This is a genomic window from Streptomyces sp. NPDC001219, assembly GCF_053597915.1.
The window spans coordinates 1-105,130 of sequence record NZ_JBSFJF010000027.1 but is presented as its reverse complement, the minus strand read 5'-3'; the positions used below and the strand labels follow the sequence as shown (position 1 = coordinate 105,130).

Here is a 105,130-nt window from a genome sequence, read left to right as displayed (position 1 = left end):
GTATCGGGGCGACCCTCCGCCTTGCGATCGCACGCACCAGACGCCGCGGGGCCGCCCTTCGGGCGAACGACGGGAGTTTGACGACAGGTCCTAGGCGCGCTCCGCCCCGGCCTCGTCCGACGGCTCCGCCAGGGCCGCGTCCAGCCGCGCCCGCGCACCGTCCAGCCAGCGGCGGCAGACCTTCGCCAGCGCCTCGCCGCGCTCCCACAGGGCGAGCGACTCCTCCAGCGTCGTGCCGCCGGCCTCCAGGCTGCGGACGACCTCGATCAGCTCGTCCCGCGCCTGCTCGTAGCCGAGCGTGGAGTCCACCGGGGCCACCTGGGCCGCGCCGGCCGCCGCACCCTGCTCCGCGTCCGCCGCGTCGTCCGTCTTCGCCTTCGCCATGTCTCCCACCCTAAGAGTCCGTCCCTGCACTATTCCGCGGCCGTGGCGGCACCCGGGGCGCCGTCCACCCGCACCCTGAACTCGCCCTCGGCCACCCGGGCCCGCAAGCCGTCGTCCGCCGCGACCTCCCCGGGGGAGCGCACCGCCGTCCCGTCCGGCTTCTGCAGGACCGCGTAGCCGCGCTCCAGCGTCGCCTTGGGGGAGAGCGCTACCACCCGCGCCAGGGTGTGCGCCAGCTCCGAGTCGGCGCGGTCCAGCAGATGGCCCAGGGTCCGCCGGCCGCGCTCCAGCAGCGCCGTGACCTGCTCCTCGCGCTCCTCGACCATCCGCTGCGGCCGCTGTATGGAGGGCCGGTGGAGCGCCGCGGCCAGCCCCCGCTCCTCGCGCTGCACGAAGCCGTCGACGGCGCGTCGCGCCCGCTCCCGCAGCTGCTCGACCCGGGCCAGCTCCTCGCCGACGTCCGGCACCACCTTCTTCGCCGCGTCCGTCGGCGTCGAGGCGCGTAGATCGGCGACCAGGTCCAGCAGCGGGGAGTCCGGCTCATGGCCGATCGCCGAGACGACGGGCGTCACGGCCGCGCTCACGGCCCGGATGAGCTGCTCGTCGGAGAACGGCAGCAGGTCCTCCACGCTGCCGCCGCCCCGGGCCACGATGATCACGTCCACCTCGGGCAGCGCGTCCAGCTCCTGGACCGCCGCGACCACCTGGGGGACCGCGTGCACCCCCTGCACGGGGACGTTGCGCACCGCGAAGCGGACGGCGGGCCAGCGGTGCCGGGCGTTCTCCAGGACGTCCCGCTCCGCGGCGCTCGCCCGGCCGCAGACCAGGCCGATCAGCTGCGGCAGGAACGGCAGCGGCTTCTTGCGGTCCGCCGCGAACAGGCCCTCCGCCGCCAGCGACTTCTTCAACTGCTCCAGGCGGGCGAGGAGTTCACCGACCCCGACCGGCTTGATCTCGGCGGCCCGCAGCGACAGCTGGCCGCGCGGCGCGTACCACTCCGGTTTGGCGTGCACCACCACCCGCGCGCCCTCGCTCACCACATCGGCGACCTTGTCGAAGACCTGGCGGTAGCACGTCACGCTCACCGAGATGTCGTACGACGGGTCACGCAGCGTCAGAAAGACCACCCCCGCGCCGGGCCGCCGCGAGAGCTGGGTGATCTGCCCCTCGACCCACACCGCGCCGAGCCGCTCGATCCAGCCGCCGATGAGCCGGGACACCTCGCCGACCGGGATCGGCGTTTCCGGGGACGTAGAAACAGCCATACGAGCGAGAGTAGCGGCGGGCACTGACAGCAGCGGCGGCCGCGCGGCCCGTGGCCGGCCGGGAGGCTCCCCGCGCGGGCGGGCTCAGCCCCCCGCCCGCGCCCGCCCGCCGTGCTGCACCGCCAGCACCACCAGCCCCGCCACCAGCCAGACCCCGCCCACGAGCTGCGCGGTGCCGGACGCCTCGACGAGCACCGCGGCCACCACCACCAGCCCCAGCAGCGGCACCACCGCGTGCCGCAGCACACCCTGCCGCCCGCCCCCGGCCCCCCGGCCCCGCCCGGGCAGCGGGCGCCCCCGTCCGCGGAACCGGAACCAGCCGATCACCGAGGCGTGCAGCAGCCCGAACGCCGTCAGCGCCCCCACGTTCACGATCGACGACAGCTGCTCCAGCCCGTCGTCCCTGCGGGCCGCGCCCACCGCCGCCACCAGCGTCACCAACGCCGCCCCCAGCAGCGCCCGGCGCGGCGTACCGCTGCCCGTGTCCACCTTCGACATCGCCCCCGGCAGCCGCCGGTCCCGGGCCATCGCGAACAGCAGCCGGCCGGCCGCGGCCTGCCCCGCCAGCGCCGCGAACGCCGCACCGACCGCCTTGCTCACCGCCACCAGATCGTGCAGCCACCGGCCCACCGCCGCGTCGACCGTGGTGTAGAACGCCGTGCCCTGCTCCGCGGGCCGGGCCGCCAGCTCCGCCGCGCTCATCGGCATCAGCAGCGCCGCCAGATACGTCTGCACCGCGAACAGCACACCGGCCACCACCAGACAGGCGAGCACCGCCCGCGCCACCCGGTCGGGACCGGCCGTCGCCCGGCCGCCCGCCCCGCCCCCGGCCTCCTCCGCGAACGACGCGATCGCGTCGAAGCCCAGATAGGACAGCACCGCCACCGACACCGCGGACAGCACCGCCCCGACCGAGAAGCCGCCCTCACCGGTCAGCGGCGCGGCCCAGCCCCGCTGCGCCCCATGGGCGACCAGCTCGACCACCGCCGCCACCACGAACACCGTGAGCACCACGATCTCCATCGCCAGCACCGCGAACCCGGCCCGCGCCGCGGTCCGCACGCCCGACAGGTTCAGCAGCGTCGTCACGACCACCGCCAGCGCCGTCCACACCCACGGGTGCACCGCCGGCACCAGCGCGTGCAGCGCGATCCCGGAGAACAGATACGCCACCGCCGGAATCAGCAGGTAGTCCAGCATCGCCATCCACCCGGCGACGAAGCCCGCGCCCTCGCCCAGCCCCACCCGGGCGTAGGTGTAGACCGAGCCGGCCCGAGGGGCGACCCGCACCATCTGGGCGTACGAGAAGGCGGTGAACGCCATCGCGACGGTCGCGACCAGGTAGACGACGGTGACCGCGCCGTGCGACGTGGCCTCCAGGGTGCCGAAGATGCCGACCGGCGCCATCGGGGCGATGAACAGCAGACCGTAGACGAGCAGATCCCGGAACGTCAGCGTCCGCCGCAGCGCACCGGGCCCGCCGGGTTCCCCGCCCCCGCCGGCGGCACCGTCCGCCGCCCCGCCCGCCCCGCTGCCGCCCGTGCCCGGCATCCGTGCCTCCTCGCTGCGTGCCGACCTCAGTCTGGGCCAGTGGTGCGATCTTCGGGGGCGGAGGCACGCCCTTACGATGGGACGCATGACTTCCTCGCCCAGCCCGACTCCCGCCACCACCCCGGGCGAAGCCGCTTCGCGCCGCAGGGTCCTGCTCGCCGCTCCCCGTGGTTACTGCGCAGGCGTGGACCGCGCCGTCATCGCCGTCGAGAAGGCCCTTGAGCAGTACGGCGCCCCGGTCTACGTCCGCCACGAGATCGTGCACAACAAGTACGTCGTGAAGACCCTGGAGAAGAAGGGCGCCATCTTCGTCGAGGAGACGGAGGAGGTGCCCGAGGGCAACATCGTCATCTTCTCGGCCCACGGCGTCGCCCCGGTCGTCCACGAGGAGGCCAAGCGCGGCAAGCTCGCCACCATCGACGCGACCTGCCCGCTGGTCACCAAGGTGCACAAGGAAGCCGTCCGCTACGCCAAGGAGGACTACGACATCCTCCTGATCGGCCACGAGGGCCACGAAGAGGTCATCGGCACCAGCGGTGAGGCGCCCGAGCACATCACCCTCGTCGACGGCCCCAAGGACGTCGCCAACGTCGAGGTCCGCGACCCGGAGAAGGTCGTCTGGCTCTCCCAGACCACCCTCTCGGTCGACGAGACCATGGAGACGGTCGACGCCCTCAAGGGCCGCTACCCCAACCTCCTCTCGCCGCCCAGCGACGACATCTGCTACGCCACCCAGAACCGCCAGATCGCGGTGAAGCAGATGGGCGCCGAGGCCGACCTGGTCATCGTCGTCGGCTCCAAGAACTCCTCGAACTCCGTACGCCTCGTCGAGGTGGCGCTGGGCGCCGGCGCCCGCGACGCCCATCTGGTCGACTACGCCGAGGAGATCGACGAGGCCTGGCTGGAGGGCGTCGGCACGGTCGGCGTCACCTCCGGCGCCTCCGTCCCCGACGTGCTCGTCCACGGTGTCCTGGACTGGCTCGCCGCCCGCGGCTACGAGGACGTCGAGACCCTGACGGCCGCCGAGGAGTCCATCCACTTCTCGCTGCCCAAGGAGCTCCGCCGGGACCTGCGCGCCGAGGCCAAGGCCGCCACCGAGGACTGAGCCGCCCCACCGCCGGTTCGCCACCCGGGGCCACGAGTCGCCGCATCCCGGGGGCGAGCCGCCCCGTCCGCGCCTAGCCTTTTCCCATGAAGGTCTTCGGTGTGGACATCGGCGGATCGGGCATCAAGGGCGCCCCGGTGGATCTGGCGCGCGGCGCTCTCGCGGAGGAGCGCTACAAGGTACTGACCCCGCACCCGGCCACCCCGGAAGCGGTCGCGGACTGCGTCAAGGAGGTCGTGGACCACTTCGGCTGGTCGGGGCCGGTCGGTGCGACCTTCCCCGGGGTGGTCACCGACGGCAGGACCCGTACCGCCGCCAACGTCGACAAGGGCTGGATCGGTCTCGACGCCGACGGCCTGCTCACCGGCCGGCTGGGCGGCGAGTCCGGCGGCCGCCCGGTCACCCTGCTGAATGACGCGGACGCGGCCGGTCTGGCCGAGATGCGCTACGGCGCGGGCCGCGACCGGACCGGCACGGTCATCGTGCTCACCCTCGGCACCGGCATCGGCAGCGCGGTCTTCACCGACGGCCGCCTCGTCCCCAACAGCGAACTCGGCCATCTGGAGCTGCACGGCCACGACGCCGAGAAGCGCGCCTCCACCAAGGCCAAGGAGGACGAGGGGCTGGACTGGCACCACTGGGCGCACCGCGTCCAGAAGTACCTCGCCCACGTGGAGATGCTCTTCTCGCCCGAGCTGTTCGTGCTCGGCGGCGGGGTGAGCCGCAAGGCGGAGAAGTTCCTGCCGCTGATCGAGGGCATCAGCGCCGAGATCGTGCCGGCTCAGCTTCAGAACAATGCGGGGATTGTGGGGGCCGCGATGGCTGCGCACGCCGCTCGGGCTGGCGAGCCACCTGCCGCGGACGGTTCGCCGGCCGCGGCCGGGAGCGCGAAGGGGTCCGTGCCGGCGGCCGGCTCTGCTGCCCGCGCGGTGCGTTCCGCGGTCGACTCACCGGTCGGCTGGCCCGACGCCGGGCGATGAGCAGCACCCGCCGGACGAGCGCCAGCAGCGCGCAGACCAGCGTCCCGGCGTAGAGCCAGCCCGCGTTCAGCGCGAGGACGGTGAAGAGGCCCATCAGCAGCCCCTCGAAGCCGTCCCCGCCGTGCTGGATCGGCAGCGCACCGAGCGTGAAGGCGATCGGCAGCGTGACCGGCGCACAGACCAGGTCGTACGGCCTGACCCACACCGCGGCGCCGATGCCCACCAGCAGATAGCAGACGCCGTACACGGCCGGCGCGCCGCCGAACAGCTGCCGGTCCACGAAGGCGCAGGCCAGCAGCGCCAGAGTCGCCAGCAGCCAGCATCCGAGCCCGGTGAGCCTGGCGGCCGGCCTCCGGCCCCGTGGACCGTCCGGCGGGCCGCCGTCCGCCGGGCGCCGGGGCCGCGTCCGGCGGACGGCGGGGGAATCCGGGCCCGCCGGGGGAGCCGGGGCGCTCCCGGGGGCCGCGGCAGCCGTCGGCCGGGTGGGCGCCCGGAGGGCACCGGCCGGCGCGGGACCGCGCGGCGGCGCGTGCACGGCGGCGCTCGCGGAGGCCGGTACGGACGCGAAGCCGGAGGCCCGCATCGCGGAGAGAAAGGCGTCGTCGGGATCGGGGGTCACGGCCTCCGCGGGGCGCGGGAGCCGGGCGTCCTGGCCCGCTGGCGGCCGTCCGGACCGCGGCGGGCTGTGCTGGGGCGTGCGCGCTTCGTGTTGCTCCACCCGGCAACGGTAGGCCGCTAAGTGGTATTAACCGGTCGCGGGACACGCGCTTTCGCCGACCTTGCGGCCGAGTTCGCGACCGCCCGGGGCGGGGCGGGGCGCGGACCGGTCCCGGTGGCGGCCGCCCGGCCCCCGCCGCCCCGTAGACTGGTGGATCGGCCCTCCGTGGGCCGTGCCCACCCCACCACCTCGCTCGGAAGTCGAGTCGCCACGTGTCGCTCACGATCGGAATCGTCGGTCTGCCGAATGTCGGCAAGTCGACCATGTTCAACGCCCTGACCAAGAACGACGTGCTGGCGGCCAACTACCCGTTCGCCACCATCGAGCCGAACGTCGGCGTCGTCGGGGTCCCCGACCCCCGTCTGGCCAAGCTCGCCGAGATCTTCGCCTCCCAGAAGGTCCTCCCGGCGACCGTGGACTTCGTCGACATCGCCGGCATCGTCCGCGGCGCCTCCGAGGGCGAGGGCCTGGGCAACAAGTTCCTCGCGAACATCCGCGAGTCCGACGCGATCTGCCAGGTCATCCGCGCCTTCAAGGACGAGAACGTCGTCCACGTCGACGGCAAGGTCTCGCCCAAGAACGACATCGAGACCATCAACACCGAGCTGATCCTCGCCGACCTCCAGACCATCGAGAAGGTCCTGCCGCGCCTCCAGAAGGAGTCGCGCATCAAGAAGGACGTGGCCCCGAAGGTCAAGGCCGTCGAGGAGGCCAAGGCGATCCTGGAGAAGGGCGACACCCTCTTCTCCGCGGGCATCGTCCAGGGCTCCGGCAACGAGGAGCTGCTGCACGACCTCCACCTCCTCACCACCAAGCCCTTCCTCTACGTCTTCAACGTCGACGAGGACGAGCTGACCGACGAGGACTTCAAGAACGAGCAGCGCGCCCTGGTCGCCCCCGCCGAAGCGATCTTCCTGAACGCCAAGCTGGAGGCCGACCTCGCCGAACTCGACGAGGACGAGGCCCTCGAACTCCTCCAGTCCGTCGGCCAGGAGGAGCCCGGCCTCGCCACCCTCGCCCACGTCGGCTTCAACACCCTCGGCCTGCAGACCTACCTGACGGCCGGCCCCAAGGAAACCCGCGCCTGGACCATCAAGAAGGGCGCCACCGCCCCCGAGGCCGCCGGAGTCATCCACACCGACTTCCAGAAGGGCTTCATCAAGGCCGAGGTCATCTCCTTCGCCGACCTCGTCGAAACCGGCTCGGTCGCCGACGCCCGCGCAGCCGGCAAGGCCCGCATGGAGGGCAAGGAGTATGTGATGCAGGACGGGGACGTGGTGGAGTTCCGGTTCAACGTCTGAGCGAATGACGTGACGCCACGCCTCTGACGGGCGAACACGCAGACGAGAAGGGGCCGACTCCTCCGGGAGCCGGCCCCTCGCTCGTTCCCTTTCCGGGCGGGCGCCGGGTCTCCTGCGTCGGGCTCACGGTTTCCCCGTGTCAAAACAAGGGCCAAGTGGTACGTTATCTCGTACCACTGGTGAAGGGAGTCAGGCATGTCCATAACCGCGAGTGAGGCTCGTAAGGCTCTCTTCCCGCTGATCAAGAAGGTCAACGACGACCACGAGGCCGTCGAGATCGTCTCCAAGCACGGGAACGCCGTGCTCGTCTCCGCCGAGGACTACGCCGCGCTGCGCGAGGGCTCTTACCTCCTCCGCTCACCGGCGAACGCCCGCCGCCTGCTCAAGGCGTACGAGAACGCCCTGGCGAACGCCAACGTCTCGGAGCGCGAACTCATCGATCCTGACGCGGCGGATTTCGGTGCGGGTGCTGAGTGAGGCTCGTCTTTGAGGATCAGGGCTGGGAGGACTACACGTCCTGGCTCAGGAACGACCGCAAGATGCTCGCGCGGATCAACCGGCTCATCGAGGACGTCAAGCGGGACCCCTTCACGGGGATCGGCAAACCCGAGCCGCTGAAGTACCACTTGCCGGGTGCCTGGTCGCGGCGCATCGACGACGAGCACCGACTGGTCTATCTGGTCACGGAGAAGGACATCGTCATCCTCGCGGCGCGGTACCACTACTGACGGGGACGCGCGCCGTGATGGCCCCAGAGGCCGGGCCCGCCCGCACCCGGCCCCTTTAGCTGCCCGCCCCCAGCCCGTAGCGCCCCCTAAGACGGCGCCCCCGACAGAACCTCCACCTTGCCCGTGTCGAGGGAGTAGTAGGCGCCGACCACGGCGAGGGTGCCTTTGCGGACCAGGGGGGCCAGGTCCTGGTTGGCGCGGAGGTTGGAGGCGGTCAGGGTGACCTGGGCGCGGGCCATGGTGTCGACCGGGTCGCTGCCGCCTTCCCGGACCGCCTGCTCGTAGGCCGGGCGCAGCGCCTGTGCGATCGCGTTCAGGTTGCCGGGGAGTGGTTTGCCGTCGCGGAGGGAGGTGTACGAGGCCTCGACGGCGCCGCAGCGCTGGTGGCCGAGGACCACGATCAGCGGGGTGCCGCTCGTCATGGGGCCGTACTCCACGGAGGCCGTGACCACCGGGCCGATCGCCTCCCCGCCGGTGCGCATCACGTAGAGGTCGCCCAGCCCGGTGTCGAAGAGGAGTTCCGGTGGCACCCGGGAGTCGATGCAGGCGAGGACCGACCCGAAGGGCTTCTGTTCCTGGGCGACGAACTCGCGGCGGTCCGGGTCCCGGTCGGGGTGCTGGAGATCACCGTTCACCCAGCGCTCGTTGCCTTCCGTCAGGCGGGTGTAGGCGGCCGCGGGCGTGGTCGGCCGGGTCGTCGGCTGCATGGTCGGCCGGGCCTGCGGTGAGGCGCCGGCCGCGGCCGGGGTGCTGCTTGTCGAGGAGCACCCGGTGAGTGCCGCCGTGGCGACGCCCAGTCCGCCGGCGAGCAGGGCTCTGCGGTCCGGCTGTCTCGCTCCGTCCATCGGTCGTTCCCCTCAGTCCGCTGAGACGTCTGCATACGTCCTGGTCAGGGCGGATTGTTCAGGGCGGAGGGAGAGCCTCGCGGGAGGCGCAAGCGGGCGGCGTCCGGTGTGCCACCGACGGCCCACAGATCCCGTCCGGTCGGCGGTGTCCCCGAGGCCGCGCTCCCGAGGTGCCTACCGCCCTCCCGGCGTAGCATCGAAAAACAGGCGAAAGATGGACGAAGGGGTGGATTGAGGGTCGGATGAAGGGCCGGGTGGAGAGTCCGGCGACGGGCCGACGCAATGCCGGATGAAGGGTCGGATGGAGCGCAGGGGGCGGCCCCAGGGGCCGGCAGTTCCGCGGGGGCCCGCGTCGTGCCGTTCTGCGGGTGTGGGAGGAGTGGGCGATGGCGGAACGGGGTCAGGAGCCGGTGCGGCAGGAGGAGTTCGCGGACCGGATGCTCCGGATGCTCAATGAAGCCTGTCTGGGGCATCTGTGCAGCCTCGGCCACCGGGCGGGGCTGTTCGATGTGATGGCCGGTCTGCCGCCGGCGAGCAGTGCGCGGATCGCCGGGGCGGCGGGGCTCGACGAGCGCTATGTCCGGGAGTGGCTCGGCGGGATGACGGTCGGTGGCATCGTCGAGTACGCCCCCGAGGACGGCGGCTACCGGCTCCCGCCCGCGCACGCGGCCGCGCTGACCCGGGCAGCGGGAATGGACAACACGGCCGCGTTCTTCCAGTACTTGGCGATGATGGGCGACGTCGAGGACGAGGTCCTGGCGGCGTTCCGGGCCGGCGGCGGGGTGCCGTACGCGTCGTATCCGCACTTCCAGGACGTGCAGGCTGAGGAGACGGCCCGGGTGTACGACGCCTCGCTGGTCGACACCATCGTGCCGCTGGTGCCGGGCCTCACGGAGCGGCTGCGCGACGGGATCGACGCCCTGGACATCGGCACCGGGCAGGGGCGCGCCGTCACGCTGCTGGCCGGCGCCTTCCCCCGCAGCCGGTTCACGGGAATGGACATCTCCGAGGCGGGCATCGAGGCGGCGCGTGCGGAGGCGGCGGACCGGGCGCTGGACAACGCCCGCTTCGAGGTGGCCGACACGGCCGAACTGACCGGCGCCTACGACCTGATCACGGCCTTCGACGTGATCCACGACCTGGCCCGCCCGGCGCGCACCCTCGCCGCCGTCGCGCAGGGGCTGCGGCCGGACGGCGTCTTCCTGATGGGCGATGTCGCGGCCTCCAGCGAACTCTCCGAGAACGTCGGCCATCCGCTGGGCCCCACCCTCTACGCCCTGTCCGTCTTCTACTGCATGACGGTCTCCCTCGCCGAGGGCGGCGCCGGGCTGGGCACCGTCTGGGGCCGGCAGACCGCGCTGCGGATGCTGTGGGAGGCGGGTTTCGGTGAGGTCGCGACGCGGGAGGTGCCGGGCGACATCCTGAACGTCTACTACGTGGCCCGGAAGGGGCACTGAGGGCCACTGAGGGGCGCTGAGGGGGCGCTGGGGAGCGTTGAGGGATCACCAAGAGGCCTGCGGCAAAAGGGGGTTGATTCATTGTCACCCGGGAGGGGCGGCCGACGGCGTGGAGCCGGCCGTGCGGGATCACGGCGGGGACGGTCCCGCGGTGCTGTTGCTGCACGGTGCGGGGCGGACGCTGGAGGACTGGGCGGCGGCCGCCCCGCTGCTGGCCGCGGGGCACCGGGTGTGGGCGATGGACCTGCGCGGGCACGGGCGGTCGGGGGACGGCGCGGTGCCGTGGACCTTCGACGTGGCGGTCGACGACGTGACGGCGGTGCTGGCCGCGTGCGGGGCGCCGGACGCCGTGGTGGTGGGGCATTCGATGGGCGGGATGATCGCCGCGCGGTGCCTGGAGCGGGACGGGCGGGTGCCGGCGGCGGTGAACCTCGACGGGCACGGCATGGGCCGCCCGGAGCAGTACCGGGGACTGGACACCGCCTACGTGCGGGAACGGCTCGCGGAGGCACGGCGGTTCGCCGACGAGGCAGGCGGACGGCGACGAGCTGATGGCCGCCTACGTACGGGGCCTGGCGCAGGATCTGGCGGACCTGGCGCGGAGCAGGCCACAGGTGACCGTCGCCGGTGTGGACGGGACCCACGCCATGCTGCTGGAACGGCCGGCGGAGGTCGCGGAGCTGGTGTCCGGGTTCGTGCGCGGGCTGCCTCGGCGGCCGTGAGGCTCAGCGGGGGAAGAGCTGGAAGAGCGTGGCGGGGCGCCCCCGGTAGCGTTCGCCGCCGTTGCGCAGCATCTGCTCGATGAAGCTGCGGGCGTAGGCGCGGGGGTCCTGCCCGGTGCCGCCCAGGCCCTTGATGTAGGTGCTGTGGGCGGCCAGCGAGTCGACGGCGCGGTCGATGCCGGGGCCGACCTCGGCGGCGTGCGTGGGGTGCGGGGAGCCCGCCACGGCCACCCAGCGCACGCCGTTCCAGGGCGCCAGCCCCTGTGCGCCGGCCAGTTCGGGGAAGATCCAGCGGTTGCCGGCGTCGCCCGCCGCGTCCAGGACGGCCCGGCCCACCACCCGGTGGTCCGCGCTGTTCCACTGGACGCCGCCCCAGGTGTCGTGGTGGTTGAGGGTGATCAGCAGCTCCGGGCGGTGGCGGCGGATGGCCGCGGCCAGATCGCGGCGCAGCGCCGGGCCGGCCTCGATGACCCCGTCGTGGTGGTGGTCGAGGAACTCCACGGTGTGGACGCCGACGAGCGCGGCACCGGCCCGCTGCTCGGTCTCGCGGACCGCGGCGCTCTCGGCGGGCGGCAGCCCGTCGATACCGGCCTCGCCGCGGGTGACCAGGAGATAGCTGACCTGGCGCCCGGCGGTGGTCCACTCGGCGACGGCGGCCGCTGCGCCGTATTCGAGGTCGTCGGGGTGGGCGACGACGGCGAGCGCCCGCTGCCAGTCGCGGGGCATGGGGGAGAGGTGCGGTTCGACGGGCATGGGGTCCCTTCCTTCCCGTCCTGGTGCCGCGTCCCGCGTTCCCGGAGCGGCGTCGGGGTGCCGTGCCGTGTTCGGTATGCCGTTTCGGAGGTGTTCCTCGAACGTGGTCCCGTTTCGATCGTGACATGTATGGGTGGCGTCCACCCGGGTGGAAAGAAACCCTGGGGTGGCGCGGGGTGGGGATGCGGGCGCCTCTGGACCCCGATCTCGCTCGATACACCTGCTGAACTGGGATTCATCACATCAGGTGAACATCTGGCCCAAGGTTGCGGTCGGCGACGGGCGGTTGCCACGCTGTTGCTGACTGTCAAGCTGTTGGGAGGGGCACGTGCCTTTCGGTGAGCAGCCCGCGTACCTCCGCGTCGCCGGCGACCTGCGCCAGAAAATCGTCGACGGCGTGCTGCCGCCGCACACCCGCCTTCCCTCCCAGGCGCGCATCCGCGAGGAGTACGGCGTCTCGGACACCGTCGCCCTGGAGGCGCGCAAGGTCCTGATGGCCGAGGGGCTGGTCGAGGGCCGCTCGGGGTCCGGGACCTATGTGCGCGAGCAGCCCGTCCCGCGCCGTATCGCCCGCGTCGGCTTCCACTCGGCGGGGGGCTGTACGCCCTTCCGGCAGGAGCAGACGGACGAGCGGGTGCGCGGCACCTGGGAGTCCCACAGCGAGCAGGAGGCGGCCGGCCCCGCGGTCGCGGCCCGGCTGCGCATCCCGCACGGGGACAAGGTCATGCGGACCCGCTATGTCTTCCGGGCGGAGGGCGAGCCGTCGATGCTCTCGACCTCCTGGGAGCCGCTGGAGGTGACCGGGCGGACGCCCGTGATGCTGCCGGAGGAGGGGCCGCTGGCGGGCCGCGGGGTGGTCGAGCGGATGGCGGCCATCGACGTGGTGGTGGACAACGTCGTCGAGGAGGTCGGCGCGCGGCCCGCGCTGGCCGAGGAGGCGATGACGCTGGGCGGGGTGCCGGGGCATGCGGTGCTGGTGGTCTCGCGGACGTACTTCGCGGGCGGCCGGCCGGTCGAGACGGCCGATGTCGTGACCCTCGCGGACCGGCACCGGGTCACCTACCACCTGCCTGTGAAGTAGATGGTGTGTTGGTTCGGTGCCCTGTGTGTGTCGCCTAGACGCACAAGACCGGCCTTTGGTTCTCAGGTTGACGTCCCATTTCTCCCCCTCTATGAGTAAATGCCGCCCCCGTGGCGGAGTGGGATACCTCACAGACGCTCAACTGGGCGCAATTTTTGCCCGGGTGAGGGAAGCCGACCGTCCGATTCGCTCTTACGATGGCGAAGTTTGTGCACGGCACGGGGGAAGACCAGGAGACCAGCACGTGAGCACGACGAAGACCCCGAGCGCGGAGCAGGGTGCGCACTCGAATTACCGTCGGTCCCTCGGGACCATCGCCCTGACCGCCACTGGTCTCGGGTCCATCATCGGTTCGGGCTGGCTCTTCGGAGCCGAGCGGGCCGCCGCCATCGCCGGCCCCGCCGCGATCCTCGCCTGGGTCATCGGCGCGCTCGTCGCCCTGACGATCGCCCTCACCTACAGCGAGCTCGGCGCGATGTTCCCCAAGGCCGGCGGCATGGTCCGCTACGGCCAGTACTCCCACGGCTCGCTCGCCGGCTACCTCGCCGCCTGGGCGAACTGGATCGCCATCGTCTCGGTGATCCCCGGTGAGGCCACCGCCTCCGTGCAGTACATGAGCTCCTGGGACTTCGGCTGGGCGCACGCGCTGTACGACGGCAAGGAGCTGACCGGCACCGGTGTCGCACTCGCCAGCGTGCTGCTGATCTTCTACTTCTTCCTCAACTGGTTCGCGATCTCGCTGTTCGCGAAGACCAACACCGCGATCACGGTCTTCAAGGTCGTCGTTCCGGCCATGACCGCGGGCGCGCTGATGCTGGCGCACTTCGACACCAGCAACATCACGCACCACGGCGGCTTCACGCCCAACGGCTGGAGCTCGGTCTTCACCGCCGTCGCCGTCTCCGGCATCGTCTGGGCCTACAACGGTTTCCAGTCCCCGCTGAACCTCGCCGGCGAGGCCCGCAACCCCGGCAAGTCGCTGCCGAAGGCCGTCATCTGGTCCATCGTGATCGCGCTGGTCATCTATGTCGCGCTGCAGGTCGCGTTCCTCATGGCGGTGCCCGGCGACAAGCTGGCCGCCGGCGGCGGCTGGGCCGGTCTCGGCTTCAACTCGCCGCTCGCCGACCTCGCCATCGCCTGGGGTCTGAACTGGCTGGCGCTGCTGCTGTACGCGGACGCCTTCGTCTCGCCGTCCGGCACCGGCATGATCTACGCGGCCACCACCTCGCGCATGATCCACGGCGTGCAGGAGAACGGCCATCTGCCGGGCGTCTTCGGCAAGGTGGACAAGAAGACCGGTGTGCCGCGCCCCGCGCTGCTGCTCAACCTCGTGATCGCCTTCCTGTTCCTCGCGGTCTTCCGCGGCTGGGGCTCGCTCGCCGAGATCGTCTCGGTCGCCACGGTCATCTCGTACATCACGGGCCCGGTCGCGGTGATGTCGCTGCGCCGTGTGTCGCCGGACCTCAAGCGCCCGGTGAAGCTCAAGGCGATGCCGGTGATCGCGCCGATCGCGATGATCTTCGGCTCGCTGGTCCTGTACTGGGGCCGCTGGCCGCTGACCGGCAAGGTCATCCTGATCATGGCCGTCGGACTCCCGGTCTGGGCCTGGTACGAGATCGGCAAGCCGCTGACCCAGGGCCGCAAGCCGTGGGCGGACCTGCGCCCGCACCTCAAGGCCGGTGCCTGGATGGTCGCCTATCTGCTGGTCATGGCCGCCGTCTCGTACATGGGCGGCAAGGAGTTCGGCGGTAAGGGCTATGTGCCGGAGGGCTGGGACATCCTCCTGGTCACCGCGATCGCGCTGGCCTTCTACTTCTGGGGCGTGCGCAGCTCCTGGCGCAACCCGACGCTGGTCCGCACCGAGGCCGAGATGGCCGAAGAGGAGGCCGCCGAGGCCGAGCGGGCCGGAGAGCCCGAGGACGCCAAGGCCTCCGTCGGGGCCTGACCCCGCTCGCGCCGTCCGGCGCGGCTCAGTACGTCCGCCCGGGTCCCTCGGGCACCACCGGCCACTCGCAGGCCGCTTCCGGTTCGCCGGGGCCCGCGGGTGGCCGGTTCGGTATCTCTTTGTGTAAATCCATATCCGGTGAGTGAAGGTCGGGCGTACGCTCGGGCATATGCGGATTGCGATTTCGGCATCAGCAGAGACGGAGCGCGTGACGGCGCGCTACCCGGCGGACGGAGGGGCGCAATGACTGAAGGTGGGGCGGTGCTCCCCTGGCTCGTCATCCGCCAGGACGAAGGGGGCAACCGCTATCGCGTGGGCCGCTATGCCACCCGGGCGGAGGCGGAGCGGGTGGCCGACCGGCTCGAGACCCGTGGCCGCCAGCAGCTCTACGTGGTCGAGAAGGCCGACCGGGCGGTGACCTGAGGGGCGGCGGGCGAGAAGCGGGACCAGAGCGGGGGACGTAGGCTGCCGCGCATGACGACCGTGCGCGTAGTGGTGGGCGGAGCGGTGTGCGAGCGCGGGCGGCTACTGGCCGCACGGCGCAGCGCACCGCCCGCGCTGGCCGGCCGCTGGGAGCTGCCCGGCGGCAAGGTGGAGGACGACGAGACACCCGAGCAGGCGCTGGAGCGTGAGCTGCGCGAGGAGCTGGGTGTCCGGGCGGCGGCCCAGGAGCGGATTCCGGGCGAGTGGGTGCTGCGGCCCGGCTACGTCCTGCAGGTGTGGACGGCCCGGCTGGTGTCCGGGGTGCCGCGGCCCCTGGAGGATCACGACGAGCTGCGCTGGCTGCTGCCCGGAGAGGAGCACCAGGTCGACTGGCTGGACCAGGACCGCCCGGCGGTCGCCGAGGCGATGCGCCGGCTGGCGGCCACGTCCGGAGCGACGGGCGTACGGCCGTAACGAGCCCCTGGCCCGTAGGCCCGCGGAGAGCCGCCCTGTCGCGGCAATATGTTGCATTTGTGCCACAGTGCACCGCCGCACGCGATACGCGGGGCGGGATACCGGGTATGTCCTGAATGACCCCCTCGACGCAGGTAAGACGCCGGGGATGCCATCTGCTGGGATGTGATCGGCGTGAGCGACAGCGCAGCGGCAGGGGTCCCTGAGCCCGGCTCCGGCAGCGCGCGCAGGCGCGGTAAGACCCCCGGTTCCGCCACCGCCGAATGGAGCTTTCCGGCCGACCCCGGAGCGGTGCGCACCGCCCGCACGGTGGTCCGGCGGGTGCTCGACGACTGGGGCCTGAACGGCGCAGCCGACATGGCCGTACTACTCGTCAGTGAGCTCGTCACCAACTCCCTGCGCCATGCCAGCGGGCCGATCGGGGTCCGTATGGTGCTGCTCAGCTCCGACGGGCTGCTCGTCGAGGTATCCGATCCGCTGCCCGACCCGCCACAGGAGCGCGACGCCGCGCCCGACGACGAGGGAGGCCGGGGATTGCAGCTGGTCGCATGCAGTTCGCGACGATGGGGGACCCGTCGCGGAAAGAGCGGTAAGACAGTGTGGTTCGAGCTGTCGGTGGCTGGTTAGGAGACAGATGAAAGTCCTGATCGTTGCCATTCCATCGACATTTCGTCGACCGGCGGCGATCGAGACTGTGCTGTGATCGTGAAGACCGTGTTCCGGATAGCCCGGGTATTGGATACTCGGGCTGGTCCGGTCCGGGCACGATGAGCTGGAGGGGACGGGGCTCGTGAGCAAGATGTCATCCGGCGGGGCAGAACCCGCGCAGGCCGAGGGTCAGGGCGGTGCGGACAGCCCCGGTGACCCAGGTGGCCGTGCACCCGTGCGCGACCTCCAGGGGCCGCCCGTATGGCAGAGCAGCCGGCCCGGATCGATCTACGACTACATCCGTGTGGCCTCCTTCTCGCTCGGCCCCGACGGGCGGATCGAGCAGTGGAGCGAACGGGCGGAGCAGATGCTCGGCATCCCCGCCCGCTACGCACTCGGCAAGGACCCCGTCGAGGCGTTCGTCCCCCGGGAGTTGCGGGAGACCGGCCACCGCAAGGTGTCCGAGATACTCGACGGCCGGGAGTGGACCGGCCTGGTGCCCTACCGCAGGGAAGCGGCCGGCCGGGCCGACGGGCTCGCCGAGATCTATGTGATGCCCTCCCGCAACGAGGACGGCGAACGCGCCGCGGTCTGTCTGGTCGTCGACGTCCGGGCGCTGCGTGGCATCGAGACCGACCTCGCCGCCTCGCAGGCCGTTTTCGGTCAATCTCCCATGGGCTTCACCCTGTTCGGCACCGACCTGAAGCTGCTGCGGGTCAACGAGCGGTTCGCCTCGGTCTTCGGCGGCCCGGCGAGCAAGTACCGCGGCTGCGGCCCGCACGACTTCCTGCCGCGCTCCGAGGCCGAGCGGATGACCGCCGCACTGCGCCGCGTCCTGGACACCGGCGAGCCGGTCGCCGAGATGCAGCTGGTCGGTCTGCCGTCCGAGGACGAGGACCGCCGCCGCTGGTCGGTGTCGCTCTACCGGCTGCACGGCGCCAGCGGCCGCCCCATCGGCGTCGCGGCGCTCGCCGCCGACGTCACCGGCCGCCGCCGGGCCGAGCGGGAGGCCGCCAGCGCCCGCCGCAACCTCGCCCTGCTCAACGAGGCCGGCGCCCGGATAGGCAACTCCCTCGACCTGGAGACCACCGCCCGCACACTGCTGGACGTCGCCGTACCGCAGTTCTGCGACCTGGCCTCGGTGGACCTCTACCAGGGCCTGCTGTCCGGCGACGAGGCCCCGCCCGGGATGAGCGACGGCAGCGCCGAACTCCGCCGCGTCGCCTTCGCCAGCGCCGTCTCGGACGCCCCGCTCGCCACCGCCTCCGGTGTCCTCGGCGACGCGCCGGGCCCGGTCGCGGTCGGCGCCGTCCACCGCTACCCCTTCAACTCCCCCTGCGCGGGCGCCCTGCGCACCGCCCAGGCACAGATCATCCCGGCCCGGGAGAGCGACGACGGACCCGAGCTGGGCGCGGTCGTGCACTCCACCCTCGCCGTCCCGATGGTCGCCCGGGACACCGTCGTCGGGCTGGTGCAGTTCTCCCGCACGAAGGGCAGTGAGCCCTTCGGCGAGCGCGACACCGCGCTCGCCGTCGAACTGGCCGCGCGCGCCGCGGTCTGCATCGACAACGCCCGCCTCTACCGCCGGGAGCACGAACGCGCGCTGATATTGCAGCGCAGTCTGCTGCCGCCCGGCGACCCGGAGGCGGCCGGCCTGGACATCGCCTGCCGCTATCTGCCCGGCACCACCGCCACCGAGGTCGGCGGCGACTGGTTCGATGTCATCGAACTCCCCGGCCACCGCACCGCACTCGTCGTCGGCGACGTCATGGGGCGCGGGCTGCGCGCCGCCGTGGCCATGGGCGAACTGCGCACCGCCGTCCGCACGCTGGCGCTGCTGGACCTGGAACCGGCCGAGGTGCTCTCGGCCCTGGACGAGATCGCCCGCGGGCTCGGCGGCGACGGCGACGGCCGGTCCACCGCCCGGTCCGCCCGCGGCCGCTCCGGAAGCGCCGAGAACACCCCCGAGAAGGGCTCGGCCCGCACCGCCGACCTCTCCGAGGTCTACCTCGCCACCTGCGTCTACGCCGTCTACGACCCGGTCACCCGGCGCTGTACGTTCGCCAACGCCGGGCATCTGCCGCCGGTGCTGGTCGAGGACGGCGAGGACGCGCTGCTGCTCGACGTCCCCCCGGGGATGCCGCTGGGCGTCGGCGGGGAGCCGTTCGAGGAGATCGAGGTCGAGCTTCCGGACGGCGCGCTGCTGGCCCTCTACACCGACGGCCTGGTGGAGTCCCGCCACCATCCGCTGGACGAGGGGCTCCGGGCGTTCCGTACCGCCCTCTCCGGCGCCGACCGCCCGCTGGAGGACGCCTGCGACCACGTCCTCAACGCCCTGGACACCTCGCACGGCGAGGACGACATCGCACTGCTGATGGCACGGGTCCACGGGCTGCCCAAGGACGCGGTGGGCGACTGGAACCTGGCGCCCGAGCCGCGCTCGGTGGCCCGCGCCCGCGAACTCGCCCGCGACCAGCTCACGGACTGGGGCCTCCAGGACCTGGTCGACACCACCGAGCTCCTGGTCAGCGAGCTGGTGACCAACGCGCTGCGGCACGGCCACGGCGAGATCCGGCTGCGGCTGCTGCTGGACCGCTCGCTGGTCTGCGAGGTCTGGGACGCCGACCTCGCCCAGCCGCGCCGCCGCCGCGCCCGCGACACCGACGAGGGCGGCCGCGGCCTCCAGCTGGTCGGGCTGCTGAGCGAGGGCTGGGGCAGCCGCCGCACCCCGCGCGGCAAGACCGTGTGGTTCGAACTCGCCCTGCCCGACGGGAAGTCCACGGCGGTGGACCCGGCGGAGGCCCTGCTGAGCCTGTTCTGACAGGCGGGCGGACGCGGCGCGCCGCGGGGGCCGGACCGGCCGGCCCCCGCGTGCGCGCCCGCCGGATCACTCGGAACGGCGCCGGATCTTGTTCCCGAGCCACACCAGCGGGTCGTACTTACGGTCCGCCGCGCGCTCCTTCAGCGGGATCAGCGCATTGTCGGTGATCTTGATGTGCTCGGGGCAGACCTCGGTGCAGCACTTGGTGATGTTGCAGTAGCCCAGGCCGTGGTCGTCCTGCGCGGTGGCCTTGCGGTCGAGCCCCGACTCCTCCGCCGCGTCCAGCGGGTGCATGTCCAGCTCGGCGATCCGCATCAGGAAACGCGGACCGGCGAACGCGGCCTTGTTCTCCTCGTGGTCGCGCACCACATGGCAGGTGTCCTGGCACAGGAAGCACTCGATGCACTTACGGAACTCCTGCGAGCGGCCGACGTCCTCCTGCTGCATGCGGTACTCGCCCGGCCCCAGGTCCGGGGGCGGCACGAACGAGGGGACCTCACGGGCCTTCGCGTAGTTGAAGGACACATCGGTGACCAGGTCACGGACCACCGGGAAGGCCCGCAGCGGCGTGATCGTCAGGGTCTCCGTACGGTCGAAGACCGACATCCGGGTCATGCACATCAGCCGCGGCCGCCCGTTGATCTCCGCGCTGCACGAACCGCACTTGCCCGCCTTGCAGTTCCAGCGCACCGCGAGATCGGGGGCCTGGGTCGCCTGGAGGCGGTGGACGATGTCCAGCACCACCTCGCCCTCGTGCACCTCGACCGTGAAGTCCGCCAGCTCCCCGGCGTCCGCGTCGCCCCGCCACACCCGGAAGTGCGCCTGGTAGGCCCCGGACTGCTGCTCTGTCTGCGCCTGGCTCACCGGCTCAGCTCCTCGTCGGTCAGATACTTCGCCAGCTCGTCCTTCTCGAACAGCTCCAGCAGATCGCGGCGGATCGGCGGATTCTCCCGGCGGGAGAGCCGGATCTGGCCCAGCGCCGGGTCCGCCGCCCGTGAGTCGCCCAGCGGATCGGCGAGTTCACAGACCAGGTTGATCTGGCGCCAGTGCCGGTCCATCGCCGGATGGTCGTCGCGGGTGTGCCCGCCCCGGCTCTCCTCACGCTCCAGCGCCGCCCGCGCCACACACTCGCTGACCAGCAGCATGTTCCGCAGGTCCAGCGACAGGTGCCAGCCCGGGTTGTACTGCCGGTGCCCCTCGACGCCGGCCCGCCGGGCCCGTACCCGCAGATCGGCCAGCCGCTTGAGGGCCTCGAACATCTCGCCCTCCTTGCGGATGATGCCGACCAGGTCGTTCATCGCCTGCTGGAGCTCCTGGTGCAGGGTGTACGGGTTCTCCGCCGGGACCCGGCCGCCGCCCGCGGTGCCCCCGGCGGCCTCGGTGTCCTCGGCGCTGAACGGGCGCAGCGCCTCCGCCTCCGCCGCGTCGATCTGCAGCGGGTCGGGCACCGGCCGGTCGGTCAGCGACTGCGCGTACTCGGCCGCGTGCAGCCCCGCCCGGCGGCCGAACACCAGGAGGTCGGACAGCGAGTTGCCGCCCAGCCGGTTGGAGCCGTGCATCCCGCCGGCCACCTCGCCGGCCGCGAACAGCCCCGGCACCCCGGTCGCCGCCGCGGTGTCCGGGTCGATGTCCACCCCGCCCATCACGTAGTGGCAGGTCGGGCCGACCTCCATCGGCTCGGCGGTGATGTCGACGTCCGCCAGCTCCTTGAACTGGTGGTGCATCGAGGGCAGCCGGCGGGTGATCACCTCGGCCGGCATCCGTGTGGAGACATCCAGATAGACCCCGCCGTGCGGGGAGCCGCGGCCCGCCTTGACCTCGGCGTTGATGGCCCGCGCCACCTCGTCGCGGGGCAGCAGCTCGGGCGGGCGGCGATTCTGCTCCGGGTCCTCGTACCAGCGGTCGCCCTCGTCCTCGGTCTCCGCGTACTTCTCCTTGAAGACGTCCGGGACGTAGTCGAACATGAAGCGCTTGCCCTCGCTGTTGCGCAGCACCCCGCCGTCGCCGCGGACGGACTCGGTGACGAGGATGCCCTTCACCGACGGCGGCCAGACCATGCCGGTCGGGTGGAACTGCACGAACTCCATGTTGATCAGCGGCGCCCCGGCCAGCAGCGCCAGCGCGTGCCCGTCGCCGGTGTACTCCCAGGAGTTGGAGGTCACCTTGAAGGACTTGCCGATACCGCCGGTGGCCAGCACCACCGCCGGTGCCTCCAGCACGAAGAAGCGGCCGGACTCCCGTTCGTAGCAGAACGTGCCGGACACCCGGCCGTCTGTCTTGAGGACGCGGGTGACCGTGCACTCCTGGAAGACCTTCAACCGGGCGTCGTACGCGCCGTGTTCCTTCTCGTCCTCCTGCTGCAGCGAGACGATCTTCTGCTGGAGGGTGCGGATCAGCTCCAGGCCCGTACGGTCGCCGACGTGCGCCAGCCGCGGGTACTCGTGGCCGCCGAAGTTGCGCTGGGAGATCCGGCCGTCGGCGGTGCGGTCGAAGAGCGCGCCCCAGGTCTCCAGCTCCCACACCCGGTCGGGAGCCTCCCGGGCGTGCAGCTCGGCCATCCGCCACTGGTTGAGGAACTTGCCGCCGCGCATGGTGTCCCGGAAGTGGACCTGCCAGTTGTCATGCTCGTTGGCGTTGCCCATGCTGGCCGCGATACCGCCCTCGGCCATCACCGTATGGGCCTTGCCGAACAGGGACTTGCAGATCACGGCCGTCCGCATACCGGCTTCGCGGGCCTCGATCGCGGCCCGCAGTCCGGCGCCGCCGGCGCCCACCACGACCACGTCCCATGCCTGCCGGTCCACATGCGCCATCAGGGGGCACACCTTTCCTTAGGAGTTGTTGTCGTCAGAAGAAGCGCGGGTCGGCGAACGCCCCGCTGGCCAGCAGGAAGACATAGAAGTCCGCGACGGCCACGCTGATCAGGGAGGCCCAGGCGAGCAGCATGTGCCGCGCGTTGAGCTTGCCGACCCAGCCCCACAGCCGGTAGCGCACCGGATGCTTGGAGAAGTGCCGCAGCCGGCCGCCGACGATGTGCCGGCAGGAGTGGCAGGAGAGGGTGTACGCCCAGATCAGCACGATGTTGACGAGGAAGACGAGGGTGCCCAGGCCCATGTGGCCCCAGGCGTAGTTCTCGTCGCGGAAGGTCAGCGCGGTGTCGTACGTCAGCACGCCGGCGACCAGGATCGCGAAGTAGAAGAAGTAGCGGTGGATGTTCTGCAGGATCAGCGGGAAGCGGGTCTCACCGGTGTACTTCTTGTGCGGTTCGGCGACCGCGCAGGCCGGCGGCGAGGCCCAGAAGCCGCGGTAGTAGGCCTTGCGGTAGTAGTAGCAGGTCAGCCGGAAGCCCAGCGGGAAGATCAGGATCAGCAGCGCGGGGGACAGGCCCCACCAGCTGCCGAAGATCTCCCAGTTGGGGCCGCCGCGCATGGCGTGGCAGTTCTCCGCCAGGCACGGCGAGTAGAACGGCGAGACATAGGGCGCGGCGTAGTAGTCGGCGTTCGAGAAGGCCCGCCAGGTCGAGTAGACGATGAACGCGAGCAGCCCGGCGGCGGTGCAGGCCGGCGCCAGCCACCAGCGGTCGGTGCGCAGATGACGGGCGGGGATGGCGGCGCGCGAGGCGCTGTGCACGCCGGTCGCGCCCGCGTGCGAGGAGGGTTCGGTGCCAGTGGCCAACGTCGGTCTCCGTGAAGGGCGCTCCGGCCGGAAGCTTCCACCGGGGCGGCAACGGGGTAGGGGTCTGAGTGGGGCGAAGCCACCCCCTAAGGGGCCTCCACCAGGGGTTCTCCCCTAGGGCGCGTGGCCGTTCCGGCAGCCGAGACCCTCGTCCTGGGCGTCGGTCCACAGCGCGGAGTTGTAGGGGGCGTCGGAGATCGGCACCATCTCGGCCTCGGGCGTGCGCCGGTGCGCGGAGGGAGCGGCCGCGACGCTCTGCTTCAGCAGGGTGAGACTCTCGCGCAGGTGGTCGGTGTCCGTACGGACCCGGCGGATGTCCAGGCCGGCGCCGAGCTGCGTCTCCAGTTTCCCCACCGACCGGACCAGGTCGTCCACGTTGCGCTCAACCGCCGTCATTGCGTCCTGAAGGGACATATAACGTGCCCTCACTTTTGAAGGTGTGGTGGGCGATCTCATGCGCCCGAGAGTGTCGCGCGTCACAGTAGGGGTTGGGAAGGGGTCCAGCGTGATTACGACTCGAACCGGTGCGTTTCGGCAACCATGCGCCTCGGCGTAGGTCGAACGCCGTTACGAGAGAGGGCGGGGCGGAGCGGTGCCCGCACCCCCGTGAACCCCTTGTGAACCCCCTGCGAACCCCGTCGTGACGTGCTCCGGGGGCCGGGTGTTGGGCCGGGCGGGTGGCCTTGGCGCGGCGGCCGCCGTGTCGGGTCGCCGGTCCGGCCGCGGTCGCTTTCAGTAGGGGAGCCATAGATGTGATGAGCCGCAAAGTCGGCCGAACGTGGTGCGCCGGTCAGCCCCAGGCGGCGCTCGGCGCGGCGCGGGCGAGCCCGGAGGTAACCGTCATGACCGACCACGACCACCCCGCAGGCCGCCGCGCGGTGTGCCGCAGACGCCGCTGTGCCGCGCTCATCGCGGCGGGGGCGCTGCTCCCGCTGCCGGCCCTGGCCGGATGCAGTGAGGACAGCCGGGGGGCGTCCGCCGCGGCGTCCCAGGACATCGCCCCGGCACCCCGCGGCGAGCTGAAGAACGGCGGCACCCTGCGCTGGGCCGTCGACGCGATGCCCGGCACCCTCAACGCCTTCCAGTCCGACGCCGACGCGACCACCGCGCGGATCGCCGGTGCGGTGCTGCCCAGCATGTTCACCATCGACGCGAGCGGCAGACCGCAGCGCAACGCCGACTTCCTCGACGCCGCGGACGTCAGCGCCCGTGACCCCAAGCAGGTCGTCACGTACAAGATCAACCCCAAGGCGCGGTGGAGCGACGGCCGGGCGGTCACCGCCGCCGACTTCGTCGCCCAGTGGACCGCGCTGCGCGGCAAGGACAACGCGTACTGGACCGCGCGCAACGCCGGCTACGACCGGATCGGCAAGGTCGAGCAGGGCGCGAACGCCCGCGAGGTCAAGGTCACCTTCGCCCGCCCCTACGCCGACTGGCGGTCCCTGTTCACGCCGCTCTACCCCAAGAGCGTGATGGGCAGCGCCGACGCCTTCAACGACGGCGCACGGGAACAGCTGAAGGTCGGCGCCGGCCCGTTCCTCGTCCAGAAGCGGGACGCCAAGGAGGGACGCGTCGTCCTCGTCCGCAATCCGAAGTGGTGGGGCGACACCGCCAAGCTCAAGCGGATCGTGCTGCAGTCGCTGCCCGGCGACAGGCGGGCCGCGGCGCTGGCCGACGGCAGCGTCGACGTCGCCGCGGTCGACCAGGTCGCCGCGAAGCGGGTGGCCTCCGCCCGGCGGGCCGGCCCCGGCCCGCACGCGCCCGCCGACGGCAACGCCGGCCCGCAGAGCGACGGGAGGCGGGCCGGTGCCAAGGCCGCCCCCGCGGAGAACTCCGCACTGCGCGGCTACACCATCCGCAAGGCGCTGGAGCCCGCCTACACCCAGCTCGCCCTCAACGGCAGCAGCGGGCCGCTGGCCGACGACCGGGTGCGCCGGGCGGTGGCCCGCGCCCTCGACCGGCAGGCGCTCGCCGACACCGTCCTCAAGCCGCTCGACCTGCCGTCCAAGCCGCTCGGCAGCCATCTGCTGATGGCCGGGCAGTACGGCTACGCCGACCACAGCGCCGCGCTCGGCGAGCAGGACGCCGGGGCGGCCAAGGCGCTCCTCGCGGACGCCGGCTGGAAGAGCGAGGGCGCCGACCGCCAGCAGGCGGGCGCGCCGGGACCCGACGGGCGCTCGTCCGACGAGGGCGACGAGCGGTCGGACGGCCGGTACGAGGAGGACGGGTACGGGGAGGACGGGTACGGGGAGGAGTCCGCGGGCGACCGGGCGGACACCGGCTCCGACGACCGGAACCCGGGCCGCGCCGGACGGGTCCACGCCGCCGCGCCCGGCCGGGGCGACCGGCCCGCCGCCGCCGAGGCCCCGCTGTCCTTCACCGGCGCGGTCGGCTCGGAGGTCCAGCAGTCCGCGCTGCTGCGGCAGAGCGCCTCGTTCTACAAGCAGGCGGCCGCCAGTGAGAAGGCCGACGCGGACGGTGACACCGGGTCCCGGGCGTACGACAGGTACAAGCGGTACAAGAAGCGGGCGGCGGAGTCGCTCGGCGCGGCCGAGATGATCGAGACCGGACAGGCCCGGCAGCTGCCGGGGTCCGGCGGGCACCCGGGCGCCCGGCACGCCGCCGTCGAGCGCGCCGGGGACGCGGCGGCCGCGCCGCAGCCGGCCGACGGCAAGACGTCCCGGATCGCCGCCGTCAAGAAGAACGGCAAGCCGCTCACCCTGCGCTTCGTGCTCCCCGACGGCGCCGGCTCCGAGCAGCTGCGCACCGTCGGACGGCGGATCGCCTCGATGCTCGGCAAGATCGGCGTCCAGACCTCCCTGCAGCGGGTCTCCGACGCCAGCTACTTCCAGGACCACATCGCCTCCGGTGACTACGACCTGGCGCTGTACTCCTGGCCCGGCACCGCCTACCCGGCGACCGACGCCCGCCCGATCTACGCCAAGCCGCAGCCCGCGCCCGACGGTTCGCTGACCGTCGAGCAGAACTACACCCGGGTCGGCACCGACCACATCGACCAGCTCTTCGACCAGGCCGCCTCCGAGCTGGACGAGGGCGCCGCGCACACCCTGGTGGCGCAGGCCGACGCCCGGATCTGGGCGGCCGCCGGTTCGGTCCCGCTCTACCAGCGGCCCGAGCTGGTGGCGACGAAGAAGTCGCTCGCCAACGTCGGCGCCTTCGGCTTCGCCACCCCCCGCTTCCAGGACATCGGTTACCAGAAGTAGCGGTGCCGCGCAGGCCGATAAAAAGCAAGAAACCGCAGGTCATAGCGCATATGTACGGGCCGCGGCGGCTAATGCCGCCGCGGCCCCGTACGATGGGGTGAGGCCGTGGCTTCGTTATGCCCGGCGGGCGCGCGTGCCGGATGGCCGCGTCGCCACCCACGATTCCGGGAGAAGCGCCGCCAGTATGCCCACCCGTCACGACATTCGTAACGTAGCCATCGTCGCCCACGTCGACCACGGCAAGACCACCCTCGTCGACGGCATGCTCAAGCAGGCCGGTTCCTTCGCCGAGCACGCCGCCGAGAAGCTCGACGACCGGATGATGGACTCCAACGACCTGGAGCGTGAGAAGGGCATCACGATCCTCGCCAAGAACACGGCGGTGAAGTATCACCCCAAGGACGGCGGGGACCCGATCACGATCAACATCATCGACACCCCCGGCCACGCCGACTTCGGTGGCGAGGTCGAGCGCGGTCTGTCGATGGTCGACGCGGTCGTCCTCCTGGTCGACGCCTCCGAGGGCCCGCTGCCGCAGACCCGCTTCGTGCTCCGCAAGGCCCTCGCGGCCCGGATGCCGGTCATCCTGTGCATCAACAAGACCGACCGTCCCGACTCCCGGATCGACGAGGTCGTCAACGAGACCTACGACCTGTTCCTGGACCTGGACGCGGACGAGGACCAGATCGAGTTCCCGATCGTCTACGCCTGTGCCCGTGACGGCGTCGCGTCGCTGACCAAGCCGGAGGACGGCACCGTCCCGGCCGACAGCACCAACCTGGAGCCGTTCTTCACCACGCTCCTGGAGTCGGTCCCCGCCCCGCAGTACGACGCGGAGGCCCCGCTCCAGGCCCACGTCACCAACCTGGACGCGGACAACTTCCTCGGCCGTATCGCGCTGCTCCGCGTCGAGCAGGGCGAGCTGCGCAAGGGCCAGAACGTCGCGTGGATCAAGCGTGACGGCAGCATCGCCAACGTCCGCATCACCGAGCTGATGATGACCGAGGCGCTCACCCGCAAGCCCGCCGAGGTGGCCGGCCCGGGTGACATCTGCGCCGTCGCCGGTATCCCCGACATCATGATCGGCGAGACCCTGGCCGACCCGGAGAACCCGGTCGCGCTGCCGCTGATCACGGTCGACGAGCCGGCGATCTCCATGACCATCGGTACCAACACCTCGCCGCTGGTCGGCCGGGGCGGCACCGGCAAGGGCGCGGACGCCAAGGCCGCGGTCAAGGACCGCAAGGTCACCGCCCGCCAGGTCAAGGACCGCCTGGAGCGCGAGCTGATCGGTAACGTCTCGCTGCGCGTCCTGGAGACCGAGCGCCCCGACGCCTGGGAGGTGCAGGGCCGTGGTGAGCTGGCGCTGGCCATCCTGGTCGAGCAGATGCGCCGTGAGGGCTTCGAGATGACCATCGGCAAGCCGCAGGTGGTCACCAAGCAGGTCGACGGCAAGACCTACGAGCCCGTCGAGCGGATGACCATCGACGTGCCCGAGGAGCACATGGGCGCCGTCACCCAGCTCATGGGTGTCCGCAAGGGCCGGATGGACAACATGTCCAACCACGGCTCCGGCTGGGTCCGGATGGAGTTCGTCGTCCCCTCGCGCGGTCTGATCGGCTTCCGTACGGAGTTCCTGACCAACACCCGCGGCACCGGTATCGCGCACTCGATCCACGAGGGCCACGAGCCGTGGTTCGGCCAGCTCAGCACCCGTAACAACGGCTCGCTGGTCGCCGACCGCTCCGGTGCCGTCACCGCCTTCGCGATGACCAACCTCCAGGAGCGCGGTGTGCTGTTCACCGAGCCCGGCACCGAGGTGTACGAGGGCATGATCGTCGGCGAGAACTCCCGCGCCGACGACATGGACGTGAACATCACCAAGGAGAAGAAGCTCACCAACATGCGCTCCTCCTCGGCCGACTCGTTCGAGGCGATCGTGCCGCCGCGGAAGCTGTCGCTGGAGCAGTCCCTGGAGTTCTGCCGCGACGACGAGTGCGTCGAGGTGACCCCGGAGGCCGTGCGCATCCGCAAGGTCGTCCTGGACCACAAGGAGCGCGGCCGCACGGCTTCCCGCGCGAAGCGGTAACGGCTTCCGCCGGTACTCCGCCGGCAGGCTCTGATGGGGCGTCCCTCCGTGTGAGGGGCGCCCCTTCGCCGTGCGGGGGCCGTTCCGCGGCCGCGTTGTCAGTGGCCGGCGGCAGACTGGTGGCATGACAGATTCCACGAGGATCGAGACCGGGCGCGGGATCGCGACGCTCATCAATGTGTTCACCGTCCTGCCGGAGCGCCAGGCGGAGCTGGTGGCGGTGCTCAGCCGCGCCACCGAGGAGACGATGAAGGGCCGGCCCGGCTTCATCTCGGCGAACATCCACGCGAGCGCGGACGGCGAACGGGTCGTCAATTACGCGCAGTGGGAGAGCGAGCAGCACTTCCTGACGATGCTGGCCGACCCGGAAGCGCAGGAGCACATGACGGCGGCCGCCGCGCTGGCGGAGGGGTTCGACCCGCGGCTGTTCGCGGTGGAGTCCGTGCATCACATATAGGGATCTCCGGGGGCTCCCCGGGGCGCCCCCGCTTTCTCCCCGATCGGGCATCCGAGGGGTTTCTCAGGTTTCCGGAGCAGTGGCGCACGCCGCCGAAGTGCGGTACCTCCCGCTTTGCGGTCTTATGTGGCCCTAGGCATGATCCCGGAGCTGAGGAGGCGTCATGCGGAGAGCCACGTGCGCGAAGTGGGGCGCGTGCGCCGTCACCGTCGCCCTCGTGGCCACGGGGTGCGGGGGAGGGAGCGCCGCGAACCGCTCCGGGGTCGTCAGCGCCTCCTGGGGAGATCCGCAGAATCCGCTGGAGCCGGCCAACACCAACGAGGTCCAGGGCGGCAAGGTCCTGGAGATGCTGTTCCGGGGGCTCAAGCGCTACAACCCGAAGACCGGCGCCGCGGAGAACGTCATCGCGGACCGCATCGAGACCAGCGACTCACAGAACTTCACCGTGACGCTGAAGGACGGCTGGACCTTCAGCAACGGTGAGAAGGTCACCGCCAAGTCCTTCGTGGACGCCTGGAATTACGGCGCGCTGCTGAGCAACAAACAGAAGAACGCACCGTTCTTCCAGTACATCGACGGCTTCGCACAGGTGCACCCGGACAAGGGCGGCCCGCGGGCCAGGACCCTGTCGGGACTGGTGGTGAAGGACGACCGGACCTTCACCGTCAGGCTCAACCAGAAGTTCTCCAGCTGGCCGGACACGCTGGGCTATTCGGCCTTCATGCCGCTGCCGCAGTCGTTCTTCCGCGACCACGACGCCTGGATCGACAAGCCGGTCGGGAACGGGCCGTACACCGTGGACTCCTACGAGAAGGGGTCCGTGCTGCGGATGCGGAAGTGGGACGGCTATCCGGGGGACGACCCGGCGCGCAACGGCGGTATCGACCTGCGGGTCTACACGGACAACAACACGGCCTACACCGACCTCCAGGCGGGCAACCTCGACCTGGTCGACGACATTCCGGCCGCACAGCTCAAGAACGTACGGGCGGACCTCGGCGGCCGCTACATCAACCAGCCGGCCGGGATCATCCAGACCCTCACCTTTCCCATGTACGACAAGCGCTGGGGGCGGCCGGGCGCGGAGAAGATGCGCCGCGGCCTCTCGATGGCGATCGACCGGGACCAGATCACCCGGGAGATCTTCCAGAGGACCCGTACGCCCGCCACGGACTGGACCTCGCCGGTGCTGGGGGCGGAGGGGGGCTACCGGGCCGGGCTGTGCGGCGAGGCCTGTGAGTTCCACCCGGCGCAGGCGAAACAGCTGGTCAAGGAGGGCGGCGGGCTCCCCGGCGGCAGCATCTCCCTCGCCTACAACGCCGACACGGGGTCCCACAAGGACTGGATCGACGCCATCTGCAACAGCATCAACAAGTCGCTGGGAGACGACCAGGCATGTGTCGGCGCCCCCGTCGGCACCTTCGCCGACTTCCGGAACAAGATCAGCGCCAGGCGGATGAGCGGCCCCTTCCGGGCCGGCTGGCAGATGGACTACCCGCTGATCCAGAACTTCCTTCAGCCGCTCTACTACACCAACGCCTCCTCCAACGACGGAAAGTTCAGCAACGCCTCCTTCGACAAGCTGGTGAACGAGGCGAACGCGGACACCGACCCGCGGCAGGCCGTCGCCACCTTCCAGGACGCGGAGAAGATCCTCGCCACCCAGATGCCGGCCATTCCGCTCTGGTACCAGAACGGCAGCGGCGGCTACTCGGACCGGATCAGCAACGTCTCGCTGAACCCCTTCAGCGTGCCGGTCTACAACGAGATCAAGGTCAACTGACCGTGCCCACGGGCCGTGCGGCGAGAGAGGCCGGTGCTCCATGGGACGCTATGTGATCCGGCGGCTGCTCCAGATGGTCCCGGTGTTCCTCGGCAGCACCTTCCTCATCTTCTTCATGGTGTACGCCCTGGGCGACCCCGTGGCCGCGATGTTCGGCGAACGGGCACCCGACCCCGCCACCGCCGCCCAGATCCGCCGCGAGCTCTACCTCGACGAGCCGCTCTGGAAGCAGTACCTGCACTACATGGGGCAGATCTTCCAGGGGAACTTCGGCACCGCGTTCAACGGCCAGCCGGTCACCGAGCTGATGGCCTCCGCCTTCCCCGTCACCCTCCGGCTGACCCTCGTCGCCCTCGTCATCGAGATGGTGGTGGGCATCGCGCTGGGCGTCTCCAGCGGGCTGCGGCGCGGCCGGGACCTCGACACCACCGTCCTGGTCCTCACCCTCGTCGTGGTGTCCATCCCCACCTTCGTCAGCGGCTATCTGCTGCAGCTCCTGTTCGGGGTGCAGTGGGCCTGGGCCGCCCCGTCCGTCGCGCCCGAGGCGCCGCTGAACGAACTCCTGCTGCCGGGGCTGGTGCTGGCGCTGGTCTCGCTCGCGTACGTGACCCGGCTGACCCGGACCTCGATCGCGGAGAACGCCCGCGCCGACTACGTCCGCACCGCCCTCGCCAAGGGCCTGCCCCGGCACCGGGTCATCACCCGCCATCTGCTGCGCAACTCGCTGATCCCGGTCGTCACCTTCATCGGCACGGACATCGGCGCCCTGATGGGCGGCGCCATCGTCACCGAGCGCATCTTCAACATCCACGGCGTCGGATACCAGCTCTACCAGGGCATCCTGCGCCAGAACTCACCGACCGTCGTGGGCTTCGTGACCATCCTCGTGCTGGTGTTCCTCCTCGCGAACCTCCTCGTCGACCTGCTGTACGCCGTCCTCGACCCGAGGATTCGTTATGCCTGAGCCCTACGTACCCAAGGAAGCCATCGGCCACGGCGACGGCGGGTCCGCCGCGCTGGCCATCGGCGAGGCCGAGTCGCTGGAGCGGCGGCCCGGTGCGGCCCCGCCCGGCGCCGGGCCCGGCGGGGAGCCCACCGGCAAGCCGCGCAGCCTGTGGAGCGACGCCTGGCACGACCTGTACCGCAACCCGGTCTTCGTGATCTCCGCGCTGGTCATCCTCTTCCTGGTGATCATCGCGATCTGGCCGCAGCTGATCGCCACCGGCAACCCCTACCGCGCCGACCTCGCCAAGGCCCAGCAGGGTTCGCAGCCCGGCCACCCCTTCGGCTTCGACACCCAGGGCCGGGACGTCTACACCCGGGTCGTCTACGGCGCCCGCGCGTCCATCACCGTCGGCGTCTGCGCCACGACCGGCGCGGCGCTGCTCGGCAGCCTGCTGGGCGGGCCGGCCGGGTTCTTCGGCGGCTGGGGCGACACCCTGCTCTCCCGGCTCGCCGACATCTTCTTCGGCATCCCGGTGATCCTCGGCGGCCTGGTCTTCCTCTCCATGGTCACCAGCACCACGGTCTGGCCGGTCGTCGGCTTCATCGTGCTGCTCGGCTGGCCGCAGGTCGCCCGTATCGCCCGCGGCTCCGTCGTCACCGCCAAACAGAACGACTACGTCCAGGCCGCGCGGGCGCTGGGTGCGGGCAACGGACGGCTGCTGCTGCGGCACATCGCGCCGAACGCCGTCGCCCCCGTCATCGTCGTCGCCACCATCGCCCTCGGCACCTTCATCGCGCTGGAGGCGACGCTGTCGTACCTGGGCGCGGGCCTGAAGCCGCCCACCGTCTCCTGGGGCATCGACATCTCCACGGCCTCCCCCTACATCCGCAGCGCGCCGCACATGCTGCTGTGGCCCGCGGGCGCGCTGAGCATCACGGTGCTGGCGTTCATCCTGCTCGGCGACGCGGTGCGCGACGCCCTCGACCCCAAGTTGCGCTGAGGAGCGGCACGATGACGAACGAGGACACGCCGCCCGCCGGCGTCGGCCCGGCCCTGCTCGACGTGCGGGACCTGCGGGTCGAGTTCCGCACCCGGGACGGCGTGGCACGGGCCGTCAACGGCGTCAGCTACCGCGTGGCACCCGGCCAGACCCTGGCGGTGCTCGGTGAGTCCGGCTCCGGAAAGTCCGTCACCGCCCAGGCCGTGATGGGCATCCTCGACTCCCCGCCCGGATACGTCACCGGCGGCGAGATCGTCTTCCAGGGCCGCGATCTGCTCACCCTGCGCAAGGACGAACGGCGCAGGGTCCGCGGCGCGAAGATGGCGATGATCTTCCAGGACGCGCTGTCCGCGCTGAACCCGGTCGTCAGCGTCGGCGCCCAGCTCGGGGAGATGTTCCAGGTCCATGAGGGGATGTCCCGTAAGGGCGCGCGGGGCAGAGCGGTGGAGCTGATGGAGCGGGTCGGCATCCCGGCGGCCAGGGAGCGGGTGGGGGACTATCCGCACCAGTTCTCCGGCGGGATGCGCCAGCGCATCATGATCGCGATGGCGCTGGCCCTCGGCCCTGAGCTGATCATCGCCGACGAGCCGACCACGGCACTGGACGTCACCGTGCAGGCCCAGGTGATGGACCTGCTGGCCGAGCTCCAGCGCGAACTCACCATGGGCCTCATCCTGATCACCCACGACCTGGGCGTGGTCGCGGACGTCGCCGACACGATCGCGGTGATGTACGCCGGCCGGATCGTCGAGACCGCCCCCGTCCACCAGCTCTACCGGGCACCCGCCCACCCCTACACCCGTGGCCTGCTGGACTCCATCCCCCGCCTGGACCGCAAGGGCCGCCGCCTGTACGCGATCAAGGGCCTCCCGCCCAGCCTGACGGCCATCCCGCCCGGCTGCCCCTTCCACCCGCGCTGCCCCCTGGCCCAGGACATCTGCCGCACCGACCCGCCACCGCTGTACGAGGCCGGCCCCGGCCGCGCCAGCGCGTGCCACTTCTGGAAGGAGACCCTCGATGGCGCACGCTGACGGCGGCGGCCCGCCGCCCGGTGCCGGGACCCCGATTCTGGAAGTCCGTGATCTGGTCAAGCACTTCCCGCTCACCCGGGGGGTGCTCTTCCGGAAGCAGGTCGGCGCGGTCAAGGCCGTCGACGGGGTGTCCTTCGACCTCCACCAGGGCGAGACGCTCGGCATCGTCGGGGAATCGGGGTGCGGCAAGTCCACCGTCGCCAAGCTGCTGGTCGGCCTGGAGCGGCCGACGGCCGGTCAGATCCGGTACCGGGGCGAGGACATCAGCACCCTCTCGGACCGGGCGCTGAAGGCGGTACGGCGCAACATCCAGATGGTCTTCCAGGACCCCTACACCTCCCTGAACCCCCGGATGACCGTCGGGGACATCATCGGCGAGCCCTACGAGATCCACCCCGAGGCGGCCCCCAAGAGGGACCGCCGCCGAAAGGTGCAGGAACTCCTGGAAGTGGTGGGGCTCAACCCCGAGTTCATCCACCGCTATCCGCACCAGTTCTCCGGCGGCCAGCGCCAGCGCATCGGGATCGCCCGCGGCCTGGCGCTGCGCCCGGAGATCATCGTGGCCGACGAGCCGGTGTCCGCGCTGGACGTCTCGGTGCAGGCCCAGGTGGTCAACCTACTGGAGCAGTTGCAGCGGGACTTCGCGCTGTCGTACGTCTTCATCGCGCACGACCTGTCCGTCGTGCGCCACATCTCCGACCGGGTCGCGGTGATGTACCTGGGCCGGCTGGCCGAGACCGGGACCGACGAGCAGATCTACGGGCACCCCACGCACCCGTACACCCAGGCCCTGCTGTCCGCCGTGCCCGTCCCCGACCCGGACGCCCGCGGCCACCGCGACCGCATCCTGCTGGCGGGTGACGTCCCCTCACCCGCGAACCCGCCCTCCGGCTGCCGCTTCCGCACCCGCTGCTGGAAGGCCCGGCAGCTGTGCGCCGAGGTCGTACCGCCCCTGGAGGTGCCCGGGGACCTCCGGGAGCCGGCGGGGCCGGCCGGGCACGCCTCGGCCTGCCACTTCGCGGAGGAGCGGCATGTGGTGCCGAGCGAGTAGCCGCACGGACCGGGCCGGGCGGCGACGCGGCGACGGGCCCGGCGGGGCGCCGGCGCGATCCCCGGCGCGCTGAACGACGGAGCCCGCCTCCCCTCTCTGGGGAAGCGGGCTCCGGCCGTTCGGCTACGCGGTCTTGCCGGTGCCCCCGGACTCCTCGGCCGGTGCCGCGTCCTCCATGGCCGCCAGGGCCGGGTCGAGCACGATGTCCTCGTCCCGGGCCGCGGTCGTCGGCTCCTCGGGGAAGTGGCAGGCGGTGAGGTGGCCGTCCGCGTTCCCGCCGATCCGGACCAGCGGCGGCTCCTCCGTGGCGCACTTGTCCTGCGCCTTCCAGCACCGGGTACGGAACCGGCAGCCGGAGGGCGGGTTGACGGGGGAGGGGACGTCACCGGCGAGACGGATGCGCTCGCGGTCCTCCTCGTCGTCCTCCACCAGCTTGGCCTCCGGCACCGCCGAGAGCAGCGCGTGGGTGTACGGGTGGCGCGGACGGTTGTAGATCTCGTCGCGGGTGCCGACCTCGACGATCTTGCCGAGGTACATCACCGCGACCCGCTCGCTGAAGTGCCGCACGATCGCCAGGTCGTGGGCGATGAACAGGAACGCGATGCCCAGTTCCCGCTGGAGCTTCTGGAGCAGGTTGACGACCTGCGCTTGGATGGAGACGTCCAGCGCGGAGACCGGCTCGTCGGCGATGATCAGCTTCGGTTCCAGGGCGAGCGCACGGGCCACGCCGATGCGCTGCCGCTGGCCGCCGGAGAACTCGTGCGGGAAGCGGTTGTAGTGCTCCGGGTTGAGACCGACGGTCTCCAGGAGCTCACGGATGCGCTTCTCCCGGCCGCCGGGCGGGTTGATCCCGTTGATCTCCATCGGGCCGCCGATGATGGTGCCCACCGTCTGCCGCGGGTTCAGCGAGGCATACGGGTCCTGGAAGATCATCTGGATCTCGGAGCGGATCGGCGCCAGCTGCTTGCGGCCCGCGTGGGTGATGTCCTGGCCGGCGTAGCTGATCTTGCCGGAGGTCGGCTCCATGAGCCGGGTGAGCAGCCGTCCGGTGGTGGACTTGCCGCAGCCCGACTCACCGACCAGACCGAAGCTCTCGCCGGCGTGCACGGTCAGGTCGACGCCGTCGACCGCCTTGACCGCGCCGACCTTCCGCTTGAACGGGAAGCCGCCGTAGATCGGGAAGTGCTTGGTCAGGCCTTCGGCGGTGAGCAGCGGCTCGCCCTGGGCGGGCGCGGCGCCGCGCGGCGCCGGGAGGGTGACGTTCTCTGACATGGTGGTCGCTCCCTAGCCCAGCCGGGGCTTGATCTGCTCGGTGAAGAGGGTCTGCTTCTGCTCGGCGCTCAGATGGCACGCGGCCGCGCGCCCCAGTTCCAGCAGGGGCCGCTCGTCGGTGCAGCGGGCACCGCCGACCTCGCCGGTGAATCCGCAGCGCGGGTTGAAGGCGCAGCCGGAGGGCGGGTTGAGCAGGCTCGGCGGGGAACCGGGGATCGGGTGCAGCGCCTCGCTGACGTCGGAGGAGAGCCGCGGCATGGAGCTCAGCAGGCCCCAGGTGTACGGGTGCCGGGGCTGGGTGAGGATCTCCTTCACCGAGCCCCGCTCCACGGCCCGGCCGGCGTACATCACCAGCAGGTCGTCCGCGGTGTTGGCGACCACGCCGAGGTCATGGGTGATCAGGATGATCGCGGAGCCGAACTCCTGCTGCAGGTCCTTGAGGAGGTCGAGGATCTGCGCCTGGACGGTGACGTCCAGGGCGGTGGTCGGCTCGTCCGCGATCAGCAGCTCGGGGTTGCAGACCAGCGACATGGCGATCATCGCGCGCTGGCGCATACCGCCGGAGAACTGGTGCGGGTAGTCGTCGACCCGCAGGTTGGGCTGCGGGATGCCGACCTTGGTGAGCATCTCGATGGCGCGCTGCCGGCCCTCGCGCTTGCTGGCGCCGGTGTGCTTGATGAACGGCTCCGCGATCTGCCGGCCGACCGTGTAGTACGGCGACAGCGCGGTCAGCGCGTCCTGGAAGATCATGGCCATCTTGTTGCCGCGGAGCCGCTCCAGGGTCTTCTCCTTGGCCCCGGTCAGCTTCTCGCCCTCCAGCGTGATCTCGCCGGTGATCTCGGTGCTCTTGGGGTTGTGCAGCCCCAGCACGGCGAGGTTGGTGACGGACTTGCCGGAACCCGATTCGCCGACGATACCGAGCGTCTGCCCGCGTTCCAGGTCGAAGGAGAGGCCGTCGACCGCCTTGACGATGCCGTCCTCGGTGGAGAACCGGACGTGCAGGTCGCGGACGGAGAGGAAGGGGTCCGATCCGGCCGGGACCGGCGTGTCCTCGGTCTTGGTGAGTGTGGTCACTTCAGGCTCTCCTAGGACAGGCGCACGCGCGGGTCGATGAAGGCGTACGTCGCATCCACGATGATGTTGAACACCAGGATCAGGGCGGCGCTGAAGATCAGCACGCCCAGGACCATGGGCAGATCGAGGGTGGTCACGGAATTGATCGCCAGCCGGCCCAGGCCCGCCAGCGAGAAGGTGTACTCGGTGATCATGGCGCCGCCGAACAGCGAGCCGAGGTCCATGCCGAGGATGGTGACGATGGGGATCAGCGAGCCGCGCCAGGCGTAGCGCATGAAGACGTAACGCGCCGGCATGCCCTTGGCCTTGGCCGTACGGACATGCTCCTCCTGGAGCTGCTCGATCATCGTCGAGCGCGACATGCGGGTGTACTGCGCGGTGAAGATCGTCGACATGACCAGCCACGGCAGCAGCAGGCCCATGAACCAGCCGGCGGGGTTCGAGGTGAAGTCGACGTACTTGGGAGAGGCCATCACGCCGCTGTAGACGAAGATGCCGAGCACGATCGGCCCGAGGATGTAGATCTGCACCGAGCTGAGGATCATGGAGGCGCCGGTGACGGTCTTGTCCAGCATCGAGCCGCGCTTCCAGGCGGCGAGCAGGCCGGCGCCCAGACCGATCGCCAGGAAGACCACGGCACCGCCGATGGCCAGCGACGCCGTGGTGGGCAGCCGGTCCATCATCGTCGCCCAGACGTCCTGCTTGGTGGCGAAGGAGTAGCCGAAGCAGGGGGCGCTGCAGTGGCCGACGGAGAAGTCCCGGCCGACGAAGATGCCGGAGAGGAAGTCCCAGTACTGCGTCGGGAGCGGCTTGTCGAGCCCGAGGTTCTGGTGGATCAGGGCGACGTTGTCAGCGGTGCAGTTCTTACCGCACGCCATCAGGGCGGGGTCGCCCACGGCGAAGAACACGAAGAAGGTGAAGGCGCTCAGCAGGACCAGGGTGATGACCGCGCCGAACGTCCGGCGAAATAGGAATTGAAGCATGACAGTTCGCTGCTCTCAGGACGGCGGCGGCAGTGGGGTGAGGGGTGGCGGGAAAGGCCCCGGAGGGCGCGCGCCCCGCCGTGCGCGCGCTCTCCGGACTGCCTTCGCAGGTGCTTACTTCTTGAGGAACAGCGTGTTCGGGTCGAGGTAGCTGACGTCGGTGTTGTACCGGGCGCCGCCGATGTTCGAGCCGTAGAGCTGGAGCATCTTGGTGTAGAAGACCGGCGCGGCCGGGTTGACCTTCTCCACGATGTACTGGTGCAGCTTCTGCCACTCGGCGGTCGACTTGTTGACGTCCGTGATCTTCGAGATACGGGCGATCTCGGAGTTCACGTGCTTGTCGTTGACGTGCGAGTAGTTGGCAGCGCCGTCCTGGATCTGGGTGCCGTCGTAGGACGGCGGGATCACGGTGGACGGGTCGGCCCAGTCCTGGCCCCAGCCGGTCATGTAGATGTCGAAGCCGTTCTTGACCTTGCCCATCTGCTCGTACCAGGAGGCGGCGTCGACCTCCTTCTTCTGCACGTTGAAGCCGGCCTTGGTCAGCGCGTCCTCGATGACGACGGCTTCCTTCTGGCGCGCCTCGGTGTTGGAGTAGGCGTAGACGAGCTTCTTGCCCGTCGCACCGGCCTCCTTGAGGAGCTTCTTGGCCTTCTCCGGCTCACCGTTGGGGTGCTTCAGCTTGCCGTAGGGGTCGTAGCCCTTCTTGTAGCCCGCGACGGTCGGGGCGAGCAGACCACCCGCGATCTCACCGCCGTAGCTGCCGCCGTTGACCCGGACGATCTGGCCGTTCGGCAGGGCGTAGGTGATCGCGTCACGAATCCGCTTGTCCTTGATGCGGTCCATGTTGAAGTTCATCTGCCAGACGTAGGGCTGGTAGCCCTGCACCAGGCGCTTGCTGGCGCTCTCGTTGTCCAGCACCTGCTTGGTCTGCGTCGGCTCCACCGCGTTGGTGAGGCTGATCGCGTTCTTGGACTCGCCCTGGTCGGCCATCAGGCGCTTCGTGGAGTCCGAGGCCTGGTGGTTGAAGGTGAGGTCGTACCCGTCGGGGTACTGGTGCCGCATCGGGTCGGTCTTCGCGTCCCAGTTGGTGTTGCGCACCAGCTTCATGGACTTGCCCGACTTGAAGGACGCGATCTTGTACGGACCCGAGCAGACGGGCGCGACGTCGTAGTTGTCCTTGGTGTCCTTCGAGCCCTCGGGGACCACGCTGTAGCCCGGCATGGTCAGCGCGTACGGCAGCTGCGACTGCGGCTGCTTGAAGTGGAAGACGATGGTCTTGTCGTCCGGGGTGTCCAGCACGCTCTTGGGCAGGTGGTCACCCTTGTACGGGCCCTCCGGCAACGCCTTGCGGTACGTGGTGCCCGCACCGGACAGCCAGGTCTGGACGTAGGTGGGACCGTCCGTGATGAACTTGGCGTACGTGCGCTCGATGGTGTGGCGGATGTCCTTCGAGGTGATCGGCTTGCCGTCCTCGAACTTGATCCCGTCCTTGAGCGTGTACTTCCAGGTCTTGCCGCCGTCGGACATCTGGCCGGAGTCGGTGGCGAGGTCGCCGACCACCTTCTCCTTGCCCTGGTCGTCCTGCTTGAGGCTGGTCAGACCGCGGAAGATCAGCTGCGACAGCGCCTTCATGTCGCTGACGTACATCTGCCCCGGGTCGAGGTGGTTGAAGCTGTCCCGCTGGAAGACACGGATGGTGCCGCCGGACTTGGCGCCCTTGACCGCGACCGCCGGGCCGGTGGAGTCCGCGGCCGTGCCGAGCGGCACCGCCTTCGACTGCGAGGCGGCGTCCTTGTCCGTCTGGGCGTTGTCCTTGCCGTTGCTGCCGCCGCTGCTGCAACCGGTGAGCGCGAGTGAACCGGCCGCCAGGGCCACGATCACCGCGCGTGCTCTGCGCGTAGATTGAGCGTTCATTGGGTCCAAGCACCTGCCTGTCAGTTGGTGTCCAGATGTGCTGTCGGACGCATCCGGTCAGAGCCCGGCGCGGGGGTGACAGCAACCCCCTTCAAGAGGTCGATCAACGCCCTGACTTGGGGTCGAAGGCGTCCCGGACCGAGTCCCCGAGCAGGTTGAAGCACAGCACGAAGATCACCATCGCGGCACCGGGGAAGACCAGGAAGGTCGGGTCGTTCTCGTAGACCATGCCGGCCGTGTGGAACAGCCGCCCCCAGTCCGGAGTCGGCTCCATGATGCCGACGCCCAGGTAGGACAGGCCGGCCTCCGCCGTGACGAACAGCGGGAGCATGTAGGTGCTCTGCACCAGGATCGGCGTCACCACATTGGGCAGCAGCTCCTTGCGGATGATCCGCCAGGGGGACGCACCGGTGATCTTCGCGGCCTCGACGAACTCCCGCTCCCGCAGCGACAGCACCTGGCCGCGCAGCAGTCGGGCCAGACCCATCCAGCCCAGCGCCCACTGCACGAGGATCAGCGCCACGACGCGTACGTAGGTGGGGGTCTCGTCCGACGGCGGCACGAAGATCGCGACGACGACGGGCATGAACGCCACGAACGTCAGCTGGCTGGGGAAGGCGAGCAGGAAGTCGATGATCCGGCCGAGCCAGTAGTCGGTCCTGCCGCCCACGTAGCCCGCGGTGACACCGAGGATGGTGCCGGTGACGACCACCAGCAGGGTCACCGCCACGGAGATGCCCAGCGAGGTCCGGATGCCGTACAGCAGCTGGGTGAACAGGTCACGCCCCAGCGAGGGTTCGATACCGAACCAGAAGTCGCCGGAGATACCGCCGTTGGGACCCACCGGATAGCCGAACTCGTCCAGCAGGTCGAAGTTGTCGTTGCCGTAGAGGGTGTACGGGTTCTTCCCGTACAGCGCTCCGATCACCGGGGCCAGCGCCGCGATGACGAAGAACGCGAGAACGACGATCGCGCACACCACACCGGTGCGGTCGCGCTTGAAGCGCATCCACATCAATTGGCCGGGGGACCGGCCGACGAGTTCACCGCCCTTGCCCTTCTTTTCCTTCTTCAGACCCTCGGGCCCAAGTCCTTGCGAAACGGACTCGCTGGCCGCGGTCTGGGATGGACTAGTCATCGCGAAGTGCCCCCGCGCCGAGTTCTCTTGGAACGTGAAGCGGCACCTGGTCGCACCGCTGGATGAGCGGACTTTCGCAAGTGATTTATGGCGGAGTCAAGGGGATCGGGTGTGCTCGTGAACAGGTCGTCTACTTCTTGAGCGAAGATTGCGCAGATCGTCTCCCGGGCGTGCTTGACAGGAGGGCGTGATATGCGGCATGGGGGACATATCGGCATCAACTTCTTTAACATGAAGGCAACTTCACTGTCGCAACACCGATATACGGACGCGCCATGATGAACAACGTACGGCCGTGCGGGTGCCGTAGACCGGCCGGGGCGTCAGGCGGCGCCCCGGCCGGTTGCTGCTTTGTCCGGGTTTCACCCGTCGTCCGGAACGGCTCTGTTGTCCCCGGGCCAGGACTGGAGTAGACCTGCGGAAGGCACCTCCCGTGCGGGGTGCCGCGGACGACTCGGGTACTACGACACGGACGGGGGGCGAGCCGTGTCCACAGTGCGGGACAGCGTTCTCACCCGCGGCGCGCGCGGTCTCGGCGCGCTGGTCTGCCTGCTGCTCGCGCTGCTCAGCGCGCTCTGGATCATCCGGGACCTGACGATCGCCCAACAGGCCGCGGACATGGGCCGGTTCTGGCTCGGGGAGACGCCCCGGCCACGGGAGTTCACCGCCTGGGCCACCACGGCGCTGGACCCGCTGCTGGTGCTCGGTGCACTCGTCGCCGCCGTCGCCGTCCTGCGCACCGCGGTCTCCTCGGCCGTGGCCACCGGCGCGCTGCTCTCCCTGGCCGCCGCCACCGCACTGCTGCGGACCCCGCTGGTGTGGACGCTGGGCGCGGGCTGGCTCCAGGGACTGGACAGCGGTCTCACGGCGCGGGCACGGCTGACCGCTCTGACCCAACTCGCGCTGGCGGTCGCCCTGCTCGTGGTGAGCGTGCGGGGCCGGCGGCCGGACGACTCCACGGCACGCGGTGCGCACGCGCTGCCGCGGCCCGTGACCTCGGCGTACGGAGTGGTCCGCGCGGTGCCGCCGGGGGCGGCCCCCGAGGCGCCCGGCAGGCCGTTCAAGGGGCCGGCCGTCACCGCCGCCGTCCTCCTGGGGACCGCCGGACTGGCCGTCGCCGGCTGGGAGCTCCACTGGTGGGCGCGGCTCGGCGGGGACCTCTACGGCAAGGGGCTGTTCGGCGATGCCTCCGTCTTCCGTGCGCTGCTCCAGCCCCCGGTGCACTGGCAGGCGCTGGCGCTCGCGCTGCTGGCCCTGACGGCGGCGGCCGCCGCGCTGCGCCGGGCGGCGTGGGCCCGGCCGGCGGCGCTGACGGCCGCGGCCCTGCTCTGTGCGCACGGGGGCGTGGCGCTCGCGTTCGCCCTGCACACCGGCAAGCTGGGCCGCTTCGCCGCGCTGCCCGCCCCGGCCCGGCTGGAAGTGGGCACGGCGGCCTTCGTGGCGGCCGCCGGCCTGGCCGTGCTGATCGCGGCCGCCCGGCCCGGCGTCCCGGCGGCCGTCCCGGAGGCGGTGCTGGCGTACGGCGGCGCCCCGGGCGAGGCCCGCCCGCCGCACGCCCCGCCCCCGCCGTCCAGGCTCCCGCCGGGCTGGTGAGCCGCGGCGGGGCGGGGGCCGGGGGCTTAAGGGGCGGGCGAACAGATCCCGTAGGGGGTGCGGGTGCCCCCTGCGGAGCCACAACGAGGCGGCGGCGGAGGGTATTCCCGCAGCCGCCCCCCGGTCAGTCCCGCATCCCCAGCGACCGCTTGAGGAAGTCGACTTGGAGCAGGAGCAGGTTTTCGGCCACCTGCTCCTGTGAGGCCATGTGTGTCACCCCGGACAGCGGCAGCACCTCGTGCGGGCGGCCCGCCGCCAGCAGCGCCGAGGACAGCCGCAGCGCGTGGGCCACCACCACGTTGTCGTCCGCGAGGCCGTGCACGATCAGCATCGGGCGGTGCGGCTCCCGTGCTCCGGACAGCCCCTCGTCCGTGATCAGCGAGTTCGCCGCGTAGACCGCCGGTTCCTCGCCCGGGTGACCGAGGTAGCGCTCCTGGTAGTGGGTGTCGTACAGCCGCAGATCGGTCACCGGCGCGCCCACCACGGCCGCGTGGAAGACATCGGGCCGGCGCAGCGCGGCGAGCCCGGCGAGATAGCCGCCGAAGGACCAGCCGCGGATGGCCACCCGCTCCATGTCGAGGGGAAAGGATTCGGCCAGCGCCTGGAGGGCGTGGACCTGGTCGTCCAGCGCGTACTCCGCGAGCCGCCGGGAGACCGACTTCTCCCAGGAGGGGGAGCGGCCCGGAGTGCCCCGGCCGTCCGCGACGATCACCGCGAACCCCTGGTCGGCGAACCACTGGGAGGTCAGATGGGCGTGGTGCGCGGCGACCACCCGCTGGCCGTGCGGACCGCCGTACGGGTCCAGCAGTACGGGCAGCGGACCGTCGCCCTCCCGGTAGTCGCCGGGCAGCAGCACCGCACACGGAATCTGCCGTTCCCCGGCCAGGACGAGCCGGGGGCGCGCGGTCAGGGACGGCTCCTCGGCGTGTGAACCGATCGTGGCGACCGTCTTCTCACCGCCGTCGCCGTCCGTCCGCACCACCTCCACCCGGGTGCCGGGCCGCTCCAGCGACGCCTGGGACAGCACGGTCAGCGCACCGCCGCGCACTGCGGAGGACACCGTCGGGTACGGCCGCTCGCCCACCCGTTCCCAGCCGCCCTGGTCGCCGCTGCCGCGGAACCAGGCGCGGTAGACGCCGATGTCGTGCATGTCCGTGCCGCTGGCGGAGAAGAGGACGTCGTCCTCGCCGATGTCCAGGACGGCCCGGACGTGCAGCGGCGCCCCGGTCAGCGGGCGGTCGCCGACGAACAGCTTGCGCGCGCCGCCCTCGTCGGCGATCCGCACCAGCCGGCCGTCCGGCGTCCAGGCCGGCACCCCGGGGAACGGCTCGACCCAGGCCTCGTCCTCGTCCTCGTGCACCGTCCGGGTCGCGCCGGTCGTCGTGTCCACGGTCAGATAGCGCTGGTCGCGCTGGTCGCGGGCCTGGACGAGCAGCAGCGGCGGCCCGGCCGCCGACCAGTGGACGCGGGCGAGATAGGGGTAGCGCTCGGTGTCCCAGTCGATGTCGGTGCGGCTGCCGTCCAGGCCGAACAGGGTGAGGGTGACCACGGCGTTGCGGGTGCCCGCCGCCGGGTACGCGACCCGGGCGGGCTCCCGGTCCGGATGGGCGGGGTCGGAGATCCACCAGCGCTGCACCGGCGCCTCGTCGACCCGGGCGGCCAGCACCGCGTCGCTCTCCGGCGACCACCAGAATCCCCGGTAGCGCCCCATCTCCTCGGCCGCGATGAACTCCGCGAGCCCCCAGGTCACTTCGGGCCCGTCGGGATCGGCCAGCACCCGGTCCGTCCGCCCGCCGGCCGCCGGACCGCCGTCCCCGTCCGACGTCGTGGCGCCGTCCACCGCCACCACCCGCAGCCGGCCGTCCGCCACGAAGGCCACCTGCCGGCCGTCCGGCGACGGCCGGGGGTCCACCACCGGTCCGTGGACCGGCAGTTCCCGGGTGGTGCCGGCCCGCAGCTCGGAGACGAACAGCCGGCCGGACAGCGTGAACGCCGCCAACTCCACCGCGGAGTCCGTCGCGTAGCCGACGATGCCCGCCGAACTCTCCCGGCTGCGCTCGCGGCGGGCCCGCTCCTGCGGGGGAAGCTCCTCGTCCGCGCCGGCCAACAGGGCCTGCGGATCGGCGGCCGGGAACTCCCGTCCCTCCTCCAGGTCGAGCACCCACAACTGCTGACTGCGGTCGGTGCCCGCACCGGAGCGGAGGAAGACGACGCGCGTGCCGTCGGGGGAGAGGGCGTAGCTGCGCGGCGCACCCAGGGTGAAGCGCTGCGTACGGGCGTACTGCCGCGGGAACGAAGGCTGTCCGGTCATGGTGCCGAGCCTAAGGGCTGTCCCGCCGCTCGGGGCCGGGCCAGGAAATCCCGTCAGCCGGCCCCCGGGGGGAGGAACGGCTCACCCTGGTCGCACTCGTGAAGATCATGTGCGCCCCCGCTCTGCTTCCGTGCTCCGACTTATGCGCTAGCGCGGAAAGTTATGATCCCTTGGGTGTCGTGGGTACGGGGTAAAGAGCCCTTGGCATACCCGGGTGCGCGGGTCGTGAGGACGGCTCGGGCACCCTCAACTCTGTCCGGACCGTGAGTACTTGGAGGTGAGCCGCCGTGGCACTCTCGATTTCGGCGGTGGTGCTGCTGGCGATCATCGTCTTCTTGCTTGTCAAGAAGTCTGGACTGAAGGCCCCGCATGCCCTGGTCTGCATGCTGCTGGGCTTCTATCTGGCCAGCTCGTCCATCGCCCCGACGATCAAGCAGCTGACGACGAACGTGGCCGGCATGCTCGGGAACATCAAGTTCTGAGCCGCCGCCGGCCGGACCCGTCCGCCGTGCGCCCGCCTCCCGGCCGGGTGCACCGGCGGCGGCCGGGATCGCCTGCGGGCGGGGGAGCCGGCGGCTCGTAGGCTGTCGGTATGACCGATCAGCCCGCCCGTCCCCCGCAGCCGCCCGCCGAGGGGAGCGCCGCACCCGCCGCCTTTTCCCGGCGGCTGCTGCTGGTGCATGCGCACCCCGACGACGAGTCGATCAACAACGGCGTGACCATGGCCAAGTACGCGGCCGAGGGCGCGCTGGTCACCCTGGTGACCTGCACCCTCGGCGAGGAGGGCGAGGTCATCCCGCCCGAGCTGGCCCAGCTCGCGCCGGACCGTGCCGACACCCTCGGCCCGTACCGCGCGGACGAGCTGGCGGCCGCGATGGCGGCCCTGGGCGTCACCGACCACCGCTTCCTCGGCGGACCGGGCCGCTACCGGGACTCCGGGATGATGGGCGCCCCCCAGAACGACCGGCCGGACGCCTTCTGGCAGGCCCCGCTCGACGAGGCGGCCGGGCATCTGGTGGCGGTGATCCGCGAGGTCCGGCCGCAGGTCCTGGTCACCTATGACCCGAACGGCGGCTACGGCCACCCCGACCACATCCAGGCGCACCGGGTCGCCATGCGCGGTGCCGAACTCGCCGCCCGCGCCGGCTTCCGGCCGGAGCTGGGCCCGGCGCACGAGGTCGGGAAGATCTACTGGAACTGCAACCCCCGCTCGGTGGTCGAGGAGGGTTTCGCGCGGCTGCGCGCGGCCGGGCACAGCTTCCCCGGCGTGGCCGCCGTCGACGACGTGCCCGGGGTGGTGCCGGACTCCGAGGTCGCGGCGTCCCTCACCGGCGACCCTGAGTACGCGGCGGCGAAGGCCGCGGCGATGCGGGCGCACTACACCCAGATCGCGGTGGACGGGCCGTTCTTCGCGCTCTCCAACGACTTGGGCCAGCCGCTGTTCGGCACGGAGCACTATCGGCTGGTGCACGGCGCCCGGGGTGCCGCGGACGGCGTCCGGGAGGACGATCTCTTCGCGGGTATCGGCGATATGACGGGTATGGAGGAAAGTGCCCGGATCGAGGAGGCGGCGGAATGAGTGCGGCGAAGGGCGGCGGGACCGCCGGTGAGGGAAACGGCGGCGCGGCCTCCGGCAACGGGAAGCGCTCGCGGGCGGGCTCGGGCGCGACGCCCGGTGCGCGGTCCGGCGCTCCGGTGCCGCCGGTGGCCGGTGCCGTGTCGGCCGCACCGCTGACGGTGGGACGGATCGGTATATACGTGCTGCTCCTGGTCGCGGGCGTCCTGGTGGCCGGGGCCGGAACACTGGTGCAGGCGGCCTGGTTTCCCGGCGGTCTGGCGCTGGCGCTGGGCGGCGTCGTCGGGCTCTTCTACGGGGGCGCCCGGGCGACCGGTACCTCCGCGGGCGTGCTGGTGCCCGGCGCGGCCTGGCTGGTGACGGTGTTCCTGCTGCTCAGCAACGTCCGGCCGGAAGGCGACTTCCTCTTCGGCGCGGGACTCGGCTCGTACATCTTCCTGCTGGGCGGCATCGTGGTCGCTGTGATCTGCGCCACCGCGCGGCAGCTGCGCCCGATGGGCGTCCGGCACGGCCGAGTTGGCGGATGACGTGGCCCATACCGGGACGGATGCCGCGCCGGTCCGGGTGAACCGACCGGGTACCGGGGGTTCGCCCGTGGCGGCGGTGTTCGTACGCTCCCGGGGTGGCCGCCCGCGGCGGACAGTATGGTGGTGCGCGCCGTCGCGCCGCCCTGGGGGCACCTCCCGGCCTGTGGCCGGGGATCATCTCTGACGAGCGGCGGAGCCAACCGGGAGAACCTGCTTTGAGTCGTGAATCTGACAGTTCGTCCTCCGGCCCCCAGGGCCGTGGCGGAGCCGCGTACCCGTCCGGGACGCCGCCCTACGGCTCGCCCAGGGGAGAGACCGGCGAGCCGGCGCCCGGTGCCGCGGAGCACCCGGAGGAGCCCAAGACCGAGACCACGCTGACGACGCGGATCAAGATCAACATTCCGGGGTCGCGCCCCATCCCGCCGGTCGTCGTGCGCAAGCCCGTCGGTGAGGAGTCCGGCATGAGCGGATCGGCTGGTTCCGGCGGCTCCGCCGGTTCCCGGAGCACGCCCCGCGGCGGTGAGCGGAACGCGGAACGGACGGCGAACACGCCCCGGCCCGACGCCCCGGCGGACGACGCACCCACGGGCGGCCGGCCCGCGAAGACCGGCCAGACCGAGAAGACCAGCGACTGGTTCGCCCCGCGCAAGCCGCAGGGCGGGGCCGGCGGCTCGTCCTCGTCCACCGGCTCGCACGCGGTGCCGCCCGCCCCCGGCGGGACGACCCCGCCGGGCGGTCCGTCCGGCAACACCGGTGCGCCGCAGCGCCCCGACCTGCCGTACTTCTCCGACAGCCCGGCCCCGAAGAAGGACGGCGCCGCCTCGCCGTTCGACGGCGGCGCCCGGACGGGCGACCCCACGCCGTTCGACGGCGGTCCGCGGAGCGGCGCCTCGCCCTTCGACGGTGCCGCGCCCGGCGGCGCCTCGCCGTTCGACGGCGCCGGCGCGCCCGCCCGGGACCACAGCCCGTTCGACACCCCCGGCGCCGGCCCGAGCGGTCCGACCACCGGACCGGCCCGCGGCACCTCCGCGCTCAACCTCCCGCCCGGCTTCAGCGACCCCGGAGCCGGCGGCACGCCCCGGATCGACGACACCGCGGAGCTGACCCCGCAGCCGCCCGCACCGCTCACCGGACCGGGCAGCGGCGGCGGCATCACGGGCGGCCTGCCCGGCGGCCCCCAGGGCACCGGCCCCGGCGCCCCGAAGGGGCCGCGCGGACCGAAGGGCCCCCAGGGCGGCGCCTCCGGCGGCCGTGACCGGGTGTCCGGCGACACGCTGGTCAGCGGCATCCCGAAGGTCCCCGGGACCGAGAAGCCGTCCTCGCCGTCCCCCTTCCCGGCCGCCCCGGCCGGTGCGGGCGACAGCGCCGCCCCCAAGCCGCGGCCCAAGATCCCCGAGCCGATCAACCCGCCCAAGAAGGGCCGCAACAAGCTCGTTCTCATGGGTGTCGCCGTCGTGGTGCTGGCCGGTGTCGCCTACGGCGCCGGGCTGCTCCTCGACCACGCCGACGTGCCCAACGGCACCACCGCGCTCGGCGTCGACATCGGCGGCGCCAGCAAGGAAGAGGCCGTCAAGAAGCTGGAGACGGCGCTCAGGGACAGCCGCACCGCACCGCTCAAGCTCACCGTCGACGGCAAGTCCACGAGCCTCCGGCCCTCCCGGGCGGGCCTGGACATCGACCCGCAGGCGACGGTGCGCAGGGCGGCCGGCCGGGACTACAACCCGGTCTCCGTCATCGGCTCGCTGTTCGGCGTGCACCGCACGGCCGACCCCGCGGTCGTCGTCGACGACGAGAAGCTGCAGATCGCCCTGGAGAACGCCACCGGACCCGGGGGCGCCGCCGCGGACGGCGGGATCACCTTCGAGAACGGCAAGGCGGTGCCCCACTACGGCGCGCCCCACAAGGCGATCGACGTCGCTACGTCCAAGAAGAAGGTCGCCGACGCCTACCGCAAGCGCGCCGCCACCGGCACCGACGCCCCCGTGGTGCTGGCCGCCGGCACCCAGCAGCCGAAGGTGACCAAGGCCGCGGTGGACCGGGCGATGAAGCAGTTCGCCGAGCCCGCGATGTCCGGCCTGGTGACGGTCCGCACGGACGCGGCGCACACGGTCTCCTTCAGCCCGCAGAAGTCCATCCCGAAGTTCCTGTCGTTCAAGATCGTCAACGGCGCCCTGGTGCCGTACTACGACCGGCCGGCCCTCAAGGCGCTGTACGGCGACACCTTCAACGGCGTCCTGGTCACCAAGGGCGACGGCTCCAAGCACCCGGTCAGCGTCGAGGAGGTGGCGAGCGCCGTCGGCAAGGCGCTGCTCGGCACCGGCCCGGCCCAGCGGGTCCAGACCATCGCCACCGACGGAAACTGACCGCCGCACCGCGAAACCGCAGGTGAGAGGCCCCCACAGGGCGTCGTCCCGGCTTGACCGGGACGCCCCCGGGGGCCTCTCGCCTGCGGGGGCGGCGCGCGGGCCGGCCTCCCCCGGTGCGGCGCCGGTCGGTTTCCCGCAGGCTGGAAGGGTGATGGCCGCCGACCGACCCACGGAGAGCCGCCGCCTGGCTCCCGTGCTGCTGATTCTCGCGATCCTCGTCGTCACCCTGCTGGACTCCACGACCGGACCGGAGCTGCATGTCTCGGCCTTCATGGGCATCGCTCCGCTGTACGCCGCGCTGCGCTGCCCGTTCCGGCAGACGGTCGCGGTCGCGGCCGTCTTCGTGGTGTGCCTGACCTACGTCGACATCTTCACCGTGCCCGACTGGGGCCTGGCAAGCCGGGTCGTCGGCATCTTCGGTGTCTTCCTGGTGGCCGCCTTCTCCCTGACGCTGTGCCGCACCCGGCTCCAGCGGGAGGCGCTGCACGCCCGGACGAGCCTGGTGGCCGACACCGTCCAGCGGGCGATGCTGCGCGAGCTGCCGATCGGCGCCGGGCAGATCGAGGCGTACGGCTTCTACGTCTCCGCCGAGGAGGGCGCCCGGGTCGGCGGGGACATCTACGAGGCCATCGACACGCCGCACGGCATGCGGCTGATGATCGGCGACGTCCAGGGCAAGGGCATGCCGGCGATCGGCGCGGGCCTGGAGGTGCTGGCGTCGTTCCGGGAGGCCGCGCAGTACCAGGAGTCACTGGAGTCGGTGGCCGGGCGCATGGAGCAGGCGCTGGCCCGCTACAACACCCGCTCCGCCGAGGAGGGCACCGACGAGCGCTTCGTGACCGCGCTGCTGCTGGAGCTGCGCGGGGCGGACGGGGTGACGGAGGGCCGGGTACTGTCCTGCGGCCACATCCCGTACTACCTGGTGCGGCACGGCGAGGTCCACGAACGCCGGGACGGCGAGGGCGCGCTGCCGCTCGGCCTGGGCGCGCTCAGCGGCGAACCCCGCCACGGCGTCCGGGTGCACCCCGAGCCCGACGACTGGATCGTGCTGTGCACGGACGGGGTGACCGAGGCACGCGGCACGGACGGCACGTTCTACCCGCTCGCCGAGCGGCTCGCCCGGTGGACGGACCTGGAGCCCCCCGACCTGGCCCGCACCCTCCGCGCCGATCTGGAGGACTTCACCCACGGCAGCCTCAAGGACGACGCCACCGCGCTGGTCGTCCGGCGCCGGACACACCCCGACCCCGACGGTCAGTTGAGCATGGCCCGCGCCGCCGCGGCCTGACGCCGGAGCGCCTTCGCCGCGGCCGGATCGACCGCCTCCACCACCCGCGCGTACTCCTCCAGCTCGGCCGCCCCGTCGAGGAACTCCCCGCGCTCGACGAGGAGCTGGGCCCGCTCCTGGCGCAGCCGCGCCGGATGGCTCGGCAGCAGCAGCGACAGCTCCAGCGCCCACAGCTGCACCGCGCTGTGCTCCGGGCGGGCCTGCGCCCAGGCCCGGATGTTGTTGAGCATCCGCAGCACGATCTCCAGCGGATCGGCGGGCCGCGTCATCCGCGCGCTCAGCGGCTCCCCGGTCGCCCCCGTGACCAGCAGCTCCGCGTCCTCGTCGGTGAGCAGCCGGCCGCCCGCGAACGGATCGGCGAGCACATGCCGTCCGGCGGGATCGCCGAAGCCGACGACGAAGTGCCCGGGCAGCGCCACCCCGTACACCGGGGCACCGGCCCGCCGGGCGACCTCCATCCACACCACCGACAGCAGGATCGGCAGGCCCCGGCGCCGCCGCAGCACCTCGTGCAGCAGCGACGACTCCAGCCGCCGGTAGTCGGTGGGCGAGCCGCCGAAGCCGCACCGGGTGCCGAGCAGCTCGGCGAGGTTACGGGCCCAGGCGCCGGGGCCGCCCGCGGGAGCGTAGGGGAGCAGTCCGGCCAGCCGGTCCAGCTCGATCTGGACCGCGTCGCGGCCCGCCTCGTCCAGCGCGGGATCGGCCTCCTCGCCGATCAGCAGGCACAGCAGCGCCAGATCGGGCCGCTCGGCCCGCGCGGCCTCGGCGAACCGCTGCCGCCGCGCGCCGCGGGCGTCGCCCTGCTGCGGCTCGGGCTCCGGGGACTCGGGTTCCTGGGACATGGCGTGGGATACCCGTTCAGCGCCGGCCGACGGGCAGCGCCCGCCGGTAGTGACAGCCGTGGTGGTCGGTGAAGCCGAGCCGGTCGTAGAACCCGAGCGCGCCCGCGTTGTCCGCCTCGACCTGCAGATACGCGGCCGAGGCGCCCTCCTCCAGGGCCCGTTCGGCGAGCGTCGCCATCACCGCCGTGGCCAGGCCCTGCCGCCGCGCGGCCGGGGCCACCTCCACCGCGGCGAAGCCCGCCCAGCGCCCGTCGACGGCCAGCCGTCCGATCGCCGCCGTCCCGCCGTCCGGACCGGCCACCGTCGCGAACCACACCGAGGGCCCGCCGGTCAGCACCCGCAGGGCGCTTCGGGCCGCCTCCGGCGACAGACCGGCCTCACCGGTCCGGTTGTAGAGGGCCAGCCAGTCCGCGCCGGGCTCCCGGGACAGGACGACGCGGGGCGCGGCGCCCCCGGCGGAACCGGCGGGGATCTCGGTGTCGGCGAGCGGCGCCAGCGCCGCGATCCTGATCCTGGTGTGCGCCTCGTCGGTCCACCCGCGCTCGGCCAGCTCGGCGGCCAGCTCCGCGCCGCCGCCGTCCGGCCCCGTGGCGACCATGATCGTCGGCCGCAGACCCCGCGCGTCATACCACTGGCCGACCCGCTCCAGAGCGGTTCCCAGCGGGACACCGGGGTCGCCGAGCGGCAGGACGGAGTTCGCACGCCGGGTGAACCCGCCGGAGGCCCGCAGCGTCCACTCCCCGAGACGTGCCGTCTCCACGGCGGGCCAGCCGCGGGCCGCGACGGTCTGCAGTTCGCGGACGGTGGCCGAGGGGCCCCGCCGGCGGGACGGCTCCCCCGAGGAGGGCCGCGCGCCCCCGTGCCGGGCGGTGGCCGGGCGGTCGGGCACGACCTTCGCGGCCACCAGTGCCGACTCCTCGACCGCGACGATCTCCCCGTTGCGCCGTGTGATGCTCAGCACACCTTGATCCCAGGATGTGAGAACGCCGACCGCGTCGGTGAACGCCGGACCACCCGCGCCATCCCCGGTCAGACGCCGGACGGATACCCTTTTGCCCACGTCAGCACGGGTGATACGGACCTCCGCGCGCCCGCCGGCCAGGAATTCCATCGCTCAAACCGCCCCTCTTGTTCGTCTCGCGCCCGGGAACGGAGATACTAGATGGCGGGCATCGACGACGCCGCGCTCCCGCGCGCCCAGCGGCGGTACTGCCAATCGGACCGCCGGCCCTACCGAGGAGGAACGACAGCGTGACCTACGTCATCGCGCAGCCTTGTGTCGACGTCAAGGACAAGGCGTGCATCGAGGAGTGCCCGGTCGACTGCATCTACGAGGGCTCCCGGTCCTTGTACATCCACCCGGACGAATGCGTCGACTGTGGTGCCTGCGAACCGGTCTGCCCGGTCGAGGCGATCTTCTACGAGGACGACACCCCGGAGGAGTGGAAGGACTACTACAAGGCGAATGTGGAGTTCTTCGACGAGCTCGGTTCGCCCGGTGGCGCCAGCAAGCTCGGTCTGATCGAGCGCGACCACCCCTTCATCGCGGAACTGCCGCCGCAGAACCAGTAACGACCCGAGGACCAAGGGGGAGCCTGCCCGCTCCCTCTTGCTCCCATGTCGTGGGGGGCACCTCCAGTGTCAGCCACGGGAGGTCGCACGGCGCCGCCCCGGTCCCGTACGGCCTGCCGCCGTACGGGACCGACGCGTTCGTGCCGACGGCCCCGCACCACCCGAGAAAGTGAGCACCGTGGGCGCAGCATCGTCTCCCCGGCCCGAATCCCCCCGCGCGTCGCTCCGCGACCGCCCGCCCGTCGCCCACCACCGCCCTTTCACGGCGTCGCTCCGCGACCGTCTTCCGGTCTTCCCCTGGGACCGCCTGGAGCCCTACAAGGCCACCGCGGCCGCGCACGCCGACGGCCTCGTCGACCTGTCCGTCGGCACCCCGGTGGACCCGGTCCCCGCGCTGGTGCAGCAGGCGCTGACCGCCGCGGCCGACAGCCCCGGCTACCCGACGGTGTGGGGCACCGCCGCGCTGCGGGACGCGCTCACCGGCTGGGCCGCCGAGCGCCTCGGCGCCCGCGGCCTGGAGCACACCAACGTGCTGCCGGTCGTCGGCTCGAAGGAGCTGGTGGCCTGGCTGCCGACCCAGCTGGGCCTCGGCCCCGGCGACAAGGTCGGCTACCCCCGGCTGGCCTACCCGACCTACGAGGTCGGCGCCCGGCTGGCCGGCGCCGAACCGGTCGTCTACGACGACCCCACGGAGCTGGACCCCAGCGGTCTGAAGCTGCTCTGGCTGAACTCGCCGTCCAACCCCACCGGCCGGGTGCTGAGCGCCGACGAGCTGCGCCGCACCGTCGCCTGGGCGCGCGAGCACGGGGTGCTGGTCTTCAGCGACGAGTGCTACCTCGAACTGGGCTGGGAGGCCGACCCGGTCTCCGTGCTGCACCCGGACGTCTGCGGCGGCTCCCACGACGGCATCGTCGCGGTCCACTCGCTCTCCAAGCGCTCCAACCTCGCCGGCTACCGCTCCGCGTTCCTCGTCGGCGACGCCGCGGTCCTCGGCGACCTGCTCCTGATCCGCAAGCACGGCGGCATGATGATCGGGGCCCCCGTCCAGGCCGCCACCGTCGCGGCACTCGGCGACACCGCCCATGTCGCCGAGCAGCGGGAGCGCTACGCCCGCCGCCGCGCCGCGCTGCGCGAGGCCTTCGAGGCGGCCGGCTTCCGCATCGAGCACAGCGAGGCCTCGCTCTACCTCTGGGCGACCCGCGACGAGCCCTGCTGGGACACCGTCGGCGCACTCGCCGAGCGCGGCATCCTGGTCGCCCCCGGCGAGTTCTACGGCCCCGCGGGCGAGCGGTTCGTCCGGATCGCCTTCACCGCCACCGACGAACGGGTGGCCGCCGCCGTGCGCCGGCTGGCGGAGTGAGCCGCGACTGACACGCGCAGGGGCCCGGGGAGAGCGAACTCCCCGGGCCCCTGCGCGTCGTTCGGGCGGGCGGCCGGTCAGCGGCCGCCGAGCGGCAGACCGCCGAGCAGGCCCTTGGCGGGCGCGAGCAGGCCCTGCGGCGAGCCGACGAGTCCCTTGGCCGCGTCGAGCGGCAGCGTGCTGGTCGAGATGCCCTTCTTGGCGATCGGGCGGGCCACGCTCTCCGCCTTGTCGGCGGCGGCCTGGGTGAGCGGCATGGCCTTCTTCACGACCGGGCCGGCGGTCTCGACGAGCGCCGGGGCGAGCTTGGTGGCCGCCTTGCCGCCGGCCGCGTTCACCAGGCCGACGCCTTCCCGCGCGGTGTGGTCGAGGGTCGCGCTGGTGTTCTGGGAGTCCAGGGGCGCCGTCAGTCCGCCGAGTGCCTTGGTGGGCAGCTCCGCGGCGCTCGCGGAGCCGGCCGCAGCGACCACGGGAGCGGCACCCGCTGCAACGAGCAGGGCGGCTCGGGCGATCCGACGCGTAACGGGGAGGGACATGGTGCTCCTTTTACGGAGAAGGACTCGTACTTCTGACAGATGTGCCATGTCCGCCTGGCGGACGCACTGACTACCGCGTCAGAACCCCGAAGGTTGCGGTGAACTCCGGTAAAGAGTTGGTAACGCGTCACATAATCGGCCCTGGCGAAAGGCGGGCAATATGCGCACGCGCCGAAGCGCCGCGGAAACGTCACAGCCCTTTGCCCGCAAGGGAATTGACCGAACCCTCCCCGCGCGCTTGACCAACTGCCCCTGGGTAAAAGGGAATTGCTGCCGGTGCCCCTTCCGGGCGACCGGGCAAACTACTGCGCGGTGATGATACGAACGTGGTGCGCGGCCACCGCGGAGGCGGCCGGCTTCCGTTGCCAGCCCTTCCCCGCCTCGTCCGCCGTCCACATCCGGCCGGCGTAAGAGATCTGTTCGATGTGCAGCTCGGCGGAGTGCGCCATGGCCCACATCGCCAGCTCCCAGCCGCGCCGTTCGGTATCGCCCGCGGCCATCGCGCCGGCCTGCCGCACCGGTATCGTCACGCCGCTCCGGCCGCCCACGGCGCGGCCCTGGGCGCCGCCCGGCCGCGGCAGCACCTCGGGGCCGAACTCCCGCACCAGCCGCTCCCGCACCGCCTTGGCGCCGCCCGCCGTCCCGTCCACCGGGCTGCTCTCGGTGCAGCTCATCGCGTCGCGGTCGCGGCCGGTGAGCGCCCCGGTCAGCCGTGCGGCGTTCGCCTCGTGCTTCGCGTAGGCCTGCGGGTAGCCGCTGCGCTGCACCTTCTGCGCGGCCACGGTCAGCGGCAGCCGGGAGTAGCCGGGCACCTTCGCCAGGTGACGGTAGAACTCCCCGGCCGAATAGACCGGGTCCATGATCTGCCGCACGGTGCCCCAGTCCTGCGACGGCCGCTGCTGGAAGAGCCCGACCGAATCCCGGTCACCGAAGTCGATGTTGCGCAGCCCCGACTCCTGCATCGCGGTCGCCAGCGCGATGGTCACCGCCCGCTCCGACAGCCCGCGCGAGGACGCCACGGCCGAGATCGTCGCGGCGTTCGCGGCCTGCTCCGGGGACAGCTCGTACTCCTTCGCGTCCCCTTCGGCGCGGACCGTGCAGTGCGGTGCTCCCGGGCCACCGGTCACGTACTGCACCACGAGATAGCCGGCCAGGCCGATCAGTACGGCCACGGCCGCCGCGGTACGCCACAGACGGGAGCGGCGGCGGGGAGCTGAGGACGGGGCGGACACGGGGCCCACCGTACTGGAGTGCTGCGGATAGGGTCGGATTCATGGAGCGCTCCACAGACCACCCCGCCCTCGACCTGTCGCTCGACGCCGCCGCGCTCACCGCGCAGCTCGTCGACTTCCCCTCCGAGAGCGGCAACGAGAAGGACCTCGCCGACGCCGTCGAGCACGCCCTGCGCGCGCTCCCGCACCTGACCGTCGACCGGTACGGCAACAACGTCGTCGCCCGCACCCACCTGGGCCGCGACGAGCGGGTGGTGCTCGCCGGACACCTCGACACCGTGCCGATCGCCGGCAACGTCCCCTCCCGGCTGGACGAGAACGGCGTGCTGTGGGGCTGCGGCACCTGCGACATGAAGTCCGGTGTCGCCGTCCAGCTGCGGATGGCCGCCACGGTCCCGGCGCCCAACCGCGACCTGACCTTCGTCTTCTACGACCAGGAAGAGGTCGCCGCGCACCTCAACGGCCTCGGCCACGTCGCCGACGCCCACCCCGACTGGCTCACCGGGGACTTCGCCGTCCTCCTGGAGCCCTCCGACGGCCAGGTGGAGGGCGGCTGCCAGGGCACCCTGCGGGTCCTGCTGCGCACCACCGGCGAGCGCGCCCACTCCGCCCGCGGCTGGATGGGCGCCAACGCGATCCACGCCGCCGCCCCGATCCTGGCGAAGCTCGCCGCCTACGAGCCGCGCCGCCCGGTCATCGACGGCCTCGAATACCGCGAGGGCCTCAACGCCGTCCGCGTCGAGGGCGGCGTCGCCAACAACGTCATCCCCGACGCCTGCACGGTCACCGTGAACTTCCGCTACGCGCCGGACCGCACCCCCGACGAGGCGATCGCCCACGTCCGGGAGGTCTTCGCGGACTGCCCGGTGGACGAGTTCGTGATCGACGACCACTCCCCGGGCGCGCTTCCGGGGCTCGCCCACCCGGCGGCCAAGGCGTTCATGGAGGCCGTCGGCGGCACCGCGATGCCCAAGTTCGGCTGGACCGACGTCTCCCGCTTCAGCGCCCTGGGCGTCCCGGCCGTCAACTACGGCCCCGGCTACTCGCTGCTCGCGCACAAGAAGGACGAGCGGGTCGAGGTCGACCGCATCCTGCACTGCGAGGAGCGGCTGCGCGCCTGGCTGACCGCCTGACCTCCGCGGGGCCCGCCGCCGACCGGTCGCATCCCCGCGGAATTCCCCTGCTCTTCACCTCCTCGGATCTACGCTGAAACGGCAAACGATCTGCCAGCGGAGGGAGCACGACATGGCCAGTCCCGAGGGAGCACCGGTCCCTGAGGAGCAGCGGCTGGGTCCCGTACTGCGCCGCCAGGAGCAGGTGCAGACCGGCACCACGGACCAGCGGCTGCTGGACTCCGAGGGCCCCTCCGAATGGGTCCACACCGACCCCTGGCGCGTGATGCGCATCCAGTCGGAGTTCGTCGAGGGCTTCGGCGCGCTGGCCGAGCTGGGCCCGGCCGTCAGCGTCTTCGGCTCGGCCCGTACCCCGCGTGACTCCAAGGAGTACGACGTCGGTGTGCGGATCGGGCGGGCCCTGGTGGAGGCCGGGTTCGCGGTGATCACCGGGGGCGGCCCCGGTGCCATGGAGGCCGCCAACAAGGGCGCCAACGAGGCCGGCGGCACGTCGGTGGGCCTGGGCATCGAGCTGCCCTTCGAGCAGGGCATGAACGAGTACGTGAACCTCGGCGTCGACTTCCGCTACTTCTTCGTCCGCAAGACGTGTTTCGTGAAGTACGCCCGCGGGTTCGTGGTGCTCCCCGGCGGCCTCGGCACCCTCGACGAGCTCTTCGAGGCGCTCACCCTCGTCCAGACCCGCAAGGTCACCCGCTTCCCGATCGTGCTGTTCGGCACGGCCTACTGGAGCGGGCTGGTCGACTGGCTGCGCGACACCCTCATCGCCCAGGGCAAGGCGTCGATGCACGATCTGGAGCTCTTCCACCTCAGCGACGACGTGGACGAGGCGATCGCGCTGGTCACCAAGGAGGTCGGGATCTAGGACCTGTCGTCGGGCCGGCCCCAGATCCCCTCAGGCCAGTCCCCGGCGGGCGACCGCCGGGGGCCGGTGACCGGCGATGGAGGCCACCATGTCCAGCACCTGCCGGGTCTCGGCGACCTCGTGGACGCGGTAGACCCGCGCGCCCAGCCAGGCCGAGACGGCGGTGGTCGCCAGGGTGCCGAGCACCCGCTCCTTGACCGGCCGGTCGAGCGTCTCGCCGACGAAGTCCTTGTTGGACAGCGAGACCAGCACCGGCAATGGGGTATCCCCTGCTCGAGCGAAGCCGAGAGCTTGGGGAACCGTGTCCGCCATCTCGCCCAGCCGACGGGTCGCCTCCAGGCTGTGCCGGGTGTTCTTCCCGAAGTCGTGCCCCGGATCGATCATGATCGCGTCCCGCCGGACGCCCAACTCCACGGCCCGCTCGGCCAGTCCGAGCGTCACCCGCAGGATGTCGGCCATCACGTCGTCGTACGTCACCCGGTGCGGCCGGGTACGCGGCTCGGCGCCGCCCGCGTGGGTGCACACGAGGCCGACGTCGTAGCGCGCGGCCACTTCGGCCAGCCGCGGATCGACGCCGCCCCAGGCGTCGTTGAGCAGGTCAGCGCCCGCCTCGCAGACCGCCTCGCCGACCTCGTGCCGCCAGGTGTCCACGCTGATCACCACGTCGGGGAAGCGCTTGCGGACCTCGGCGACGAACCCGACCGTGCGGCGGGCCTCCTCCTCGGCGCTCACCTCCTCGCCGGGACCGGCCTTGACCCCGCCGATGTCGATGATCGCGGCGCCGTCGGCCACCGCCTGTTCCACCCGGGCGAGGGCGGGCTCGTCACGGAACGTGGCGCCCTGGTCGTAGAACGAGTCCGGCGTCCTGTTGACGATCGCCATGATCACCGGCTCGTGCACGCCGAACTCGCGATTCCCCAGCCGCAGCATTCCCTGACTCCCTCTCCGTGGTCCGGGAGCGACCCTAACTGTCACACCCGCATGGCACGATCAGTGCAGGCACATAGTCCGGGGAGTTGGTCGTGTTCTGGTTCTTGCTGATCGCGATGGTCGTGGTGGTGGCCGCGGTCACGCTCGTGGTCGTCGGCGGCGGTGACGGCGGGGGGCTGCGGGATTCCGAGCCGGACCGGCTGCACGACCCGCTGCCGGAGGACCGCGCCGTGGCCCGCGCCGATGTGGACGCCGTCCGCCTGCCGGTGACCGTCCGTGGCTATCGCATGAACGACGTCGACGACGTCCTGGACCGCCTCGGCGCCGAACTCGCCGAGCGGGACGCCCGGATCGCCGAGCTGGAGGCCGCGCTGGCCGGTGCGCACGCCTCCGCCATGGGCGGCCCGGGGCTGATACAGGACGGGCCGCCCGTGCTCGGGCCGGTGCCGGAGGCCGGGGCCGGCGACCGGGCATCCGCCGACGCCCCCGAGGCCCCAGGCGCCCCCGGGAAGAGCGCGGACGGCGAGGAGCGGTCATGAGCGGCGTGGTCCGCGAACCGGACGGCGTCCCGCGCTGCCCCTGGGGGATGGAGTCGGCGCAGATGGCCGACTACCGCGCCTACCACGACACCGAATGGGGCCTGCCGGTCCACGGGGACGACGCCCTCTTCGAGCGGATGAGCCTGGAGGCGTTCCAGTCCGGCCTCTCCTGGATCACGATCCTGCGCCGCCGCCCCGGCTTCCGCGCCGCGTTCGCCGGGTTCCGGATCGCGCAGGTGGCCCGGTTCACGGCCGCGGACGCCGAGCGGCTGCTCGCCGACCCCGGCATCATCCGCAACCGCGCCAAGATCGCCGCGACGATCAACAACGCCAGGGTCGCCGCGGAGCTGGCCCCCGGCGAACTCGACGAGCTGATCTGGTCCTACGCCCCCGACCGCACGGACCGGCCGGTGCCGCGCACCCTCGGCGATCTCCAGCCGACGACCCCGGAGTCGACGGCGCTCGCCAAGGACCTCAAGAAGCGCGGCTTCCGCTTCGTCGGCCCGACCACCGCCTACGCGATGATGCAGGCCTGCGGCCTGGTCAACGACCATCTGGCGGAGTGCCACGTCCGGGCGGCCGTGGAGGCGGCGGCCGGCTGACCGGGCCGGCCGGCGGGGACGGCCCCGGGGCGGGTCAGCGCCCCAGGAAGACCGGCTTCTCCTTCTTCACGAACGCCTCGACCGCGATCCGGTGGTCCTCCGACGCCCCGGCCCGGCCCTGCAGTTCGTCCTCCTTGCCGAGGGTCTCGACGAGCGAGTGGTCCGCACCGTAGGCCAGCGACTCCTTGAGCGCGGCATACGCGGCGGTCGGACCCTGGGCCAGCCGCCGGGCGACCGCCGCGGCCTCCGAGGCCAGCTCCTCGGCCGGTACGACCTTGTTGGCGATCCCCAGCTCGTACGCCTCCTGGGCGCTGACGTTGCGCGGGAAGAGCAGCAGGTCGGCGGCCCGGCCCTGGCCGATCAGCCGCGGCAGGGTCCAGGACATCCCGGAGTCGGCGGTCAGCGCGACGCCCGCGAAGGAGGTGTTGAACGAGGCGGAGTCGGCGACCACGCGGTAGTCGGCGGCCATCGCGAAGCCCGCGCCGGCGCCCGCGGCGACCCCGTTGACGCCCGCCACCACGGGCTTGGGCATCTCGGTCAGCGCCGTCACGATGGGGTTGTAGTGCTCACGCACGGTGTTCATGGTCTTCCCGGACCCGGTCGCCCGGTCCTCGGCCAGCAGGCCGATGTGCTCCTTGAGGTCCTGCCCGACGCAGAAGGCGCGCCCGGTGGCGGTCAGCAGCACGGCGCGTACGGCGGAATCGGCGGCGGCCTGCTGGAGGGTGTCCCGCAGCTGGACCTTCGCCTCGATGTTCAGCGCGTTCATCGCGTCCGGGCGGTTGAGCGTGATCGTGGCGAGTCCGTCGGTCACGTCATAGAGCACGGTGTCGGCCATAGTGGGAGTCCCCTCCGTCGCGGCTCGGACTGCGCGGCAGCGGCAGTCAGCGCTCAGGATGCCGGAGATCATCGGGCATCGGCATGTGACGTACATCAAAGATCATGGGCGCGCCGGGGGTCGGCGGGCGGAGAAGTATTGCAGCCGCCTCTCCGAATTGCGGGGGTTTGCGGGAGCGCGTTGCCGAAGGGATGCTGCCCGATGTTGGTCATCGGGTCGTTCGATGCGGGATAATGGCCTGGAAGCAATGTGTTCGATGCCGGTGACACGCGCCTATCCGGGCCGTCGGCTGAGATGAGCTGGTTTCAGGAAGGGGAACGAGCATGGCGGCCATGAAGCCGCGGACGGGTGACGGCCCGCTCGAGGTGACCAAGGAGGGGCGGGGCATCGTCATGCGTGTTCCGCTCGAAGGCGGCGGGCGGCTCGTCGTCGAGCTGACCCCCGACGAAGCCAAGGCCCTGGGTGAGGCCCTGGACAAGGTCACCGTCTGACAAGGGCGGCGCAACCGGCGGTTTCCCGGGGCTGACCCCGGTATCCCCAGCCGTATGACACCGGCCCCGGCAGGTGGCGCGCAGTGATGGTGCGCCGCCCGCCGGGGCCGTTTGCATGCGGGCGGGGGACGCGGTCAACCGCGCTTGACCGCGCAGAGCAGTCCGTCGCCGACGGGCAACAGGGACGGCACGAGGGTCGTGCTCTCCCGTACGGCCCGCAGTAGTTCCCGCAGCCGCAGCACCTCCGCGGGCTGCACCGCGGAGTCGACCGTACGGCCGTCCGCGAAGACGCCCTCGAAGCACACCAGGCCGCCGGGGCGCAGCAGCCGCAACGATTCAGCGAGGTACTCCAGGCACTCCATGAGATCGCCGTCGCAGTACACGAGGTCGTACCCGCCGTCGGCGAGCCGGGGCAGCACGTCCAGGGCGCGGCCGGGGATGAAGCGGGCGCGGTTCCCGGCGAAGCCCGCCGCGCGGAACGCCTGCTTGGCGAAGCCCTGCCGCTCGGGCTCCAGGTCCACGGTGGTCAGCACCCCGTCGGGCCGCATGCCGTGCAGGAGGTAGATGCCCGACACGCCCGTGCCGGTGCCGATCTCGGCGACCGCTTTGGCGTCGACGGCGGCGGCGAGCAGACGAAGGGCGGAGCCGGTGCCGGTGGTCACCGTGCGGATACCGGCTTCCCGCGCACGGTCACGGGACCAGTGCAGGGCGGCCTCGGCGCTGTCGTCGATGGTCCCGGCGCCGTACGCCTCGGCGAATGCCAGGCTCGTCTGCCGGTTGCCGGTAATGGCCCTCTCCTGTCCCCGTAGTTGACGCAACCGTGACTGTATCCGCTGCGTCCGGGAACCCGCAGATGGGACCGGACGTTATGAAGGGGTAGCGGGAGGACGGGGGGATGCACGGTGACGACCGCGCGAGACGCGAACCAGAAACAGAAGCAGGGCCAAATGCAGGTCAAAACTGCTTATCCGGAGCTAACGGGCGAGGTGGATATGGTAGGGGCTCTACTGGACACCACCAGAGCCACCAGGGGAGGTGCGGCTGCGGCGGGTGACCGAGGGGTGCTGAGGCGCTTGAAGAGGTCGTTCGTCGAGCCGAAATCCGTGACAAACACTGCTGACCGTTTCCGCCCCCATGGCCCGAAGGGCATGGGAGGGGCCTCCACCGCCGACTCCGCGACCACCGCGACCTTCGCCGCAGACGCGGATGCGCAGGCGTGGACTCCGCCCAGCTGGGAGGAGATCGTCAGCACCCACAGTGCACGGGTCTACCGCCTCGCCTACCGCCTCACCGGCAATCAACACGACGCCGAGGATCTCACCCAGGAGGTGTTCGTCCGCGTCTTCCGCTCGCTGTCGACGTACACCCCGGGCACCTTCGAGGGCTGGCTGCACCGCATCACGACCAACCTCTTCCTGGACATGGTCCGGCGCCGTCAGCGTATTCGCTTCGACGCGCTCGGTGACGACGCCGCCGAGCGGCTCCCCAGCCGCGAGCCCTCCCCGCAGCAGCACTTCAACGACACCCACTTCGACGCGGATGTGCAGCAGGCTCTGGACACCCTGGCGCCCGAGTTCCGCGCCGCGGTGGTGCTGTGCGACATCGAGGGGCTGTCCTACGAGGAGATCGCCGCCACGCTCGGCGTCAAGCTCGGCACGGTCCGCAGCCGTATCCACCGCGGCCGCTCCCATCTGCGCAAGTCCCTCAAGCACCGTGCCCCGGCCACCCGCGCCGAAGAGCGCGAGCAGCGGCGCTCGCTGGCCGTGGTGCCCTCGCAGGAGGTCGGAATCGCGTGAGCGGCAGCGGCGGTCCGTCCCCCGCCGAGCAGCATCTCGGCGACCGCCTTGCGGCCCTGGTCGACGGCGAGTTGGGGCATGACGCGCGCGAGCGGGTGCTCGCGCATCTCGCGACCTGCGGTAAGTGCAAGGCGGAGGCCGACGCCCAGCGTCGGCTGAAGAACGTGTTCGCGCAGGCGGCACCCCCCGGTCCCTCCGAGGGTCTGCTGGCACGTCTGCAGCAGCTGCCCGGCGGTGACCAGGAAGGCCCCGGCAGCCGGCTCGGCAGCGGCGCCCTCGGACGCGGTGAGTTCGCCCGCGGCGGCGGGGCGTTCGGCTATGTCCCCGGCGGCCACTCCGGCCACGCCCTGGCGTTGCCCGCCCAGCCGCGTGCCCGCGGCTTCCGGGTGCCCGAGGCCGACCGTCCCGCACAGCGGCGCCGGTTCGCCTTCGCGGCGGCCGGTGCGGTCTCCCTCGCGGCCTTCGCACTGGGCGGCGCCCTTCCGCTGGAGGCGGCCGTCGATCTGCCCGGCGGACGCGTCGACGGCGGCGGCACGGCCGTCACCCCGCTCGGCGCCGGCCCCGCCGCCGACAACGGTTCCCTGCTGCGCGGCGCGGAGTACGCCGCCGGGAACTCCGGCTCCGGCGGCCGCCAGCCGTCCGGCCGTCCACCCCTGGCCCCGGCCCCCAGCGCCATGGCCCTGTACGGCCCCGGTACGACACCCCCCGCCCCCTACGCGACGGCCTCGGCACCGTCGGCGCCCGCCGGCCGCTTCGGCCTCTCACCGCTGATAGCCGCGACCGGTCCGGCCACCGCGTACCACCTCGCGCCCCTGACCGCCGTGACCGGCAACAGCCCGGTGCGGAAGAACTCACCGGCGCTCCCGCCCCTGGAGCCCAAGCGTCCGCTGATCGGCTCCGCGGCCGTGGCAGCCCCCTCCGCCGAGGGCGGAGGACCCGCCCGGCGCTGACCGTCGACCGTCCCCTGCGCGGCCCCCTGCGGAACTGGTTGAATCGCTGTGGGGCGGCGCACCCCTGAGCGGGCGCGTCCGCGAGGTGGTGGTGGCCCGCGCACGACGCGGGCGAACTCTGGGGAGAGCATGGACGACGGTAAGGCCGCCGGGCCGAAGCTGAAGTGGTGGAGCCGTCCGGGCACACGACCGTCCGCCGAGACCGGCCCGCAGACGGCGCCGCCCACCGGCGGCCCGGCGGACGGGACACCGGCCGAGGGCTCCGGCACGTCCGACGTCCGCAGCGATGAGGACTGGCTGGTGCGCCCGCCGGAGCGACCGGAGCGACCGGAGCGGGAAGCGCAGGGTGGCACGGCGGGCCCGGTGGACGGGGCCGGGCCGGCCGGTGCGGTTGCCGGGACCGAGGTGGCCGACGCGGGCCAAGCGGCCCAAGCGACCCACGTGACCGAAGTGGCTGATCCGGCGGAGGAGTTGACTGCCGTGCTGCCCCATGTCCGGGATGCTTCTGCTGAGCAGCCGTCGGAGGACTGGGTGGTGCGTCCGCCCGAGGCGCGGAACGGCTCCGCGTCGTCCGCACCGTCCGCGTCGCCCGGAGGGGCCGAGCCGGTCGCAGCGAGCGGAGCGTCCGAATCGGCCGCAAGCGGCGATGAGTTGGCGGTGCCGCGGGAGGTCATGGCCGCGGATGGGGCGCACCAGGAGACCGCCGCGGCCGTGGACGCCCCGACCGGCGGTGCGCGCCCGGCTCCGTCGACCATGACGCTCGGCCGGGTGCGCGCTGACACCCGGGACGAGACCACCCCGCCCGCCACCACCACCCCCACCCCCCTGCCCCCCACTGCTCCACCCCCGACCGAAGTCCCAGGGGCGGCGCCGCAACAGCAGCAGAAGCCGTTGCATGCCGAGGACCCGTACGGCACGCCTCCCTACGGTGGGCCCGGGCCATGGGCGCCCGCGCCGCCCGTTCAGCGGCCGGTGGCGACGCCCGCACAGGGCACCCTGCTTCCGCCGCAGGCCGGCCAACTGGCCCCGTACGGCGCCCCGGCCGCCCCGCAGCCCGCGATGCCCGGTGCCGCCTACCCGGGCCCGCCCCAGGCGCCGCCGTCCGCCGGGCCGCCCACTGCGCCGCCCGCCGCCCCTGGCGCGGAGCGAGCGCCGCTCGCCACTGGCGCCGAGCACCCGCACCCGGCCCCGGCCGCACACCCCCGCCCCGCCGCCGAACCTGCCGTACCCCACGGCATCGACCTCCAGAAGACCGGCACCCCGCAGCCCGCCCCCGAAGCAGCCGCCGCGTCCGGGCCCGCCGGCGCACAGCACGCTCCCCTGGCCCCCGCGGCCGCACCCGCCGCCGGGCCCGACGCGGCGCCGGACGGCACGGACGGCGCCTTCGTCCCCCACCCCGGCGACGGCGGCCCCCGCCCGGCCTCGGCGACCGCGCACCGTACGGCCGCCCCACAGCCCGGCACCACGGGTCCCGCCGGCCACGGACCGGGCCCCCTCCCCACCGACCACGTCCCGGCCGACCACGCCCAGGCCGCCGCCCCCGGGCACGCGCCTCAGGGCGCCTGGCAGCAGTACGACCCCTGGAGTGCGCCGCTGCAGGGTGGGCCCGTCGCGCCACCGTCCGTCCGCCGCGTACGGCGCGGGCCGCTGATCGCCGGTGCGGTGGCGCTCGCCCTGCTCGCGGGCGGTGTCGGTGGCGGCATCGGCGCGTACGTCGAGCGCTACGGCGGCCTCAGCGACATCATGCTGCCGCAGTCCGGGGCCGAGGACGGGGGCCGTGAGCCGGACAGCGTCGCCGGGATCGCGCAGACCGCGCTGCCCGGCGTGGTCACCCTCCATGTGCGCGGCAGCGCCGAACAGGGCACCGGCACCGGCTTCGTCCTCGACCACCAGGGCCACATCCTCACCAACAACCACGTCGTCGAACCGGCCGGCAGCGGCGGCGAGATCTCGGTGACCTTCAGCGGCGGCCAGACCGCCAAGGCCAGGGTCATCGGCCGGGACGGCGGCTACGACCTGGCCGTCGTCCAGGTGGAGGGCGTCGCGGGCCTGCGCCCGCTCACGCTCGGCAACTCCGACTCGGTGCGGGTCGGCGACCCCGTGGTGGCGATCGGCGCACCGTTCGACCTCGCCAACACCGTCACCTCCGGGATCATCAGCGCCAAGCAGCGCCCGATCACCGCGGGCGGCCAGAAGGGCGACGGCAGTGATGTGTCCTATGTGGACGCGCTGCAGACCGACGCCCCCATCAACCCGGGCAACTCCGGCGGCCCGTTGGTGGACGCCAAGGCGCGGGTGATCGGCATCAACAGCGCCATCCGCGCGGCCGACGGCGGCGGTGGCCAGGACGGCGAGGGCCAGGGCCAGGGCGGCAGCATAGGGCTGGGTTTCGCCATACCCATCAACCAGGCCAAGCGGGTGGCCGAGGAGCTGATCAACACCGGCAGGGCGACACACCCGGTGATCGGCGTCACGCTGGAGATGGAGTACGCGGGCGACGGGGCGCGGGTCAGCGAGCGCAGCAAGGACGGCAGGCAGCCGGTCCTCCCGGGCGGACCCGGCGCCAAGGCCGGGATCAAGGCCGGTGACGTGATCACCAAGGTGGACGGTGCCCCCGTGCACAGCGGTGAGGAGCTGATCGTCAAGATCCGCAGCCACCGGCCCGGCGACACGCTGGAGCTGACCGTCCAGCGGGGCGGCAAGGAGCGGTCCGTCCGGCTCAGCCTGGGTTCCTCCAGCACGGACTGACTCGTTTGCACGGTGTTGGCACGGGCGACTCCCGCCCGACGCGCGGGGCCAGGTACCGTGATAGGCGGCCTGGCCCCTAGGCCACCGAAGGCCTCGGATAACCCAAGGAGCTGCACGGTGTTCTTCGACATAGGACCCCTCGAGCTGGTGGCGCTCGTGATCCTTGCCGTGCTCATCTTCGGTCCGGACAAGCTTCCCAAGGTCATCCAGGACGTGATGGCCTTCGTCCGCAAGGTCCGGGCGTTCTCGGACAGCGCCAAGGAAGACATCCGCAGCGAGCTGGGGCCGGAGTTCAAGGACTTCGAGTTCGAGGACCTCAAGCCCAAGAACTTCGTGCGCAAGCACGTCCTGGAGAAGGACGAGTACGGCCTCAAGGACCTTCAGGAGATCCGTAACGGCTTCGATCTGAAGAAGGAGATGGCCGAGGTCACCGACGCCGTCCACGGCCACGAGGGCGCCTCCTCCGCCACGCCCTCGAACGGCTCCGGCCCGAGCCTGTCCAAGGAGTCCCCGGACGCCTCCGCCGGGCGCCCCGACCTGCTCAAGAAGGCCGCTCAGCCGGACGAGCGTCCGCCGTTCGACGCCGACGCCACCTGACACACACCGGTATGACTGTCTGCGTGGACGCCAGTGGCTATGCTCCGGGTGTCCGGGGTTCGGTCGCCTGAGGGGGGCGGGCCGCCCACGACGCAGGGCAACAAGGAGGCTCCGCGCAGATGGAGACGACCAGTCCGTCAGCGACACATGAGGCGGCCGCCGGCGCCGGCCGGAAGGTCGACGGCTATCTGCTGGCCGCGTTCCCGTGGTACGGCCTCGACGAGGCGTTCACCGGCCCGCGCTGGCTGATGCAGGTCGGTGCGGCCGCTGACGGCACCGTCGAGCACGGTGCCACCGGCCATGGTGAGGAGCCGACGATCAAGGTGGAGCCGCCGCAGGACGAGCGGTTCGCGGTGGTGGTGACGGTCGCCAGCCGTCCCGTGCGGCGCAGCGGCGACGGTACCGGCGTCCTGGAGGCGACCTCGGTCTCGACGGCCGCCTGGCTCGCCGGATCGGGGCTGCTCGCGCAGACCTGGCCGACCCAGATGGACCGGACGCTGCGCCAGGACTGGCTGGACCAGCAGACGATGCTCGCCTGGGAGCTGGCCGACGACCTCGGCGGCGGCAGCTGGAACGAGCTGATGCTGCCGGTGGACGGGGTGCCGACCTCGTTCGCCTACCGCGAGTCCGAGTACGGCTGGGTGCTGGCCGGCTCGGCGAGCGAGGGCCCCGAGGAGGTGCACATCGGTGCCTACGGGCGCGGGATGAGCGCGTACGGGCTGGGCTTCTCGGTGATCAAGGACCTGTCCGCGTACGAGGGCTGACCGGGGCCGGAGCGGCGCAACAGCGAGGGGCGGACCCGTACGGGCCCGCCCCTTTCCGTGCCGTCCGGAAGGCGCCGCGGCCACACCGGACGCGGCGCCCTCGCGGTCTCAGAACTTGTTGCGCGGGGTGATGCCCAGCGACATGCCCTGCAGGCCCCGCTGACGGCCGCCCAGCTTGCCGGCGATCGTGCGGATCGCCGAGCCGGCGGGGGAGTCCGGGTCGGTCAGCACGACCGGCTTGCCCTCGTCGCCGCCCTCGCGCAGCCGGACGTCGATCGGGATGGAGCCGAGCACCGGCACCTGAGTGCCGGTCGTCTTCGTCAGGCCCTCGGCGACCCGCTCGCCGCCGCCGGTGCCGAAGACGTCGACCATCTCGTCGCAGTGCGGGCAGGGCAGCCCGGACATGTTCTCGACCACGCCGACGATCTTCTGGTGGGTCTGCACGGCGATCGAACCGGCCCGCTCGGCGACCTCGGCGGCGGCCTGCTGCGGGGTGGTGACCACGAGGATCTCGGCGTTCGGGACGAGCTGGGCCACCGAGATGGCGATGTCGCCGGTGCCCGGGGGCAGGTCCAGCAGCAGCACGTCCAGGTCGCCCCAGTAGACGTCGGCGAGGAACTGCTGGAGGGCGCGGTGCAGCATCGGGCCGCGCCAGACGACCGGGGCGTTGCCCGGGGTGAACATGCCGATCGAGATGACCTTCACGCCGTTCGCCGACGGCGGCATGATCATGTTCTCGACCTGGGTGGGCTTGCCGTCGGCACCGAGCATCCGGGGCACCGAGTGGCCGTAGATGTCGGCGTCCACGACACCGACCTTCAGACCGTCGGCCGCCATCGCCGCCGCGAGGTTGACCGTCACCGACGACTTGCCGACGCCGCCCTTGCCGGAGGCGACGGCGTAGACCCGGGTCAGAGAACCGGGCTGGGCGAACGGCACCTCACGCTCGGCGGTGCCGCCGCGCAGCGACGACGCCAGCTCCTTGCGCTGCTCGTCGCTCATCACGTCCAGCTCGACGGCGACGGAGGTGACGCCCCCGACCCGCTCGACGGCCTCCCGCACGTTGTTGGTGATCGTCTCGCGCATCGGGCAGCCGGAGACGGTGAGGTAGACCACGACCGCCACCGCGCCGTCCGCCGCGATGTCCACCGATTTGACCATCCCCAGCTCGGTGATGGGGCGGTGGATCTCGGGGTCGTTCACCGTCGCGAGCGCTTCGCGGACCGCGTCCTCGCTCGGGGTGGCGCCTTCGGGCGTGTGGGTAGCCATGACCCGATGGTACGGCGCGTGAGGGTGCCTCCGGAAAGGCCGTCAGCGGTCGCGTTCGTCACTCTCCGCGTCGGCCGGCTGCCGCAGCTCCAGATCCCGGAGCAGGTCCTGCAATTCGGAGCGAATCCAGTCGCGGGTGGCGACCTCACCGAGCCCGAGCCGCAGCGCCGCGATCTCCCGGGTCAGGTACTCGGTGTCGGCGATGGAGCGCTCGTTCTGCTTGCGGTCCTGCTCGTGGGTGACCCGGTCGCGGTCGTCCTGCCGGTTCTGCGCCAGCAGGATCAGCGGCGCGGCGTACGAGGCCTGGAGCGACAGCGCCAGCGTCAGGAAGATGAACGGGTACTGGTCGAACCGCAGCCCGCTGGGCGCGGTGGTGTTCCAGATGACCCACACGATGATGGTGAAGGTCATCCAGACGATGAAGCGGCCGGTCCCCAGGAAGCGGGCGATTTTCTCCGAGAGCCGCCCGAAGGCCTCCGGGTCGTACTCGGGCAGGAACGTACGGCGCGGTGCGCGCGGCTGGTCGAGGCGCACCCGGGGGCGGTCCGCGGGGCCCCGGCGCAGCGCGGAGGCGCCGTTGGCCCGAGACCGCTCCCGGCCGCCGTCCCGCTCCTCAGCGCCCATGCCCGGCCTTCCCGGGGCCGCCGTCGCCGGTCAGTCCGGCCGTCGCCGGACCGTGCAGCCCGTCCTCCCGCCAGTCGTCCGGCAGCAGATGGTCCAGCACGTCGTCGACGGTGACCGCGCCCAGCAGGGCCCCGCTCTCGTCCACGACCGGCGCGGCCACCATGTTGTACGCGGCCAGATAGCTGGTCACCTCCGGCAGGGGGGTGTCCGGCGGCAGGGCCGGCAGATCGGTGTCGGCGATCGAGCTGACGAGGGTGAACGGCGGGTCGCGCAGCAGCCGTTGGAAGTGCACCAGGCCCAGGTACTTGCCGGTGGGGGTCTCGTCCGGGGGCCGGCAGACATAGACCTGGGCGGCCAGGGCGGGGGACAGGTCCGGGTCGCGGACCCGGGCCAGCGCGTCCGCGACCGTCGCGTCAGGCCGCAGCACGATCGGCTCGGTGGTCATCAGCCCGCCCGCGGTCCGCTCCTCGTACGACATCAGCCGCCGCACGTCCGCGGCCTCCTCCGGCCGCATCAGCGCCAGCAGCCGCTCCTTCTCCTCCTCGGGCAGCTCGGAGAGCAGGTCGGCGGCGTCGTCCGGGTCCATCGCCTCCAGGACGTCGGCGGCCCGCTCGTCCTTGAGCTTGCCGATGATCTCCACCTGGTCGTCCTCCGGCAGCTCCTCCAGGACGTCGGCGAGCCGGTCGTCGTCGAGGGCCGCGGCGACCTCGGCGCGCCGCTTGGGGGAGAGGTGGTGCAGCACCCCGGCCAGGTCGGCGGGCCGCAGCTGTTCGAAGGTGGCGAGCAGGCTCTCCGCGCCCTGCCCGTGCTCCTCCAGCGAGAAGCCGGTCACCGCCGACCACTCCACGGTCAGCGCCTCGCCCTTGCGGCGCAGCGCCCCGCCCTTCCCCTTCCGTACGAAGACCTTGTCGATCTCCCAGTCGCGGCGGGCCGGCAGCTGGATGATGCCGACGTCGAGGACGGTGACCTCCTCGTCGGTCTCCACCAGCCGCACCCGCCGGTCGAGCAGCTCGCCGAGCACCAGCGTCTCGGACGTCCGCTGCTCGAAGCGCCGCATATTGACCACGCCGGTGATGATGATCTGGCCGGACTCCACCCCGGTCACCCGCGTCATGGGCACGAAGATCCGGCGCCGGCTGATCACCTCGACGACCACCCCGAGCAGCCGCGGCGGCCGGTCGCCGACCCGGAGCAGCGCGACCAGGTCCCGCAGTCGGCCGACCTGGTCACCGTTGGGGTCGAAGACGGCGCTGCCGGCGAGATGGGAGACGAAGACCCGGGGAGTCACGACCGCCATGCCGAGCGCCGCCCTTCTCCCGTTCGGCCCGAATTAAGGCATCGATCCGGGTTCAGGCTAACGCGCCCCGGTCCGCGCCGCCCCGGTGAAAGCGGCCGTAGGGTGACTGCCCCGCACCCCGCCGACGACCGGCGCGGCCCAGGTACGCTGCCGTACTGCTGCCGAGATCACCCGCATCAGGAGGCCGAGCCGACGTGAGCGCAATCCCCCCGGGGTCCGGCCCCCGACCGCTGCCCGGAACCCGTCGGACGGGACGGGCCGCGCTCGTGGGGGCGGCCTGCGCGGCACTGGCCGTGGCGCTGACGGGCTGCGGCGGGGAGGAGAACCCGGACGCCGGCACCAACGGCGTGGGGAAGCTGCCCGCCGCGAAGATCGAGGCCAAGGCGCGGGCCGCCGCCCAGCGCGCCGACACGGTGCACCTCGCGGGCAACGTCGTCAGCCAGGGCCGCACCTACAAGCTCGACATGAGCCTGGCGAAGGACGGCGCCAAGGGCGAGCTGACCACGAAGGCGGCCGCCTTCCAGCTGCTGCGGGTCGGCGACGCGCTCTATCTGAAGGCGGACGCGGCCTTCTGGGCCGGCGAGAAGAGCGGCAAGCCGGGCACGCCCGACCAGGCGGCGGACAAGCTCGGCGGCAAGTACGTGAAGGTGCCCGCCAAGGACCCGGTCTACCAGCGCTTCAGCGGCTTCACCGACAAGGACACCCTGCTCGCCGGTCTGCTCGGACTGCACGGCAAGCTGACCGCCGGTGACCGCGGCGAGGTCGACGGGGTCCGCACCATCCGGGTCAGCGGCGGCGCGGGCTCCGGCGGCACCCTGGACGTCTCGCTGGAGGGCACGCCCTACCCGCTGCGGCTGCACCGGGCCGGCGACGCGGGCGTGGTGCGGATGGGCGAGTGGGGCAAGGCCGTGGACCTCAAGGCCCCGGACAAGGACCAGGTCGTCGACTACGGCAGCCGGATCTCCGGCGGCGGGGGCGGCTGACGGACCGGCCCGCCGCTCGGGACCCTCGCCGCGCCAGACGTGCGGCGGTGTCCCGGCGCCCCGGGCTCAGCGCTTGCGGCCCCGCCGCAGCAGCAGCTTCGGCAGCGCCGCCGGGACGGGCCGCCGGGTGATCGCGGAGGTCGCCGCCGGCGGCGCGGCGTGCGACTCCTCCGGCATCCGCCCGGGGCGCTGTACGGCCTCCCCGGCCGGCTCCAGCCGCAGCACCCGGCACTCGCGCGCCCAGCGCTCGGTGAGGGTGTCCGCGTCCGGCGCGTTCAGCCGCTTGCCCTTGAGTTCGTCGACCGCGGCCCGCCAGGCCTCGCCCTCCGGCGTCAGCTCGACGACCCGGGCCTCCCAGGCGACCAGCCGGCCGCCCTTGTCCTTGCTGCGTACGGTGACCGTCGCCGTCCCGCCGTCGGTCAGCCCGAGGCCGGCCAGCGGCTGCTCACCGGCGCCGTCCCCGACCAGGCAGGCGGCTCCGTCGAGCCACAGATGCCACAGCGCACGGGACGGGCCGGCCGTCCCCCGTACCCAGATGAGGCCGGACTTCTTGGTGGCCTCTTCGATGAGCGCCCGATCGTGCAGGGCCTGCGACACGGTCTCCGTCATACGGCTCAGCCTAATCGCCCCGGCCCCGGACGACCGGGGCCGCCCAGGCGCTGAGATGCGCGGACGCCCCGCCCGCACCGGCGCCCGGGGTCACAGCCACCCGTTGCGCTTGAACCCGCGGTGGATGCCGAAGCAGATGGCGACCGTCGCCATCAGCACCGCCGGATAGCCGAACTTCCAGTGCAGCTCGGGCATGTAGTCGAAGTTCATGCCGTAGATCCCGGCGATCATCGTGGGCACGGCGAAGATCGCCGCCCATGCCGTGATCTTGCGCATGTCCTCGTTCTGCGCCACGGCGGCCTGCGCGAGATTGGCCTGGAGGATGGAGTTGAGCAGGTCGTCGAAGGACAGCACCTGCTCGTTGACCCGCGCCAGGTGGTCGGCGACGTCCCGGAAGTACTTCTGGATGTCGGAGTCCACCAGCCGCATCGGACGCTCGCTCAGCAGCTGCATCGGCCGCAGCAGCGGCGACACCGCCCGCTTGAACTCCAGTACCTCACGCTTGAGTTGGTAGATCCGCCCGGCGTCGCCGCCCTTGGGGGTGCCCTTGCCGCTGACGCCCTTGCCGTTGGACCCGGAGCTGAAGACGTCGATCTCCACCTCGTCGATGTCGTCCTGCACCGCACCGGCCACCGCCATGTACCCGTCGACGACCTGGTCGGCGATGGCGTGCAGCACCGCGGACGGGCCCTTGGCCAGCAGGTCCGGGTCGTCCTGGAGCCGGTGCCGCAGCGCGCGCAGCGAGCCCTGGCCGCCGTGCCGCACGGTCACGATGAAGTCCCGGCCGGTGAAGCACATCACCTCGCCGGTCTCCACGACCTCGCTGGTCGCGGTCAACTCGGTGTGTTCGACGTAGTGGACCGTCTTGAAGACGGTGAACAGGGTCTCGTCGTAGCGCTCCAGCTTGGGCCGCTGGTGGGCGTGCACGGCGTCCTCGACGGCGAGCGGGTGCAGCCCGAACTCCTGGGCGATACCGGCGAATTCGGCCTCGGTGGGCTCGTGCAGCCCGATCCAGGCGAAGCCGCCCTCGGCCCGCACGCCGGCCATCGCCTCGGCCGGGGTGACGTGGTCGCTCACCCGGCGGCCCTCGCGGTAGACACCGCAGTCGACGATGGCGCTGTTCGGGCAGGCCGGGGCGGCCGTGGAGTAGTGGTACGAGGGGTCGTCGCGCCGCCGGGAGGGACGGACGGCGGCGCGCAGGTCGCGGATCATCGACATGGCAGGCTCCTTCACGGGCCGGCCGTCAGCGCGGGCGCGGGGGGCAACGCTGCCCGGAACGTGGACGTACGAGGCGTCATCGGCTGTACGTCCGCAAAGCGGGCGGCGCTCCGTGCGGTGGCACTGACGGCAGTTCGCAGAAAACACGGAACAAAGAGTCGAGGGCGCTCTTCCGTCATCTACGTCCGGCGCAAAGGTGCTTCCCTGGTTTCACCGCTGAGCGGCGGGGTACGGAAGCTCTCGGATCAGGAGATTCGCTGCGCGAGCGGGATGACGGGAGAACTATCGGTACTGCACGGTCGACTCGGATCCACCGCAGCCCCACCTCCTCCGGCCGGTCCCCGTTGGGGGACGACGTCATTCCCTGAGCAGACGGCAAGGCTATCAGCCGCCTGACGCGTCACGGTGCCCCTTTGCCCGTTCCATACGAAGAACGGGGGCGCCGCACAGCAGTGCGCCGAGGGGTGACGGACGCCCGAGTGGCCGCCCGTATGCTCGCGCCATGTCTGACGTTCTTGAGCTGGTAGAGGCCCGGTTGCGGACAACCCTGGGCGAGCCGGACGCGCGCGCCGCCGTCACCTTTCTCGGGACCGACCGTATCGAGGTCCTCCGCTTCGTGGACAACGGGGTGGTCCGCTACGCCACGCTCGGGATGTCCGCGCAGCCCATGGCCGACCCGACGGCCGTGCTGGCCGATCCGCTGCGCGGTCCGCGCGCCGAACTCGTGCTGTCCGTACGGACCGGCCGTGCCGACACCGACAAGGTGCTCAGGCCGCTCGCCGTGCTCGCCGCGTCCCCGCAGGTCGAGGGGGTGGTCGTGGCCCCCGGGGCCTCGCTGGACGTCGGTGAACCGCTGTGGCCGGGGGCTGTTTTCACCTCGGTGCTGGTCGCCTCGCCCGGGGGGCTGGTCGAGGACCTCGCGCTGGACGAGCCGAGGGAGCCGGTCCGCTTCCTGCCGCTGCTGCCGATGACGCCCAACGAGGCGGCCTGGAAGCGGGTGCACGGCGCCGAGGCCCTGGAGAAGCGCTGGCTGGAGCACGGCACGGATCTGCGTGATCCGCTGCGTGCGGGCGTTCCGCTCGACTGACCCGCGAGCGAAGGTGTCACCGTGCCCCGTCGGTCCTCGGGAGGGAGGGCCGACGGGGCGTCAGTGTCCTTACGGGGGCGGGGCGGCCGCGGTGCGCCTCACCGGGCGAGGGCCGTGACCCCGTCCTCCGTCGCGTGCCGCGGCGCCTGCTCCGCGGCCCCGGTGGTCAGTGCCCGGCGCCGGACGGCGACGACACCGGCGCCGGCCACCGCCGCGACGGCCGCGACCACGAAGGGAACGTGGATATCGGTCCACTCCTCGATCCTGGGCGCGAGGAACGGCGCGGCCGCCGCCGCGAACCAGCGCACGAAGTTGTAGCCGGCGCTGGCCACCGGGCGCGGTGCGTCCGAGACGCCCAGCGCCAGTTCCGTGAAGACGGTGTTGTTCAGGCCGATCAGGGCGCCGGACAGCACGGTGCAGACGACGGCGGTGGTGTGGTCGCCGTAACCCAGCACGACCAGGTCGGCGGCGAGCAGCAGCAGTGAGCCGCACAGCACCTTCAGCGAACCGAAGCGGTGCTGGAGCCGGGGCGCCACGATCACCGAGAACACCGCGAGCAGCACGCCCCAGGCGAAGAAGACGCCGCCCGACGTGTAGGGGGACATGTTCAGCACGAACGGGGTGAAGGCCAGCACCGTGAAGAACGCGTAGTTGTAGAAGAACGCGGAGACGGCGGTGGCGGCCAGCCCGCCGTGGCCGAGCGCCCTGACCGGGGCGAGCAGTGAGGTCCTGGCGGCCGGCTTCGGCTGCTCCTTGAGGAAGGCCGCGATGGCGATGAACCCGATGGCCATCAGGGCGGCCGTGCCGAAGAACGGGTAGCGCCACTTCAGGTCGCCGAGGACCGCGCCCAGCAGCGGGCCGCAGGCCATGCCGAGCCCCAGCGCGGACTCGTACAGCAGGATCGCGGTGCTGCTCCCGCCGGACGCCGCGCCCACGATGACCGCCAGCGCCGTCGAGACGAACAGGGCGTTGCCCAGGCCCCAGCCCGCCCGGAAGCCGACCAGTTCGCCGACCGATCCGGACAGGCCGGAGAGCGCCGCGAAGACCACCACCAGCGCCAGCCCGGCCAGCAGGGTCTTCCGGCCGCCGATGCGGCTGGAGACGAAGCCGGTGATCAGCATCGCGACCGCGGTGATCAGGAAGTAGGAGGTGAAGAGGAGCGAGACCTGGCTGTTGGTGGCGTGCAGGCCGCGGGCGATCGACGGGAGGATCGGGTCGACGAGGCCGATGCCCATGAAGGCCACGACCGAGGCGCCCGCCGTGGCCCAGACGGCCATCGGCTGGCGGAGCAGGGAGCCGCCGCCCTCCTCGAACGGATCGTCCACGCCGCCGTGGCCGCCGTTCTCCGTGCCGCTCATGCTGCGGTTCTCCTTCCTGTCGCCGGTGGTGTGTCCCTGACCGGCGGCTGCCGTGGCACCGCCGTCGAGATCGTTGACGTTTACACACAATAAATTAGGCGAGCTAAAGAATGCAAGGTGCAACTAGTTTCCCGGGTGAGGTGCGCGGTCCGGGGGCGCGGTCAATTACGCGGCGCCGTAAGTGATTCGGGGCACACCGGTCGGGTGATCGTCCTTGACGCGGGGGCGGGGCTGGAGGACCGTGGGTCCCTATGAGGGGCGAACCCAGTTGCCCGAAGTGCGGAGGCCGGGTAAGGGCGCCCGGTCTCTTCTCCGACACCTGGCAGTGCGCCCTGCACGGCACCGTGCATCCACTGCAACCGGTCGTCCCGCCGAGCGTCGAGGCGCTCGGCGTTGTCGTGCACCGCGCGCAGGTGCCCGTCTGGATGCCCTGGCCGCTGCCGGTCGGCTGGCTGTTCACCGGGGTGGCCTGCGCCGGCGACGACCGCAGCGGCGGCCGGGCGACCGCGGTGGCCTGCACCGGCCCCGGACCGCTCGGCGGCCCCGGCGAACTGCTGCTGATCGCCGAGGAGCTGGGCGTCGGACTCGGCGCGCGCTACGCCGGTATCGACGGCCCCGACCCCGGCCCGCACCTCTGCGTCGACAAGCACCCGCACGGCAAGGTGCTCGCCGCCGGCCGCCCGACCCCGCTGTGGCACCTCGACGACACGCCCCCGGACCGCGCGGTGTTCGCGGGCGAGGCGCGCGGGCTGTGGCTCTGGGCGATCGCCTGGCCCGAGCAGTCGGGGCTGATGATGTACGACGAGCTGGTGCTGACCGATCTGCGGGAGGCCGGTGCCGAGGTGGATCTGCTGCCGTGCGGGGCGCTCTCGCCGCGGATTCTGGGCTCACGGACGACGGACGACGGCCGTGACGCCGCCCGCTGACGGCCGCGACGGCTGACCGCGCCGGACGTCGCGGCATCCGCCGGGCGGCCGGTGCCACCCGGCCGCCCGGTATTCTTCTGGGGTCCCCTTACGGTGTACCCGCACCCGGTGTCTCCCGGGCCGCGTCCCCCGTCCGTCCCGCAGCAGTCTGGAGTCCGCGTCGTGCGCATCGATCTGCACACCCACTCCACGGCCTCCGACGGTACGGACACCCCCGCCGAGCTGGTGCGCAACGCCGCGGCCGCCGGTCTGGACGTCGTCGCGCTGACCGACCACGACACCGTCGGCGGCCATGCCGAGGCGCGGGCGGCACTGCCCGGCGGGCTGACGCTGGTCACCGGCGCCGAACTCTCCTGCCGGATCGACGGTGTGAGCCTCCACATGCTCGCCTACCTCTTCGACCCCGAGGAGCCGGAGCTGGCCCGGGAGCGGGAGCTGGTGCGCGACGACCGGGTGCCGCGGGCCCAGGGCATGGTCGCGAAGCTGCGGGACCTCGGGGTGCCCATCACCTGGGAGCAGGTCGCCCGGATCGCCGGGGACGGCGCCGTGGGACGGCCGCACATCGCCACCGCCCTCGTCGACCTGGGCCTGGTCCCCACCGTCTCCGACGCCTTCACCTCCGAGTGGCTCGCCAACGACGGCCGGGCGTACGTGGAGAAGCACGAACTCGATCCCTTCGACGCGATTCGGCTGGTCAAGGCGGCGGGCGGGGTCACCGTCTTCGCGCATCCGCTGGCCGTCAAGCGCGGCAGCTGCGTCCCGGAGAGCGTGATCGCCGAACTCGCCGCCGCCGGCCTCGACGGCATCGAGGTCGACCACATGGACCACGACGCCCCGACCCGCGCCCGGCTGCGCGGCATGGCCGCCGACCTCGGCCTGCTGACCACCGGCTCCAGCGACTACCACGGCAGCCGCAAGACCTGCCGCCTGGGCGAATACACCACCGACCCCGAGATCTACGGCGAGATCGTGCGCCGCGCGACCGGCGCCTTCCCCGTACCCGGCACCGGCGGCTGAGCCCGCCGCGGCCGGCCGCCGCACCACGCGCCCCGGTCCGCGGGGCCGTCACCCACCGCGCCGCACCCGGCCGGGTACCGCACAGGGCGCTGCCGCGCGCCGTCCCGCCACCCCTCACCCACCTCTCCCTCCCCCCTACGGGCCCGCGCCTACCGCGCCGGTCCGTGCTCGTCCCGTACCACCTCTCGCAAGGCCATCACCGTGTTCGACGTCGCCGTCTTCAGTACCCTCTTCGTGATCATGGACCCGCCGGGTATCACCCCGATCTTCCTGGCCCTGACCTCCGGCCGGCCGGCCAAGGTGCAGCGCCGGATGGCCTGGCAGGCGGCCGTCGTCGCCTTCGGGGTCATCGCCCTCTTCGGCCTCTTCGGCCGGCAGATCCTGGGGCGGCTGCACATCTCCACGCCCGCGCTGATGATCGCGGGCGGTCTGCTGCTCCTGCTGGTCGCGCTGGACCTGCTGACCGGGAAGTCGGAGGAGCCGACCCAGACCAAGGACGTCAACGTGGCGCTGGTGCCCCTGGGGATGCCGCTGCTGGCCGGGCCGGGCGCGATCGTGTCGGTGATCCTCGCGGTGCAGCACGCACAGGGCGTCGCCGGGCAGGTCTCCGTCTGGGCGGCGATCGCCGCGATCCATGTCGTGCTCTATCTGGTGATGCGGTTCTCGCTGGTCATCATCCGTGTGATCAAGGACGGGGGAGTGGTCCTGGTCACGCGGCTGGCGGGCATGATGCTCTCCGCGCTCGCCGTGCAGCAGATCATCAACGGGGTGCTGCAGGTGATCCAGTCGGCGGCCTGACGCCGGCACCCCGCCGCGGAACGCGCGGCGCCCCCGTACGGCCAGTGCGTACGGGGGCGCTCATGCGGTGCGGCCGGTCTCGGCCGGCCGCCGTGGCTGTCGCATCGTCGGGCGGCGTGTCGGTGACTAACGGACGGCGGTGTCGGCCGGGCGGATGTAGATGCGCTGGCCGGTCGAGGCGGCCTGCTGCACGATCCGGTTGACGGAGGCGGCGTCCACGACGGTGCTGTCCACGGCGGTGCCGTCGACATCGTCCAGGCGCATGATCTCGAAGCGCATACGGCTTCTCCCTTCGTCTGATCCTCCTGCGGAGAACTCTTGGGCAGGTGCTGCCCGGCGTCGCTGCCGGGCGCTCCGTACTTGGTAGAACGCCCTACCCAGGGCAATCATTCCCTACGCTAAAGAAAAATTTCGACGGCCTAACTACGCCTGCCCGAGAGCGGTTGTGCCCGCAGAGTGACCGCCCGGACAATGGGACCGGTATGAATGACGTCCAGCCCACGGGCCCCACCGACCTCACCGCGCTCGCCGCCGGGATCGAGCGCACCAACGAGCTGCTCACCCGCGTGCTCGCCGAGGTCGCCACCACCCCCTCCACCCATGCCGCCTTCGTCGACGCGGGCTATGTCTACGCCGCGGCCGGACGCCTGGTCACCGGCACGGAGGACCGCAAGGCCTTCGACCTGGACGCGGAGGCGCTCATCGAGGCCTTCATCGACAAGGCCCGGATGATCTTCCCGGACAGCCGGTTGCTGCGCGTCTACTGGTACGACGGCGCCCGCCGCCGCATCCACACCCAGGAGCAGCAGCGGATCGCCGAGCTGCCCGACGTCAAGGTCCGGCTCGGCAACCTCAACGCCAACAACCAGCAGAAGGGCGTCGACTCCCTGATCCGTTCGGACCTGGAGTCACTGGCCCGGCACCGCGCGATCAGCGACGCGGTGCTGATCGGCGGCGACGAGGACCTGGTCTCCGCCGTGGAGGCGGCACAGGGCTACGGCGCCCGGGTGCACCTGTGGGGCATCGAGGCCTCCGGCGGCCGCAACCAGGCCGAGCCGCTGCTGTGGGAGGTCGACAGCGCGCGCACCTTCGACCTGGAGTTCTGCAGGCCGTACGTCACCCGGCGGGCCGGTGTGGAGTACTGCGAGCAGACCGCGGGCGAGGGACCGGCGCCCAGCCGCGACGACGTGCGCTTCGTCGGCGCCCAGGTCGCCGCCCAGTGGCTCTCGGAGCGCGGCCGCGAATGGGTGGCCGGGCTGCTCCCCGGTCACCCCTATCTGCCCGGCGCCGTCGACCAGGAGCTGCTGACCGCGGCGGAGGCGCTGCTGCGGCACTCCCTGCGCGGCCACGCCGACCTGCGGCGGGTCCTGCGCGACGGCTTCTGGGATCACGTCCAGGGGCAGTACTAGCGGTCGTTCGGTGCCGCCGGAGCGCGAAGGGCCGGGATCAGGCCTGGGCGAGCAGCTCCGTGAGGCGGTCGAAGAAGCCCGACCAGCCCGCCTCCGCCTGGCGGTACTGCTCGGAGGTGAGATTGCCGCCGAGCTGACGGAAGGCCATCTCCGTGCGGCCCCCGAGATCGGTCAGGGTGACCCGGACGATCTCGCCCTCGATGCCGTCCGGCGCGGACGCGTCCCTGAGCGTGAACTCCAGCCGCTCCGGGGGCGCCACCTCACGGTAGACCCCGGAGAACGGCAGCTCACCGCCGTCCGGGGTACGCATCACCAGACTCCACACCCCGCCCGGCCGCGGGTCCATCGTCATCCGGTCGGCGGGCACCACCAGCTCCCCGCCGAACCAGTACCCGAAGTGCTCGGGCCGCGTCCACGCCTCGAAGACCAGCTCACGGCGGGCGTCGAAGGTCCGGGTGAGCGCGATGCCGTGGGGGCCGTCCCCGGGGTCGGCCGGGGGAGTCGCCGGGTTCTCGGTCATCAGGGAGCCCTTCGTACGAAGCCGGTGCGGCCCGGACCGCGCCGGGCCGCCTCCCTCGATGCTCGCCGAACCGCCGGGCGCTGTCCTGGCGACACCGCCCGCTCGGCCCACCGGCCCGGCCTCAGCCCACCCCGCTCCAGAACCCGGCCAGCGCCTCCGCCGTCTTCTCCGGACGCTCGGCGTTGGGGGAGTGCTCGGCGCCCTCGATGACGGTGCGCCGGGCGGACAGCCGCTCCGCCATGTCGTCCATCCACGCCACCGGCCAGGCGTAGTCGACGGCGCCGGAGACGACATGGACGGGCAGCCCCGTACGGGCCAGCTCCGCCACCCGGTCGGGCTCCGCCAGCATCTGCCGGCCGGTCGCGATCAGCTGCTCGGGCACGGTGTTCAGCCAGCGGTGGTGCAGGAACGCGCCAATCTCCGGCGGTGTCGCCGCGTCCGCCGCCTCCGGCGGGTCCAGTTCGCGCATCGCCCGCCAGACGCTCTCCATGTCGAGCGTGCCGAGCGCCTCGATCAGCATCCGCACCCGGGCCTGCTGGGACGCCTCGATGGCGGCCGGCCCGGAGCTGAGCACGGTGAGCGAACGGAACGGGGCCGCGTCCAGCAGCACGGCGGCCCGGGTGAGCAGCCCGCCCAGGGAGTGCCCCAGCAGATGGACCGGACCGCTGTCCGGCTCCCGCACGGCCCGCGCCTGCGCCAGCACGTCGAGCGCCAACTCCCTTTGCGCGTAAGCCTGTTCCTCGCGCGGCCCGGCGGACTCGTGCTGGCCGCGGCCGTCCACCGCGACCGCCCGGAACCCGGCCGCGGCGAGCGGCTCCAGCAAGGCGACGAAGTCCTCCTTGCTGCCGGTGAATCCGGGCACCAGCAGGGCGGTCCCGATCGGTGCGGCCTCGGGCCGGGCGTCCTGCACGGCGAAGGAGCCGCGCGCGGTGTCGAGTCGGTACGCACGGGCGCACGGGGGCAGCGTGAGAGTGGGCGGCCTGCTCATGCAGTGAGGTTATCCGGGCCGGGTGGCAAAACAGGGCCGGGACGCCGACGACCCGGCACCCGCGCGATGCGGGGCCGGGTCGTCGGTGCCGGGTCCGGGAGGACCGGGCGGGTCAGCTCTCGGGCGTCGCCTCGGCCGCCGTGGCCTTGGCGCGGGTGCGGCGGCGCACCGGCTTGGCCTCGGCACCCTCCACCGCCTCCGCGGCCGGCTTGGCGGCAGCGCTCTTGCGCGTCCGCTTCGGCTTCACCGGGGCGTCCTCGGCGGGAGCGTCCACCGCGGCCTCGGCCGCCTTCGCGGCGGCGGTCTTCCGGGTCCGCTTGGGCTTGGCCGGTGCGGCCTCGGCGCCCTCGACGGTGTCCACCGCGGCCTCGGCGGCCTTGGCGGCAGCGGTCTTCCGCGTCCGCTTCGGCTTCACCGGGGCGTCCTCGGCGGGAGCGTCCACCGCGGCCTCGGCGGCCTTCGTGGCAGCCGTCTTCCGGGTGCGCTTCGGCTTGGCCGGCGCCTCGGTCACGGTCTCCACGGCCTCGGCCACGGTCTCCGTCACCACCGCCGGCGCCGTCTCCGCCGCGGCCTTGGCGGCGCTGCGGGTACGGCGGCGCGGCCTGGCCGGCGCCTCGACGGGCTCCGTCACGGCAGCGGCCTCGGCGGCTGCCGCGCGCTCCGCCGCGAGCGCCCGAGCGGCGACCTCGACGGTCTGGAAGCTCTCGGTCTCCACCGGCCGGGCCACCCGGGCACGGCGGCGGCGGGGCTTCACGGGCTCGGCCGGAGCCTCGGTCACCACGGCGGCGGCCTGGGCCACCACAGCGGTGTCCTTGGCGACCTCGGTGCTGCTCGCGGCCTCGGCCACCGGCGCCGTCACGGCACCGGACTGGCTCGCGCGGGTACGCCGGCGCCGGCGCGGCTGCCGCGGTCCGGCGGCCTCCGTGCCCTGAGCGGCGTCCTGGGTGCTCTCGGCGGCGGGCGACCCGGTCGTCTGTGCCGTGGCACCGGCCGGGCCGTCCAGCGGCGTGCCGCCACGGGTCCGGCGGCGCTGCCGCGGGGTACGGGTGCGCGCGGGGCGCTCCTCCTCCACGACGGCGCCCTTACGGGGACCACGGCCCCGGCCGCCGGTCTCGCCCAGGTCCTCGACCTCTTCCGCGGCCAGCCCGGCACGGGTGCGCTCGGCGCGCGGCAGCACGCCCTTGGTACCCGCGGGGATGTTCAGCTGCTCGTAGAGGTGCGCCGAGGTGGAGTAGGTCTCCTCCGGCTCGTCGAACGCCAGGTCCAGCGCCTTGTTGATCAGCTTCCAGCGCGGGATGTCGTCCCAGTCGACGAGGGTGACCGCGGTGCCCTTGGCGCCCGCGCGGCCCGTACGGCCGATGCGGTGCAGGTAGGTCTTCTCGTCCTCGGGCGACTGGTAGTTGATGACGTGCGTCACGCCCTCGACGTCGATACCGCGGGCGGCGACGTCGGTGCAGACCAGGACATCGACCTTGCCGTTGCGGAAGGCGCGCAGCGCCTGCTCACGGGCGCCCTGGCCGAGGTCGCCGTGCACCGCGCCGGAGGCGAAGCCCCGGCGTGCGAGCTGGTCGGCGATGTCGGCGGCGGTCCGCTTCGTCCGGCAGAACACCATCGCCAGGCCCCGGCCCTCGGCCTGGAGGATGCGGGAGACCATCTCCGGCTTGTCCATGGAGTGCGCGCGGAAGACGTGCTGGACGGTGTTGGCGACGGTCTGGCCCTCGTCGTCCGGCGCGGTGGCGCGGATGTGCGTGGGCTGCGACATGTAACGGCGGGCCAGCGAGATGACCTGGCCGGGCATGGTCGCGGAGAACAGCATCGTCTGGCGCTTGGCCGGCAGCAGCTGGATGATCTTCTCGACGTCGGGCAGGAAGCCCAGGTCGAGCATCTCGTCGGCCTCGTCCAGCACCAGGCTCTTGACCTGGGAGAGGTCCAGCTTCTTCTGGCCCGCCAGGTCGAGCAGGCGGCCGGGGGTGCCGACGACGACGTCGACGCCCTTCTTCAGCGCCTCGACCTGCGGCTCGTAGGCACGGCCGCCGTAGATGGCCAGCACCCGGACGTTGCGCACCTTGCCGGCGGTGAGCAGGTCGTTGGTGACCTGCTGGCACAGCTCACGGGTCGGCACGACCACCAGGGCCTGCGGGGCCTCGGTCAGCTGACCGGGCTGCGCCCGGCCGACCTCGACGTCCACGGGGACCGTGACGCGCTCCAGGAGCGGCAGGCCGAAGCCCAGGGTCTTGCCGGTGCCGGTCTTGGCCTGGCCGATGACGTCGTTGCCGGAGAGGGCGACGGGGAGCGTCAGCTCCTGGATGGGAAAGGGGGAGATGATGCCGACGGCTTCCAGCGCCTCGGCCGTCTCGGGGAAAATCCCGAGGTCTCGGAATGTAGACAGAATCTTGCCTCTTCTGTGAGACGCGGCGTGAGGCGGCGAAGGGGGTCGTACCGCACCTTCGTACGGAGTTCGTACGGGCCGGCCGGAGGGGCCGGTGGGGCGGGACCACTGCCAACGCTCAGGCACTCCTGCCGCGAGCGGTGTCCCTCTCGCCGTGCGTATGTCTGCTACGCGCCGCAAGAGAGGGCGGTCGGTTTGGAGCCGATCGGGCCACCGACCGGGCATCCGCTTCGTGGAACGACCCACCGATACTCGGCAGGTCCAAATACCACTGTACCCCGGATATGGCTCGCCTATCCGAAGGCTTGTATGAGTGAGGAATACATCACGGCCGGTCCGGCGCCCCGGCACCGGCTACGACCGTCGTTCGTACGAGGGAACGGCTATGGCTGACCAGGCCCTTCCCCGAGCCGCCGAGCGGGCTATTGTGCCGGTCATGGGAACGCCTGACAACGCCGCGGCTGACGCGCAAGAGAACACCGGGATCGCCGCCCAGAACTGGGCGCAGGCATCCGCCGACCCGCAGTACCGGGCCGCCGTGATCGATCTGCTCGGCGCCCTCGCCTACGGCGAGCTGTCCGCCTTCGAGCGCCTGGCGGAGGACGCCAAGCTCGCGCCGACGATGGACGACAAGGCCGAACTGGCCAAGATGGCCTCGGCAGAGTTCCACCACTTCGAGCGGCTGCGGGACCGGCTCGCACAGATCGAGGCGGAGCCGAACGAGGCCATGGAGCCGTTCGCCGCCGCCCTGGACGAGTTCCACCGCCAGACCGCGCCGTCGGACTGGCTGGAGGGCCTGGTCAAGGCCTATGTCGGCGACTCGATCGCCAGTGACTTCTACCGCGAGGTCGCGGCCCGGCTGGACTCTGACACCCGCGGTCTGGTGCTGGCCGTGCTGGACGACACCGGGCATGCCTCGTTCGCCGTGGAGAAGGTGCGCGCGGCCATCGAGGCCGAGCCGCGGGTCGGCGGGCGGCTGGCGCTGTGGGCGCGCCGCCTGATGGGCGAGGCGCTCTCGCAGGCGCAGCGGGTGGTCGCGGACCGTGACGCGCTCTCCACGATGCTGGTGGGCGGCGTGGCCGACGGCTTCGACCTGGCGGAGGTGGGCCGGATGTTCTCCCGGATCACCGAGGCGCACACCAAGCGGATGGCGGCGCTGGGTCTCGCGGCCTGACGTCCCCGGCGGGGTGCCGGGCGGTTCAGGCCGTCCGGTGCCCCTTCAGCGTCGGGGCCGGGCGCCGCAGGCGCCGGTGCGGCGGGCGCACCAGGACCGACAGCAGCGCCGCCCCCACGGCGACCGAGGCCACCATCACCTGCACGGGATACCCCGGACCGAGGATCGAGCGGGTCAGCACCGCGCCGAGCAGCGCCGCGACCGGGCCGGTCGCGAGCGTGAGGCTGCGCGAGGGGAAGCGGTCGGGCAGCCATCGCGTGGCGGACAGGGCGATGACATAGCCGATGAGCAGGGCGCCGAGTGCTTCCCAGATCATGCTGTTCCCTCCCGCGTGACAACGCCGATCGATGAACAAAACCGGTCTTACGCGGTCGTACCCAAGGGGCACCGGCAGCAACCCTCGCCCCGCCGGTCCGCTGCCTGATCAGCCCAGCAGAACCGACTCGAACAGCCTGATCTGTGCAAACGCACCCGACCCGGGCCCGGAAGCGGCGCCCGGCCGGGCCCGGAAACGACAGACAAAGGCGGCGGCCCGGAGAAGGGAATCTCCGGGCCGCCGCCTTGTGGGCGCCGTGGCCGGCGCCCCGCGCTCAGAGCGCGCCGAACCCGACCTTGCGGGCGGTCGGCTCGCCGATCTCGACATAGGCCAGCCGGTCCGCCGGGACCAGAATCTTGCGACCGTGGTCGTCCACCAGGCTCAGCAGCTGTGACTTGCCGCCCAGCGCGTCGGACACGGCGCTCTCGACCTCTTCGGCAGACTGCCCGCTCTCCAGAATGATCTCGCGGGGCGCGTGCTGCACGCCGATCTTGACCTCCACGGCTTTTGTCCCTCCGACGGTCTGGGGGTCCCCAGCCTCAGCTGGGGGAGGAAGCGCGGTCATCCGCGCCGTACGCAGCACACATTAGCCCGGTACGGGGACACGCAGGACGCCATGGGCCACGCCCGCAGCGAACAGGGTCAGTGCGTTTCGCCGCCCTGCAGGGGGAAACCGGCGATGCCCTTCCAGGCGAGCGACGTCAGCAGCTGCACCGCGGTGTCCCGCGGGACCTGGCTCTCCGAGGACAGCCAGTAGCGCGCCACCACCTGGGACACCCCGCCCAGGCCCACGGCCAGCAGCATCGACTCGTCCTGCGACAGGCCGGTGTCCTCGGCGATCACCGCGCTTATGGCCTCGGCGCACTCCAGCGACACCTTGTCCACCCGCTCACGGACCGCCGGGTCGTTGGTGAGGTCCGACTCGAAGACCAGGCGGAAGGCGCCGCCCGGGTCCTCCACGTACGCGAAGTAGGCGTCCATCGTCGCCGCGACCCGCTGCTTGTTGTCGGTCGTCGACTCCAGCGCCGTCCGCACCGACTGCAGCAGGGCCTCGCAGTGCTGGTCGAGCAGCGCGAGGTAGAGCTCCAGCTTGCCCGGGAAGTGCTGGTAGAGCACCGGCTTGCTGACGCCCGCCCGCTCGGCGATGTCGTCCATCGCGGCCGCGTGGTAGCCCTGCGCGACAAAAACTTCCTGCGCGGCGCCCAGAAGCTGGTTGCGCCGGGCGCGGCGTGGCAGGCGCGTGCCCCGCGGGCGCGCCGCCTCGGTCTGCTCGATGGCGCTCACGCTGCCTCCCAGAAGTGGTTCCGTTCGCGGCCTGTACAAGGTGGTGCACCGCGCCCGCCATCGTACTTTTGGGTAACCCGGCTGTGCGCGGTCCGGGCCGAGAATTTATGCCCGGCCTCGGGGCCATAAGCCGACATAACGTGCCAGGTCATCGGTATTCGTCTTCGTTGAGCTCCACCACGCGGGCCTGTTCGGCGCGGTCCGCCTCGTTCGCGGAGTCCGGGTCGGCGGTGGTCAGCGGCTCGTCGCGGCGCGGGGTGACGTCGGCGTACTGCTCCGCCGCGTCCGCTTCCGGTGCTTCGACATCGAACTCGGTGGCGTCGCTCTCGTCCTCGAAGGTCTCCGGGTCAGTCGGGTCGACGCGCATGGTGGCTCCCTTTCTCGCGTGCTCGCTTCGTCGGCTGGTGCCAGGCATGAGCAGGCCGGGGCTGCCGCCCTCGCCTACGAGCGTAGGAGAGTGGCCGCGTCAGCGCGATGCGGTGTGTGACCGCGGACACACGATCGTGGGCGTGATCGTCTCGTAACATCGACCCATGTCTTCGACCGAGTCGCCGGACACCGCGACCGCCGCCCTCCCGGTGCCCCCGGCCGGCTCCGGCCGGCCCGGCGCGGCGGAGACGGTGCGCACCGTGACCCTCCCGGGCCTCACGCTGACCGTACGGGCACCGGCCGGACCGCCCGCCCCGGAGGGCGGCGGCAGCGGGGCCGGCGACGGGCGGGACCGCGAACCCGCGCTCTACGTCCACGGACTCGGCGGCTCCTCGCAGAACTGGTCGGACCTGATGCCGCTGCTCGCCGACCGGGTGGACGGCGAGGCGGTCGACCTGCCCGGCTTCGGGCAGTCACCGCCGCCGGCCGACGGCAACTACTCCGTCTCCGCGCAGGCCCGCGCGGTCATCCGCTTCCTCGACGCGGCCGGGCGCGGTCCCGTCCACCTCATCGGCAACTCCATGGGCGGCGCCGCCGCCACCCGCGTCGCGGCCGTGCGCCCCGACCTCGTGCGCACCCTGACGCTGGTCTCCCCGGCGCTGCCCGAACTGCGCCCGCAGCTGACCGCGGTGCCCACCGCACTGCTCGCGGTGCCCGGTCTCGCCGGGCTCTTCGGCCGGGTCACCCATGACTGGACGCCCGAGCGCCGCACCCGTGAGGTGCTGGCGCTCTGCTACGGCGATCCCGGCCGGGTCAGCCCGGAAGGGTTCAACGCCGCGGTCGACGAATACGCGCGACGGCTCGAACTCCCTTATTTCTGGGAGGTGATGGAGCGCTCCGCGCGCGGCCTGGTGAACGCCTACACGCTCGGCGGCCAGCATAATTTGTGGCGTCAGGCAGAGAGAGTGCTCGCGCCCACCCTTCTCGTCTACGGTGGGCGCGACCGCCTGGTCTCCTTCCGGATGGCGCGGCGGGCGGCCGCGGCGTTCCGCGGTTCGCGACTGCTGACGCTTCCGGAGGCGGGGCACGTGGCGATGATGGAGTACCCGGAGACAGTGGCGCGGGCCGTCCGCGAGCTGCTCGACAGTGACATGACCGATGTGACCGCTGATGCGGGCAGGAGCTGACACACCCCGTGGGACGCCACAGCCGCAAAGGCCGGCCGGAAACCGCAACGGACACCCCGGAGACGGCCGGTCCGCCCGGTGAGGACTCCCCGGGCGGTATGCCGCCCGGACCGGGCTCGGGCCGCCGCAGACGCGAGCCGTTCGAGGGCGACGTGGTGCGCGGCGGCCATCCCGAACAGCGGGAACCGGGCGGCGGCTGGGGCGAGTTCCCCACGACGCAGGCCTCCCCGGCGGCGCCCGGTCAGGGCGCGCCCCGTATTCCCCGGCCCCGCGCGGAGATGCCCCACGGGCCGCGGATGGCGGCACCGGGCAGCGGTCCGGGACCGCGGCGCGAGTTCGTGGAGGCCTTCGACGCCGGCACGTACCCGCGCGGCGCGGTCGAGGTGAGCGACCCCGAGGACGATGTGTTCCGGGCCGGCGCACCCCGGAAGGCGGCCGCGGCGGCCGGTGCGTACGGACCCGGCACGGACGGCGCGGCCCCCGGCGGCCGGTACACCGGCCGGTCGGTCGTCTTCGACCGCGACGCGGCCGACGGGCCGGCGGAGCCCGGCGCGTACGGTGCGGGGCCCGGCGGGCCCGGCGACGAGGACCTGGACGACGGGTACGGCGCGGAGGAGGGGCGGCACGGCGCCAGGAAGGGCGGCAAGGGCCGGACCTTCACCGGCGCGGCGGCCGCGGCGGTCACCACCGTGCTCGCCGTGGTCATCGCGGGACAGGTCGCCGAGCAGCACAAGAAGGACGGCGAGCCGCAGCCGCGCAGCGGCAGCGACCGCGCCGACGGGGTCGACGACGAGGCCTCCCGGTCGCACACCAGGCCCACCCAGGACGCCAAGCCCGCCAGCTACGACGAGCAGATGAACCAGGTCTTCCCGCTGGACGCGAAGCTGACGGCCACCGGCCGGTTCACGCCGGCCGGCGGGGACGCCGAGGCGCCCGGCAAGGGCAAGGTGCTGCGCTACCGCGTCGACATCGAGGAGGGGCTGCCGCTGGACGGCGACCTGTTCGCCGAGGCGGTGCACAAGACCCTCAACGACAGCCGCAGCTGGGCACACGGCGGGAAGATGGCCTTCCAGCGGGTGGGCTCCGGCGACGCCGACTTCGTGATCACGCTGGCGAGTCCGGGGACCACCGACGAGTGGTGCGCCAAGTCCGGCCTCGACACCAGCCAGGACAAGGTCTCCTGCGACTCCGCGGCGACCGACCGGGTCATGATCAACGCCTATCGGTGGGCGCAGGGCGCCCGGACCTACGGCCACGACAAGATGCACGCCTACCGGCAGATGCTGATCAACCACGAGGTCGGCCACCGGCTCGGGCACAACCACGAGACCTGCTCCCGGCAGGGCGCCCTGGCCCCGGTGATGATGCAGCAGACCAAGTTCCTGACCACGGACGGGGCGACCTGCCGCCCCAACTCCTGGCCGTTCCCCACCCAGCGCTGACCGGGCCGGGCTTCTCCTATAGCGCGAAGAAACGCCCTTAGGGGCGGAAAGTTACGTGCTTTCACCCCTTCCGGTGGCGCGACGGACAACCGTCCATCGCGCCACCGGCCCCTTTGCATAGCTTCTTCCTGCAGGTGGCGGCCGTGCCGCCGCACATCAGGGACGCCGACAGGGGAGGACGGGGGTGCACTCATGCGCATTGGACTGCTCACCGAAGGTGGTTATCCGGATGCGTCCGGTGAGTCGTCCGCGTGGTGCGACCGGCTCGTGCGCGGACTGACCGGCCACGACTTCGAGGTCTACGCCCTGAACTCCGACGCCCGCCGGGCGGCCCGGCCCCGGACCGAACTGCCGGACCACGTCCGCCTGGTACGGCGCGCACCCCTGTGGGGCGAGGTCCCCGCCACGCACCGCCGCGCCGCCGAGCGCCGGGGCCGCATGGCCGGACGCCGCGCCCGCCGCCGCTTCGCCGAGTGCTTCGGCGCTCTCGTGACGGCCTTCGCCACCGTGCCCGGGGACGAGCTGTCCGGCGGCGCCCACCACGGGGACCCGGAGAGCGGTCCCGACGGCGCCCCCGATCTGTCGGCGACGAGGAAGGCGGACCGTTTCGCCACCGGCCTCTACGGGCTCGCCGAACTCGCCCGCGACCACGGCGGGGTGCCCGCGATGCTGCGCTCCGAGAGCGCCGTACGCCTCCTGGAAACCGTCTGCCGCGGCCCCCGCGCCCTGCCCGCCGCGCAGGGCGCGCAGGTCAACGATCTGCTGGCGGTCACCACCCAGCTCGAACTCGCGCTCCGGCCGCTCTCCCTGGACTGGTACGGCGGCCGGGACACCCCCGGCCTCGGCGGCGTGGACCTCTGCCATGCCACCTCCGCCGGTGCGGCCGCCCTGCCCGGACTGCTGGCCAAGCGCTTCTTCGGCACCCCGCTCCTGGTCACCGAGTACGGCGTCCGGCTGCGCGAGCACTATCTCGCCCGCGCCGCCTCGCCGTTGAGCGTGCCGGTGCGGGCGCTGCTCGCCGCCTTCCAGGGCGCGCTGGCCGCCGAGACCTACGCCCAGGCCGCGCTGATCACCCCCGGCAACACCCACGCCCGGCGCTGGCAGGAGCGCTGCGGCGCCGACCGCGCCCGGCTGCGCACGGTCTACCCGGGCATGGACGCCGCCCCGTTCGCCGCCGTCGGGGACGCCGCCGCCGACGACTCCAAGACGCTGGTGTGGGTCGGCACGGTCGAGCCCGCGAAGGACCTCATCGCGCTGCTGCACGCCTTCGCCGAGATCCGCCGGGCCGAACCGGCGGCCACCCTGCGCATCGTCGGCGGGCCCGGCCGCGACCCGGGGGCGCCCGGCTATCTCGCGCACTGCCGGGCACTGGCCGCCCAGCTCTTCCCCGACGAGGCGGCCGACGCCCGCACCGTCGGCGAGAGCCCGGTCAGCTTCGAGGAGATCGGCAGCCCCGGTCTGCCGGCCCCGGCGGACGCCTACGCCTCCGGCGCGGTGGTGGTGCTCTCCAGCGTCATCGAGGGGTTCCCGCGCTCCCTGGTGGAGGCCATGTTCTGCGGCCGTGCCACGGTGTCGACCGACGCCGGCGCGGTCTGCGAGGTCATCGGCGGCACCGGTCTGGTCGTCCCGCCGCGCAACCCCCGCGCCCTGGCCGAGGCCTGCGCCGCGCTGCTCGGCGACCCGGACCGCAGGGCCAGGCTGGGCGCGGCGGCCCGCGCGCGGGCGCTGGAACTGTTCACCGTCGAGCAGAACACCGCGGCATTTCGTGGCATCTACCTGGAGCTGATCTCGCACGCCCCGGCCCGCCCGGCCGCCTGCCGCACGCAGGACGCGGACGGCGTCCCGCGGCCGTTCGCCCGTCCCGCCGAGTCCCATGTCCCCGGCCGCTGGGCCGCGACCGGCACCGCCACCCGGGCGGTCACCGCGCCGGCTCCCCGGACCCCGCGCTGGGCGGCGGCCGGGGCCGGGCGGCCCGCGGTGCCGGATGCCGCCGACGGGGGCGCGGACGCCGGGGGAGCGGAGGCCGTCCAGGACGTGGGACAGGGCGTGAGACGGCAGGGCACGACGAGCGACCAGGCATGGCCGGCGCGAAGGAGAGAGCAATGGTGACCAGTGTGCTGGACGTGATGTGTGCGATGGGTGTCGTGGGCGTGGCCCTGGTGACGGGCATGGCGGACGTGGCACACGGCGGCGGCCGCCCCGGCCGTCCCGGCAGCCTCGTCCCGGTCGCCCGGCGCACCCCGCACGCACCCGGCCGCCCGCCCCGGCGCCGTACCGCGCCCCTCCGCCCCGGTCCGGACGGCTGCGCGCCGGCCCGGGGGAGGGGGACCGGCGCATGACAACTCCCGAAGGCGGCACCGCCGGTGCCATGGCGGCCCCGGGGGAAGCCCACGCCGAACGGGCCGTGCCCCCGCGCGAGGGCCCCGCCGCCCGGCCCCCGCGCCGCGGCCCCGCCGACCCCGTACGCACCCTGATGCACCGCCACCAGGAGCTGTGCGCCCGCGCCGTCGACGCGCTGGAGATCGCCGCCGGCCTGGAGGCGCACGGCGTCACCGACCGCACGGCCGCACGGTTCCGGCACCGGGACGTCTTCTCGCTGGCCGAGGAGCTCTACGCCCGGGTGCCCCGCGCCGCCCCGGACACCGCCCCCGGGGCCGGGCCCGTGCCCACCCCCGCCCGGCGCTCGCACACCGTGTGCGCGGCGCTGCACCTGCTCCCCGGCGGCGTCTGCGTCGCGGCCGTCGCCGCCCTCGTCTCGGTGCACACCGAGACCCCCGCCGTACGCACCGGCGTGGGCGCCGCGGGCCTGGTCCTGCTCGCCCTCGCCGTCCGGCTGGGCGTACGGGCCGGGCCGCTGCGGCTGCGCCACGGCAGCGGACCGCGCACCGCCGGCCTGTGGGCCGGCTGGACGGCCGGATACGCGGTGTACGGGGACTGGCTGCTCGGACAGCTGCTGACCGGCGGCCCCGATCTGCCCCACGCCGCACCCCACGCCGCCGTCGCCCCCGCCGTGGCCCTCGCCTTCGCCCTCGCGCCCGCGGCCGGCTGCGCCCACTGGTTCACGGTGCGCGGACGACGCGTCCTGGCCGCCAGCCGCGGACTCGGCGAACTCGCCGCCCGGGTGCGCCCGTTGCTGCTCGTCACCACCCTGCTCTTCCTGGGCGCGCTGGCGGCGCTGCTGCTCGGCGCGCAGGCGGTCCTCGGCGGCGGCGACACGGTCACCGCGGGGGCGGCGGCCGCGCTGGGGGTGCTGCTCTTCCTGGCCCGGCTGCTCGCCGTCCACGGCTTCCCCGAGGCGGCCGCCACCGGCCTGGCCTCGGCCGCCGCGCTGGAAGCCCTCGCCCTGGCCCTGGTGCTGATCGCCCGGCTCCCCGGCCTGCCCCCGCTCGGCGCCCCGGTCGAGGCGCTGACCACCGCGGTGGGACCGGCCGCGGTACCCGCCGTGGCCTGCACCGCCGCCGCCCTCGGCCTCCTGGGCTACGGCCTGCGCGCGCTCGCCGGCGCCTGTGCGCACTGGCCCGCCCCCACCGGACCGGCGGAGGCACACCGGCCGTGACCCTCCGGACGACCCCCGGCCCCCGATACCCCGCACCCCCACACGGGCAACCCCACCACGCACCACCCCCGGAGCGGCACCCCGCAGCGGCCGCCCCGGTCCCGTCCCCGCGGACCGCCCCCACGTGGCCCCCGCCCCCAGGGCGGACGCCGACCCCGCGGCCGGAGCCGACCCGCTTCCCTCGATCCGTCTTAGGAGCACGACAGATGAACGTCCAGCCGACCACACACCACGCGCACCGGGGGGCCGCACGATGAGGGTGCTGCTCATCGGCGCCAACGGCTACCTGGGCCGCTACGTCGCCGACCGTCTGCTCGCCGACCCGGCCGTCCAGCTCACCGCCCTCGGGCGGGGCGACGACGCCGATGTCCGCTTCGACCTGGCCACCGGCAGCCCCGGGGCGCTCACCCGCTTCCTCGACGCGGTCCACCCCGGTGTCGTCGTCAACTGCGCCGGAGCCACCCGGGGCGGCGCCCGCGAGCTGACCCGGCACAACACCGTCGCGGTCGCCACCATCTGCGAGTCGCTGCGGCGCAGCAGCTGCGGCGCCCGGCTCGTCCACCTGGGCTGCGCCTCCGAGTACGGGCCCTCCCAGCCCGGCTCCTCCACCGCCGAGGACGCGGTGCCGCGCCCGGGCGGCCCGTACGGTGTCAGCAAACTCGCCGCCACCGAACTCGTCCTGGGCTCCGGCCTCGACGCCGTCGTGCTGCGGGTCTTCTCGCCGGTCGGCCCCGGCACCCCGGCGGGCTCGCCGCTCGGCCGGCTCGCCGAGGCCATGCGCCGCGCCATGCAGTCCGGCGACAGCGAGCTCAAGCTCGGCGGGCTGGGCGTGCAGCGGGACTTCGTCGACGTGCGCGACGTGGCGCGGGCGGTGCACGCCGCCTCGCTGTCCGCCGCGCAGGGCGTCGTCAACATCGGGACCGGCCGGGCCGTACGGCTGCGGGAGGCCGCTTCGGTGCTCGCCCGGGTCGCCGGCTTCGGCGGCGCGCTGCACGAACTCGACTCCCCGCCGGCCCGGCTGGTCATCCCCGGCCCGTCCCCGGAGCACCCCGCCGGTTCGCCGCCCGCCACCTACCCGTACCCGGACGGCTGCGGCACCTGGCAGCAGGCGGACGTCCGCACCGCCCGCGACCGGCTCGGCTGGCGCCCCCGGATCGGGCTGGAGGAGTCCCTCGCCGACATCTGGATGGAGGCCGCGTGTCGCATCTGACCACCGGCACCACCCGCGCCCCGACCGGGGCACCGCCGCTCGGCATCGGCGTGCCCGGCTTCGCCCATCCGCTGCTGGCCCCCACCGAGTGGGCCGAACTGCTGCGCTGCGCGAGCGGGTTCGTACGGCACCGGGCGCCGGGGCACGGCGGCGGCCGGGGCCCGGCAGGGGGCGGGCCGGTCCACTGGGCGGTGCTCAACGTGTCCAACGGGCCGGGCGCCCGGCCCGACCCGCACTGCCTGCCGGCCGCGGCCCGGCTGCGTGAGACCGGTGTCCGCCTGTTGGGACACCTGGACATGGGGCGCGGTGCCCGCCCGGTCGGCGAGCTGCTCTCCGACGCCCACCGCTACCTGGAGTGGTACCGGGCCGACGGCTTCTGGCTGGACCGCTGCCCCACGGAGCGGACACAGCTGTCCGCGACCCGGCGGCTCGCCACCACCCTGCGGGCCCTGTGCGGCGGCGGGCCGCTCGTCTTCGGGCACGGCGGCCACCCCTACCCCGGTTACGCCGAGTCCGCCGACCAGCTCGTCACCTTCGCCGGGTCCTGGGCCGACTACCGCTGGTCACAGGTGGCCGAGTGGACCGCCGACTACGCTCCCGAGCGCTTCTGCCACCTCGTCCACGGCGTCCCGCGGACCCATCTCGACGAGGCCCTGCGGATCGCCCGCTGGCAGGGCGCGGGCACCGTGTACTTCACCGACCGGCGCTCCGCCGCCGCGGCGGGCACCGGCGGAGACGCCTGGGCGTCACTGCCCGGCTACTGGGACGAAATCGTCTCGCGCATCGGAACGGGTGTCTCGGAATGAAGAAGGGCGTGGCAGTGTTACGGGGAGAGCAAGCTCCCCCACTCTCGGCTCGGCTCGGGCGGGGGGAACCCCATCAAGACCGACCAACGGAGTCCCCGTGTCGCTGCCACCCCTGGTCGAGCCCGCTTCCGAGCTCACCGTCGATGAGGTCCGCAGGTACTCCCGCCACCTGATCATCCCCGACGTCGGGATGGACGGGCAGAAGCGGCTGAAGAACGCCAAGGTGCTCTGTGTGGGCGCCGGTGGCCTGGGCTCGCCCGCGCTGATGTACCTGGCCGCGGCCGGTGTCGGCACGCTGGGCATCGTGGAGTTCGACGAGGTCGACGAGTCGAACCTGCAGCGCCAGATCATCCACAGCCAGGCGGACATCGGCCGCTCCAAGGCGGAGTCCGCGAAGGACACCGTCCTGGGCATCAACCCGTACGTCACGGTCAACCTGCACCAAGAGCGCCTCGACTCCACCAACGTCATGGAGCTCTTCGCCCAGTACGACCTGATCGTCGACGGCACCGACAACTTCGCCACCCGCTACCTGGTCAACGACGCCTGCGTGCTGCTGAACAAGCCGTACGTCTGGGGCTCGATCTACCGCTTCGACGGCCAGGCGTCGGTGTTCTGGTCCGAGCACGGCCCCTGCTACCGCTGCCTGTACCCGGAGCCCCCGCCGCCCGGCATGGTGCCCTCCTGCGCCGAGGGCGGCGTCCTCGGTGTGCTGTGCGCCTCCATCGGCTCCATCCAGGTCAACGAGGCCATCAAGCTGCTCGCCGGCATCGGCGACCCGCTCGTCGGCCGGCTGATGATCTACGACGCGCTGGAGATGACCTACCGTCAGGTCAAGGTCCGCAAGGACCCCGACTGCGCGATCTGCGGGGAGAACCCCACCGTCACCGAGCTGATCGACTACGAGGCCTTCTGCGGCGTCGTGTCCGAGGAGGCCCAGGAGGCCGCGGCCGGCTCGACGATCACTCCGCAGCAGCTCAAGGAGTGGATCGACGGCGACGAGAAGATCGAGATCATCGACGTCCGCGAGCCGAACGAGTTCGAGATCGTCTCGATCCCCGGCGCCAAGCTGGTCCCGAAGAACGAGTTCCTGATGGGCACCGCCCTCCAGGACCTCCCCCAGGACCGGAAGATCGTCCTGCACTGCAAGACGGGCGTCCGCTCCGCGGAGGTGCTGGCCGTCCTGAAGTCCGCGGGCTTCGCCGACGCCGTGCACGTGGGCGGCGGCGTCATCGGCTGGGTCAACACCGTCGAGCCGGAGAAGCCCGTCTACTGAGCCTCCCGCACCACCCGTAAGGCGCCGGTCCGTGCTCACGGACCGGCGCCTTCGCGCCGGGCAGGGGCCCGCGGCCGGCGGGCCCGCTCAGATCTCGCCCTTGCGGGTCAGATAGGTGAAGGCCACCCAGCCGGGCAGCACCGGCAGCCAGAAGACCATCAGCCGGAACAGCAGCACCGCCGGGAACGCCACGTCACCGGCGAGCCCGGCCACGGTCAGCGCACCGAACAGCGCGCCCTCGACGGCGCCCACACCACCCGGCGTGGGCGCGGCCGACCCCAGTGCGTTACCGGCCAGGAAGGCCACCGCGATGCTCGCGTAGCTGATCGTGTCGCCGCCGCCGAACGCCCGGATCGAGGCGTCCAGGCACATCACGTTCGCCGCGGTCAGCAGCAGCATCCCGCCGATACCGGTGGCCAGCTTCCCGGGCCGCTGGAGGATGTCCAGCATCCGTGGGACCACCCCGGCGAACAGCGACCGCACCCGCGTGGAGACGAACTTCCGCAGCGCCGGCACCGCCGTGACGATCAGCACCAGCACGGCCACGGTCAGCAGCCCGGCGATGACCGTACGGGACGGCGAGATCGTCGGGGTCCGTTCGGTGCCCGTCAGATAGCCGAAGATGAGCAGCAGCAGGATGTGGCTGCCCAGCCCGAACAGCTGGGAGGCGCCGACGCTCGCCACCGCCAGACCGGGCCGGACCCCCGCACGCTGCAGGAAGCGGGTGTTGAGCGCCACCCCGCCGATCGCCGCGGGCGCCACCAGCTTCACGAAGTTGCCCGCGATCTGCGCGATGACCGTCCTGACGAACGACACCTTCTCCGTGACGAACCCCAGCAGGCTCATCGCCGCCGCGATGTACGTCAGCCCCGAGAAGCCCACCGCGACCAGCACCCACATCCACTGGGCCTTGCTGATCAGATCGCTGAGGTTGAAGTGGGTGAGCTGGGACAGCAGCAGATAGACCGCGAACGCGCCGGCGATCCAGCTGATCAGGATGCGCGGGCTGAGCCGCTCCAGCTTCGCCGGCTCGATCACCGCCGCCGGACGGATCAGCAGCACCTGCCGGCGGATCTGCGCCAGCAGGTCCTCCTCCCGGGCCTCCTCGCTCGCCTCGTCCAGGGCCCGCTTCTCGGCGTGCTTCTCCGCGTGCCGCTCGGCCCGGATCGCCTTGCGGTCCTTCGGGCCACCGGCCTCCCGGGCCTCCCGCGCCTCCTTGGCGGCCTGCGAGGCCTCCAGCACCGCCTCCCGCTCCCGCTTGGCCCGCTCCCGGGCCAGCTGGCGCAGCGTCGCGCGGGTGGTGCGACTCAGCGCGATCGGCTGCAGCAGCGGCAGACTGTCCGCCACCGCGTCCGGGCCCAGCACCTCGACGGCCGCGGCCACCGCGCGCTCCGCGCCGACCCGCAGCCCGCAGGTGGCCAGCAGCTGGGCGATGTCCATCCGCAGCACCAGATCACCGGCCGCGATCTCCCCGCCGCGCAGCTCGGTCAGCACGATGTTGCCGGAACGATCCACCAGCAGCGCGTCACCGACCAGCCGCCGGTGCGCGATCCGCCGCGACTGCAGCGCCGCGACCTGACGCCAGGCGCTGTGCATCAGCGCGTCGGTGATCTCCTCGTCGGCCAGCGAGTCGAAGCTGCGGCCGCCGATGTGCTCGTAGACCAGCATCACCGCGTCCGGGCCCAGCTCCGAGGTGGCGATCAGCTTGGGGGCGTTGGCACCGGCCGCGATGGCCGCGTACGCCAGCAGCGCCTCCTGCTCCAGCGCCTGGCGCAGCGACTGCAGACTGCGGCGCTGGTTGATGCCGCGCAGCGACAGCCGCCGCCACACCCGGTAGAAGAAGCCCTGCGCCTGCTGCTCGCGGTCGACGACGGTGACATCGATCGGCGGGCCGTCCTCCAGGGTGACGAGGTAGCGGCGGCCGCGGTCGGTGTGCTCGGACTGCTCGGGGCCGGCGGCGTCCTCCGCGCGCAGCGCGGACACCGGGCGGAAGCCGACCCGGCGCAGCCCCGCGAGGAGGTTCTGACCGGTGGGACGGACATTGGGGGAGCCGACGGCGTAGAGGGTGCCGTAGGCGACGGTCCAGCCGATCAGCACGGTCGTGACGATCGCGAACGGGGTGGTGTACCGCCCGACCAGCACCGCGAACGAGTCCAGCAGCAGCACGCACCACATCGCGACCCGCCAGCGCGGCCGCTGGGACATGCCCACCGCCGTCATATAGGCGATCACCGGCGCCAGATAGCTGTGCACCGGCGCGGACAGCGCACCGTTGTCCAGGGTCTGGGTCAGCGCGTCCCGGATGGACGGCGGGGCGGCCTCTGCCACCCACAGGTCGGTGGCCAGCGACACCCCGTGGGCGAGGACGGCGGCGAGCACCCCGTCCGCGATCCGCAGCCCGTCCCGCTTGATCAGCCGCTCCACGGCGAACGCCACCGGCACGATCAGCACCGCGACGCTGGACGTCAGCCCCGCCAGATTGATCAGCAGTGGGGGCGCCGCCTTCGCACCGCTGCCGATGTCGTTCTCCAGGCCCTGGGTGGTGCCGTGGGCGAACGTGGCGAGCCCGAGGACCAGCGCGATCCCGGCGATCCCGAGCAGCAGCCGCAGCAGGTCGGAGGGCCGGTGCACCCGCGCGGGCAGCAGCGGCTCGTCACCGGAGACCCGGTCGACGTGGAACTCGCCGTACTCGTCGGCGGTCAGATCGGCGCGGTGCGAGCCGGTACGCGGCTTGCTCCGGGCCGTGCCGGACGCCGGCTCCTCGCCCTGGTCGTGCCGGACCTGCTCCTCAGCGGGCCGACTGCTCTTCCGCTCCTCCTCGTGCCGCTCGGTTGGCTCGGCCTCCTCGGGCCCTTCCGGCCTCTGGGACGCCCCGGGTCGTTCGGCCTTCTCGATCGTGCTCGCCTTTTCGGTAGCGGAAGCCGTGGCCGGCTCCCGTTGGTGCTTCCCCTGTGATGCCGCCCGCTGCCGCTCGGGCCGCTCGGTCGCAGCGGCCGGTCCGGGCGCGGTGCCGGCGGCGTCGACGGCCAGCGCTTCAGGGGCGCCCGCCTCCCGTGGAGGCGCCGCACCCTGCTGCTCGGCCGTCTCTTCTTGATCTCGTATCACCAGTCACCGTCCGGAAGATGGTGGCACGGCCGACCGGTGGAGGGGGGCATCAGGGTGCATTTCGGGGGTGCGGGAGGCCGAACATCCTCCTCCTCGCCACGGGAGACGGCGCCGTGCCGACGACCTCCCCGGGGTGCGGGACCGTGTGTCCGCTCCCATTGTCGGTGCCGTGCGGCAGGATGGACCGAATGAGTGGGACCGGAGACACAGCGCCAGGTGAGCTGCCCGCCTACGCGGAACGGGTCCTCGCCGTCGCCGAGCTGATCCCGGCGGGCCGGGTGATGACGTACGGGGACGTCGCGGAGTGGCTCAGGGACGAGGAGCCCCCCGAAGGGCTGCCGGCGGCGGGCGGCGGCGGGCCGCGCCAGGTGGGCCGGGTGATGGCGCTCTACGGGGGCGCGGTGCCCTGGTGGCGGGTGGTCCGCGCGGACGGCCGCCCGCTGCCCGGCAGCGAACAGCGCGCACTGGCGCACTACCGGGCGGAAGGCACCCCGCTGCGCACCGCCTCGCGGGGGACCGCGGACCCCATACCGCGGCTCGACATGCGGCGGGCCCGCTGGGACGGGCAGCAGCCCGGCGGCGCGGCGCCGCGGTAGCGACGGCGGGGCCCGACGGCCCGGGGGACGCGCCGCGGCCCGGGTACGGTCCGGCGTGGCGTCGGGCAGCGCCGTCACGGCGCGGCCGCGTACCGTACGGCCGGACCGCCCGCCAGGACGGCGGCCCGCACCGCGGCACTCCGCCGGACTCCGTCCGGGGGGACCCGAACGGCACCACCCACGCACCACGAACACCCTCCTCAGGACCGGCGATCCACGTGAGTTCCTCCTTCTCGGCCGCCCCGCCGACGCAGCCCCACCGGGCGGCGCGACGGGCCGTACCCGGCGCGTACCGACTGGTCCGCACCCCGCCGGGGCGGGTGGATTCTCCTGTTTTGGACGCAGCGCAGCGCGCCGTGGTTGACCACCGGAACGGGCCGCTGCTGGTCCTGGCCGGACCGGGCACCGGCAAGACCACCACCCTGGTCGAGTCGGTGGCCCGACGGGTACGGGCCGGCGGCGACCCCGAGCGGATTCTCGTCCTCACCTTCAGCCGCAAGGCCGCCGCCGAACTCCGCGACCGGCTCGCGGCCCGGCTGGCCGCCCTGGAGGGGCCGCCCGACGGGCAGCCCGGCACGGCGGGCGGCGGACGGCGGGCGGGCATCCCGCAGGCGACCACCTTCCACTCCTTCTGCTACGCGCTGGTCCGCGCCCACCAGGACGCCGACCTCTTCGCCGACCCCGTACGGCTGCTGTCCGGACCCGAGCAGGACCTCGTCGTCCGGGAACTCCTCGAAGGGCAGGCGGAGCTGGCCGGCGCCGGCCGCGCCCGGGTGAACTGGCCCGACGAACTGCGGGCCTGCCTGACCACCCGCGGCTTCGCCGACGAGGTCCGCGCGGTGCTCGCCCGCAGCCGCGAACTCGGTCTCGGGGCCGGGGCGCTCGGTGCCTTCGCCCGGCGGACCGGCCGCCCCGACTGGAGCGCCGCGGCCGCCTTCCTCGCCGAATACCTCGACGTCCTGGACGCCCAGGGCGTCCTCGACTACGCCGAGCTGGTGCACCGCGCGGTACTGCTCGCGGAGGACACCGGCGTCGCCGCCGAGCTGGCCGCCGCCTATGACGCGGTCTACGTCGACGAGTACCAGGACACCGACGCCGCCCAGGTACGGCTGCTGCGCGCGCTCGCCGGCAACCACGGAGCCACCGCCGCACCCGGCTCCCCGGGCCGCACCCTCGTCGCCTTCGGCGACCCCGACCAGTCGATCTACGCCTTCCGGGGCGCCGACGTCAACGGCATCCTCGACTTCCCCGAGACCTTCCGGCGCGCCGACGGCAGCCCCGCCCCGGTGGCCGTACTCGGCACCTCCCGGCGCTCCGGCGCCGCCCTGCTCGCCGCCACCCGGCTGGTCACCCGCCGGATGCCGCTCACCCGGCTGCCCGCCCAGAAGGTCCGCGTCCACCGCGAACCGGCGCCCGTACGGGACGGCGGCCGCGTCGAGGCGTACACATACCCGACACCAGGCGCCGAACTCGACAACATCGCCGACATCCTGCGCCGCGCCCACCTGGAGGACGGGGTGCCCTGGCGGGAGATGGCCGTCCTCGTCCGCGCCGGCGGGCGCTCGCTCCCCGCCGTACGCCGTGCGCTCACCTCCGCCGGGGTACCGCTCGACATCGACGGCGACGACCTGCCGCTGCGCCACGAACCCGCGGTCGCCCCCCTGCTGACGGCCCTCCGGGCGGCGGCCCGCGCGGCGCTCGCCCGGGAGCCGGGGGCGGACGGAGCCGGGGCGGACGAGCCGGGCGGGGACGGGCTGGGGGTGGACGAGCTTGGTGCCGACGAGCCGGATGTGGACGAACCCGGTACGGACGAGCCGGATGTGGACGAACCCCGTACGGACGAACCCCGTACGGACGAACCCCGTACGGACGAGCCGGGCACGGACGAGCGCGGAGCGGACGCCTCCACCGCCGCTGCCCCGGAGAGCTCCCCGGCCGCCACCGCCCCTCAGTGGCTCGACGCCGACACCGCCCTCGACCTGCTGGCCTCCCCTTTGGGCGGGATGGACTCCGCCGACCTGCGCCGTCTGGGCCGCGCCCTGCGCGAGGAGGAACGGGCCGCCGGACAACCACTGCCGCCGCCCTCCGACGAGCTGATCGCCCGTGCGCTCGCCGAGCCCCGGCGCCTGGTGGCCCACGACCCCGCCTACGCCCGCGGCGCCCAGCGGCTCGGCCGGCTGCTGGGCAGGGCCCGCGCCCTGCTGGCCGGCGGCGGCACCGCCGAACAGGCGCTGTGGGAGCTGTGGGACGGCACCCCCTGGCCGCAGCGCCTGGAGCGGGCCGCCCACCGCGGCGGCGCCGCCGGCCGCAACGCCGACAGGGACCTGGACGCCGTCGTCGCCCTCTTCGAGACCGCGGCCCGCGCCGAGGAACGCACCGGCGGCCGCGGCGCCCTCAACTTCCTGGAGGAGCTCGACGCCCAGGACATCGCCGCCGACACCCTCACCCGCCGCGCCGTCCGCCCCGACGCCGTACGGCTGATGACCGCCCACCGCGCCAAGGGCCTGGAATGGCGGCTCGTCGTCGTCGCCGGCCTCCAGGAGGGCCTCTGGCCCGACCTGCGGCGCCGCGGCTCGCTCCTGGAGGCCGACCGGATCGGCCGCGACGGCCTGGCCGAACCGCTCACCCCCGGCGCCCTGCTCGCCGAGGAACGCCGCCTGTTCTACGTGGCCACCACCCGCGCCCGGGAACGCCTGGTCGTCACCGCCGTGAAGGCCGCGGCCGACGACGGCGACCAGCCGTCCCGTTTCCTCACCGAACTGGGCGTCACCCCCCAGGACATCACCGGCCGCCCCCGCCGCCCCCTCTCGGTGGCCGCACTCGTCGCCGAACTCCGCGCCACCACCGTCGACCCCGCCGCCACCCCCGCGCTGCGCGACGCCGCCGCCCAGCGGCTCGCGAAGCTGGCCGCGCTGCACGACGACGACCACCACCCCCTGGTGCCGGCCGCCCACCCCGACACCTGGTGGGGCCTGCACGAACCCACCCACAGCAGCGTCCCGCTGCGCGACCGCGACCGCCCCGTGGTCCTCTCCGGCAGCGCCCTCGACCAGCTCGCCAACACCTGCTCCCTCCAGTGGTTCCTGGGCCGCGAGGTCAAGGCGGACGCCCCCGCCACCGCCGCCCAGGGCTTCGGCAACGTCGTCCACGTGCTCGCCGACGAGGTCGCCTCCGGCCGCACACCCGCCGACCTGACCGTCCTCATGGAGCGCCTGGACTCCGTATGGGACGGCCTGGCCTTCGACGCCCCCTGGAAGTCACGGCAGGAGAAGGACCAGGCGCGCGCCGCCCTGGAACGCTTCCTTCGCTGGCACGTCATGGAACGCGAGACCCACGGCCGGGACACCGTCGCCACCGAGCACGGCTTCGACCTCACCCTCCGGGCCGGTGCCTACGAGGTCCGTATCCGCGGCAGCATGGACCACGTCTCCCAGGACGCACAGGGCCGGGCGTACGTCGTCGACTTCAAGACCGGCAAACAGAAGCCGACCGGCCCTGAGGTCGCCCGCCACCCCCAGCTCGCCGTCTACCAGCTCGCGGTGCGCGAAGGCGCCGTCGACGACGCCTTCGACGGCCGCACCCCCGAACCGGGCGGCGCGGAACTGGTCCACCTGCGGCTCGGCGCCCCCCAGAAGGAGGGCGGCGACGCGCTGCCCGCCGTACAGGCGCAGCCGCCGCCCGACGGGGAGTGGATCGGGGACCTCCTCGCCACCGCCGCCGGCCGCGTGCTGGAGGAGCGGTTCACGCCCACCACCGGCACCCACTGCACCCACTGCGCCTTCCGCGCCTCGTGCAGCGCCCAGCCGGAGGGGCGGCACATCGTGGAGTGACCTTCCGCTGCGCTGGGCTTTTTTCCCACGTTTTCGGCCGGCCCGCCGTGGGTGTTGCTCGCCGTTGCGCCTGCGGCGGGCGGGTCCGCTGCGCGGGGCTGTCGGGTGCGGTGACGGTTCTCCGCGGGCGGGGTGTGCCGGACTGCTTCGCTTTACGTCCGGCACACCCCCCCCCCGCCCACCCCGGCCCAACCCGGGG

The 105,130-nt window shown here is 72.6% G+C and carries 93 protein-coding genes and 1 pseudogene; 56 read left to right on the top strand and 38 right to left on the bottom strand.

All coding sequences use genetic code 11. The features are described 5' to 3' along the window. Window positions 1-90: 90 nt before the first annotated feature. The 3 genes from ACWC9R_RS19725 to ACWC9R_RS19715 all read right to left on the bottom strand — a co-directional run bounded on the left by ACWC9R_RS19725 (window position 91) and on the right by ACWC9R_RS19715 (window position 3,200). Window positions 91-384, bottom strand: a complete 294-nt coding sequence (locus ACWC9R_RS19725; protein WP_450733138.1) for an exodeoxyribonuclease VII small subunit — start codon at window positions 382-384, stop codon at window positions 91-93. Between the two features lie 29 nt (window positions 385-413). Continuing rightward, the gene (gene xseA / locus ACWC9R_RS19720; protein WP_450733137.1) at window positions 414-1,649 is read right to left on the bottom strand and encodes an exodeoxyribonuclease VII large subunit; all 1,236 of its coding nucleotides are present in this window, start codon (window positions 1,647-1,649) and stop codon (window positions 414-416) included. A gap of 84 nt (window positions 1,650-1,733) precedes the next feature. Continuing rightward, on the bottom strand, window positions 1,734-3,200 hold the full coding sequence (locus tag ACWC9R_RS19715) for an APC family permease (protein ID WP_450733135.1): 1,467 nt from the start codon (window positions 3,198-3,200) through the stop codon (window positions 1,734-1,736). Window positions 3,201-3,285: 85 nt separating this feature from the next. Between ACWC9R_RS19715 and ACWC9R_RS19710 the strand changes: the two genes are divergently transcribed. Together ACWC9R_RS19710 and ppgK are read left to right on the top strand one after the other, a co-directional pair. Further along, window positions 3,286-4,305, top strand: a complete 1,020-nt coding sequence (locus ACWC9R_RS19710) for a 4-hydroxy-3-methylbut-2-enyl diphosphate reductase (RefSeq protein ID WP_362605549.1) — start codon at window positions 3,286-3,288, stop codon at window positions 4,303-4,305. Window positions 4,306-4,391: 86 nt separating this feature from the next. Continuing rightward, complete coding sequence (gene ppgK, locus ACWC9R_RS19705) at window positions 4,392-5,285, top strand: polyphosphate--glucose phosphotransferase (RefSeq protein ID WP_450733133.1); 894 nt, start codon at window positions 4,392-4,394, stop codon at window positions 5,283-5,285. Window positions 5,286-5,343: 58 nt separating this feature from the next. On the opposite strand, the pseudogene ACWC9R_RS19700 reads toward ppgK, so the two are convergent. Beyond that, a pseudogene (locus tag ACWC9R_RS19700) lies at window positions 5,344-5,868 on the bottom strand (DUF6542 domain-containing protein); the annotation flags it as partial. A gap of 347 nt (window positions 5,869-6,215) precedes the next feature. Here ACWC9R_RS19700 and ychF point away from each other — a divergent pair. The 3 genes from ychF (at window position 6,216) to ACWC9R_RS19685 (ending at window position 8,032) form a co-directional block, all read left to right on the top strand. Beyond that, window positions 6,216-7,304 carry a redox-regulated ATPase YchF gene (gene ychF, locus ACWC9R_RS19695; RefSeq protein WP_450733131.1) on the top strand — a complete coding sequence of 363 codons (1,089 nt, stop codon included), beginning with the start codon at window positions 6,216-6,218 and terminating at the stop codon, window positions 7,302-7,304. Between the two features lie 195 nt (window positions 7,305-7,499). Next, window positions 7,500-7,781 carry a type II toxin-antitoxin system Phd/YefM family antitoxin gene (locus ACWC9R_RS19690; RefSeq protein WP_393364298.1) on the top strand — a complete coding sequence of 94 codons (282 nt, stop codon included), beginning with the start codon at window positions 7,500-7,502 and terminating at the stop codon, window positions 7,779-7,781. Continuing rightward, window positions 7,778-8,032, top strand: a complete 255-nt coding sequence (locus tag ACWC9R_RS19685) for a Txe/YoeB family addiction module toxin (RefSeq protein ID WP_393364301.1) — start codon at window positions 7,778-7,780, stop codon at window positions 8,030-8,032. The genes ACWC9R_RS19690 and ACWC9R_RS19685 overlap by 4 nt, the downstream gene beginning before the upstream one ends. An 86-nt stretch (window positions 8,033-8,118) precedes the next feature. On the opposite strand, the gene ACWC9R_RS19680 is transcribed toward ACWC9R_RS19685, so the two are convergent. After that, on the bottom strand, window positions 8,119-8,877 hold the full coding sequence (locus tag ACWC9R_RS19680; RefSeq protein ID WP_450733128.1) for a carbonic anhydrase: 759 nt from the start codon (window positions 8,875-8,877) through the stop codon (window positions 8,119-8,121). Window positions 8,878-9,263: 386 nt separating this feature from the next. Between ACWC9R_RS19680 and ACWC9R_RS19675 the strand changes: the two genes are divergently transcribed. Further along, complete coding sequence (locus ACWC9R_RS19675) at window positions 9,264-10,334, top strand: class I SAM-dependent methyltransferase (RefSeq protein ID WP_450733126.1); 1,071 nt, start codon at window positions 9,264-9,266, stop codon at window positions 10,332-10,334. A 109-nt stretch (window positions 10,335-10,443) separates the two neighbouring features. Continuing rightward, a complete protein-coding gene (locus ACWC9R_RS19670; protein WP_450733125.1) occupies window positions 10,444-11,139 on the top strand; it encodes an alpha/beta fold hydrolase in 696 nt (231 codons plus the stop codon). Here the strand turns inward: ACWC9R_RS19670 and ACWC9R_RS19665 are convergent. Beyond that, complete coding sequence (locus ACWC9R_RS19665; protein WP_450733123.1) at window positions 11,060-11,809, bottom strand: PIG-L deacetylase family protein; 750 nt, start codon at window positions 11,807-11,809, stop codon at window positions 11,060-11,062. The two genes, ACWC9R_RS19670 and ACWC9R_RS19665, sit on opposite strands and share 80 nt — an antisense overlap. A 328-nt stretch (window positions 11,810-12,137) precedes the next feature. On the opposite strand from ACWC9R_RS19665, the gene ACWC9R_RS19660 reads away from it, so the two are divergent. The 6 genes from ACWC9R_RS19660 (at window position 12,138) to ACWC9R_RS19635 (ending at window position 19,201) form a co-directional block, all read left to right on the top strand. Continuing rightward, the gene (locus tag ACWC9R_RS19660) at window positions 12,138-12,890 is read left to right on the top strand and encodes a GntR family transcriptional regulator (protein ID WP_450733121.1); all 753 of its coding nucleotides are present in this window, start codon (window positions 12,138-12,140) and stop codon (window positions 12,888-12,890) included. A gap of 244 nt (window positions 12,891-13,134) precedes the next feature. Then, window positions 13,135-14,835 carry an APC family permease gene (locus tag ACWC9R_RS19655; protein ID WP_450733119.1) on the top strand — a complete coding sequence of 567 codons (1,701 nt, stop codon included), beginning with the start codon at window positions 13,135-13,137 and terminating at the stop codon, window positions 14,833-14,835. A 243-nt stretch (window positions 14,836-15,078) separates the two neighbouring features. After that, on the top strand, window positions 15,079-15,258 hold the full coding sequence (locus tag ACWC9R_RS19650; protein WP_362605509.1) for an SPOR domain-containing protein: 180 nt from the start codon (window positions 15,079-15,081) through the stop codon (window positions 15,256-15,258). Window positions 15,259-15,309: 51 nt separating this feature from the next. Beyond that, window positions 15,310-15,732, top strand: coding sequence for a (deoxy)nucleoside triphosphate pyrophosphohydrolase (locus tag ACWC9R_RS19645; protein WP_450733116.1), 423 nt, complete (start codon window positions 15,310-15,312; stop codon window positions 15,730-15,732). A 165-nt stretch (window positions 15,733-15,897) separates the two neighbouring features. Further along, complete coding sequence (locus ACWC9R_RS19640) at window positions 15,898-16,359, top strand: ATP-binding protein (RefSeq protein ID WP_450733114.1); 462 nt, start codon at window positions 15,898-15,900, stop codon at window positions 16,357-16,359. A gap of 172 nt (window positions 16,360-16,531) precedes the next feature. After that, complete coding sequence (locus tag ACWC9R_RS19635) at window positions 16,532-19,201, top strand: SpoIIE family protein phosphatase (protein ID WP_450733142.1); 2,670 nt, start codon at window positions 16,532-16,534, stop codon at window positions 19,199-19,201. A 66-nt stretch (window positions 19,202-19,267) separates the two neighbouring features. Here ACWC9R_RS19635 and ACWC9R_RS19630 read toward each other — a convergent pair whose 3' ends face one another. The 4 genes from ACWC9R_RS19630 to ACWC9R_RS19615 form a co-directional block, all read right to left on the bottom strand. After that, window positions 19,268-20,065 (bottom strand): succinate dehydrogenase/fumarate reductase iron-sulfur subunit, encoded by a 798-nt coding sequence (locus ACWC9R_RS19630; RefSeq protein ID WP_450733112.1) that lies wholly within the window; start codon window positions 20,063-20,065, stop codon window positions 19,268-19,270. Then, window positions 20,062-22,014: a fumarate reductase/succinate dehydrogenase flavoprotein subunit gene (locus tag ACWC9R_RS19625; protein WP_450733110.1), complete on the bottom strand. Its 1,953-nt coding sequence runs from the start codon at window positions 22,012-22,014 to the stop codon at window positions 20,062-20,064. The genes ACWC9R_RS19630 and ACWC9R_RS19625 overlap by 4 nt, the downstream gene beginning before the upstream one ends. Window positions 22,015-22,048: 34 nt before the next feature. After that, entirely contained in the window at window positions 22,049-22,876 is an 828-nt protein-coding gene (locus ACWC9R_RS19620; protein ID WP_450733108.1) for a hypothetical protein, read from the bottom strand. Between the two features lie 114 nt (window positions 22,877-22,990). Next, the gene (locus ACWC9R_RS19615) at window positions 22,991-23,290 is read right to left on the bottom strand and encodes a hypothetical protein (protein ID WP_450733107.1); all 300 of its coding nucleotides are present in this window, start codon (window positions 23,288-23,290) and stop codon (window positions 22,991-22,993) included. A 428-nt stretch (window positions 23,291-23,718) separates the two neighbouring features. Here ACWC9R_RS19615 and ACWC9R_RS19610 point away from each other — a divergent pair, with 428 nt between their 5' ends. The 8 genes from ACWC9R_RS19610 to ACWC9R_RS19575 all read left to right on the top strand — a co-directional run bounded on the left by ACWC9R_RS19610 (window position 23,719) and on the right by ACWC9R_RS19575 (window position 34,457). Then, a complete protein-coding gene (locus tag ACWC9R_RS19610; RefSeq protein ID WP_450733105.1) occupies window positions 23,719-26,100 on the top strand; it encodes an ABC transporter family substrate-binding protein in 2,382 nt (793 codons plus the stop codon). Between the two features lie 184 nt (window positions 26,101-26,284). After that, entirely contained in the window at window positions 26,285-28,189 is a 1,905-nt protein-coding gene (gene typA, locus ACWC9R_RS19605) for a translational GTPase TypA (RefSeq protein WP_450733103.1), read from the top strand. A gap of 124 nt (window positions 28,190-28,313) precedes the next feature. After that, complete coding sequence (locus tag ACWC9R_RS19600; protein WP_450733101.1) at window positions 28,314-28,646, top strand: antibiotic biosynthesis monooxygenase family protein; 333 nt, start codon at window positions 28,314-28,316, stop codon at window positions 28,644-28,646. A gap of 163 nt (window positions 28,647-28,809) precedes the next feature. After that, window positions 28,810-30,429: a peptide ABC transporter substrate-binding protein gene (locus tag ACWC9R_RS19595; RefSeq protein ID WP_450733099.1), complete on the top strand. Its 1,620-nt coding sequence runs from the start codon at window positions 28,810-28,812 to the stop codon at window positions 30,427-30,429. Between the two features lie 40 nt (window positions 30,430-30,469). After that, window positions 30,470-31,393, top strand: a complete 924-nt coding sequence (locus ACWC9R_RS19590; RefSeq protein ID WP_450733097.1) for an ABC transporter permease — start codon at window positions 30,470-30,472, stop codon at window positions 31,391-31,393. Continuing rightward, window positions 31,386-32,375 (top strand): ABC transporter permease, encoded by a 990-nt coding sequence (locus ACWC9R_RS19585; protein WP_450733095.1) that lies wholly within the window; start codon window positions 31,386-31,388, stop codon window positions 32,373-32,375. Before ACWC9R_RS19590 ends, ACWC9R_RS19585 begins: the two co-directional genes overlap by 8 nt. 11 nt (window positions 32,376-32,386) lie before the next feature. Continuing rightward, a complete protein-coding gene (locus ACWC9R_RS19580; protein WP_450733093.1) occupies window positions 32,387-33,406 on the top strand; it encodes an ABC transporter ATP-binding protein in 1,020 nt (339 codons plus the stop codon). Then, on the top strand, window positions 33,393-34,457 hold the full coding sequence (locus ACWC9R_RS19575) for an ABC transporter ATP-binding protein (protein WP_450733091.1): 1,065 nt from the start codon (window positions 33,393-33,395) through the stop codon (window positions 34,455-34,457). The genes ACWC9R_RS19580 and ACWC9R_RS19575 overlap by 14 nt, the downstream gene beginning before the upstream one ends. A 123-nt stretch (window positions 34,458-34,580) precedes the next feature. On the opposite strand, the gene ACWC9R_RS19570 is transcribed toward ACWC9R_RS19575, so the two are convergent. The 5 genes from ACWC9R_RS19570 to ACWC9R_RS19550 all read right to left on the bottom strand — a co-directional run bounded on the left by ACWC9R_RS19570 (window position 34,581) and on the right by ACWC9R_RS19550 (window position 40,838). Further along, complete coding sequence (locus tag ACWC9R_RS19570) at window positions 34,581-35,729, bottom strand: ABC transporter ATP-binding protein (RefSeq protein ID WP_450733089.1); 1,149 nt, start codon at window positions 35,727-35,729, stop codon at window positions 34,581-34,583. Window positions 35,730-35,741: 12 nt separating this feature from the next. Beyond that, window positions 35,742-36,803: an ABC transporter ATP-binding protein gene (locus ACWC9R_RS19565; protein WP_450733087.1), complete on the bottom strand. Its 1,062-nt coding sequence runs from the start codon at window positions 36,801-36,803 to the stop codon at window positions 35,742-35,744. 11 nt (window positions 36,804-36,814) lie between these two features. After that, complete coding sequence (locus ACWC9R_RS19560; RefSeq protein ID WP_362605481.1) at window positions 36,815-37,786, bottom strand: ABC transporter permease; 972 nt, start codon at window positions 37,784-37,786, stop codon at window positions 36,815-36,817. Between the two features lie 114 nt (window positions 37,787-37,900). Beyond that, on the bottom strand, window positions 37,901-39,700 hold the full coding sequence (locus ACWC9R_RS19555) for an ABC transporter substrate-binding protein (protein WP_450733084.1): 1,800 nt from the start codon (window positions 39,698-39,700) through the stop codon (window positions 37,901-37,903). 103 nt (window positions 39,701-39,803) lie between these two features. Next, the gene (locus ACWC9R_RS19550; RefSeq protein WP_362605478.1) at window positions 39,804-40,838 is read right to left on the bottom strand and encodes an ABC transporter permease; all 1,035 of its coding nucleotides are present in this window, start codon (window positions 40,836-40,838) and stop codon (window positions 39,804-39,806) included. 486 nt (window positions 40,839-41,324) lie between these two features. On the opposite strand from ACWC9R_RS19550, the gene ACWC9R_RS19545 reads away from it, so the two are divergent. After that, window positions 41,325-42,431, top strand: coding sequence for a hypothetical protein (locus ACWC9R_RS19545; protein WP_450733082.1), 1,107 nt, complete (start codon window positions 41,325-41,327; stop codon window positions 42,429-42,431). A 124-nt stretch (window positions 42,432-42,555) separates the two neighbouring features. Here the strand turns inward: ACWC9R_RS19545 and ACWC9R_RS19540 are convergent, their stop codons facing one another. Then, entirely contained in the window at window positions 42,556-44,742 is a 2,187-nt protein-coding gene (locus tag ACWC9R_RS19540; protein WP_450733080.1) for a prolyl oligopeptidase family serine peptidase, read from the bottom strand. 287 nt (window positions 44,743-45,029) lie between these two features. Between ACWC9R_RS19540 and ACWC9R_RS19535 the strand changes: the two genes are divergently transcribed. From ACWC9R_RS19535 to ACWC9R_RS19515, 5 genes are all read left to right on the top strand, one after another. Continuing rightward, complete coding sequence (locus tag ACWC9R_RS19535) at window positions 45,030-45,224, top strand: hypothetical protein (RefSeq protein WP_006603310.1); 195 nt, start codon at window positions 45,030-45,032, stop codon at window positions 45,222-45,224. Window positions 45,225-45,334: 110 nt separating this feature from the next. Further along, window positions 45,335-46,321, top strand: a complete 987-nt coding sequence (gene mshB, locus ACWC9R_RS19530) for an N-acetyl-1-D-myo-inositol-2-amino-2-deoxy-alpha-D-glucopyranoside deacetylase (RefSeq protein WP_450733078.1) — start codon at window positions 45,335-45,337, stop codon at window positions 46,319-46,321. Next, on the top strand, window positions 46,318-46,845 hold the full coding sequence (locus tag ACWC9R_RS19525) for a DUF6113 family protein (protein ID WP_450733076.1): 528 nt from the start codon (window positions 46,318-46,320) through the stop codon (window positions 46,843-46,845). Before mshB ends, ACWC9R_RS19525 begins: the two co-directional genes overlap by 4 nt. Window positions 46,846-47,060: 215 nt before the next feature. Next, a complete protein-coding gene (locus ACWC9R_RS19520) occupies window positions 47,061-49,208 on the top strand; it encodes a hypothetical protein (protein ID WP_450733074.1) in 2,148 nt (715 codons plus the stop codon). Window positions 49,209-49,362: 154 nt separating this feature from the next. Next, the gene (locus tag ACWC9R_RS19515) at window positions 49,363-50,499 is read left to right on the top strand and encodes a PP2C family protein-serine/threonine phosphatase (protein ID WP_450733072.1); all 1,137 of its coding nucleotides are present in this window, start codon (window positions 49,363-49,365) and stop codon (window positions 50,497-50,499) included. Here the strand turns inward: ACWC9R_RS19515 and ACWC9R_RS19510 are convergent. Together ACWC9R_RS19510 and ACWC9R_RS19505 are read right to left on the bottom strand one after the other, a co-directional pair. After that, window positions 50,466-51,341, bottom strand: a complete 876-nt coding sequence (locus ACWC9R_RS19510) for a transglutaminase family protein (RefSeq protein WP_450733070.1) — start codon at window positions 51,339-51,341, stop codon at window positions 50,466-50,468. The two genes, ACWC9R_RS19515 and ACWC9R_RS19510, sit on opposite strands and share 34 nt — an antisense overlap. Window positions 51,342-51,357: 16 nt before the next feature. Beyond that, window positions 51,358-52,452 carry a GNAT family N-acetyltransferase gene (locus tag ACWC9R_RS19505; RefSeq protein ID WP_450733068.1) on the bottom strand — a complete coding sequence of 365 codons (1,095 nt, stop codon included), beginning with the start codon at window positions 52,450-52,452 and terminating at the stop codon, window positions 51,358-51,360. 140 nt (window positions 52,453-52,592) lie between these two features. Between ACWC9R_RS19505 and fdxA the strand changes: the two genes are divergently transcribed. Beyond that, the gene (gene fdxA, locus ACWC9R_RS19500) at window positions 52,593-52,913 is read left to right on the top strand and encodes a ferredoxin (RefSeq protein WP_033319951.1); all 321 of its coding nucleotides are present in this window, start codon (window positions 52,593-52,595) and stop codon (window positions 52,911-52,913) included. Between the two features lie 178 nt (window positions 52,914-53,091). Beyond that, the gene (gene dapC / locus ACWC9R_RS19495) at window positions 53,092-54,273 is read left to right on the top strand and encodes a succinyldiaminopimelate transaminase (protein ID WP_450733065.1); all 1,182 of its coding nucleotides are present in this window, start codon (window positions 53,092-53,094) and stop codon (window positions 54,271-54,273) included. Between the two features lie 77 nt (window positions 54,274-54,350). Here dapC and ACWC9R_RS19490 read toward each other — a convergent pair whose 3' ends face one another. Further along, window positions 54,351-54,809, bottom strand: a complete 459-nt coding sequence (locus ACWC9R_RS19490) for an ATP-binding protein (protein ID WP_450733064.1) — start codon at window positions 54,807-54,809, stop codon at window positions 54,351-54,353. Between the two features lie 302 nt (window positions 54,810-55,111). Continuing rightward, window positions 55,112-56,041 carry a heavy metal transporter gene (locus tag ACWC9R_RS19485; RefSeq protein ID WP_450733062.1) on the bottom strand — a complete coding sequence of 310 codons (930 nt, stop codon included), beginning with the start codon at window positions 56,039-56,041 and terminating at the stop codon, window positions 55,112-55,114. Between the two features lie 41 nt (window positions 56,042-56,082). On the opposite strand from ACWC9R_RS19485, the gene dapE reads away from it, so the two are divergent. Together dapE and ACWC9R_RS19475 are read left to right on the top strand one after the other, a co-directional pair. Next, entirely contained in the window at window positions 56,083-57,174 is a 1,092-nt protein-coding gene (gene dapE / locus ACWC9R_RS19480) for a succinyl-diaminopimelate desuccinylase (RefSeq protein ID WP_450733060.1), read from the top strand. A gap of 112 nt (window positions 57,175-57,286) precedes the next feature. Next, window positions 57,287-58,036, top strand: a complete 750-nt coding sequence (locus tag ACWC9R_RS19475; protein ID WP_393364357.1) for an LOG family protein — start codon at window positions 57,287-57,289, stop codon at window positions 58,034-58,036. Between the two features lie 30 nt (window positions 58,037-58,066). On the opposite strand, the gene folP is transcribed toward ACWC9R_RS19475, so the two are convergent. Continuing rightward, entirely contained in the window at window positions 58,067-58,966 is a 900-nt protein-coding gene (gene folP, locus ACWC9R_RS19470) for a dihydropteroate synthase (protein ID WP_450733058.1), read from the bottom strand. Between the two features lie 92 nt (window positions 58,967-59,058). Here folP and ACWC9R_RS19465 point away from each other — a divergent pair, with 92 nt between their 5' ends. Both ACWC9R_RS19465 and ACWC9R_RS19460 read left to right on the top strand, forming a co-directional pair. Then, complete coding sequence (locus ACWC9R_RS19465; RefSeq protein WP_450733056.1) at window positions 59,059-59,505, top strand: DivIVA domain-containing protein; 447 nt, start codon at window positions 59,059-59,061, stop codon at window positions 59,503-59,505. Beyond that, window positions 59,502-60,107, top strand: coding sequence for a DNA-3-methyladenine glycosylase I (locus tag ACWC9R_RS19460; protein ID WP_450733054.1), 606 nt, complete (start codon window positions 59,502-59,504; stop codon window positions 60,105-60,107). The genes ACWC9R_RS19465 and ACWC9R_RS19460 overlap by 4 nt, the downstream gene beginning before the upstream one ends. A 34-nt stretch (window positions 60,108-60,141) precedes the next feature. On the opposite strand, the gene chcB is transcribed toward ACWC9R_RS19460, so the two are convergent. Continuing rightward, window positions 60,142-60,942 carry a 2-cyclohexenylcarbonyl CoA isomerase gene (gene chcB / locus ACWC9R_RS19455; protein WP_450733052.1) on the bottom strand — a complete coding sequence of 267 codons (801 nt, stop codon included), beginning with the start codon at window positions 60,940-60,942 and terminating at the stop codon, window positions 60,142-60,144. A gap of 323 nt (window positions 60,943-61,265) precedes the next feature. Here chcB and ACWC9R_RS19450 point away from each other — a divergent pair, with 323 nt between their 5' ends. After that, entirely contained in the window at window positions 61,266-61,433 is a 168-nt protein-coding gene (locus tag ACWC9R_RS19450) for a DUF3117 domain-containing protein (RefSeq protein ID WP_006603288.1), read from the top strand. A gap of 134 nt (window positions 61,434-61,567) precedes the next feature. On the opposite strand, the gene ACWC9R_RS19445 is transcribed toward ACWC9R_RS19450, so the two are convergent. Next, a complete protein-coding gene (locus tag ACWC9R_RS19445; RefSeq protein ID WP_450733050.1) occupies window positions 61,568-62,251 on the bottom strand; it encodes an O-methyltransferase in 684 nt (227 codons plus the stop codon). A gap of 285 nt (window positions 62,252-62,536) precedes the next feature. On the opposite strand from ACWC9R_RS19445, the gene sigE reads away from it, so the two are divergent. From sigE to ACWC9R_RS19420, 5 genes are all read left to right on the top strand, one after another. Beyond that, on the top strand, window positions 62,537-63,229 hold the full coding sequence (gene sigE / locus ACWC9R_RS19440) for an RNA polymerase sigma factor SigE (protein ID WP_042149877.1): 693 nt from the start codon (window positions 62,537-62,539) through the stop codon (window positions 63,227-63,229). Continuing rightward, window positions 63,226-64,179, top strand: a complete 954-nt coding sequence (locus tag ACWC9R_RS19435) for a zf-HC2 domain-containing protein (protein ID WP_450733049.1) — start codon at window positions 63,226-63,228, stop codon at window positions 64,177-64,179. The genes sigE and ACWC9R_RS19435 overlap by 4 nt, the downstream gene beginning before the upstream one ends. Window positions 64,180-64,308: 129 nt before the next feature. Next, window positions 64,309-66,927 carry a trypsin-like peptidase domain-containing protein gene (locus ACWC9R_RS19430; protein WP_450733047.1) on the top strand — a complete coding sequence of 873 codons (2,619 nt, stop codon included), beginning with the start codon at window positions 64,309-64,311 and terminating at the stop codon, window positions 66,925-66,927. A gap of 117 nt (window positions 66,928-67,044) precedes the next feature. Next, window positions 67,045-67,524 carry a sec-independent translocase gene (locus ACWC9R_RS19425; RefSeq protein WP_450733045.1) on the top strand — a complete coding sequence of 160 codons (480 nt, stop codon included), beginning with the start codon at window positions 67,045-67,047 and terminating at the stop codon, window positions 67,522-67,524. 119 nt (window positions 67,525-67,643) lie between these two features. Then, window positions 67,644-68,288 carry a hypothetical protein gene (locus tag ACWC9R_RS19420; RefSeq protein WP_450733043.1) on the top strand — a complete coding sequence of 215 codons (645 nt, stop codon included), beginning with the start codon at window positions 67,644-67,646 and terminating at the stop codon, window positions 68,286-68,288. Window positions 68,289-68,396: 108 nt separating this feature from the next. On the opposite strand, the gene ACWC9R_RS19415 is transcribed toward ACWC9R_RS19420, so the two are convergent. Genes ACWC9R_RS19415 through ACWC9R_RS19405 form a run of 3 tightly spaced genes read right to left on the bottom strand, consistent with a single transcriptional unit; the run spans window position 68,397 to window position 71,478 of the window. Then, a complete protein-coding gene (locus ACWC9R_RS19415; protein ID WP_450733041.1) occupies window positions 68,397-69,557 on the bottom strand; it encodes an Mrp/NBP35 family ATP-binding protein in 1,161 nt (386 codons plus the stop codon). A 42-nt stretch (window positions 69,558-69,599) separates the two neighbouring features. Further along, window positions 69,600-70,181: a DUF1003 domain-containing protein gene (locus tag ACWC9R_RS19410; protein ID WP_450733039.1), complete on the bottom strand. Its 582-nt coding sequence runs from the start codon at window positions 70,179-70,181 to the stop codon at window positions 69,600-69,602. Beyond that, window positions 70,171-71,478: a magnesium transporter MgtE N-terminal domain-containing protein gene (locus ACWC9R_RS19405; protein WP_450733038.1), complete on the bottom strand. Its 1,308-nt coding sequence runs from the start codon at window positions 71,476-71,478 to the stop codon at window positions 70,171-70,173. The genes ACWC9R_RS19410 and ACWC9R_RS19405 overlap by 11 nt, the downstream gene beginning before the upstream one ends. Window positions 71,479-71,672: 194 nt before the next feature. Here ACWC9R_RS19405 and ACWC9R_RS19400 point away from each other — a divergent pair, with 194 nt between their 5' ends. Then, on the top strand, window positions 71,673-72,461 hold the full coding sequence (locus ACWC9R_RS19400; protein WP_450733036.1) for a hypothetical protein: 789 nt from the start codon (window positions 71,673-71,675) through the stop codon (window positions 72,459-72,461). 66 nt (window positions 72,462-72,527) lie between these two features. Here ACWC9R_RS19400 and ACWC9R_RS19395 read toward each other — a convergent pair whose 3' ends face one another. Next, window positions 72,528-73,070, bottom strand: a complete 543-nt coding sequence (locus ACWC9R_RS19395; protein WP_450733034.1) for a hypothetical protein — start codon at window positions 73,068-73,070, stop codon at window positions 72,528-72,530. A 90-nt stretch (window positions 73,071-73,160) separates the two neighbouring features. Beyond that, window positions 73,161-74,288, bottom strand: coding sequence for a magnesium and cobalt transport protein CorA (locus ACWC9R_RS19390; RefSeq protein WP_450733032.1), 1,128 nt, complete (start codon window positions 74,286-74,288; stop codon window positions 73,161-73,163). 502 nt (window positions 74,289-74,790) lie between these two features. Here ACWC9R_RS19390 and ACWC9R_RS19385 point away from each other — a divergent pair. Then, entirely contained in the window at window positions 74,791-75,375 is a 585-nt protein-coding gene (locus ACWC9R_RS19385) for a suppressor of fused domain protein (protein ID WP_450733030.1), read from the top strand. A 98-nt stretch (window positions 75,376-75,473) separates the two neighbouring features. Here the strand turns inward: ACWC9R_RS19385 and ACWC9R_RS19380 are convergent, their stop codons facing one another. Further along, window positions 75,474-76,733 carry an MFS transporter gene (locus ACWC9R_RS19380; protein ID WP_450733028.1) on the bottom strand — a complete coding sequence of 420 codons (1,260 nt, stop codon included), beginning with the start codon at window positions 76,731-76,733 and terminating at the stop codon, window positions 75,474-75,476. A gap of 251 nt (window positions 76,734-76,984) precedes the next feature. Here ACWC9R_RS19380 and ACWC9R_RS19375 point away from each other — a divergent pair, with 251 nt between their 5' ends. The 3 genes from ACWC9R_RS19375 to ACWC9R_RS19365 all read left to right on the top strand — a co-directional run bounded on the left by ACWC9R_RS19375 (window position 76,985) and on the right by ACWC9R_RS19365 (window position 79,474). Next, on the top strand, window positions 76,985-77,659 hold the full coding sequence (locus ACWC9R_RS19375) for a DUF6758 family protein (protein WP_450733026.1): 675 nt from the start codon (window positions 76,985-76,987) through the stop codon (window positions 77,657-77,659). A gap of 162 nt (window positions 77,660-77,821) precedes the next feature. After that, the gene (locus ACWC9R_RS19370) at window positions 77,822-78,676 is read left to right on the top strand and encodes a PHP domain-containing protein (protein WP_450733024.1); all 855 of its coding nucleotides are present in this window, start codon (window positions 77,822-77,824) and stop codon (window positions 78,674-78,676) included. Between the two features lie 201 nt (window positions 78,677-78,877). After that, window positions 78,878-79,474 (top strand): MarC family protein, encoded by a 597-nt coding sequence (locus ACWC9R_RS19365; RefSeq protein ID WP_450733022.1) that lies wholly within the window; start codon window positions 78,878-78,880, stop codon window positions 79,472-79,474. 126 nt (window positions 79,475-79,600) lie between these two features. Here the strand turns inward: ACWC9R_RS19365 and ACWC9R_RS19360 are convergent, their stop codons facing one another. Beyond that, the gene (locus ACWC9R_RS19360) at window positions 79,601-79,753 is read right to left on the bottom strand and encodes a hypothetical protein (protein ID WP_085925097.1); all 153 of its coding nucleotides are present in this window, start codon (window positions 79,751-79,753) and stop codon (window positions 79,601-79,603) included. 203 nt (window positions 79,754-79,956) lie between these two features. Between ACWC9R_RS19360 and ACWC9R_RS19355 the strand changes: the two genes are divergently transcribed. Continuing rightward, window positions 79,957-80,883 carry an NYN domain-containing protein gene (locus ACWC9R_RS19355; RefSeq protein ID WP_450733020.1) on the top strand — a complete coding sequence of 309 codons (927 nt, stop codon included), beginning with the start codon at window positions 79,957-79,959 and terminating at the stop codon, window positions 80,881-80,883. A gap of 37 nt (window positions 80,884-80,920) precedes the next feature. On the opposite strand, the gene ACWC9R_RS19350 is transcribed toward ACWC9R_RS19355, so the two are convergent. The 3 genes from ACWC9R_RS19350 to ACWC9R_RS19340 all read right to left on the bottom strand — a co-directional run bounded on the left by ACWC9R_RS19350 (window position 80,921) and on the right by ACWC9R_RS19340 (window position 84,906). Then, window positions 80,921-81,403 (bottom strand): SRPBCC family protein, encoded by a 483-nt coding sequence (locus ACWC9R_RS19350; RefSeq protein ID WP_450733019.1) that lies wholly within the window; start codon window positions 81,401-81,403, stop codon window positions 80,921-80,923. A gap of 121 nt (window positions 81,404-81,524) precedes the next feature. Next, complete coding sequence (locus ACWC9R_RS19345) at window positions 81,525-82,391, bottom strand: alpha/beta fold hydrolase (protein WP_450733017.1); 867 nt, start codon at window positions 82,389-82,391, stop codon at window positions 81,525-81,527. 112 nt (window positions 82,392-82,503) lie between these two features. Next, complete coding sequence (locus ACWC9R_RS19340; RefSeq protein ID WP_450733015.1) at window positions 82,504-84,906, bottom strand: DEAD/DEAH box helicase; 2,403 nt, start codon at window positions 84,904-84,906, stop codon at window positions 82,504-82,506. 310 nt (window positions 84,907-85,216) lie between these two features. Here ACWC9R_RS19340 and ACWC9R_RS19335 point away from each other — a divergent pair, with 310 nt between their 5' ends. Further along, complete coding sequence (locus ACWC9R_RS19335; RefSeq protein ID WP_450733014.1) at window positions 85,217-85,954, top strand: ferritin-like fold-containing protein; 738 nt, start codon at window positions 85,217-85,219, stop codon at window positions 85,952-85,954. Between the two features lie 25 nt (window positions 85,955-85,979). Here ACWC9R_RS19335 and ACWC9R_RS19330 read toward each other — a convergent pair whose 3' ends face one another. The 4 genes from ACWC9R_RS19330 to ACWC9R_RS19315 all read right to left on the bottom strand — a co-directional run bounded on the left by ACWC9R_RS19330 (window position 85,980) and on the right by ACWC9R_RS19315 (window position 87,921). Then, on the bottom strand, window positions 85,980-86,270 hold the full coding sequence (locus ACWC9R_RS19330) for a hypothetical protein (RefSeq protein WP_450733012.1): 291 nt from the start codon (window positions 86,268-86,270) through the stop codon (window positions 85,980-85,982). Between the two features lie 274 nt (window positions 86,271-86,544). Beyond that, window positions 86,545-86,772 carry a DUF3107 domain-containing protein gene (locus ACWC9R_RS19325; RefSeq protein WP_362605410.1) on the bottom strand — a complete coding sequence of 76 codons (228 nt, stop codon included), beginning with the start codon at window positions 86,770-86,772 and terminating at the stop codon, window positions 86,545-86,547. A 140-nt stretch (window positions 86,773-86,912) separates the two neighbouring features. Then, a complete protein-coding gene (locus ACWC9R_RS19320) occupies window positions 86,913-87,554 on the bottom strand; it encodes a TetR/AcrR family transcriptional regulator (protein ID WP_450733011.1) in 642 nt (213 codons plus the stop codon). Window positions 87,555-87,702: 148 nt separating this feature from the next. Then, window positions 87,703-87,921 (bottom strand): hypothetical protein, encoded by a 219-nt coding sequence (locus tag ACWC9R_RS19315; protein WP_362605407.1) that lies wholly within the window; start codon window positions 87,919-87,921, stop codon window positions 87,703-87,705. Between the two features lie 166 nt (window positions 87,922-88,087). Here ACWC9R_RS19315 and ACWC9R_RS19310 point away from each other — a divergent pair, with 166 nt between their 5' ends. The 8 genes from ACWC9R_RS19310 (at window position 88,088) to moeZ (ending at window position 97,400) form a co-directional block, all read left to right on the top strand. Beyond that, window positions 88,088-89,110: an alpha/beta fold hydrolase gene (locus ACWC9R_RS19310; protein WP_450733008.1), complete on the top strand. Its 1,023-nt coding sequence runs from the start codon at window positions 88,088-88,090 to the stop codon at window positions 89,108-89,110. Between the two features lie 98 nt (window positions 89,111-89,208). Continuing rightward, window positions 89,209-90,552: a DUF3152 domain-containing protein gene (locus tag ACWC9R_RS19305; protein WP_450733140.1), complete on the top strand. Its 1,344-nt coding sequence runs from the start codon at window positions 89,209-89,211 to the stop codon at window positions 90,550-90,552. 192 nt (window positions 90,553-90,744) lie between these two features. Beyond that, on the top strand, window positions 90,745-92,661 hold the full coding sequence (locus tag ACWC9R_RS19300; protein ID WP_450733006.1) for a DUF3492 domain-containing protein: 1,917 nt from the start codon (window positions 90,745-90,747) through the stop codon (window positions 92,659-92,661). Next, a complete protein-coding gene (locus tag ACWC9R_RS19295) occupies window positions 92,655-92,891 on the top strand; it encodes a hypothetical protein (protein ID WP_450733004.1) in 237 nt (78 codons plus the stop codon). The genes ACWC9R_RS19300 and ACWC9R_RS19295 overlap by 7 nt, the downstream gene beginning before the upstream one ends. Then, complete coding sequence (locus ACWC9R_RS19290) at window positions 92,888-94,108, top strand: hypothetical protein (protein WP_450733002.1); 1,221 nt, start codon at window positions 92,888-92,890, stop codon at window positions 94,106-94,108. The genes ACWC9R_RS19295 and ACWC9R_RS19290 overlap by 4 nt, the downstream gene beginning before the upstream one ends. A gap of 253 nt (window positions 94,109-94,361) precedes the next feature. Next, entirely contained in the window at window positions 94,362-95,318 is a 957-nt protein-coding gene (locus ACWC9R_RS19285) for an NAD-dependent epimerase/dehydratase family protein (protein ID WP_386442596.1), read from the top strand. Next, window positions 95,306-96,124, top strand: a complete 819-nt coding sequence (locus tag ACWC9R_RS19280) for a spherulation-specific family 4 protein (protein WP_450733000.1) — start codon at window positions 95,306-95,308, stop codon at window positions 96,122-96,124. The genes ACWC9R_RS19285 and ACWC9R_RS19280 overlap by 13 nt, the downstream gene beginning before the upstream one ends. Before the next feature lie 97 nt (window positions 96,125-96,221). Beyond that, the gene (gene moeZ / locus ACWC9R_RS19275) at window positions 96,222-97,400 is read left to right on the top strand and encodes an adenylyltransferase/sulfurtransferase MoeZ (RefSeq protein ID WP_450732998.1); all 1,179 of its coding nucleotides are present in this window, start codon (window positions 96,222-96,224) and stop codon (window positions 97,398-97,400) included. 87 nt (window positions 97,401-97,487) lie between these two features. On the opposite strand, the gene ACWC9R_RS19270 is transcribed toward moeZ, so the two are convergent. Next, window positions 97,488-100,505: a lysylphosphatidylglycerol synthase domain-containing protein gene (locus ACWC9R_RS19270; protein WP_450732996.1), complete on the bottom strand. Its 3,018-nt coding sequence runs from the start codon at window positions 100,503-100,505 to the stop codon at window positions 97,488-97,490. A gap of 188 nt (window positions 100,506-100,693) precedes the next feature. Between ACWC9R_RS19270 and ACWC9R_RS19265 the strand changes: the two genes are divergently transcribed. After that, window positions 100,694-101,101 carry an MGMT family protein gene (locus ACWC9R_RS19265; protein ID WP_450732994.1) on the top strand — a complete coding sequence of 136 codons (408 nt, stop codon included), beginning with the start codon at window positions 100,694-100,696 and terminating at the stop codon, window positions 101,099-101,101. A 218-nt stretch (window positions 101,102-101,319) separates the two neighbouring features. Further along, window positions 101,320-104,931, top strand: a complete 3,612-nt coding sequence (locus ACWC9R_RS19260) for an ATP-dependent helicase (protein WP_450732992.1) — start codon at window positions 101,320-101,322, stop codon at window positions 104,929-104,931. Window positions 104,932-105,130 lie beyond the last annotated feature (199 nt).

Bases quoted from the DNA above. Each gene is read 5' to 3' on its own strand.
- ACWC9R_RS19725 (WP_450733138.1), bottom strand. From the start codon at position 384: ATGGCGAAGGCGAAGACGGACGACGCGGCGGACGCGGAGCAGGGTGCG.
- xseA (WP_450733137.1), bottom strand. From the start codon at position 1,649: ATGGCTGTTTCTACGTCCCCGGAAACGCCGATCCCGGTCGGCGAGGTG.
- ACWC9R_RS19715 (WP_450733135.1), bottom strand. From the start codon at position 3,200: ATGCCGGGCACGGGCGGCAGCGGGGCGGGCGGGGCGGCGGACGGTGCC.
- ACWC9R_RS19710 (WP_362605549.1), top strand. From the start codon at position 3,286: ATGACTTCCTCGCCCAGCCCGACTCCCGCCACCACCCCGGGCGAAGCC.
- ppgK (WP_450733133.1), top strand. From the start codon at position 4,392: ATGAAGGTCTTCGGTGTGGACATCGGCGGATCGGGCATCAAGGGCGCC.
- ACWC9R_RS19690 (WP_393364298.1), top strand. From the start codon at position 7,500: ATGTCCATAACCGCGAGTGAGGCTCGTAAGGCTCTCTTCCCGCTGATC.
- ACWC9R_RS19680 (WP_450733128.1), bottom strand. From the start codon at position 8,877: ATGGACGGAGCGAGACAGCCGGACCGCAGAGCCCTGCTCGCCGGCGGA.
- ACWC9R_RS19675 (WP_450733126.1), top strand. From the start codon at position 9,264: ATGGCGGAACGGGGTCAGGAGCCGGTGCGGCAGGAGGAGTTCGCGGAC.
- ACWC9R_RS19665 (WP_450733123.1), bottom strand. From the start codon at position 11,809: ATGCCCGTCGAACCGCACCTCTCCCCCATGCCCCGCGACTGGCAGCGG.
- ACWC9R_RS19650 (WP_362605509.1), top strand. From the start codon at position 15,079: ATGACTGAAGGTGGGGCGGTGCTCCCCTGGCTCGTCATCCGCCAGGAC.
- ACWC9R_RS19645 (WP_450733116.1), top strand. From the start codon at position 15,310: ATGACGACCGTGCGCGTAGTGGTGGGCGGAGCGGTGTGCGAGCGCGGG.
- ACWC9R_RS19635 (WP_450733142.1), top strand. From the start codon at position 16,532: ATGTCATCCGGCGGGGCAGAACCCGCGCAGGCCGAGGGTCAGGGCGGT.
- ACWC9R_RS19625 (WP_450733110.1), bottom strand. From the start codon at position 22,014: ATGGCGCATGTGGACCGGCAGGCATGGGACGTGGTCGTGGTGGGCGCC.
- ACWC9R_RS19615 (WP_450733107.1), bottom strand. From the start codon at position 23,290: ATGTCCCTTCAGGACGCAATGACGGCGGTTGAGCGCAACGTGGACGAC.
- ACWC9R_RS19610 (WP_450733105.1), top strand. From the start codon at position 23,719: ATGACCGACCACGACCACCCCGCAGGCCGCCGCGCGGTGTGCCGCAGA.
- typA (WP_450733103.1), top strand. From the start codon at position 26,285: ATGCCCACCCGTCACGACATTCGTAACGTAGCCATCGTCGCCCACGTC.
- ACWC9R_RS19600 (WP_450733101.1), top strand. From the start codon at position 28,314: ATGACAGATTCCACGAGGATCGAGACCGGGCGCGGGATCGCGACGCTC.
- ACWC9R_RS19595 (WP_450733099.1), top strand. From the start codon at position 28,810: ATGCGGAGAGCCACGTGCGCGAAGTGGGGCGCGTGCGCCGTCACCGTC.
- ACWC9R_RS19590 (WP_450733097.1), top strand. From the start codon at position 30,470: ATGGGACGCTATGTGATCCGGCGGCTGCTCCAGATGGTCCCGGTGTTC.
- ACWC9R_RS19585 (WP_450733095.1), top strand. From the start codon at position 31,386: ATGCCTGAGCCCTACGTACCCAAGGAAGCCATCGGCCACGGCGACGGC.
- ACWC9R_RS19580 (WP_450733093.1), top strand. From the start codon at position 32,387: ATGACGAACGAGGACACGCCGCCCGCCGGCGTCGGCCCGGCCCTGCTC.
- ACWC9R_RS19575 (WP_450733091.1), top strand. From the start codon at position 33,393: ATGGCGCACGCTGACGGCGGCGGCCCGCCGCCCGGTGCCGGGACCCCG.
- ACWC9R_RS19570 (WP_450733089.1), bottom strand. From the start codon at position 35,729: ATGTCAGAGAACGTCACCCTCCCGGCGCCGCGCGGCGCCGCGCCCGCC.
- ACWC9R_RS19560 (WP_362605481.1), bottom strand. From the start codon at position 37,786: ATGCTTCAATTCCTATTTCGCCGGACGTTCGGCGCGGTCATCACCCTG.
- ACWC9R_RS19555 (WP_450733084.1), bottom strand. From the start codon at position 39,700: ATGAACGCTCAATCTACGCGCAGAGCACGCGCGGTGATCGTGGCCCTG.
- ACWC9R_RS19550 (WP_362605478.1), bottom strand. From the start codon at position 40,838: ATGACTAGTCCATCCCAGACCGCGGCCAGCGAGTCCGTTTCGCAAGGA.
- ACWC9R_RS19540 (WP_450733080.1), bottom strand. From the start codon at position 44,742: ATGACCGGACAGCCTTCGTTCCCGCGGCAGTACGCCCGTACGCAGCGC.
- mshB (WP_450733078.1), top strand. From the start codon at position 45,335: ATGACCGATCAGCCCGCCCGTCCCCCGCAGCCGCCCGCCGAGGGGAGC.
- ACWC9R_RS19525 (WP_450733076.1), top strand. From the start codon at position 46,318: ATGAGTGCGGCGAAGGGCGGCGGGACCGCCGGTGAGGGAAACGGCGGC.
- ACWC9R_RS19515 (WP_450733072.1), top strand. From the start codon at position 49,363: ATGGCCGCCGACCGACCCACGGAGAGCCGCCGCCTGGCTCCCGTGCTG.
- ACWC9R_RS19510 (WP_450733070.1), bottom strand. From the start codon at position 51,341: ATGTCCCAGGAACCCGAGTCCCCGGAGCCCGAGCCGCAGCAGGGCGAC.
- ACWC9R_RS19505 (WP_450733068.1), bottom strand. From the start codon at position 52,452: ATGGAATTCCTGGCCGGCGGGCGCGCGGAGGTCCGTATCACCCGTGCT.
- ACWC9R_RS19490 (WP_450733064.1), bottom strand. From the start codon at position 54,809: ATGTCCCTCCCCGTTACGCGTCGGATCGCCCGAGCCGCCCTGCTCGTT.
- dapE (WP_450733060.1), top strand. From the start codon at position 56,083: ATGGAGCGCTCCACAGACCACCCCGCCCTCGACCTGTCGCTCGACGCC.
- ACWC9R_RS19475 (WP_393364357.1), top strand. From the start codon at position 57,287: ATGGCCAGTCCCGAGGGAGCACCGGTCCCTGAGGAGCAGCGGCTGGGT.
- folP (WP_450733058.1), bottom strand. From the start codon at position 58,966: ATGCTGCGGCTGGGGAATCGCGAGTTCGGCGTGCACGAGCCGGTGATC.
- ACWC9R_RS19460 (WP_450733054.1), top strand. From the start codon at position 59,502: ATGAGCGGCGTGGTCCGCGAACCGGACGGCGTCCCGCGCTGCCCCTGG.
- chcB (WP_450733052.1), bottom strand. From the start codon at position 60,942: ATGGCCGACACCGTGCTCTATGACGTGACCGACGGACTCGCCACGATC.
- ACWC9R_RS19450 (WP_006603288.1), top strand. From the start codon at position 61,266: ATGGCGGCCATGAAGCCGCGGACGGGTGACGGCCCGCTCGAGGTGACC.
- ACWC9R_RS19430 (WP_450733047.1), top strand. From the start codon at position 64,309: ATGGACGACGGTAAGGCCGCCGGGCCGAAGCTGAAGTGGTGGAGCCGT.
- ACWC9R_RS19420 (WP_450733043.1), top strand. From the start codon at position 67,644: ATGGAGACGACCAGTCCGTCAGCGACACATGAGGCGGCCGCCGGCGCC.
- ACWC9R_RS19415 (WP_450733041.1), bottom strand. From the start codon at position 69,557: ATGGCTACCCACACGCCCGAAGGCGCCACCCCGAGCGAGGACGCGGTC.
- ACWC9R_RS19410 (WP_450733039.1), bottom strand. From the start codon at position 70,181: ATGGGCGCTGAGGAGCGGGACGGCGGCCGGGAGCGGTCTCGGGCCAAC.
- ACWC9R_RS19405 (WP_450733038.1), bottom strand. From the start codon at position 71,478: ATGGCGGTCGTGACTCCCCGGGTCTTCGTCTCCCATCTCGCCGGCAGC.
- ACWC9R_RS19395 (WP_450733034.1), bottom strand. From the start codon at position 73,070: ATGACGGAGACCGTGTCGCAGGCCCTGCACGATCGGGCGCTCATCGAA.
- ACWC9R_RS19390 (WP_450733032.1), bottom strand. From the start codon at position 74,288: ATGTCGATGATCCGCGACCTGCGCGCCGCCGTCCGTCCCTCCCGGCGG.
- ACWC9R_RS19385 (WP_450733030.1), top strand. From the start codon at position 74,791: ATGTCTGACGTTCTTGAGCTGGTAGAGGCCCGGTTGCGGACAACCCTG.
- ACWC9R_RS19380 (WP_450733028.1), bottom strand. From the start codon at position 76,733: ATGAGCGGCACGGAGAACGGCGGCCACGGCGGCGTGGACGATCCGTTC.
- ACWC9R_RS19375 (WP_450733026.1), top strand. From the start codon at position 76,985: ATGAGGGGCGAACCCAGTTGCCCGAAGTGCGGAGGCCGGGTAAGGGCG.
- ACWC9R_RS19360 (WP_085925097.1), bottom strand. From the start codon at position 79,753: ATGCGCTTCGAGATCATGCGCCTGGACGATGTCGACGGCACCGCCGTG.
- ACWC9R_RS19355 (WP_450733020.1), top strand. From the start codon at position 79,957: ATGAATGACGTCCAGCCCACGGGCCCCACCGACCTCACCGCGCTCGCC.
- ACWC9R_RS19350 (WP_450733019.1), bottom strand. From the start codon at position 81,403: ATGACCGAGAACCCGGCGACTCCCCCGGCCGACCCCGGGGACGGCCCC.
- ACWC9R_RS19345 (WP_450733017.1), bottom strand. From the start codon at position 82,391: ATGAGCAGGCCGCCCACTCTCACGCTGCCCCCGTGCGCCCGTGCGTAC.
- ACWC9R_RS19335 (WP_450733014.1), top strand. From the start codon at position 85,217: ATGGGAACGCCTGACAACGCCGCGGCTGACGCGCAAGAGAACACCGGG.
- ACWC9R_RS19330 (WP_450733012.1), bottom strand. From the start codon at position 86,270: ATGATCTGGGAAGCACTCGGCGCCCTGCTCATCGGCTATGTCATCGCC.
- ACWC9R_RS19315 (WP_362605407.1), bottom strand. From the start codon at position 87,921: ATGCGCGTCGACCCGACTGACCCGGAGACCTTCGAGGACGAGAGCGAC.
- ACWC9R_RS19310 (WP_450733008.1), top strand. From the start codon at position 88,088: ATGTCTTCGACCGAGTCGCCGGACACCGCGACCGCCGCCCTCCCGGTG.
- ACWC9R_RS19305 (WP_450733140.1), top strand. From the start codon at position 89,209: ATGCCGCCCGGACCGGGCTCGGGCCGCCGCAGACGCGAGCCGTTCGAG.
- ACWC9R_RS19300 (WP_450733006.1), top strand. From the start codon at position 90,745: ATGCGCATTGGACTGCTCACCGAAGGTGGTTATCCGGATGCGTCCGGT.
- ACWC9R_RS19295 (WP_450733004.1), top strand. From the start codon at position 92,655: ATGGTGACCAGTGTGCTGGACGTGATGTGTGCGATGGGTGTCGTGGGC.
- ACWC9R_RS19290 (WP_450733002.1), top strand. From the start codon at position 92,888: ATGACAACTCCCGAAGGCGGCACCGCCGGTGCCATGGCGGCCCCGGGG.
- ACWC9R_RS19285 (WP_386442596.1), top strand. From the start codon at position 94,362: ATGAGGGTGCTGCTCATCGGCGCCAACGGCTACCTGGGCCGCTACGTC.
- ACWC9R_RS19265 (WP_450732994.1), top strand. From the start codon at position 100,694: ATGAGTGGGACCGGAGACACAGCGCCAGGTGAGCTGCCCGCCTACGCG.